Below are 114,363 nucleotides of genomic sequence, written 5' to 3' on the forward strand. Positions count from 1 at the left end.
AGGCGCCCATGTCCCGATCCACCTCGGGCAGCACCCGCTGGGTCGCCTCGACGAGCACCCAGCGCATGTCCTCCGGCTTGAGCTCCGGGTAGTAGCGCAGCGCGTCGCGGGCCATGTCCTCCATCTCGGCCAGCGCCTCGATGCCGGCGTAGCCGCCGCCGACGAAGACGAAGGTCAGCTCGCGCCGACGGACGTCCGGGTCGGAGGTGGCGGCCGCCAGGTCGAGCCGCGCCAGCACGTGGTTGCGGAGGTAGATCGCCTCACCGATGGTCTTGAACCCGATGCCGTGCTCGTGCAGGCCCGGGATCGGCAGGGTACGGGAGACCGAGCCGGGAGCCACGATCACGTGGTCGTACGCGATCTCCCGGGTCGGCCCGGCGATCGGCTGAACCGTCGCGACCTTACGGGCGTGTTCGATCCGGGTGACCGCACCAGACACGACCGTGCAGCGGCGCAACTCCCGGCGCAGCGGCACCACGGAGTGCCGGGGGGAGATGTTGCCGGCCGAGGCCTCCGGCAGGAAGGGCTGGTAGGTCATGTGGGGCTGGGGGTCGACCACGATGACCTCAGCCTCGAGGGAGCTGAGCTTCTTCGACAGGCGCAGGGCCGCGTAGAGGCCGACGTGACCAGCACCCACCACAAGGATCCGCTTCGGATTCACGCCAGCTATCTTTCCCCGGGCCGCTCGGCTAATCCCGATCGCGCCCCTCTTCTGTGACGGAGCACAACCGCTGTGACCTGCGCAACGTTCTCAGACCCCTGGTTTCACCTCCGCCTCAGCAGCCAACCGAGCAACGCGGCCACACCCACGGCGACCAGCAGTCCACCCACCGTGACCAGCTGATGCCCCGAATTCCCGCCCAGCCCACCGGCCACCATGACCAGCACACCGAGCACCGAAGCCGCCAGCACCACCGCACCCGCCCGCAGCAGCCAGCGCGTGATCACGTCCGGATCCACCACGGCGTCGTAGGGCAGCAACGCGGCGAGCGCGCAGAGCGTGTGCGCCAGGTAGAGCAGGGCGGCCAGGGCGAGCAGCCGCCACAACTCGACCGGCCGGTCGTACCCGTCCGCGGCGAGCAGCCATCCGCCCACCGCGACGAGCGCCGCGAAGGTCGGCCAGACCCGGCGCGGGCCGACAGCGGGCAGCAGCGCCGCGAGCGCCAGCAGGCCGAGCGTCCGGCCGGAGAGCACCTGCACCGGGTAGGCGAGCACGAAGCCGGCCAGCACGGTGAGGAAGACGCCGGCGCGGACGAGCAGCGGCGGCAGGCTGATCCGGGTGGCGGCCGACGCCAAGGTGCGCACCCGCGTGGTCAGGGCGTCGATCATCGCGGCCCACCTCCGTCCACCGGCCGGCCTCCCGCGCTCACCGGCCGCCCACCCGAGGCGCGGTGGCCAGCCGGGCCACGTCGCGCAGCACCTGATCCAGGCTGCCCGCGCCGGCCCACCGCACCACCGGCACACCGTGCTCGCGGAGCTGGGCGATCATCGTGTCCCGGTCCAGCCACCACAGCCGGTACGCCACCTCGGCCCAGCCCCGGTCCTTCGGCGGGGCGAGGTCGCCGGGCAGCGTGTCCACCGCGACCACGAACCGGCCCGAACGGGTCAGCCGGGCCAGCATCTGCGCGGAGCGCTCGTCCAGCAGCGGGGTGAGCACCACCACCAGCGCGTCCGAGGAGAGCAGCTGCGGGCCGAAGACCTGGTCGTACGGCTCGTGCGGGCCGCCGCCGTCGACGTGCACGTCGAGCAGCCACTCCAGCACGGTCAGGTACTGCCGGCGACCGGTCGCGGGGCGCAGCCGGCGGGCGGCCGGACCGTACTCCAGCAGGGACACCCGGTCACCGCGGTGCAGGTAGTGCTCGGCGATGGCGGCCGCCGCCCGCACCGTGGTGTCCAGCACGGACGCCGCGCCGTCGACGCCGCCCGAGCGGCCCGCCTCGGCGAGCACGTCGAGCAGCACCACCACCTCGGCGTCCCGGTCGGAGAGGGTGGCCGCCACGTGCAGCTGCCGCGCCCGCAGGGAGACCCGCCAGTCGATCCGGCGCAGCCGGTCCCCGGGCGCGAAGACCCGTACGCCGGCCAGCTCACCGCCCTCGCCCGGCCGTCGGGACCGGTGCGCGCCGACCAGGCCGGCGGCCCGGGGCATCGCCTCCACCGCCTCGAACGGCTCGGTCTTCGGGTAGACCTTCACCTTGACCGGTTCGGTGACCACCGCCCGGGAGACCAGCAGGCCGCCGGCCGCGGCGACCCGCGCGCCGGCCGGGCCGATCGGATGCCGCCCCCAGCGCAGCGCCGTGCCGGTCAGCTCCAGGTCGACCGCCGCCGCAGTGGGCACCGACGTCACGAACGGCCGCTCCGTCGCCGCCCGCCCCTCGGCCCGGACGCCGCTGGCGAACCCGGCCCGGTCGATCCGCAACCAGGGCGAGAGGCGGCTCCGGACCACCACCACCTCGTAGTCGACGGTGTCCGGATTACCGACGGCGACCGCGGCGGCCAGATCACTCCCCTCGACCAGGTGCCCATCGTCGGTCTCGACCCACACCTGCGGCAGGGCGGCGGGCCGGCGGCGCAGCGCGTACGCGGTGCCGAGCGCGAAGGGCGCGGCCAGCACGATCAGGTCGATCCGGCCGAGCACCACCCCCGCCACCAGCAGCAGGCCGGTGAGCAGCACGGCGCGGCCGAGCGCCCGGGTAGGCGCCCAGCCAGTCGCCGCCGGCTGCTGGTCCGGCACGCTCGCCTCGGCCATCAGCGACTGTGCCCGCCCGCCGCGTAGCTGGGCAGGGCGCCACTGGCCGGTGCCGGGGTGCCCTCCAGCACCTCACCGACCACGAAGGACGGATCGACCCGGCGCAGCCACATCTCCGGCCGGAGCGTGATCCGGTGCGCCAGCGCCGGGGCGGCCACCTCCTTGACGTCCTCCGGCACCACGTAGTCCCGACCGCCGAAGACGGCCCGGACCCGGGAGAGCAGCAGCAGTGCCAGCGAACCGCGTGGCGACGCGCCGACCAGCACCGACGGGTGCTCGCGGGTGGCCGCGGTGAGCGCCACGATGTACCGCCCGATCGAGTCCTCGACCACGACGTTCTCGAGCGCCGACTGCATGGCGCGCAGCGTCGCCGCGTCCACCACCGGCTTGATCTCGGCCTCCTCCCGGCGGCGGGCCATCCGCCGGCGCAGCACCTCCCACTCCTCCTCGTGGTCGGGGTAACCGAACGAGACACGGAGCAGGAACCGGTCGAGCTGCGCCTCGGGCAGCGGGTAGGTGCCCTCGTACTCGACCGGGTTGGCGGTGGCCAGGACGTGGAACGGCTCGTCCAGCCGGTAGGTGACGCCCTCGACGGAGACCTGCTTCTCCTGCATCGCCTCGAGCAGGGCCGACTGCGTCTTCGGCGGCGTCCGGTTGATCTCGTCGGCGAGGAGCAGGTTGGTGAAGACGGGCCCGGCCCGGAAGGAGAAGTCGCCGCTGCGCTGGTCGTAGAGGAACGAACCGGTGACGTCGGCGGGGAGCAGGTCGGGGGTGAACTGGAGCCGGCGGAAGTCCAGCCCGAGCGCCTGCGCGAACGAACGCGCGGTGAGCGTCTTGCCGAGCCCGGGCAGGTCCTCCAGCAGGACGTGCCCGCCGGCCAGGATCCCCGCGAGGACCAGCTCCAACGCGTCCCGTTTGCCGACCACGACCGTGCCGACCGCGTCCAGCACCGCCCGGGCCAGGTGCCCCACCTCGACGGCGGGCATGCTCCGGTCCACGTCGTTCATCAGATGTTCTCCAGTTCGGCGACGATCGCCGCGAGGTCGCGCGGCGACGGTGTGCGGCGGGGGGAAGTCTCCAGAAACAGCCAGAGCCGTTCGCCCAGCAGGGTGCGGGCGCGGGCCGGGTCCGACTCGCGGGTGACGCCGTGCCTCAACCGCAGCCGTTCGTCGGCCAGCTCGACGAGGCGGGGCAGGATCACCCCGGTGAACCGCTCGGGCCGGGTGTTCGACCACTCGAGTGGCGTCGCCCAGCCGTCGATGGCTCGACGCAGCGCGTCCTGGGCGGTCCAGTTCCAGGTGCCGTCGTCCGCCCGGGTGACCGGGCGCCGGGGTGGGGGTGGGAGCGGTCCGGGGGCGAGCGCGGCGACGATCCGGCGTACGACGAAGAGGGCGAGCACCCCGGTGATCAGGATCAGCAGCGAGACCTGCAGACCGACCGCGCGCAGACCGACGATCACCACGACGACGACCGCGGCGACCCCGAGGAGCAGGCGCAGCAGCCCGCCGAGCCGGCCGCGCCCGCCCTGCTCCTCCCGCCGGGGCCGCTCCTCCTCGAAGGTGAGCAGGTCGTCGATGCTGGCACTACCGCTCATGACGCCGCCTCGCTGCGCTCAGCGTCGCCATGAGGCACCACAGCACAGCAACGATGATTCACTCGCTGACGCTCGCTCATGACGCCGCCTCGCTGCGCTCAGCGTCGCCATGAGGCACCACAGCACAGCAACGATGATTCACTCGCTGACGCTCGCTCATGACGCCGCCTCGCTGCGCTCAGCGGTGAGTTCGCCGCGCAGTCGCCGCAGCGCGGCCCGGGCCTGGTCGCGGGTCCGCTCGTCGACCGGACGGGTCGCGTACCGCGCCTCGCGGTAGACGTGCGCGAACTCGGCCAGCACGTCGGTGCTGGCGATCGCCGGGACCCCGGCCGACGGGTCGCCGCGAAGCAGGCGCAGCACCAGGTCGGTCGAGGTGTCGCCGGCCAGCCGGGGCACGCCGGCCGCGCCGGCCGCCTCCTCCAGCCGTACCCAGCAGGCGATCACCGCTACCCGCGGGTCGATGGCCTGGTCGTCGAGCTCGACGAGACCGGCGTCGACCGCGGCCACCACGTCCCGGGCCGTGCCCTGGGCGGTGTGCCGGTGTCGCTGGCGGGGCAGCGCGCGGGTCCGTCGCCGCAGCGCCCCGCGCAGCAGGATCCAGAACAGGTAGCCGAGGGCGGCGGCGACGGCCAGCCCGCCGAGCACTATCGCGACGGTGACGATCCACTGCGGGATCTCCCGCGCGTTGGCCTGGCCGGTGTCGCGGGGCTCGACGGGAATCGACGGCTGCGCCGACGGGTACTCGGGCAGGAACGGGAGCTCCTTGGCGGCCGGCGGGATCCGGCTCGCACCGATCGACGAGTGACCGGCCGCCACCGCGGCGACGCCCAGCAGCAGCACCACCGCGACCACCGGCCACCAGCGACGCATCAGGCCGGTACCGCTGCGCGGGGCGGCGTCCTCGCCCGGAGCGTACGGCGTGGGCTGACGCGCACCGTTCGTCATCGCCACCGTCCCACGCAGGTTCAGTCCACTCCGGCCAGCTGCTTCGCCCGGGCGAACACGTCGTCCAGCATTCCTGGTGTCAGCCGTCCCGTGAAGGTGTTCTGCTGGCTGACGTGGTAGGAGCCGAGCAGATCCGGTACGGCCGTGCCGGACCAGTGTGCCCCATGCGCGAAGGCGGGTCGCGGGCTGGGCGGACGCAGGCCGTACACCTGGCGGAGCGTCGGCCACCATGCGGCCCAGGCGAACGCGCCCAGCGCGACCACGACGCGCAGCGTGGGCCGGATGAGGGTCACCTCCCGGCGCAGCCAGGGGGCGCAGTTGTCCCGCTCCTGCGGGGTGGGTTTGTTCTCCGGTGGCGCGCAGCGCACCCCGGCGAAGATCCGGGTGTCGCGCAGGGTGAGCCCGTCGTCGAGGGCGACGCTGGTCGGTTGGTTCGCCAGACCCGCCCGGTGCAGCGCTGCGAAGAGGACGTCGCCGGAGCGGTCACCGGTGAAGATCCGGCCGGTGCGGTTGCCGCCGTGTGCGGCGGGCGCGAGCCCGAGGATGGCTATCCGGGCGTCCGGATCGCCGAAACCCGGCACCGGGCGACCCCAGTACCGCTGGTCGCGGAACGCCGCGCGGCGGGTCCGCGCCACCTCCTCCCGCCAGTCGACCAGACGCGGGCAGGCGAAGCAGTCGCTCACCGCCGAGTCGAGGTCGGCGAGGTCGGTCGCGCGCGCGGCGCGCTCGACCACCTCCTCCGGCGTACGGAACTCAACCAAGCTTGGCCCGGAAGAGTTCGAGGGTGCGGGCCCAGGCGGTCGCGGCGGCGCGCTGGTCGTAGTTCTCCGGCCGGTCCTCGTTGAAGAAGGCGTGGGCGGTGCCCGGGTAGTCGTACGTCTGGCAGGTGCCGCCGGCGTTCTCGATGGCCCGGCGTGCGGTCTGGACGCCGTCGTCGGAGGACGTGCCGTCCGCTTCGGAGCAGTGGATGACCGCCGCCTTGCCCGCGTAGTCGTTCCACTCGTCGCTCATCCCGTCCCACGGCAGCCGCGGGTAGAAGGCCGCAGCGGCGACGATCCGCTCCGATCGGGTTGCCGACCAGAGGGCCAGGCTGGCTCCGGCGCAGAAACCGGCGCAGCCGACCTTGCCGGCCACCTCGCCACGACCGGCGAGGTAGTCGGCCGCGGCCGCGATGTCGGCCGCCGCCTCGTCCATCTGCACGCTGTTCAGCATCTGCCTCGGCTCGCTCGGTCTGCTGGCCGGCTCACCGTGGCGGAAGTCCGGAGCGAGGGCGACGAATCCGGCCTCGGCGAACCGGTCCACGACCGCCCGTACGTGGGGCACCAGTCCCCACCAGTCCTGGATGACGATGACCGCAGGGCTGGCCGCACCGCCGGAGGGTATCGCGAGATATCCCTCGGCCGCGCCCTGGCTGCGATAGCTCACCATTTCGCCCATCGGCGCTCCTCCTAGCGGTCAGTCATCGTTGGCTGGTCGCCCAGTGCCGGTAGCCTGCCACGCCGCGACCGCGCCGGGAAGATGCCGGAACAGTGGTATTCACCTCCTGTTCCCTCGCTCTGCGTTCGGCATACGCCGACGGCGGCGCGAGTGTTCGCGCCGCCGTCGGAAGTGTCTGCCGGATGTCCTGGCAGGCCTGCTGCGATCAGGCCTTGTCGGTCAGGCAGAGCAGGTAGCCGGTCTTGCCGGGCTCGATGCTGTAGAAGAGGTAGCCGTCCTGGCCCTCCTTGAAGAACGGCTCGCACGCGGTGCCGGCCTGCGCCTGCGCCTCGGTCTGCCCGTCCACGCGACCGACCACGTTGTACACGGCCTCGGTCGAGGTGCAGTCGACGATCTTGGCGTCGTCGACCTCCTCCTCCTCGGTGCCGAGAACCTTGGGCAGCTCGGCGATGCAGTCGCCGACCTTGGCCTCGGCGGTGGCGTCCTTGTCGAAGACGTTCCTGATCACGCTGGCGAGACCGAACTTGAGCCCCGCGATGACCACGAACACGACGATCGCGCCGATGATGCCGAGGGCCTTCTTGCCCCCGGACTTCTTCGTCTCCGGCTCGGCCGGAGGCGGCACCTGCCCGGCTGGCGGGACCTGCTCGGCCGACGGGGCCTGCGGCGCCGGGTGCGGCTGCTCAGGAGTGGCCGAGGGGGGCGGTGCGACCTGCTCTGACACGGGGGTTCCTTCCGGGGGGTGAATGAGCAGACGACACGCTAGCGATCATGAACGCCGTCCGCCGCCCCACGAACCTCATCCGTTCAGCTATTTCTCAGCATTTACAGCAACCTCACAGCTTCAGCCGTACGGGCGGAACCCCCGGTCGCCACCGGAGGGCGGCCAGGGGTTCCGCAGGCGTTCAACCCGTGACGCTCGGCGTTGGCGTCACGCTCGCCGGCCCACCCGGATCGGCGGTTGCGGTCGGCTCCGGAGTGATCGACGCCTCCGGGGTGGTCGACGGCCCGGAGGTGGTCGTCGCCTCCGGGGTGGTCGTCGGCGAGGCAGCCGCGGTCGCGGAGGGGCTCGACAGTGGTGGAAGGGCCGGTGCCGGCGAGGCGCCGACCGGTGCCCGCGGCGCGAAGGGCGCCTGGTCCGGGCAGTACGGGTACGGACGCAGCAACGGGTTGCCCGGCTGGGTTCCGCCCTGCGGATCGAACTCGTCGAGGCAGTCCGGATAGCCGAGCCGGATCGGGTTCCCGTTCTGGTCGAAGAGCCGGGCGTTCTGCACCAACCGCCCCTCGCTGTCGTAGACGAAGACGTCCCGGACCTGGTCGTACGGGTTGACGACGGCGATCGGGTCGTAGCCGCCGTAACCCGCCCGCCGCTCGCCGTCGGCCAGACCGGCCAGGCCGAAGACGACCAGCACGATGCTGCTGGCGTGCAGGGCCAACCGGGGCCAGCGACGCAGCCGCTCCGAGCGGCGGCCCAGCCAGATCGAGCCGAACAGGAACCCGATGAGCATCACCACGCCGGCGAGGAGTTCGCCGCCGAAGCGGGGAAGGAGACCGAGCGAGCCACCGGTGGTCACGACGGTCACCAGCATGGCGGCCAGGTAGGCGCGCAGGACCCACCAGCCGGGGCGGAGCAGCCGTAGGAAGTCGCTCCCGCTCGGGTACCCCAGCGGCGGGCCGAGCCGCCGGTCGAGCGCACGCAGCCGACCCAGGGCACCGCTCACCAGGCCGGCCACCCGCTGGTCCAGCTTCCGCCGCTTGAGGTCGGGGGCCCCGGCGGCGTCCCGCAGCTCCGCGGCGTACGCCTCGGGGGTGCCGAGCCGGTCGACCAGCGCGCCCTCGCCCTCGGCGGCCACCTCGGTCAGGTGTTCGGGCAGATCCTCGGTCAACTCCTCGCGCAGCGCGGGCGGCAGGTCCGCCAGCGCGGCCCGGACCCGGGCGACGTACTCCGTGATCTCCTGCTCAGTGACGGTCATGCCGCCGCCCCCCGTTCGTCGAGCAGTGCGTCCATCGTGGTGGCGAACGAGCGCCACAGCTTGCCGGAGCGGGCCAACTGGTCCCGCCCGGCGGCGTTGAGTGAGTAGTACTTGCGGTGCGGGCCGGATTCGCTCGGCACGACGTAGGTGGTCAGCAGTCCCGCGGCGAAGAGCCGGCGCAGGGTGCCGTAGACGGAGGCGTCGCCCACCTCCTCCAGACCGGCTTCCCGGAGCCGGCGGAGGATGTCGTAGCCGTAGCCGTCCTCGTCGCGGAGCACGGCGAGCACGGCGAGATCCAGCACGCCCTTGAGGAGCTGGGTCGTATCCACGTATCGCACACTACTGTGTTTTGCGTAATAGCGTCAACGAACGCAGGCCGGCTCGGCACGCCGTCACGGCGGCGCGGATGATGATCGCCCCGGACCGGGGCCGGCGGGGTCAGCCGACGCTCGGCGCGAGGCTCCAGGCGATGCCGTCGAGGATGTCGTGCTCGGACGCGACCACGGAGGGCATCGCGGCCCGCTCCATGATCACCTTGAGCACCAGCGCCCCGGCACCGATGACGTCGGCCCGGCCCGGGTGCATCACCGGAATCGCCAACCGCTGCTCCCGCGTCTTCCCGAGCAGATCGGCGGTCACCTCGGCGACCGCCTCGTACGACACCCGGGCGTGGTGGATGCGCGCCGGGTCGTACGCCCGCAGGCCCTGAGCGATCGCCACCACGGTGGTGACCGACCCGGCGAGCCCGACCAGGGTGGCCGCCTCTCGACCGGGCACCACCGCCAGCGCCCGATCGACGGCGACCGCGATGTCGGCCTGCGCGGCGGCGATCTCGGCCACGCTCGGCGGGTCGCCGTGCAGGTGCCGCTCGGTCATCCGGACGCAGCCGATGTCCATGGACACCGCCGCCCGCACACCGTTTTCCCGGTCGCCGACCACGAACTCCGTGGAGCCACCACCGATGTCCACCACCAGGAACGGCGCCTTCGCGTCGGCCGGCAGCCCACGCACCGCGCCGGTGAAGGAGAGCCGCGCCTCCTCGTCCCCGCTAACCACCTCGGGGGCGACCCCGAGGGTCCGCTCGACCATGGCCCGGAACTCGTCGGCGTTCTCGGCGTCCCGACTCGCCGAGGTGGCGCACATCCGCACCCGTTCGGCGCCGAGCTTCTCGATCTCGGCCGCGTAGTCGACGAGCGCGACCCGGGTCCGCTCGATCGCCTCGGGCGCCAGGCGCCCGGTGCGGTCCACGTCCTGCCCGAGCCGGACGATCTCCATCCGCCGGCTGAGGTCGATGAGCGGGCTCTCCGCCCCGGCCGCCGGATCGGGCAGGTCCGCCACCAGGAGCCGGATCGAGTTGGTACCGCAGTCGATGGCGGCCACGCGCGTCGTCACGCCCGCAACCCTACGGCAGCCGCCGGGCCGCAACCGTGGTCACCGGCGGTCACGCCGCCGGCGGCGCACCGAGCAGGTGCGCGCCCAGCGGCGTCAGTCGGTGCCGCGCTGCTCCACCCGTCCGATCCGTGCTGAGCAGGCCCGCGCCGCGCAGGGCGGTGGCGTGCTCCGAGGCCGACGCGAGGCTGATCCCGGTCGCCCGGGCGAGCGTCGTGGTGGTGTGTCCGCCCGGCTCGCCCAGCCGGCGCAGGACGGCGGCCCGGGTGCGACCGAGCAGCCGGGCGAGGGGATCCACCTGGGGTGCGGCGATCAACGCCGAACCGACCGCGACGGGATAGACCAGCAGCACCGGCCGGTCCGGCTCGACCAGCACCCGCGGCCGCATACCGGCCAGCGGCGACGGCACCAGAATGAGCCCCTGCCCGGTACCGGGCAGGTCACCGCTCCACCACGTCTCGACGTCGAGCACCGGCGCCCGCCACCGGATGAGCGGGTGCAACCCGTCGAGCAGGCCGTCCAGCCCCGTCGACGCGTACTGCTGCGCGGCGGTCTCCACCTGCCGCTGGTGGGCGAGCACCAGCTGCGCCCAGTGCGGTGCGAGCACCGCCTCGAACCAGGTGCGCGTCGCCCGCACGAGCAGGTCGAAGACCTCCGGATCGGCCGCCGCTAAGCGCCGCCGCAACGAGGTGGCCGGCAGCTCGGCGTACGCGGCGGTGACGTCCGCCCGTACCCGCCGGGCCGGCACCGCCCGGATCGCGTCGAGGCCCGCCTCCAACGACTCGAGTCCGTCGAAGGGGGTCAGGAAATCCGGCAGCCGGCCACGGGCGGGTAGCAGGTGAGCCAGCGCCGCCGTCGCGGCCCGGAAGTCGCCGCTGGTGACCCCGCCGACCCGGTCGACCAGGGCAGGCGCGTTCGCGGCGACCGTCGGGCCACGCAGCGCCTGACTGGCCAGCAACGCCGTGCCCACCGGATGCAGCCGGTCGGCGAAACGGATCCGGCGAAGGTCCGCCGATCGGAGCCGGAGGCGAAGCATGCGAGCAGCCTGCCCGCCTTCGGGCAGGACCGAAAGGGTTGACCGGGTAACGCACGGTGGCCGAGGGTGTGCGCGATCGAGGACGAAGGGACAGGCATGCGACGGTTCTTGGCGGTAGCGGCGGTGGGACTGATGCTCTTCGGTACCGCGTGTGACGGGGGCGCCGCAACGCCGGAATCGTCGCCCTCGGGTGCGGCCGCGCAGCCGGCCCCCGGGGACCACCGGCTGACCCTCACGCACGGCGGGCAGGAGCGCAGCTACCTCCTGCACGCCCCGCCGACGTACGACCGGACGAAGCCCAGCGCCCTGGTCGTCGCGCTGCACCCCTACCCCGGCAAGGGCACCGTGATGCAGGAGATGGTGGGCCTCGACGCCCTCGCCGACCGGGAGAACATCCTGGTCGCGTACCCGGACGGGCTCTCCGGCGGCTTCAACGCCCTGATCTGCTGCGGCACCGCCGACGACGTCGGCTTCCTCACCGCCCTCACCGAGCACCTGGTGAGCAGCTGGGGTGCCGACGCCGACCGGGTCTACCTGACCGGCATCTCCAACGGCGGCGACATGAGCTTCCGCGCCGCGGTGGAGGCGGCCGGCGTCTTCGCCGCCATCGGCGTGGTCAGCGGCGGCTACAGCGGCCAGCTGACCGAGTCGGAGGAGTTCGTGCCGAAGCAGCCGGTCTCGGTGATCACCTTCATCGGCGGCCAGGACCGGTACTTCGACATCTTCCGCACGGGAGTGCAGACCTGGCAGCGACGGCTCGGATGCAAGCCGACGCCGGTCGGGAACACCGGAGCGCCGGGAGTCACCCGCACGGACGCCCGCTGCGCCGACGGCAGCGACGTCACCGTCTACACGCTGCCGGAGATGGGCCACTCGTGGCCCGGGGCGGCCGCCGGGCAGCTCGCCGCCGCCGACGCCGGGGTGAAGGCGACCGATCTGATCTGGGAGTTCTTCTCCGCCCACCCGCGCCGCTCCTGAGCGGGACCGACCTCGGCGGCGGTCAGAGACGCAGCAGCATCCGGCTGTTGCCGAGGGTGTTCGGCTTGACCCGCTCCAGGTCGAGGAACTCCGCCACACCCTCGTCGTACGAGCGCAGCAGCTGCTCGAAGACCGCCTGCGGCACTGGCGCGCCGTCGATCTCGGTGAAGCCGAACGAGCCGAAGAAGCGCGTCTCGAAGGTGAGCACGAAGATCCGCGCGACGCCCAGCTCGCGCGCCGAGTCGATCAGCTCGCCGACGATCCGATGTCCGAGCTTCAACCCCCGGTACGACGGGTCGACCGCCACGGTCCGGATCTCGGCGAGGTCCTCCCACATCACGTGCAGCGCACCGCAGCCGACGACCGTCCCGTCGTCGGCGCGTACCGCGACGCGGAACTCCTGCACGTCCTCGTAGAGCGTGACGGTGGCCTTGCTGAGCAGTCGGCGGTCATCGGTGTAGGTGTCCACCAGCCGACGGATCCCGCGCACGTCCCCGGTGCGCGCCCGCCGTACCACGATCTCGTCGGTCACCGCGCTCACTCCGCCGCCGGCACGTCCACGCAGGGTCCGGTCGTCCACCAGGGCTCCACCAGGGCCAACGTCTCGTCGCCGAACGGGTTCACCCCGGGCCCCGCGCCGAGCGCGTGCCCGAGGTGCACGTGCAGGCACTTCACCCGGCCGGGCATCCCGCCGGCGGAGATCCCGTCGATCTCCGGCACGTGGCCGATCGCCTCCCGCCGGGCCAGGTAATCCTCGTGCGCGGCCCGGTAGTGGGCCGCCAGCTCGGGATCGGCCGCCAGCCGGTCGGCCATCTCCTTCATCAGCCCGGCCGACTCCAGCCGGCTGCACGCCGCGGTCGCCCGGGGACAGGTGAGGTAGAAGAGCGTCGGGAAGGGAGTTCCGTCGGCCAGCCGGGGCGTCGTCTCCACCACGTCGGGCAGGCCGCACGGGCAGCGGTGCGCCACCGCCCGCGTACCGCGGGGTGGGCGGCCGAGCTGCGCGGCCACCGCCGCCAGGTCGGCCTCGGTGGCCGGTTCCCGCTGCGGCGGGGGTACGGAATCCGCCGCGGGCTGCTGCGGTGGTACGACAGTCACTGTCCCCATCTCTCGTTCGCGACCTCGGCCGGTGCTCACTTCGCGGGCTGCTCGTTGGCCGCCCGCACGCTCGACCAGAGCGTGTCGTACCAGGGGTCCGGGGTGGCCGGCGCGCCGGGCCCGGCCTTCCCCGCGTCCCGGGCCGCGCCCTCCGGGTCATTGAGCACGATCACCAGCTTCTCCCCCGGCCGGCCCATGAAGAACCGGTCCCGCGCCTCGGCCTCGATGAAGGCCTTGTCCTGCCACTTGGCGGCCTCCTCGGAGAGGTCGGCGATCAGCTCCTCCTGCGCCGCCTGCGCGGCCTCCATCCGCTCGATGTCGGCCTGCTGCTCCAGGTAGACCCGGACCGGGTAGGTGTAGGCCAGGGCGAGCGCGATGAGCACCGCGAACAGCACGGTGGCCCGCCCGGTGAGGCGTCGGGGACGGGGTGCGGAGAGCCGCTTGACCGGACCGCCGGCGCCGGTGCGCCGGGCCGCGGCCGGCCGGCTCGCGGAGCGTACGCCCTCGGTGCCCCGGGCGACGCCCGGAGCGCGACCGGCGGCGCTCCTCGGCTCGGCGCGGACGCCGGCCTCCCGGAGCGACCCCCGGGCGCGGGCCCCGCCCGGCCGACCCGACTGGCCGGGCCGGCGGGCGGGACGCTGACCACCCGGTGTGCGGCGCTGCTGCATCGTCACACCCCTCCCCCGAGGCCTCGCGTGTCTAGGCCGAACGGTAGCGCGGGAACGCGCCGGCGCCGGCGTACCGCGCCGCGTCGGCCAGCTCCTCCTCGATCCGCAGGAGCTGGTTGTACTTGGCGACACGGTCCGATCGGGCCGGCGCGCCGGTCTTGATCTGGCCGCAGCCGGTCGCCACGGCGAGGTCGGCGATGGTGGTGTCCTCGGTCTCGCCGGAGCGGTGGCTCATCATGCACTTGAAACCGGCACGGTGGGCCAGGTCCACGGCGTCGAGGGTCTCGGTGAGCGAACCGATCTGGTTCACCTTGACCAGAACCGCGTTCGCCGCCTTCTCCGCGATACCACGGGCGATGCGCTGCGGGTTGGTGACGAACAGGTCGTCACCGACGATCTGCACCCGGTCGCCGATCGAGGCGGTCAGCGTCTGCCAGCCGCTCCAGTCGTCCTCGGCCAGCGGGTCCTCGATCGACACGATCGGGTACTCGTCGGCCAGCTTCGTGTAGTAGGTGCTCATGTCCTCGGCGGACTTCGCGGCGCCCTCGAAGGTGTAGGTGCCGTTCTCGAAGAACTCCGTGGCCGCCACGTCGAGCGCGAACACGATGTCGGTGCCGAGGCGGTAGCCGGCCTTCTCGACCGCTTCGGCGATCAGGTCCAGCGCCGCCGCGTTGGTCGGCAGGTTCGGGGCGAAGCCGCCCTCGTCGCCGAGCCCGGTCGACAGGCCCTTCTTCTTCAGCACCGACTTCAGCGCGTGGTAGACCTCCGCGCCCGAGCGCAGCGCCTCACGGAAGGTGGGGGCGCCGATCGGCGCGATCATGAACTCCTGGATGTCGACGTTGGAGTCGGCGTGCGCGCCACCGTTGAGGATGTTCATCATCGGCACCGGCAGGAGGTGTGCGTTCGGGCCACCGAGGTAGCGGAACAGGCTCAGCTCGGCGCTGCCCGCGGCGGCCTTCGCCACCGCCAGGGAGACGCCGAGGATCGCGTTGGCGCCCAGCTCCGACTTGGTGTCGGTGCCGTCGACGTCGAGCATCTTCTGGTCGATGAGGCGCTGCTCGCTGGCCTCGAAGCCGATGATCTGATCGACGATGCGGTCCTCGATGTTCGCGACGGCCTTCTCGACGCCCTTGCCCAGGTACCGGTCGGCGTCACCGTCGCGCAGCTCGAGTGCCTCGAAGGCGCCGGTGGAGGCGCCGGAGGGCACCGCGGCGCGGGCCACCGTGCCGTCGTCCAGACCGACCTCGACCTCGACGGTCGGGTTGCCCCGCGAGTCGAGAATCTCCCGGGCGACGATTCCCTCGATGGTTGCCACTGAGTCGCTCCTCGTATGTGTGGTTCGGGTGCGGCCGCGACGGTGCGGCTGAGGCAGGTGTTGAACGCAGCGTAGCGGGCGACCCTGGGGCCCGGGCCGTCCGGGCGTACGCGGGCCTCTCCGCCACCTGACCTTCGCGGCACCGTGCCCGGACATTCCCGGATTCTCCGGCCTCAACCGGCAACGGGTTTGCATCGGGTGGACCCGATCTATAAGGCTGGGCACCATGCCCGCCGCCTCGACCAAACTCCGCGTGCTCGCCGTGTCGGTCATCGCGTCGCTCACGGTAACCGGATGCCAGACCCTGGACGACGCCGGACGGGTGGTCGGGCGAGCCGATCTGGTCAACGACCTCGCCGCCCGGCTGGACCGGGCGCTCGAACTGACCTACTCGGCCGACTACCAGCTGCCGGGCGGGCAGAGCGCCTCGATCGCCCAGGCGCAGGATCCGGCCCGCTCCGCGTACAGCTACCCGGGTGGCAAGCTCACCGTCACCGGCGAGGCGACCACCCAGTGCGAGGCGACCGGCGGCCGGACGGTCTGCACGCTGGCCCCGCCCCCGGCCGCCGGGAGCAAGCCCTCGGTGGCCGTCTTCGCGGAGGCGAAACGACGCGGCCTGATCACCCCGCCGGTCGTGGTGGGCATGTTGACCGCCGCCGCGCTCGAACCCGAGGCGATCATCAAGCAGGACGACACCACCGTGGCGGGGCACCACGCCACCTGCGTGGACGTCGACCGGGCGGGCGACGACTTCGTCGCCTGCGTGACCACGGACGGCGTGCTCGGCAGCTTCACCGGGCAGGTCGACGGCGAGCCGGTCGAGGTGACGCTGAACCGCTACTCGGAGACGATCGACAGCTCGGCGTTCGACCTGCCGCCCGGCGCCGGCATCGTCGACCGGCGCTCGACCACCTCGTGACCACCGCGCCGGTGCCCGTCCCCGACGCCGAGCCGGTCCCCGCCCCGGCCACCGGGCCCGAGCCGCTCTTCCTGCCCGGTGCGGGTGTGCCGGGGCCGCCGGAGCCGCACCATCTCGCGCTGGTGGTGGCCGGCCGGCGGCTGCTGCTCGGCGCCGACGGCCGGTTTCCCCGCATCCGCGACCTGCCCGCCCGCTCGGACTGGGTGCCGCTCGGCACGCTCGACGGCGTACCGGCCTGGGGTGGCGCGCAGCCGGACGGCGAGGAGCCGGCGGCCGACGGGGCCCGCACCGACGAGCCGGGTCGCTGGACGGGCTGGCCGGCCCTCGCCGCCGAGGTCTCCGCGCCGCTCGCCGCGCTGGCCGGGCGGGCGCTCCAGGTGATCACCTGGCGGCGCAGCCACCGCTGGTGCGGTGCCTGCCGAGCCGAGCTGGCCGAGGTGCCGGGCGAGCCCGCCCGCCGTTGCCCCGACTGCGGTCTCTACGTCCCGATGCAGCTCTCTCCCGCAGTGCTGGTCGCGGTCACCCGGCCCGGCCCCGCCGGCCGCCCCGACGAGCTGCTGCTGGTGCGGCACTCGTACGGGCCGACCGAGCTGTGGGCGCTGGTCGCCGGCTTCGTCGAGGCGGGCGAGACGCTGGAGGCGGCGGTGCACCGCGAGGTCGGCGAGGAGGTCGGGCTGACGCTGACCGAGCCGGTCTACTTCGGCAGCCAGCCGTGGGCCATGTCCGGCCCGGGCGTGCTGCTCACCGGATTCACCGCCACCTCGGCCGACCCCACCGCCGAGCCGGTGGTGGACGGCCGGGAGCTGGTGGCGGCCCGCTGGTTCCCACTCGACGCGCTGCCGGCCGAGCTGCCGCCCGCGTACTCCATCTCCCGCTGGCTGATCGACGCGACCCGCGCTGGGACGCGGCGCTAGGCGCCTCGCCAGGAGCACCCGGGCGAGGCCCCTACAGGTCGAGCAGGGACCGAAGGTGGCGCGGCGGTGGGCTGCCGTGGCCGAGCATCGCGTCGTGCCAGTCCCGCAGCGGCACACCCTCCGGCCGGGCCGCGGCGATCTCGGCGACCTCGGTGTAGCCCACGAAGTACGTGGAGAGCTGGGTGGAGGTCAGCAGGGCCCGCCGCCACTTTCCGGCCGCCTCGCCCTCCTCCTGGAACCCCCGCTCGGTCATCAGCGCCATCGCCTCCGCCTCGGACAGCTCCTCGCAGTGCACCAGCTGGTCCAGCAGCGCGTTGATGGTCATCCGCAGCTGCATCTTGAGCTGCTGCAACCGCACCGGCACGCCACCGAAGCCGAGCCCGGTCATCACCTCCTCGGCGTAGACCGCCCACCCCTCGATGAAGGGGCCGGACTCGGCGAGCGCCCGCACCCGGGTTCCACCGGCGTACCGGCGGGCGTGCGCGAGCTGGAGGAAGTGCCCCGGCATCGCCTCGTGCACCGTCAGGTTGCGGATCATGTGGTTGTTGTACTCGCGGTAGAACGACTCGACCCGCTGCGCGGACCAGCTCGCCGGGGTCGGCGCGAGGCAGTAGAAGGTGGGGACGTCGGCGACCTCCAGCGGCCCGGGCGCGTCGCAGTAGGCGACCGCCACGCCCCGCGCGAACTCCGGCATCTCCTGGATCACGCACCGGTCGTCCACCAGCGTGACCAGGTCGTGGGCGCGGACGAAGTCGGTCGCCTCGTCGAGGGTGTTCGAGGCGAGCTCCACGATGGTCGCGTCGTCCGGATGCTCGGCCGCGAGCAGACCCAGCGCCCGGCGTACGGTCTCGTCGTCGGCGGGACCACCGACCAGCTCGACCGCCGCCTCCCGGATCTGCTCGGTGATCCGGTCCAGGTTGGCCCAGGCCCGCTTCAGGATCTCCGGGGCACCGAGCTCGGTGTCGAGGGTGTGCCAGAGCCGCGCCTCCCAGCGGCGCCGGCCCAGCCGCGGATCACGTCCCGGGCCGGCGTCGGCGGCGAGTCCGGTGCGCAGCCAGGCGACGAACTCCTCCACGGCCGCGATCGCCGCGGTGGCGGCCGGCTCCACCCGGTCGTACAGCTCCGGGGCCTGGGCGAGCAGCGCCGGCACCTCGTCGCGGATCAGCGCCGCCGTGCCGGTGAACTGACCGACTGCGGTCTCCGCGTGGATCCGCGGCATGTCACGCAGCGTCCCCCGGGCGATCGCCAGGGTGTCCGGTACGGCGGCGAGCCGCCCGGCGAGCTGCGTCAGCCGCACGTCCGCCGGGGCGTACGGGCGGGCCACGATCGCGTGCAGCAGCGGACCCGGGTTGTGCCGGAGCGGGTCCCACTCGTACGCCCGGATCTCGGTCAGCTCGAAGAGTTCCCGGTCGACGAGGGCGCTGAGCAGGGCGTGGTCGACCCGCTCCTCGTCCTCCAGCGCGTCCCCGTCGATCTCGGAGAGCGCGTTGGCGGCGTCGGTGAGCATGGCCCGGTCGGCCGTGCGCCCATCGGGCGAGAAGTCGGGCAGCTGGTCGTCGAAGCGGTGGTCACCGGCGGACGAGGCCAGATCGGGTCGGCTCTCCAGCAGCGCCTCGACGATCCGCTCGGCCAGCGGGGCAAACGATTCCACCCGCCGACCCTACCGACTCGGCCCGCACTCCCCCCGAACCCCCGCCCGGCCCCAGCCGCGGTGATCAAGAGGTTTGCGTCACCGGGGTGGCCGTTTCTGACGCGAACCTCTTGATCAACTTGGCTGGGTGGGGGGTTCGGGGGTGGGGGGTTCGGCGGCGCGGATGGCTTCGGCGTAGGAGAGGGCGGCGCGGCGGAGAGCCGCTTCCGGGTCGAGACCGGCCTCGCGGGCGGCGGCGACAGTGGCCAGCAGACCGGCACCCAGCCGCGCCTCCGCGTCCACCTGCCCCTGCGCGAGCGGCGGCGGCACGGCCAACCCGAACCGCTCGGCGCGCTCCAGGATCTTCGCGGCCAGGGCGAGCGCCGGCTGGCTGAGGGCGACCCCGTCCAGCACGGAACCGTTCGGCTTCTCGGCCCGCTTGATCCGGTCCCAGTTGGCGGTGATCTCCTCCAGGGTCTCCGCCTCGACACCGGCGAAGACGTGCGGATTGCGCCGGATCATCTTCTCGACGAGGCCGCCCGCCACGTCGTCCACGTTCCACCGCTCGCCCTCGGGCAGCTCCTCGGCGAGCCGGGCGTGCAGCACCACCTGGAGCAGCACGTCGCCCAGCTCCTCCCGGAGGGCGTCGGTGTCACCGGCGCTGATCGCGTCGTACGCCTCGTAGGACTCCTCCAGCAGGAACCGGGACAGGCTCTCGTGCGTCTGCGCCCGCTTCCACGGATCACCACCGGGAGAGGCCAGCCGGTCCATCACGGCGACCGCGTCGAGCAGCCGGGCGCCGGGCGGGTCCCACGAGCCGTACATCAGCTCCAGCTCCGCCAGGCCGGGCTCCCGGGCCAGCCGCAGCCCCAGCTCCCGCGCGAGCGCCTCGTCACCGCTCGGCCCGGCCAACCAGACCACGGTGCCGTGCTCGCGGACCGCGTCGAGCAACGCCTGCGTCGCCGGGCCGTCGACCACCGTGACCCGACCGCCGACGGCACGGATCGCCACCGTCGACTCGCTCTCCGCGCCGGTCAGCACCGGAGCGGAGCGTACGACGTCCCACGCGGCCGCGCTCAGCAGCCCGGCCGGCAGCCGGGGCGAGGTGACCAGCAGGACGATCCGGGCCGACATGCTCAGTTGCGCACCGGCTCGGTCACTCCGGCCGGGTCGTTCGGGTCGACCGGCTCGGCCGGCTCGCTCGACTGGGGCGGCTCCGGGGTGGAGATGTCGGTCACCGGGCCATCCTCGTCGACGTACGGCAACGCGTACACGATGGGGCCCTGCGGGCCGCTCACGAAGGACGGCACGCCGAGGGAGCGGAACCGCGGGTTGACCGACACGTCAGCCCGCTCGGCCTCCTCCTGGAGGGCGACGCTGACCGCCGTCGCGCTGCGCACGAAACCGCCGTCGCCGAAGGCCTGGCGGACCTCCGCCACCGAGAGCCCGCTGTCGATCGCGCCGGTCTCGGCGATGGCGTGGTAGACGGCCATCACGGAGTCGTCGCTGAGTTCGGCCGGCGGGAGCTGCTGGTTCAGCGCCTCGAGGATGTCGATCCACTCGCTCCACAGCCGGGTGTACTCGGTCGTGGCCGGCACCCGCAGCACGCTCTCCAGCTGCGTCGCGCTGACGTTGTCCGCGACCTGCAGGTTCTTCTCGGCCACGACGCGCTTGCCCAGCTCGAGGCTGACCAGCAGGTTCAGCACGTCCTGCCGGGTCACCGTGGACCGCAGCTGCTCGGGCGACGGGCTCACCCCGGTGCGGCCGAGCTCCTGGCGCACGGCCTCACCGAAATCCGCCTGGACGTCGTCGTAGATCGCGTCGACCCGCTCGGTCGACCAGGTGGCGTCACCGACGTACGCGGCGACGTCGGGCGCGGACCGGCCGCAGGCGGCGAGGGAGAGCACAGCGAGGGCCGCGACGCTGGCGGCGGCGATGAGTCGGCGAGCACGCATGAAGGTCACTCTCTCACGCCGACCATCCACCTGTGACGCCCCCCACCCGGCCCGGCCCCACCACCCGCGATCATGAAGTTGTTGCGCGTGGTGGCGGTGTGTCGCAGCAACAACTTCATGATCGACGCGGAGGGGCGGAGGGGCGGAGGGTCAGGCGGGGGTGGCCGCGAGGGCGGGTTCGCCGAGGACGTCGGAGAGGAGCTGGGCGCACCACTCCAGCAGGGCCTGGTCGCGCAGCGGCTCGCCGCCGACCCGACGGGTACTCGGCCGCGGCACGCTGACCTGGTCGGCGGCCTGCTTGTAGACCGCGTCCGGGTGGTAGCGCTTGAGCCGCAGCTGCTTCGAGTCCGGCAACGGCAGCGGGCTGAACCGAAGGTGCTTGCCCTGCATGGAGACGTCGGTGAGGCCGTACCGGCGGGCCAGCAGCCGGAACCGGGCCACCGCGACCAGGTTCTGCACCTGGACGGGCGGCTCGCCGTACCGGTCGGTCATCTCGGCGACCACCTCGCGCAGCCGCTCCTCGTCGCGCGCCTCGGCGAGCTTGCGGTACATCTCCAGCCGCAGCCGCTCCACCCCCACGTAGTCGTGCGGCAGGTGCGCGTCGATCGGCAGGTCGATCTTGACGTCGGTCTCCTCCTCGGGACCCTCGCCCTTGAACGCCTGCACCGCCTCGCCGACCATCCGCACGTACAGGTCGAAGCCCACGCCCTCGATGTGCCCGGACTGCTCACCACCGAGCAGGTTGCCGGCGCCCCGGATCTCCAGGTCCTTCATGGCCACGTACATGCCGGCGCCCAGCTCGGTGTGCTGGGCGATGGTGGCCAGCCGCTCGTGCGCGTGCTCGGTGAGCGGCTTCTCCGGCGGGTAGAGGAAGTACGCGTACGCCCGCTCCCGACCCCGGCCGACCCGGCCCCGGATCTGGTGCAGCTGGGCCAGGCCGAGCAGGTCGGCGCGCTCGACGATCAGGGTGTTGGCGTTCGGGATGTCGATACCGGACTCGACGATCGTGGTGCAGACCAGTACGTCGAACTCCTTCTCCCAGAAGCCGACCATCACCTTCTCGAGCGCCTCCTCGCTCATCTGCCCGTGCGCCACCGCGACCCGCGCCTCGGGCACGAGCTCCCGGATGCGTCGGGCCGCCCGCTCGATCGACTCGACCCGGTTGTGCAGGTAGAAGACCTGCCCGTCGCGGAGCAGCTCCCGGTGCACGGCGGCGGCCACCTGCCGGTCGTCGTACGCCCCGACGGCGGTGAGCACCGGGTGCCGCTCCTCCGGCGGGGTGGCGATGGTGGACATCTCCCGGATGCCGGTGATGGCCATCTCCAGCGTGCGCGGGATCGGCGTGGCCGACATGCTCAGCACGTCGACCGAGGCGCGCATCGTCTTCAGGTGCTCCTTGTGCTCGACGCCGAAGCGCTGCTCCTCGTCGACGATCACCAGGCCGAGCGACTTGAACCGGGTCGCCGCCTGGAGCAGCCGGTGGGTGCCGATGACGATGTCGACCGTCCCGTCCGCGGCCATCGCGAGGGTCTGCTCGGCCTCCTTCGGGGTCTGGAACCGGGACAGCTGCCGGATGGTCAACGGGAACTGGCCCATCCGCTCGGCGAAGGTGTTGTAGTGCTGCTGCACGAGCAGTGTCGTCGGCACCAGCACGGCGACCTGCTTGCCGTCCTGCACCGCCTTGAACGCCGCCCGTACCGCGATCTCGGTCTTGCCGTAGCCGACGTCGCCGCAGATCAGCCGGTCCATCGGGACCGTCTGCTCCATGTCCCGCTTGACCTCCTCGATCGCGGCGAGCTGGTCCGGCGTCTCCTGCCACGGGAACGCGTCCTCCAGCTCCCGCTGCCACGGCGTGTCCGGGCCGAACGCGTGCCCCTTGGACGCCTTCCGGGCGGCGTAGAGCTGGATCAGCTGGGCGGCGATCTCCCGGACCGCCTTGCGGGCGCGGGCCTTGGACTTCTGCCAGTCCGAGCCACCCATCTTGTGCAGCGTGGGCTGCTCACCGCCGACGTACCGGCTGAGCTGGTCGAGCTGGTCGGTCGGGACGAAGAGCCGGTCGCCGGGCTGGCCGCGCTTGCTCGCGGCGTACTCGATGACCAGGTACTCCCGGCTGGCCCCGTTGACGGTGCGCTGCACCAGCTCGACGTAGCGGCCGATGCCGTGCTGCTCGTGCACCACGTAGTCGCCGGCCTTCAGCTCCAGCGGGTCGATGGTGTTGCGCCGCCGGCTCGGCATCTTGCGCATGTCGCGGGTCGACGTGCCCCGACCGCCGGTGAGGTCGTTGCCGGTGAGCAGCACGAAGCGGGACGCCTCGTCGACGAAGCCGGCGCTGAGCGAGCCGCAGGTGACCAGGAGTTCACCGCCGGTCGGCGCGGCGGGCACCTGCTCGGTGAGCCGGGCGCCCAGCCCGGCGTCGCGAAGCACCTCGACGGCTCGCGTGGCGGGACCGTGCCCCTCGAAGACCAGCGCGATCGACCAGCCCTCGCCGGCCCAACGCTTCAGGTCCTCGACCACCCGCGCGGTCTCGCCGTGGTAGAGCGGCGCCGGCTGCGCGGCCAGCGTCACCGAGATCGCGTCGTCGGGGGTGACGGTGGCCTCGTCCGGCGCGTCCTCCCAGGGCTGCCGCGCCGGGGTGGCCTCCGCCTCGATGAGGCCGAACGGGGAGAGCGTCCACCACGCCTGGCCCAGCTTGCCGGCGGCGGCGCGCAGTTCGGCGAGGCTGCGGAAGGCGGCCGCGCCGAGGTCGACCGGCGCCTGACCGCCGACGGCCGCCGCGGCCCAGCTGGCCTGGAGGAACTCCTCGGAGGTACGGACCAGGTCGTGCGCCCGGGTGCGGATCCGCTCCGGGTCGCAGAGCAGCACGTGGGTGCCGGCCGGCAGCACGTCCAGCAGCAGCTCCAGGCTCTCGTCGCCGAGCAGCGCCGGGACCAGCGACTCCATCCCCTCGACCGGGATGCCCTCGGCGAGCTTGTCGAGAATCTCCGCCAGCTCCGGGTGCTGCTCGGCCAGCGCCGCGGCCCGTTCCCGCACCTGCGGGGTGAGCAGCAGCTCCCGGCACGGCGGTGCCCAGAGCTGGTCGACCTGCTCGATGGTCCGCTGGTCGGCGACGGCGAAGGTGCGGATCTCCTCCACTTCGTCGCCCCAGAACTCGACCCGGGACGGGTGCTCGTCGGTGGGCGGGAAGACGTCGAGGATGCCGCCGCGTACGGCGTACTCGCCGCGCTTGGTGACCAGGTCGACCCGGGCGTACGCCATGTCGGTGAGCCGGCGGGCGACCTCCTCCAGGTCGGCCTCGGCGCCGGGGGCCAGCTGCACCGGCTCCAGGTCGCCGAGCCCCTTGAGCTGGGGTTGCAGCAACGAGCGCACCGGGGCGACCACGACCCGCAGCGGGCCGGTACGACCGTGCGCGTCCGCCGCCTCCGGGTGGGCCAGCCGGCGCAGCACGGCGAGCCGTCGGCCGACGGTGTCGGAGCGGGGCGAGAGCCGCTCGTGGGGCAGCGTCTCCCAGGACGGGAAGACCGCCACCTGCTCCGCCGGCAGCAGGCTGCCCAGGGCGGCGGCGAGGTCGTCGGCCTCCCGGGTGGTCGCGGTGACCGCGAGGACCGGCCGGCCGGCGCCACCGGCGCCCTCCGGACCGGCGTCGGCGGCCACGGCGGCCACCGCGAACGGGCGCAGCGCCGACGGGGCGGTGATGTCGAGGCCGTCGGCCTGCGCGGCACCGGAGCGCGCCAGGTCACGCGCCCGGGCCAGCCCGGGGTCGGCCAGGGCGGCGGAGAAGAGTCCGGTGAGCATCTGCGATCACTTCCAGAGGAGTCGACGCGTGTGGTGCGCTCGGGGCACACGACAGAGACCCCGCGTCCAGCCGGACGGGGGGTGCACGACCACCAGCCTATCTCCGCCGACCGACGGTGGCCCCGTTCCGCCCCGCCCGTCACCTGCCCACCCGCCGGCGGACGGCGCACCGCCGGGTCGATCCAGCAAGATCCGCGCAACTTCCCCGAAGTGGTGGTCTCCGGGCCGGCGGAGGCCGCTACTTCCCCGCAGCTGCGGCCTCCCCGGAGTCGCGCGGATCCTCGAGGACGGGTGGGGATCTTGACCGGGCGCGGGGCGCCGTGGTCGGGTTTCGGGATGAGCGAGCAGTGGCGGGCGCAGTTCGACGCCGAGGTGAGCTTCGCCAACGGCGGCGGGCTGCGTACGGAGGGCTTCCGGCTGGACCTCCCCGGCCGGAAGATCGGCGACGCCGACCTGGCGGCGCTCCTGGTCCGCCACCTCGGCCTGCTGATGGTGGCCGAGGTACGGATCAGCAACGTGACGATCATCCAGGAGCCGCACAAGGGCGGCCGGGGTGTGGCCGGCGCGGCGCCCGGCGGCCGCCGGCTCGTCGAGTTGAGTCACGTCATCCACGACGGGCTGGTCACCCTGCCTGGCTGGCCGGCGCCCCGGGTGAGCGAGTGGCTGACCCGGGAGGCATCCCGGGCGAACTACGCCCCGGGCACCGAGTTCCAGGTCGGCCGGATCGACATGATCGCCAACACCGGCACGTACCTGGACACCCCGGCGCACCGCTTCCCCGACGGGGCCGACCTGACCGGGGTGCCGCTGGACCGCCTCGCCGACCTGCCCGGGATCGTGGTCCGGGTGCCGCCCGGCGCCCGGGCGCTGGACCGGCTGATGCTCGCCCCGTACGACGTGGCCGGCAGGGCGGTGCTGCTGCACACCGGCTGGGCCGCCCACTTCGGCACCCCGCGGTACGGCGCGCCCGAGGCGCCCCACCTGACCGGGGAGGCCGCACGGGCCCTCGCCGAGGCGGGAGCCGCGCTGGTCGGCATCGACTCGATCAACATCGACGACATGAGCCCGGCGGCGAACGGCGAGCGCCCGGCGCACACCGCCCTGCTCGCCGCCGGCATCCCGATCGTGGAGCACCTGACCGGTCTCGACGCGTTGCCGCCGGACGGTTTCCGGTTCACCGCCGCCCCGCCCCGGGTCGCCGGCATGGGCACCTTCCCGGTCCGCGCGTTCGCGGTGGTCGACGCCTGACACCCGGCGCGACGACCGCCCGGAGGTCGCCGCCTCGGCCGAGGCGGAGCCGGCGACCTCCGGGAGGCTGCGGGGATCCCGGCCGGGGGCTCAGTAGCGCACGCTGATCCGGCGTTCGATGGCGTCGATCCGCATCTCGCCGCCGTACGGGATGATCAACTGCGGGTCGGTGTGACCGAGGTCGACGTCGAAGACCACCACGGCGTCCGGGTGGTACGCGGCCAGCGCCTTCGTGACCGCCGCCCGCTGCGCCTCGCCCCAGGCGATCCGCTGCTCCAGCGTGTGCGGCTTGTCGAACTCCCACGCCTTCGGCCGGCCGACCACGATGGCGGGGAACCCGGCGAGCAGGCCGCGCTCGCCCATGTTCCGCACGATCCGGAAGACCTCGGTGTCCGGCGGCAGCTCCTCGGAGGTCTCGAGGATCAACACCGAGCCGGCCAGCTCGGCGGCCGAGGGGACCCGATCGGCGGCCAGCAACCAGTGCAGGATCTCCAGGTTCCCACCCCACGTCGGCCCCTGCACCACCCGCTCCGGGCCCTGCCAGCGCCAGCCCTCGCCGGGGAACATCACCGGCTCCTCGGCCAGCGCCGCCGGGTCACGCCAGTCGCGCGGCTCGTCGCCCCACTCCCGCGCGGGCGTCAGCTCGTACCAGCCGGAGGTGAAGAGGGCGGCGCGCAGCGAGTCGAAGGTCAGCCGGTGCGGCGCGCCGGCACGGCCGAGGTGCACCAGCACCGACCCACCGTGGTACGCGACCACCCCGAGCCGGTGCAGGTGGTTGAGGACGTTGGTGTTGTCGGAGTACCCGAAGTACGGCTTCGGGTTGGCGCGCAGCACCGCGTCGTCCAGGTGCGGGGTGACGGTGATCAGGTCGTCGCCGCCGACGGTCGCCAGCACGGCGGTGATCGACGGATCGGCGAACGCGGCGGTGAGGTCCCGGGCCCGGTCCCGGGGGTCGGCACCCATCACCCGGGTGGTCGGGTACTCGACGGGCTCCAGGCCGAACTCCTCCCGCAGGCGCCGCAGCCCCAGCTCGTACACGTGGGGGAAGATCGCCGGGAGCCCGGCGGAGGGCGAGACGACGGCGACGCGGTCGCCCGGTTTCGGTTTCGGCGGATAACGCAACGGCGGCATGATCGAACGCTAGTCGGCTCGACAATCCCTTTTCCACGGGTGGAGAGCGTCCGAGCCTCACCTACGACCGGCCCGCGACGATGGCAAGAGCCCCCGGCTATGAAAAAAGCGATAGCCAGGGTCCCCTCCTTACATCCACGTCCACGCGGATACGATCCAGTAAGTCGGACAGCGCTGTCCTTCGTACGCCACGTAAGGAGCGCCCCGTGACCGACCAGCACGACCACGACGGCCCCGACGCCGCCCTGCGAGCCGACATCCGCCGCCTCGGCACCCTGCTCGGCCAGACCCTCGCCCGCCAGGAGGGCCGCCCGCTGCTCGACCTCGTCGAGGAGATCCGCGCGCTGGTCCGCTCCGAGGCCCCCACCGCCGCCCAGCGGCTCGCCACGCTCGACGTGACCACCGGCACCAAGCTGGCCCGGGCCTTCTCCACCTACTTCCACCTCGCGAACATCACCGAGCAGGTGCACCGGGCCCGTGACCTGCGCCGCCGCCGGGCCACGCACGGCGGCTGGCTGGACCAGGCGGCCAAGATGATCGCCGAGCGCGGGGTGCCGGCCGAGGAGGTCGCCGCCGTGGCCCGCCGGCTCGCCGTCCGGCCGGTCTTCACCGCGCACCCGACCGAGGCGGCCCGCCGGTCGATCCTGTCGAAGCTGCGCGCGATCGCCGACGAACTGGACGCCGAGACCGCCAACGCGATCCTCTACGGGGCGAGCGACGAGGGCCCGGCGAACCGGCGCCTCGCCGAGCTGCTGGACCTCATGTGGCAGACCGACGAGCTGCGGCTGGATCGGCCGGACCCGACCGACGAGGCCCGCAACGCCATCTACTACCTGCGCGACCTGTACGCCGAGGCCGCCCCGCAGGTCCTCGACGACCTCGCCGAGACGCTGCGCGCCCTCGGCGTGGAGACCTCGCCGACCGCCCGGCCGCTGAGCTTCGGCACGTGGATCGGCGGCGACCGGGACGGCAACCCGTTCGTCACCCCGACCGTGACCCGCGAGGTCCTGCGGATCCAGCACGAGCACGGCATCCAGGCCACCGAGACGGCCATGGAGCACCTGATCAACGAGGTGTCGGTCTCCCGGCGACTGCGCGGGGTGTCGCTGGACCTCTCCGCGAGCCTCGCCGCCGACCTGGACGCGCTGCCCGAGGTGGCACCCCGGTTCCGCCGGGTCAACGCCGAGGAGCCGTACCGGCTCAAGGCGCGCTGTGTGAAGGCCAAGCTGGCCAACACCCGCGAGCGGCTACGGCAGGGCACGCCGCACGTGCCGGGCCGCGACTACCGGGGCTCCAGCGAGCTGATCGCCGACCTGGAGCTGCTGCGCGCCTCGCTGGCCCGCAACTCCGGCCAGCTCACCGCCGTGGGACGGCTCGCCTCGACGATCCGCACCGTCTCCGCGTTCGGTCTGCACCTGGCCACGATGGACGTCCGGGAGCACGCCGAGGCGCACCACGCGGTGCTGGCGCAGCTCTACGCCGCCGTCGGCGAGGTCTCGGACTATCCGGCGCTCAGCCGGCTGGAGCGGACGAAGCTGCTCGCCGACGAGCTGACCGGTCGCCGGCCGCTCTCCACCCTGGACACCCCGCTCACCGAGCCGGCCCGCAAGACGTTCGACGTCTTCAGCGCCGTCCGCGAGGCGCAGGACCGGTTCGGCGACGAGGTCATCGAGTCGTACATCATCTCGATGACGCTCGGCGTGGACGACGTGCTCGCCGCGGTGGTGCTCGCCCGCGAGGCCGGCCTGGTGGACGTGCACAGCGGCCGGGCCCGGGTCGGTTTCGTGCCGCTGTTGGAGACCCCGGCGGAGCTGAACGCCGGCGGTGAACTCCTCGACGAGCTGCTCTCCCTGCCGGCCTACCGGGCGCTGGTCGCGGCCCGCGGCGACGTGCAGGAGGTCATGCTCGGCTACTCCGACTCCAACAAGGAGGCGGGCATCACCACCAGCCAGTGGTCGATCCACCGGGCGCAGCGGGCGCTGCGTGACGTGGCCGCCCGGCACGGGGTCCACCTGCGCCTCTTCCACGGTCGTGGCGGCACGGTGGGGCGCGGCGGCGGGCCGACGCACGAGGCGATCCTGGCCCAGCCGTACGGCACCCTCGACGGCGCGATCAAGGTGACCGAGCAGGGTGAGGTCATCTCCGACAAGTACACCCTGCCGTCGCTGGCCCGGGAGAACCTGGAGCTGACCCTGGCCGCGGTGCTCCAGGCGACCCTGCTGCACACCGCGCCGCGGCAGCCCGCCGAGATGCTGGAGCGGTGGGACGCCGCCATGGACGTCGTCTCGGCGTCGGCGTACCGGTCGTACCGGTCGCTGGTGGAGGATCCGGACCTGCCCGCGTACTTCTGGGCGTCCACGCCGACCGAGCTGCTCGGGGCTCTCAACATCGGTTCCCGCCCGGCGAAGCGACCGAACACGGGAGCGGGCCTGGCCGGTCTGCGGGCCATCCCGTGGGTCTTCGGCTGGACGCAGACCCGGCAGATCGTGCCGGGTTGGTTCGGGGTCGGCTCCGGGCTGGCCGCGGCCCGCGAGGCCGGCCTCGCCGACGTGCTGGCCGAGATGCACCGAAACTGGCACTTCTTCGGCACGTTCCTGTCGAACGTGGAGATGATGCTGACCAAGACCGACCTCGGCATCGCCCGGCGCTACGTCGAGACGCTCGTACCGGAGCAGCTCCACCCGATCTTCGAGAAGATCGAGCAGGAGTACGAGCTGACCCGGCGTGAGGTGCTCGCCGTCACCGGGTCCCCCGCGCTGCTCGACAGCTCCCCGGTGCTGCAGCGCACCCTCGCGGTGCGGGACACCTACCTGGAGCCGCTGCACCACCTCCAGGTGGCGCTGCTGCGTCAGTACCGCGACTCGGGCGCCGCCGGCCGGGCGGTCGCCACCGCGCCGGGCGGTCGGCGGGCTCCCAGCGACGGTACGGCGCTGGAGCGGGCGCTGCTCACCACGGTCAACGGGATCGCGGCCGGGATGCGCAACACGGGCTGACCGCCGCGCGGCACGTTCGGGCCGGCCCGGAGGGCGCGCGGACGAGTTGCCAGGTCTCCGGCAGGGGCGCCGCTTCCAGGCGCGCGTCGGAAGCTGGGGCCTCCGGATTCGCACACTCACCGACGAGAGCCTGATACCGCTGAGTCATAAAATGCTGCAGCGGTATCAGGCTCTTCCGCGCCGGTCGGGGCGCGCGCCGCGCGGGGCGGGATCAGTCGCCGCCACCCCCGAAGTCGCCGCCGCCGAAGTCGCCCCCGCCGAAATCGCCGCCACCGCCGAAATCGCCGCCGCCCTGGTCCGCGCCGCCCTGGTCACCGAAGTCGTTGCCGTCGGCGAAGCCCTCCTGGTAGCCGGCCTCGTAGCCGTAACCCGGGTCGGCGAAGGCGGGCGAGAAGAGGGCGTCGGCGATGAGCACGCCGCCGAGCACCCCCGCTCCGGCGCCGAGCGCGGTCTTCCACCAGGGCGTCGAGTACCAGCCGGCCGGCACCGGCCGCCCCTGGAACCGGCCGCCCGGGTAGTAGTACGGCGTATCCCGGCCCGGCTGGGGCCCCGCCTTGAAGGTCTGCCCCTGCACCTCGACCTGCCGTTCCCGGGTCAGCTCCCCGGTGCCCGCCGCGGCGGTCAGCGGCGGCAGCTCGGGGCCGGGATCGATGCCGAGCGCGATCCGGGCCGCCCGCGCGTAGGCGAGCCCCTCCAGCGCCGTCTCCCGGGCCAGCCGGAACTGGTGCACCGTCGCGGCCTGCTCCAGCTGACTTCCGGCGGCGTTGTACCGCTCGGACGCGTCGACCAGCGCCTGCCGCACCGCGGGCTCGTCACCGTGCAGGTTCATCACCTGGCCGCCGAGACGCTCGTACCAGCGCTGGGCGTCGGCGCGCACGTCAGCCAGCTCGCGGGCGTGCCGGGCAGCCGTCTCGCGCCGCCACCAGACCAACGCACCCACGACCACCGCCACGAGGACGACCACGAGCAGAATTTTCATGGCCACGACGGTACCGAAGCCGGCAAGGTCGTACGCGTTTGGCAAGCTTCGGTGATGGACTTCCCGACGCTCGCCGTGGTGGTGGTCTGTCTCAGCGCCGGCGGCGCGGTGGGGTGGCTCGCCGCCCGGTCCCGCGCCTCGGCCGAGATCGCCCGGTTGGACGCCACCCTGCGCGCCACGCGCGAGGGCGAGGGGCGGCTGGAGCAGTCCCTCCGGGCGCTGAGCTACGAGGCGACCGCGCAGTCCCAGGAGGCGGTCTCCCGGGCCGTCGCGCCGCTGCACGAGACCCTGCGCCGCTACGAGCAGCGGGTTGCCGACCTGGAGCACGAGCGGGTCGACGCGTACGCGGAGCTGCGTGAGCAGGTGCGCTCGATGAGCGTGGTCTCGGGTGAGCTGCGCACCGAGACGAAGCAGCTCGTGGCGGCGCTGCGCGCCCCGCAGGTCCGCGGCCGATGGGGCGAGCACCAGCTGCGCCGGATCGTCGAGGCGGCCGGCATGCTGGAGCACTGCGACTTCGCCGAGCAGGTCACGGCAGCCACCGATCACCAGGTGGTCCGCCCCGACCTGGTCGTACGACTGCACGGCGGCCGCTCGGTGGTGGTCGACGCCAAGGCACCGTTCGACGCGTACCTCACGGCGATGGAGGCGCGCGACGAGCGCAGCCGGGACACCCACCTCGACGCGCACGCCCGGCACCTGCGGGCGCACGTCGACGCCCTGGCCGCCAAGACCTACTGGGCCGCGTTCGACAGCACACCGGAGTTCGTGGTGCTCTTCGTGCCGGCGGATCCCTTCCTCGACGTGGCCCTCCAGCGCGACCCGACGCTGCTGGAGCACGCCTTCGCCCGCAACGTGGTGCTGGCCACCCCGGCCACCCTGGTCGCGCTGCTGCGTACCGTCGCCTACTCCTGGCGGCAGGAGGCGCTGGCCCGCAACGCGGCGGCGGTGCACTCGCTGGCCCGGGAGCTGCACGGCCGGCTCGCCACGCTCGGCGACCACGTCTCCAAGCTCGGTACGGCGCTGGGCAGCGCGGTGACCGCGTACAACCGGGCGGTCGGCTCGTTGGAGGCGCGGGTGCTGGTCAGTGCCCGCAAGCTCGCCGAGCTGGGCGTCTCGGACCGGGAGCTGGAGGCCCCGGCGCAGGTCGAGTTGGCGCCCCGGCAGCCGCAGGCGCCGGAGCTGCTCGACGCGGCCGAGAACGAGCTGCCGTCGCGCTGATCCCGGCTCGCCGAGGCGGCCGGGGCACCCGCCTCAGGAGCGCCGCGCGGCCTCCACGACGAACGGGGTGCCCTGCTGGCAGGTGGTCATCATGCCGGGCTGGACGCGTCCGCTGACGGTCACCTCGGCACCCACGGCGAGGACGTCGCGCGGGCCACCGATCAGCAGGTAGCCGTCGAGCAGCAGGCAGTTCGGCTCGACGCCGGCCACGATCGTGCCGGTCAGCTCGGTGCCGCCGACCGGCGGCGGCAGGGTGGGACCGCCCGGCTTGATCGTCCCGCGCGGCGGGGTCGAGGCCGGCGTGGGCGTGGCCGGGTCGGTCGGAGAGGTGGACGGGTTCGCGGGCTGGTCGGTCACCGGAGCTGCTCCCGTGGCGGTGGGCGTGGGGGTCGTGGTGCCGGTGCCGTCCTGACCGCCGCAGGCGCTCAGCGCGGCGACGGCGACCAGGGCGACGGCGGCGAGCCGAAGGGTCCTCATACCGGTATCGGACGTGTCGGGACGGCCGGGAGTTCCCGGGTCAGCCACGCGCCGCGGCGGCGGCCCGCATGTCCCGCTTGAGCTCCTGGGGGAGCGAGAAGGTGAGCCGCTCGTTGGCGGTGGTGATCTCCTCGACCTCGCCGAAGCCCCGCGCGGCGAGGTGCTCGAGCACCTCCTGCACCAGCTCCTCGGGGACGCTCGCGCCGGAGGTCACGCCGACCGTACGGGCGTCGGCGAGCCAGGCGTCGTCGATCTCGTGCGCGAAGTCGATCAGGTGGCCGCCGCGGGCGCCGGCGTCCAGCGCGACCTCGACGAGCCGGACCGAGTTGGACGAGTTCCGCGAACCCACGACGAGCACCACGTCGCAGTCCGGCGCGATCTGCTTGACCACGTGCTGCCGGTTCGACGTGGCGTAGCAGATGTCGTCGCTGGGCGGGGACTGGAGCAGCGGCAGCCGCTTCTTGAGCCGGGCGACCGTCTCCAGCGTCTCGTCTACGGAGAGGGTGGTCTGGGAGAGCCACACGACCTTGTTGGGGTCGCGGACGGTGATCTGGTCGGCGGCGTCCGGGCCGTCGACGAGCTGGATGTGCTCGGGGGCCTCGCCGGAGGTGCCGATGACCTCCTCGTGCCCCTCGTGGCCGATCAGCAGGATGTCGTAGTCCTCGGCGGCGAAGCGCTTCGCCTCGTGGTGCACCTTGGTGACCAGTGGGCAGGTCGCGTCGATCGCCTTCAGTGAGCGCGACTTCGCCTGCTCGTACACCTCGGGCGCGACGCCGTGCGCGGAGAAGACGACGGTGGCGCCCTCCGGCACCTCCTCGTTCTCCTCGACGAAGATCGCGCCCTGCGCCTCGAGCGTCTGCACCACGTGCTTGTTGTGCACGATCTGCTTACGGACGTAGATCGGGGCGCCGTAGAGCTTCAGCGCCTCCTCCACGGTCTGCACCGCGCGGTCGACTCCCGCGCAGTAGCCGCGGGGCTTGGCCAGGAGCACGCGCTTACCGGTCCGGGGAGTCGCTTCATCCTGAGTCACCCGTCCATCGTACGTGCCCGCCCGGGACCGGGCTCCCGCTGCGACCCCCACCCGTGCCACCTGCCCGTGGCCTCACCCACCCTGTTGATCATGAGGTTGACGGCGGTTCCGGAGCTCGACTCCGCCGTCAACCCCATGATCAACAGCAGGATGGTCGGGGGTGGGCCGTAGGGTGGGCGGGTGAGCACGGGTGAGGTGGATCGGAGCACGTCGGAGGAGCCCTGGCCGGTCCGGGTGGTCAGCCAGAAGATCGGCGCCTGGATCGCCCGACTCGGCTGGGTCTGGGTCGACGGGCAGGTGGCGCAGATCAGCCGCCGCCCCGGCGCCAGCACCGTCTTCCTCACCCTGCGGGACCCGTCGGCCGACCTGAGCCTCACCGTCACCACCAACCGCGACGTTCTCGACGCCGGCGCACCCGAGCTGCGCGAGGGCGCCCGAGTGGTGCTGCACGCCAAGCCCGAGTTCTACGCCGCCCGCGGCACGCTGAGCCTGCGCGCCGACGAGATCCGCCAGGTGGGCCTCGGTGAGCTGCTGGCCCGGCTGGAGAAGCTCAAGAAGCTGCTCGCCGCCGAGGGGCTCTTCGACCGGGCCCGCAAGCGCCGCACCCCGTTCCTGCCCAACCGGATCGGTCTGATCACCGGCCGTGCCTCGGCGGCCGAACGGGACGTGCTCACCAACGCCCGCCGGCGCTGGCCGGCAGTGGAGTTCCGCACGGTCAACGTGGCGGTGCAGGGGCCCGGCGCGGTGCCGCAGATCGTCGACGCGCTCAAGGTGCTCGACGCCGATCCGACCATCGACGTGATCATCATCGCCCGAGGCGGTGGCAGCCTCGAGGACCTGCTCCCCTTCTCCGACGAGGCACTCTGCCGGGCGGTCTTCGCCTGCCGCACGCCGGTGGTGAGCGCGATCGGCCACGAGACCGACGCGCCGCTGCTCGACTACGTCGCCGACCTGCGCGCCTCGACACCGACCGACGCGGCCAAGCGGGTCGTGCCGGACCTGTCGGAGGAGGTACGCCTCATCGGGCAGGCGCGCAACCGCCTCGAACGCGCCGTACGCAACCTGATCGACCGCGAGGCGCACCGGCTCGACGCGCTGCGCTCCCGGCCGGTCCTGGCCCGCCCCCAGGTCATGATCGACCAGCGGAGCACCGAGCTGACCCTGCTCCGCCAGCGCTCCGGGCGCTGCCTGCGCCACCGGCTCACCGCCGCCGACGACGAGCTGCGGCACACCCTGGCCCGGCTCCGCGCGCTCTCTCCGGCGGCCACGCTCGATCGCGGGTACGCGATCGTCCAACGCGCCGACGGGCATGTGGTCCGGGCCGCCTCCGAGGTGGGCAAGGGCGACCCGCTGCGGGTACGCCTCGCCGACGGCGAGCTGGCCGCGACGGTGGACGGGTGACCCGCTCGATCTGCCGCGGCGGCCCTGCGAGCCGCGCCGAGTTACGGAACGACAGGAAGCCGCTCGTGGCACGGGACGGCCTTGTGCTGGGATGGAGCCGATGACAGAGCAGACGAAGGCCGGGCCGGACGAGCGGCTCAGCTACGAGCAGGCCCGCGCGGAGCTGGCGTCGGTGGTCGAGCGCCTGGAGGCCGGTGGCACGTCGCTGGAGGAGTCGCTCGCGCTCTGGGAGCGGGGCGAGGCGCTGGCGGTGATCTGCCAGCGCTGGCTGGACGGCGCCCGGGCACGAATCGAAGCCGCCCGGGAAGCCGAGACCTCCTGACCTCGCCCACCCCGGGCCCACCCGCCGGAGACGCGGTTGCGGCACCCGGAACGGGTGCCGCAACCGCGATCGAGGGCTCGAGAACCGCGACGGATCAGTTGAAGAGGTTGTACAGCTCGGCCGGGGCCTCGACGACCTGGTCGGGCGCGGGCTTCTGGGCAGCGGTGGCGTTGCCGTAGTCCGAGTAGGTGATCCGCACGTCCTGAGCCTTCTGCTGACCGGCCGCCGGGACCTGGATCACCAGCTCACTGAGCCGGCCCTGGGCGTCCACGCGCGCGGTGAAGGGGACGGACTTCGCCTGCGGCCCGAGCGCAGTGATCATGGTGGCGTCCAGCGATCCGGCCTCGGCCGCCTTCGACACGTCGATCGTGCCGGCGTAGGCGCCCTCGCCGGTACGCCGTACCTCGGTGACGCCCTGGGTGAGCACCTCACTGCCGGCCGGGTCGAGCCGGTCGAAGTCGAAGCCGAGATTGCGGTTGCCCTTGATCCGGGTCTGGTCGAGGTGCTGGTACTTGCCGAGGTTCAGCGCCTCCTGCCCCGGTACGCTCTGCGCCGCCCGACCGCCGAGGTCGACCTTCACCCAGCTGTCCGGCCGAGAGTGGATCACGTCGAGCATCATCGACAGGTCGGAGGAGGCGTCACCGATCGACACCTTCATCCGCGCGCTCTGGCTCGGCTCGTGCACCTGCCCCTCGGCAGCGCTCCCGGCGCCGGTCATGCTGAACCGGAAGTTGCCGTCGCGGATCGCCGCCGTGGAGGCGAGCAGCGCCTGCTTCGCGTCACCGCTCCCCGGCGACGCGCTGCCGGTGGCGGTGGCCGTTGCGGAGGCGGTCGGCGAGGCGGCGCCTCCCGGGGCTTCGGCGTTGCACGCGGCGAGGCCCGGGGTGAAGAGCGCGGCAGCCACCAGGCCGGCGCCGAGTCGTCGTCGAACAGTCATCCGTGTCTCCCGAGAAGGTCACCCGACGCGGGCTCGTGCGCCGGAACGGGGCGGCGTGGCGATCCTCGGCCACGCCGCGCGAGCCGGCTCCGCCGAGAAATCGGCAGACCCGCTCGCCCCTCCTCTGTTCCCCGCCGAAGGTCCGGACAATCGCCCGGCTTCCCCTTTTCGGGAACGGGGACGACAAATCGCCGATCGACCTCGGGACCGGGTGGTCGGCTCAGCGCAGCGAGCCGGCGAGTTCGCGCAGCTCGTTCTCCCGGGCGTCGCCCACGACGATCACCGTACGGCCGGGCTCCAGCAGCACCAGCGCCTGCTCGTTCTCCCGGGCGGTGTACCGCTGCCAGTTCCGCCCGGCCAGCTCGGTCTGGCCCTGCGGCTGCGCCCGGTCGGTCAGCTCGGTGGGGATCAACTGCTCGGCGGGCACGTTGCTCTGCAGCAGCTGCGCTCCCTTCCCCTCCGGGGTCACGTAGCCGATCCGCAGCGTCGAGCCCCCCTCCGCCGCCTGGTAGCGGGCGTTCACCGGACGCCACTCCTCGCCGAGACCGGCCGGCTGGCTCACCGGGAAGGCGTTCGCGGCCTGGGCCTGCTCGACGGCGGGCGCCGGGTCGACCGGGGTCGGCTGGTCACCGCCGAGGAAGCCCCGGTAGAACGCCAACAGCAGCGCGATCGGGACCAGCAGCACCAGCAGCGAGATCGCCATGTCCTTCGGTGACCGCTCGGAACGGCGCGTGGCGGCCACCACCGGCGACGCGGCAGACTCCCGCGCGGCTGCCGTCGACGGCTCGGGCCGGCCGGCCTCGGGCGGATCCTGCAGCGCGGCGCTCGCCTCGACCAGGGCCGGCTCGCCGGCCGCCGGCACTCGGTCGGCGGCAGCCACCGGGGTCTCGGCGGGCTGCCCGTCGATCTCGGCGCGGGCGTCCGCCGGTCCGGCGGTGGCCGGGTCGGGGCCGTCGGTCGGGGTCCGGTCGGTGGGTACGCGGTCGGCTGGCTGTGCGGGTTCCACCCCGCCATTCTCGCAGCCGCCCCGACCGGCGGTATCCGGGCCATCACCGCCCCGCCCCAGCGCCGCATCCGCGATCGTGTGAGGATCAGCGACATAGCCGGCAGCGGAGCACGCCCGCGACGCCCGGCCCACCCCGCACCGTCGCGAGGAGGAGCCGTCATGACGAACACCAGGACCCGCGTCCCGCAGAATCTGGACCGCAACCTCGCCCTCGACCTGGTCCGGGTCACCGAGGCGGCGGCGATGGCCGCCGGCCGGTGGGTCGGCCGTGGCGACAAGGAGGGCGGCGACGGGGCCGCCGTCGACGCCATGCGCAAACTGATCAACTCGATTCCGATGCGCGGCGTCGTGGTGATCGGCGAGGGCGAGAAGGACAACGCCCCGATGCTCTTCAACGGCGAGGAGGTCGGCGACGGGACGGGTCCGGAGGTGGACGTCGCGGTCGACCCGATCGACGGCACCACGCTGATGAGCAAGGGGATGCCGAACGCCCTCGCGGTACTGGCGGTCGCCGAGCGCGGCGCGATGTTCGACCCCAGCGCCGTCTTCTACATGGAGAAGCTCGCCGTGGGCCCGGCCTACGCGGACGTGGTGGACATCAACGCGGGCGTGGCCGACAACCTGCGGCGGATCGCGCGGGTCAAGGGCACCGACGTCTCCGAGGTGACGGTCTGCGTGCTGGACCGGCCCCGGCACAAGGACCTGGTCGACCAGATCCGGCGGGCCGGCGCGGGCATCCGGTTCATCTCCGACGGGGACATCGCCGGCGCCATCGCGGCGGCCCGGGGCGAGTCGGACGTCGACGTGCTGATGGGCATCGGCGGCACCCCCGAGGGGATCACCTCCGCCTGCGCGCTCAAGTGCATGGGCGGGATGATGCAGGCGAAGCTCTGGCCCAAGGACGACGAGGAACGGGAGAAGGCGCTCGCCGCCGGGCACGACCTGGACCGGGTGCTCTTCACCGACGACCTGGTGACCGGGGACAACTGTTTCTTCGTGGCCACCGGGGTGACCTCCGGGGACCTGCTGCGGGGGGTGCGCTACCGCGCCGGCGGGGCGTACACCCAGTCGATCGTGATGCGCTCGAAGAGCGGCACGATCCGCGTGATCGACTCGTACCACCGTCTGGAGAAGCTGGCGCTCTACTCGGCCGTCGACTTCGACGGCCGCCCCCTGGCCGAACAGGAGTGAGCGCCGCCACCACCGAACGGCCCGTCCTGCCGGCGACCCAGCGGATCGCCGGGGTGGGTCTGGCGACCCTCTCGGGGGTCGCCGTCGCCGTGCAGTCGCGGATCAACGGCGAGCTGGGGGTACGTCTCCGCGACGGTTTCGGCGCCGCGGTGATCTCCTTCGGCATCGGGCTGCTGGTGCTGCTGGTGCTGGTTCCCGCCTCCCCGACCGGGCGGCGTGGTCTGACCGCCCTGCGCACGGCGCTGCGCGGCGGCGCGCTGCGGCCCTGGCAGTGCCTGGGCGGGGTGTTCGGCGCGTTCCTGGTCGCCACCCAGGGGCTCACCATCGGCACGCTCGGCGTCGCGGTCTTCACCGTGGCCGTGGTGGCCGGCCAGTCCGGCAGCAGCCTGGCGGTCGACCGGGCGGGCATCGGCCCCGCCGGCGCGCACCCGATCACCGGCCAGCGGCTGGCCTCGGCCTCGCTCGCCGTGGTCGCGGTGCTGCTCTCCGTCAGTGACCGGTTCGACCAGCCGGACACGCTGGTGCTCGCCGTGCTGCCGCTGCTCGCCGGCGTGGGCATCGCCTGGCAGCAGGCGGTGAACGGGCGGGTTCGCGGGGCCTCGGGAAGCGCGCTGACGGCCACCCTGGTGAACTTCACCGTCGGTACCGTGGCCCTGCTCGTCGCGTTCGCCATCGACGTGGCGGTACGCGGCTGGCCGGCCGGGAGCCTGCCCGCCGAGCCCTGGCTCTACGTGGGTGGGCCGATCGGCATCGTCTTCATCGCGGTCGCCGCGGCGATCGTCCGGTTCACCGGCGTGCTGCTGCTCGGCCTGGCCACCATCGCCGGTCAGGTCGTCGGCGCCGTCCTGGTGGACCTGGTCGTGCCGACGGCCGCCTCGCACCCCAGCCTCACCACCCTGGGCGGGGCCGCCCTCACCCTGGTCGCCGTGCTCGTCGCCGCCCTGGCCCCGTCGCGCTGACCCGGCTCGGCGCACGCCGTTCGGGCCCGGGGCCCGGCGGGTGGTCGCTCGACCGGCGTCTCCTCGCCTAACCCGTCAGCTTCCGTCCGAGGAGTGGCCCGGGAAGAGGTGCGCCTTCGGGTCGATCACCACGGCCGCGTTGTTCACCGCCGTGGCGGCCTCGCCGAAGCCGGTGGCGATCAACCGGACCTTGCCCGGGTACTCGGTGATGTCGCCGGCCGCGAAGACGCGGGGCAGGTTCGTGGCCATGGTGCTGTCGACGACGATGTGCCGGCGGTCCAACCGGAGTCCCCACTCGGCGAGCGGGCCGAGGTCGGCGGTGAAACCGAGCGCCGCGACGACGGTGTCGACCGGCAGGGTCTCCGGGGCGCCGCCCCGTACGGTGATCTCCGCGCCGGTGACCACCTCCGCACCGAGCAGCCGGGTGACCTCGGCGTTGACCACCACCCGGATGGGCAACGCCAGAACCCGGGAGACGGTCGCGGCGTGCGCCCGGAACTTCTCCCGCCGGTGCACCAGCGTCACCGAGCGGGCCAGCGGGTGCAGGGTCAGCGCCCAGTCGAAGGCGGAGTCACCGCCGCCCACGATCAACACGTCCCGGCCGGCCAGCTCGGTCGGCTGCGGCACGAAGTAGACGATCCCGGCCCCGACGAACTCCTCGGCGACCGGCAGCGGCCGTGGGGTGAAGCTGCCCAGCCCGCCGGTGACGACCACCGCGCCGCAGCGCAGCCGCTCGCCGCCGGCGAGGCCGAGCACCGGACGTTCATCGGCGTAGGTGAGCTTCTCGGCGCGGGTGCCCAGCAGGTAGCACGGGTCGAAGGGCGCGGCCTGGGCGAGCAGGTTCGCCACCAGGTCGCGGCCCTTGACCGACGGGAAGCCGGCCACGTCGAGGATGAGCTTCTCCGGGTACATCGCGGTGACCTGGCCGCCCGGCTCCGGCAGCGCGTCGATCACCGCCACCGAGAGCCCGCGGAAACCGGCGTAGTACGCCGCGAAGAGGCCGGTCGGACCGGCTCCGATCACGGCGACATCGACCTCGCGCATGGCGTACCGTCGCTTCCCGCTCGCGGATCAACGCGTGCTGATGTCGACGGTATGGCCCTCGCCCGGCCCGGGGCAAGCATGTCCCGCCGGTGGCGCGCGGGCAGGTCACGGCGGGTACGCGGGCCCGGCGTCGTGCTCCGCGACGGCGCGGTCGGCGGCCTGGGCCAGCCTGTTCACGGCATGGAGAAGGTGGACTCCGAGCGGCTGGGGTCGTGCCGGCGACGCCGGAACAGGATGGCGGCGACCACCCCGCCGAGCAGCCCGAACAGGTGCCCCTGCCAGGAGATCCGCTCGTCGGTGGGCAGGACGCCCACCAGCTGCCAGCCGTAGAGGAGCCCGACCAGCAGGAAGACTGCGAAGTTCCACCAGCTGCGCTCGAAGATGCCGCGGGTGAAGAGGATCCCCAGGTAGCCGAAGATCACGCCGCTCGCGCCGACCACCACCGAGTTGGGCGAGCCGGTGAACCAGACGCCGAGCCCGCTCACCAGGATGATCAACAGGGTGGACCAGAGGAAGCGGCGGGCGCCGGCGGCGAGCACGAAGGTGCCGAGCAGGATCAGCGGAATGCTGTTGCTGTAGAGGTGGTCGAAGCCGTGGTGCAGGAACGGCGAGAAGAAGACGCCGTCCAGGCCGTCGATCCGCTTCGGGATGATGCCCGCGGCCGCGTCCAGACCGAACGAGAGACCCTGGTCGGCGACCTCGATGAGGAACAGGAACGGCACCACCGCGCACATCGCCACGAAGGCACGGCCGAGCGCGGCGTAGAACGCCTCGGTGCCGAACCGGTGGGGGTCGTTGCTTCCGGAGAGCAGGGTCACCCCACCACTGCTATCAGTAATCCCGCCCGACCGCCACTCACGTCTCGTACCGAGCACGGAAAACGGGGCGGGTGTTCAGCACCCGCCCCGCTTCCGAACGCTTCCGGCTCAGTACCAGCCGCTGCTCTGGGAGTGCGCCCAGGCGCCGCAGGGGGTGTCGTACCGCCCCTCGATGTAGCCCAGCCCCCACTCGATCTGGGTGGCCGGGTTGGTCTGCCAGTCGTCCGCCACCGAGCTCATCTTGTCGCCGGGCCTCGCCTGCGGGATGCCGTACGCGCCGGACGAGGCGTTGCGGGCCTTGTGGTTCCAGCCGCTCTCCTTGGTCCAGAGCTTGTCGAGGCAGGGGAACTCCTTGATCGGGAAGCCCGCCTTGATCATCTCTGCGCAACCGATCTTCCGGTTGCCGCTGTACTCCTCGCACGAGGCGGGGATCGGCCCGTCGTACGGCTTCGCGGCCGCGTTCTCGGCCTCTTCGGCCTTCTCGCGCTCGCGCTTGCGGGACGCCGCCGCCTCCTCGGCCCGCTTGGCCCGCTCGGCGGCGGCCTTGGCGGCCTCGGCGGCGCGCAGCTTCGCCTGGTACTCGGCGGCCCGCTGCCGAGCGGACTGCACCTGGTGGACGGCCTGGCGCTCGCGCTGGTACTCGTGCTCCGCCTGGTCGACCTCTGCGCTGACCTGTGCTGTCAGGCCCTCTTGCTGGGCTTCCCGGTCATCGCCGAGATAGACGCCGCCGGCAACGCCCACGGAGAGCAGCGCGACGGCGGCCGTACGGGCACCCAACCGGCTCCACAGCCGACTCACGAAGTGGTCCCTTCGTCGGGGGCAAGGACACGGCGGGTGCCCGGGTCGTCAACGGCCGGGCCGCGCCGTGAGCGCCCCGACCGTCGTCCGGTCGCAGCCGACGCACCGGTGTCGTGACAGGTGTGACGAATGATCCCTGACGATCTCTTCGGTGCGTGAGCGCTCGTGGGACACGATCGCGCACGGTGAGGCCGATGGGAAACCAAGGGACGGATTTGTGACTTGGGTCACACCAAAAATCGGGATGAATTGGCACTAACGGGTCATCACAACGGGTTGTCCTCCAGCAGATCCGTCACCATCGCCGCGATGGGCGAACGCTCCGAACGGCTGAGCGTCACGTGGGCGAAGAGCTGATGCCCCTTCAATGCCTCGATCACCGCGGTGACCCCGTCGTGCCGGCCGACCCGGAGATTGTCCCGCTGCGCCACGTCGTGGGTCAGCACCACCCGGGAACCCTGCCCGATCCTGGAGAGCACGGTGAGCAGGACACCGCGCTCCAGGGACTGCGCCTCGTCCACGATGACGAACGCGTCGTGCAGGCTGCGGCCCCGGATGTGGGTCAGCGGAAGCACCTCGAGCAGCCCCCGGCTGGTGACCTCCTCCAGCACGTTCTCGTGCACCACGGCGCCGAGAGTGTCGAAGACCGCCTGGGCCCAGGGCGACATCTTCTCCAACTCGGTGCCGGGCAGGTAGCCCAGCTCCTGGCCGCCCACGGCGTACAGCGGGCGGAAGACGACGACCTTCTTGTGCCGGCGACGCTCCATCACCGCGTCCAGCCCGGCGCAGAGCGCGAGGGCGGACTTACCGGTGCCCGCCCGGCCGCCCAGCGACACGATCCCGACCGACTCGTCCAGCAGGAGGTCCAGGGCGATCCGCTGCTCCGCCGAGCGACCGTGGACGCCGAACGCCTCCCGGTCGCCGCGGACCAGCCGTACCGTCTTGTCCGGCAGCACCCGGCCGAGCGCCGACCCCCGCCCGGAGTGCAGCACCAGGCCGGTGTGGCAGGGCAGCCCCGCCGCCTCGTCCAGGTCGAGCGTCTCACCGGCGTACAGCTGGCCGATCTGCTCCTCGCTCAGCTCCAGCTCGGCCATGCCCGTCCAGGTCGGGTCGCTGGCCTGGCCGTGCCGGTACTCGTCGGCGCGCAGACCGACCGAAGCGGCCTTGACCCGCAGCGGCATGTCCTTGCTGACGAGCGTGACCGCCCGCCCCTCGGCGGCGAGGTTCAACGCCACGGAGAGGATGCGGGCGTCGTTGCTCTCGTTGCGGAAGCCGGGCGGCAGCACCCCGTCGTCGGTGTGGTTGAGCTCCACCCGCAGCGTGCCGCCGCTGTCGTTCGCGGGCACCGGCCGGTCCAGCCGACCGTGCCGCACCCGCAGCTCGTCCAGCATGCGCAGCGACTGCCGGGCGAACCAGCCCAGCTCCGGATGGTGGCGCTTCCCCTCCAACTCGGAGATCACCACCAGCGGCAGGACCACCTCGTGCTCGGAGAACCGGTGGAAGGCCGCCGGGTCGGAGAGGAGTACCGAGGTGTCCAGAACGAAGGATTGGCCGGCTGGTCGGGGCTCCTTGGCGTCGGCCGGCGCGGTGGCCGCCGTGCGGCGGCTCCGGGTGGCTCGGCGGGTCACGGCAGTCGCGGCCGGGGTCTGATCGGCACCGGCAGTGGTACGGCGAGTCGTCACAGGCCTGCTCCGGCGGATGTGCACCCGGCCATCCGCGTTCCGCCACCGCCGGTGCCCGGGGACACGGGGTCGGATGCGGGCCCCATGCGCGTGGGTCGCAGGTCCGGGCTTGCCGGTTGGCCCGGGAGAACCCCGTGCCATGCCTAGACGCTAGCCGGGCTCGGGCATCCCGGCTAGAGGTTGCAGGTTGCTCTCCGCCGACCGGTACATGAACGGCCTGTCATCACACCGGTCGCCGGTGCGCCCGGCCGCGAGGAACGCCCCCGCGGCAGCCGGCGCGATCGGGCACGCCGGCTGCCGAGCCGGGGGCGGCGGGGCCGGCCGGGATGCATGCCCCCTGCGCGCATCCCGGCCGGTGGGACCACGGTCACCGGTCTGACGTGGCCCCGACGGTGCGTGTCCGCCGCGGACGACGCACCGCGCCTTCGTGCCGGTCGGTCGGCTGCCGGCCGGCGAGCCGCCTCGGCCGTCTCAACCGGTTCGTCTGACCAGGGTGCCGGTCGGGTGCCGCCCGGTGACCGGGGCGGCCGGCGCCGAGAACGACGAGCCGGTGTACGTGGTGCCGGGGCGGGGCACCGTCCCGGCCACTCGGATGGTGCTGGGCGCGGGCTCGGGCGCGGAGAGCGCCGAGGCGATGGCGGCCTGCGCGTCCCGGCGACGCCGGTTCCAGGCGCCGCGGTCGCCGTCGAAGTAGCCCTGCCGGTAGCCGAACCGGTAGCCGATGCGGTAGCTCAGCTGGCCGTGCAGCCGGCCGGCCGCGTAGCTGGCGGCACCGAGCACCAGCACGAGGAAGATGGCGAGGAAGGGGCTCATCGGGCGGCTCCCGGTCGCCGCCGGTGCCGCGTCATCGCTCCTCCGGGTCGACCGAGGCCGGGTCGGCGACCAGCAGCTGGTCCAGGTCGCCGGTGCTGACCTCCTCGACCAGCTCGACGCTGATCCGGCAGCAGTCCAGGACCACCTCCGCCACCGAGGACCGGCGGATCTCCCCGCCGGACTCGTAGACCCGCACGCTCAGCTCGGGGCAGCCGAGGTGGGTACGCCAGGCGTTCCACTCGTCCCGGTCGCCGACGCTCAGCGACAGGTAACGGCAGCCCCGGGCGAGGTAGAGGCGCCAGGGAGCGCTCAGGCCGGCGGCGACGCCCTCGGCGATCAGACCGAAGGCCTGGGCACGCGTCGCGAGTTCGGTCACCACACCCCCCTCGCACCGGGGGCGTGACGCATGTGAGCACCAATCGTCTCAGGCACGTGACACACCGTAGGTTGTCCCATGGGCGTGACAGTATCAGCTTTTCGTCCGCTTACGGCGCCACCAATGGTCATCTATTCTGCCCAGGTGACACCCCTCAAAAGCAGAGCTGGATCGTTGACCCCAAAGCCGAGCCAGCCGTCACTTTCACGTGACAGTCGCGCGCCAGGGACCGAATCCACGTCCGGGTGGCCGTACCGTCACGAGGTGACCGAGACCGCCAACGCCCGGAAGATCGCCTTCGCCACCTTCGTCCGACGCGCGCTCGACGAGGCACGAGCCACCCGGGCCTGGAGCGGCACAGAGGTCTCCCGACGCACCGGCGTCTCCCGGCAGACCATCAACCGCTGGGTGCGGGGCGACTGGGCCAGCGACCCCGAGGCCGAGCGGGTGGTCGCCTTCTGCGAGGGCCTGGGCCTCAACCCGGCCACCGCGTTCGCCGCGCTCGGCTGGGAACGCGCCGCCACCGCCCCGCACGCCGGCCAGCCCGGCCCACCGATGGACCCGGACGTGGAGGCGCTACTGCGCCGACTCGTCGACCCGAACGTGTCGGACGCGGAGAAGTTCCATATTCGAGAAACCATTCGGTACCTCGCTTATCGCCCAACCCTCCCGGTGGATGTCCGAAAGCGCGGGAAACAGGCCGGGTAGTTCCTCAGATAGCGAAAGAACAGCAGGTCAGCCTCATTCGTTTCGCTCCGGGGCCGGAACGGGCACGCTAGCGTCCCTATTCGTACTGCTTGGGCTCGTCGTCGGCGGGGGGACGGGACAAGGCCGAACCCAGCCCTGCGGGACAGAAGGAGGGGTCTGTCCATGACCCTGAAATGGTTGGCAGTCGTGGTGGCCACGGTGTCGATGACACTGTGCGTCACCGGCAACGCGGTGACACTCGTGGTCGACGGCGGGCAGCTTCCCCTGCTCGTCAACCTCTTCACGCTCACCACCGCCGGCACAGCGGTCGTTCTGGCCGTGCTGGCCGAGCTGAACGAGCGGTTGAACAACCGGGTCAGCGCACTCACCGAGTTCCTCGTGGCCCGGCTGGACGAGATCGAGTCGCGCGCCGGCGACCGCAACACCGGCTTCGTGGAGGGCTACCTGCTCAACCACGGCCAGGACGCGGCGGTCGTGCCGTTCGGGAGAAGGGGAAGGGGAGCCGCCGAACGCTGATTCGACGCCCCGCGAAGGGGCCCCGCTCAGCCACGAATGAGCCCGCGATGCCGGGGTACGCTGACGCGCGTGCCGCCGTTGAATCTGGGAAACCAGCAGCCGAGGACCCCTTTGAGTGCCGACGACGCCTGGCGCGCCAACGCCGACCGGGCGGCCGGAACCGTGCTCTTCTTCGACTTCGACGGCACGCTCGCGCCCGTCGGCGACGACCCGACCGCGGTCCAGCCCGCACCGAGGGTGCTCGGCGCGATCGAGGCGCTCGCCCCCCTCGTCCGACGGATCGCGATCGTCTCGGCCCGACCGGTGGACTTCCTCCGCGATCGCCTCGGTGGCCTCGCCGGGGTCGACCTCTACGGGCTCTACGGCCTGGAGCACAGCCACTCCGGCGGCGAGACGGTGACCGAGCCGGCCGCGTTGCCGTGGGTGCCCACGATGGCCGAGCTGGCCGAGCTGGCGCGCACCGAACTTCCCGCCGGCACCCTCGTCGAGTTCAAGCGGCTCTCGGTGGCGCTGCACTGGCGTACGGCGCCCCAGCTCGGCGAGGCGGTCCAGGAGTGGGGCCAGGCCCAGGCCGACCGGCTCGGGCTGCGGGTGCAGGGCGGGCGGATGGTGCTCGAACTCAAACCCCCGGTCGACCGGGACAAGGGCATGGTGATCGGCGAGGCGGTCCGGGACGTGAACGCGGCCTGGTACTTCGGCGACGACGTCTCCGACATCAAGGCGTTCGCCGCGCTGCGCGCCCGCGCCGCCGCCGATCCGAGCTTCCTCGGCGTCTGCGTCGCGGTCGCCAACCCGGAGACCGGTCAGCAGGTGGCCGACGCCGCCGACCTCACCATCGACTCACCCGCCGCGCTGGGCGACTTCCTCGCCGAGGCCGCCCGGCACCTCGCCTGATACCGCCGGCACCTCACCTGACCCGGCCGGTGCCTGCTCGGGCGGAGGGTCAGCCGCCGAAGCGCCGCTGGCGGTTGGCGTACGAACGCAGCGCCCGGAGGAAGTCGACCTGCCGGAAGTCGGGCCAGTTCAGCTCGCAGAAGTAGAACTCCGAGTGCGCCGACTGCCAGAGCATGAACCCGGAGAGGCGCTGCTCGCCACTGGTCCGGATCACCAGGTCCGGGTCCGGCTGGCCGCGCGTGTAGAGGTGCTCGGCGATGTGCTCGACGTCCAGCACCTCGGCCAGCTCCTCGATGCCGCCCCCGGTCGCCGCGTGCTCCAGCAGCAGCGAGCGCACCGCGTCGACGATCTCCCGCCGGCCGCCGTACCCGACGGCGATGTTGACCTGGGCCCCACCGCTACGCCCCCGGGTGCGCTCCTCGGCCGCCTTGAGCGCGGCGGCGTGGTGCGCCGGAAGCACGTCGAGCGCGCCGACCATCCGCAGCCGCCAGGGGTTGCCCTCCTCGGCCAGCTCCGTGGTGAGGTCCTCGATGATCTGGAGCAGCGGGTCCAGCTCGGCGGCCGGCCGGGTGAGGTTGTCGGTGGAGAGCAGCCAGAGTGTGACATGCCCCACGCCGGCCGCATCGCACCAGCGCAGCAGCTCCTTGATCCGCTCGGCGCCCATCCGGTGGCCGTCGTTCGGGTCGACGAAGCCCATGTCCCGGGCCCACCTGCGGTTGCCGTCGCACATGACGCCAACGTGCCGGGGCACCGGCTTACCCACGAGCTTCGCCTTGAGGCGGCGCTCGTACACGGAGTAGACAAGGTTCCGCAGAGACATCACCTAGCAGCGTAGCGACCTACCCGAGGCATCAGCGCCGCGGAGCCTCATCCCGCGCCGGGAGACCGATCCCAATCATCGCGAGGGTGCGGGCGTCCAGCCGTCCGTCGCCCAGCCCGAGCTCCACGACGCTCCGGTAGACCCGGTCGTCGCGCCGGGCGGCCCGGACCGCCGCGTCCACCACCCGCCGTCGCCGGGCCAGCCAGGCCGCCAGTGAGCTGTGCCGCAGGTGGGTGCCGAGCCGACGGCGGAGCGAGTCGGCGTAGCGTCGCACCGCCCGTTCCGGCGTTCGGGCCGCCGCGGCGCCCGCGAGCGCCCCGGAGAGCAGGGCGTAGAAGATCCCCTCGCCGGTGAACGGATTGATCAGGGAGAGCGCGTCGCCGGCCAACAACACCCGCTCGCTGCCGGGAGCCGGGCGGTGCGTCGACAGGGGCAGATGATGCGCGCGCAACGCCCCGACCCCGGCCGGATCGGTCCCCGGCAGCAGCGTGGCGAGCCGGTCGAGCAGGTACGCCCGGCTCAACGGCTCCCCCCGCAGCACCTCCCCGTACCCCACGTTCGCCCGCCCGTCGCCGATCGGGAACGACCAGGCGTACGCGGGCCACCGGGCACCGGAGGTCACGATGAGCTGCTCCGGCGGCCCCGGAAGGGCCGGAGCGTATCCCCGGATGGCCAGCGCGAGATGCCGGTCCGGGTTGACCGCGTGCCCGAGCAGCCGCCGGACCACCGACCCGGCCCCGTCCGCCCCGACCACGACCCGCGCCGCGATCTCACCGTCGAGGACGACCCGGCCGTTGGTCTGCTCGAAGCGGCGTACGGTGTGCCGGCGCAGCTGCGCACCGGCCGAGACCGCCGCGGCGACCAGCCGCGCGTCGAAGACCTCCCGGGGCACCGTGTACGCCGGGCGGGGAAGTTCCCGGGCGACGGTGCCGCCACCCGGCCCCACCAGCCGCAGCGCCGGCAGCGGCGGATAGCCGGCGACCGCGTCCCGCACCCCCAGCTCGGCGAGGACGTCCACCGCGTGCGCGGCGATCCCGTCCCCGCACGCCTTGTCCCGGGGGAAGTCCGCCCGGTCGAGCAGCAGCACCCGGGCATCGGCACGACGGGCGGCCAGTGCGGCGGCCGCCCCCGCCGGTCCCGCCCCGACCACCACCACGTCGAACTCGTCGCTCATCGCGTCGCCCTCCTCCGGCCTGCTGATCGGGGTCGCGCTCGCCCGGCCGCACCCGCACGAGCCGTTCAGGTGACCAAGCTCACTCCCCCATCCTGCCCGCTCCGCGCCCTCGACCGCCGACACCGCGTCGCCGGGCGCGTCCGCCGTCGGGTGCCCGGCCCGTCGCGCCCGGTCGGGCTCAGGCCATTCGAATCGGGCGCCCCTGGTTTCGCGGTGACCAGATCACCCGGCAGGCTCGGATGCGGAACCGAACCACCGGCCGGTCTCGCCGGAGAGGCAGCGCGACAGCGTCAGGCGACGCCCACATCCCCGTCCGTCGGCGATTCGGCGGCGGCGCGATCGGCACGCCAGACGCCGTACAGCGCCACGCCGGCGGCGACCAGCAGTGGCCCACCGTCCCGGATCAGGCCGTCCAGGCCGAGCAGCCACAGACACAGTGGAAGGTCGACGGCGAGCACCAGGACCGTGACCACGACGAGGAGCAGGCGGGCCCAGCGCCGGCCACGGAGCAGGAAGGCGGTGCAGAAGAGCACCAGGTAGCTGGCGGCGATCCCGGCGCCCAGCCAGAGCAGCACCGCCGGCACGGCGATCAGCCGCCCGTCCAGCACCGCGCCGACGGCGGCCAGCGCCGGCACGAGCATGAGCGGGCTGTACGTGAAGGCGGCCACCCGGCTCGTCAGCAGCCAGCCGCTCGCCTCGGGCCGCCGCGGCGCCACCTCGCGCCAGAAGATGCCGTTGCGGTCGACGACCAGCCGTCGACGATGCCGGACCAGGTGCTCGGCGAGAGCCGGCGAGCGGTAGAGCTGCCAGACCACGGCCGCGCAGAGTGCGGTGAGCAGGGCGAAGCCGGCCACTCCCGGCGCCGGTGGCACGCCCTGCCGGGGCACGATCAGGCGGCCGACCGCGAAGACCGTGGTGACGGCGAGGATGAGCCCGAACGGCCGGGCGATGGTCCTGCCCCGACGGACGTGCCCGATCAGCACCAGGAAACCGAGCGAGCGCAGCAACGCCCAGCCGGTACGGACCGCCAGCCCGAAGCCCTGCTCCGGGGCGTACCACCAGTTGAGCACCTCGACCACGACGGTGGCCGCCGCGGCGGCCGCCAACATCCAGGTCAACGACCGGACGGCGGACGGCCGCCGGACCTCGGTCGCGGCGGCCGTCCTCATGACATCCGATGATGCCCCTACCCGGGGCGCGCTACACCTAGCGCTGCGGCTGTGCCGCGTCGAGCCGGGCGCGCAGCGCGTCCAACTCGGCCCAGAGGACACCGGGCAGCTTGTCGCCGAACTTCTCGAACCACTCGGTGACGAGCGGCAGCTCCTGACGCCACTCCTCCGGGTCCACCTTGAGCGCGATCCGGACGTCCTCGGGCGTCATGTCCAGGCCCTCGACGTCCAACGCGTCCTGCGCCGGCACCATGCCGATCGGCGTCTCCACCGCCTCGGCGCGCCCCTCGATGCGCTCGACCACCCACTTGAGAACGCGGGAGTTCTCACCGAAGCCGGGCCAGAGGAAGTTGCCGTCCGGGTCCTTGCGGAACCAGTTGACGTAGTAGATCTGGGGCAGCTTCGACTCGTCGCCGTCGGCGCCCTTGCCCATCTCGATCCAGTGCCGGAAGTAGTCGCCGGCGTGGTAGCCGATGAACGGCAGCATCGCCATCGGGTCACGCCGGACCACACCGACGGCGCCGGATGCGGCGGCGGTGGTCTCCGAGGAGAGCGTCGCGCCCAGGTAGACGCCGTGCACCCAGTCGCGTGCCTCGGTCACCAGCGGAACCGTGTCCCGGCGGCGGCCACCGAAGAGGATCGCGTCGATTGGCACGCCGTTCGGGTCGTAGTAGTCCTCGGCGAGGATCGGGCACTGGGTGATGGGAGTGCAGAACCGGCTGTTCGCGTGCGAGGAGAGGCTGTCGCTCTCCGGCGTCCAGTCGTTGCCCTTCCAGTCGGTCAGGTGCGCCGGCGGTTCACCCATCCCCTCCCACCAGATGTCCCCGTCGTCGGTCAGGGCCACGTTGGTGAAGACGGAGTTGCCGCGGTCGAGCGTGCGCATCGCGTTGGCGTTGGTCTTCCAGTCGGTGCCGGGCGCGACGCCGAAGAGGCCGTACTCCGGGTTGACGGCGTAGAGGCGGCCGTCCGGCCCGAACCGCATCCAGGCGATGTCGTCACCGATCGTCTCGACCTTCCAGCCGGGGATCGTCGGCTCCAACATGGCCAGGTTGGTCTTGCCGCAGGCCGACGGGAAGGCGCCCGCGATGTGGTAGACCCGCCCCTCCGGCGAGGTGATCTTCAGGATCAGCATGTGCTCGGCGAGCCAGCCCTCGTCGCGCCCCATGACGCTCGCGATACGCAGCGAGTAGCACTTCTTGCCGAGCAGCGAGTTTCCGCCGTAGCCGGAGCCGTACGACCAGATCTCCCGGGTCTCCGGGAAGTGCGAGATGTACTTGGTCTCGTTGCACGGCCAGGCCACGTCCTGCTGACCGGGCGCGAGCGGCGCGCCGATCGAGTGCAGCGCGTGCACGAAGTCCGCGTCGTCGCCCATGGCGTCGAGGATCGACCTGCCCATCCGGGTCATGATGCGCATCGAGGCGACCACGTAGGGGCTGTCCGTGATCTCCACCCCGAACATGGGGTTCTCCGCCTCGACCGGTCCCATGCAGAACGGGATGACGTACATCGTCCGGCCACGCATGGCACCCCGGTAGAGGTCGGTCATCACGCGCTTCATCTCGGCCGGCGCCATCCAGTTGTTGGTGGGGCCGGCGTCCGCCTCGTCAACGGAGCAGATGAAGGTGCGCTCCTCGACCCGCGCCACGTCCGAGGGGTCGGTGCGGGCGTAGAAGGAGTTCGGCTTCTTCTCCGGGTTCAGCCGGATCAGGGTGCCCGCGTCCACGAGTTCGTCGGTGAGACGACGCCACTCCTCGTCGGACCCGTCCACCCACACGACCCGGTCCGGGGTGGTCAGTTCTGCGACCTCACGGACCCAGGCGAGAAGTTTGGGATGGGACGTCGGGGCCTGATCGATACCCCGAACAACAGCCGGAGCAACCATGACACATCTCCTTGTGGTCGACGCTGACCGATCTATGGGATGCACGAGTCTGGGCGGGCGGGAGCCGCTTCGCCTTGTGGAAACCTGGGATTGGGCTCAGCGTAAACCGGGCAGCCTCCCCAGTCAGTGGGACTGGTTGTGAAGAACTGCACAAGGTAGGGACACGCTGCGGCATCGCGATCTGATACCCGTTTCTGCGCGCAGTTTCACGCAAATCTTCGAGAAAACCTTCGACGGCGCGGCATTCGCCGGGGCGTCCCCGGGGCGCCGGCGATCGTCGGCACGGCGTCGATGGCCTCCCCCGTTCGACCCCGCACCGCCGTCCCGGCGATTACGCTCTGTCCATGTCGACCGCGGTCGCCGCGGGTGCCGCCCATGCCGGCCGCACCCGCTCGTCGTTGCTACCGGTGCCGCGTGTCCTCAGCCGGTAGGCTCCGCGTGTGGCCGCGACGATGACGGGAGAGCAAAAGGGCTCTCGACCGACCCGTTCCGGCCCGCTCCGGGCGCTGTTCGACCGTTTCGGTCACCTCATCCACGAGATGAGCAAGTTCGCCACGGTTGGCGGGATCGCCTTCCTGCTCGACTTCGCGCTCTTCAACTACCTGACGGTGATGCAGGGGCTCGAGCAGGTCACCGCGAAGACGATCTCCACCGTGATCGCCGCGACCATCGCCTTCGTGGGCAACCGGTTCTGGACCTGGCGGCACCGCCAGCGCAACAACCCGGCCCGCGAGTACGCGCTCTTCTTCTTCTTCAACGGCGTCGGCCTGGGCATCGCCGTCGCGTGTCTCGCCATCAGCCGCTACGGGCTGGGCAGCCTCTGGCCGGAGGTGTTCCGCACCCCGCTGGCGGACAACATCGCGAGCTTCATCGTCGGCACCGGCCTCGGGACCCTCTTCCGGTTCTGGTCCTACCGACGGTTCGTCTTCCCGGAAGCGGGAACCCCAGCCGTTCCGGAAGTGACGTACGACCGAGACCACGGGGCGTGACCTGCCGCCCATCCTGTCCGGCCGGAGCCTGCCGGCCCAGACCACTGTCTTAAGGTGTTCCGCATGCGTCTTGTCCGTCTGCTGCCCGAGCGCTGGCAGAAGTTCATCCACGAGGCGCTCAAATTCGGCATCGTCGGTGGCATCAACACCGTCATCAATTACGCCGTGTTCAATGCGCTGGCACTGACCGTTTTCGTCGACGGTCAGCTGAAGGCGACGGTGATCGCGACGGTGGTGGCGACCATCACGTCGTACCTGATGAATCGCCACTGGACGTACCGCGATCGTCCGAAATCGGCACTACGGCGCGAATATGTCCTGTTTTTCCTGTTCAACGCCACCGGTCTGCTGATCGAACTCGGTGTGCTGGCCGCGGCGAAGTACGGCCTCGGTGTCACCAGCCTGCTGGCGTTGAACATCGCCAAGACCGGCGGCGTGCTGCTCGCCACGATGTTCCGGTTCTGGTCCTACCGCACCTTCGTCTTCCAGCCCGCGCCGGCCGCGGAGGAGAAGACCTGGCACAGCGTGCCGCGTGACGAGTGGGACACGATGGCCGAGATGGACCCGGTCGCCGAGCTGGCCGAGTCGGTCTCCGAGCTCGAGGAGGCCGAGGCCGCGTCCTCCGAAGACCACCCCAGGCCCACGAACGGCCACACGACACCGACCCAGAAGCGGCTGAACCCGCGGCTCCCCGACGACCTGGATGCCGCCCTGGCCGCCGAGCTCGAGCGCACCACCCACCCGCGCCCCCGCCGCTAAACCCCGCACCCACCCTCCCCCGGTGGGGGCAACCCGGGGCGATGGGGGTGATCATGAAGTTGTTGCCGCCGCGCTCGGCGTGTCGCGACAACAACCTCATGATCGACGGCAGTTCGCCGACGAGCCTGACGCAGGCGGATCAGGCGGAGGGGTCGCGCAGAGGCTTGCCCTCGCGCATGTCGGCCAGGATGTCCCGCATCTCACCGTCACCCAGCGAGTGCTTGTCGTGCTGCTCCTCGACCAACTCGTAGAGCTTCGTCTGCACCTGACCGACATTGGGAACGTCGGCGAGGACGGACTGGCCACGCTCACCGGCGGACTCGATGGTCAGCGTGCCCGCGCCGAGCAGCCGCTCGATGAACTTCTGGCTCATCGAGTGGTCGTTCACCCGGGTGAGCGGGATGTCCCGGCGGTCGCGGGAGAAGACACCGTGCTGGAGCAGCACCCGCTCGTTGGTGAAGAGGTAGTGGGTGGTGCGCCAGACCAGGAACGGCCAGAGCGTGAACCAGACCACCGCCACCAGGGCGAGCGCCCCGATCACGGCCAGCCCGACCGACCCGCCGGTGCCGGCGGGCAGCAGTACCGTACCGACCACCACCGCGGCGACGGCCAGCACCAGCACCACCACCGGCCGGATCAGGGCCTTCCAGTGCGGGTGCAGGTGCAACACGACGTGCTCGTCCTCGGTGAGCACGTCTTCAGGGAACGCCACGCGAACCTCCTCGCAGAAACGGACGCGGTGACCGTAACCGGCCACCGCACATCCGACCATCAGCCGCGCGGTCGGCCGTCACTGACCCCCCACCATCCTGCCGTTCGGCACCGGCCCACCCTGACGGCCGGCGAGCTGACCGGCCGAACCCGTCAGCGCAGGTGCAGGAGGTCGCCGGCGGCCACCTGGCGCGGGCCGTCCGAGGTCTCGACCACCAGCTGGCCGTCCCGGTCCACCCCGGTCGCGGTGCCGGTCAACTCGCTGCCGTCGGGAAGCAGCACCCGTACCGGCCGGTCGATCGTGGCGCAGGCGGCCACGTACGCCTCCCGCAGGCCGCTGGCGACCGCGTCGCCCCCGGCGCTACGCCACCGGTCGTACCAGTCGGCCAGCGCCCGCAGCAGCGCCCTCAGCAGCGGGTCACGGTCGGTGGTCGCCGCGCCGGCCAGCTGCAGCGAGGTGGCCGGCAGCCCGGTCGGATTCTCGGGCAGCTCGTCGGCGCGGAGCGTGACGTTGAGCCCGATGCCGACGACGACGGCCGGTGGCTGGTCCCCGGCCACACCCGGCACCGCCTCGGCGAGCAGACCGGCGCACTTCGCCCCATCGATCAGCAGGTCGTTGGGCCACTTCAGGGTGGCGTCCAGCTCGCCCAGGCGGGCTACCGCCTCCACGAGCGCGACCCCGGCCAGCAACGGCAGCCAGCCGTACGCACTCGGCGGCGCCGCCGGCCAATCACGCTCCGCGACCGCCTCCCCGGGCCGGAGCAGCACGCTCGTCGCGATGCCGGCCCGCGGCGGCGACTGCCACACCCGGCCGCGTCGACCACGGCCGGCGTTCTGCTGCTCGGCGACCACCACCAGCCCCTCGGGCTCGCCCGCCCGAGCCGCCTCGGCGACGTCGGCGTTGGTGGAGCCGGTCTCGGCCTTCAGCTCGAGGCGGGCCCACGGGCCGTACGGGGCGACCAGCGCCCGGCGCAGTCGCGCCGCCGAGAGCGGCGGTCGGTCCAGATCCGTGTACGGAGAGCCCGGCATTCCGCCAGCCTACGGCCGGGGGTGAGCAAGCGTACTGAGGTGTACTGCACAGCGGCGCGGTCCTGAACCATCGTTATATTCCGTGGGTGACTACCGACACCGGGACCAACACTCACACCACCGCCGGCAAGCTGGCCGACCTGGAGCGCCGGGTCGACGAGGCGGTGCACGCCGGTTCGGCGCGGGCGGTCGAGAAGCAGCACGCCCGGGGCAAGAAGACCGCCCGGGAGCGGATCGAACTGCTGCTCGACGAGGGCTCCTTCGTCGAGCTGGACGAGCTGGCCCGGCACCGTTCCACCAACTTCGGGTTGGAGCGGTCCCGCCCGTACGGCGACGGTGTCGTGACCGGTTACGGCACGGTGGACGGCCGGCAGGTCTGCGTCTTCGCCCAGGACTTCACCGTCTTCGGCGGCTCCCTCGGCGAGGTCTTCGGCGAGAAGATCGTCAAGCTGATGGACCTCGCCATGAAGATCGGTTGCCCGGTGATCGGCATCAACGACTCCGGCGGCGCCCGCATCCAGGAGGGCGTGGCCAGCCTCGGCCTCTACGGGGAGATCTTCTTCCGCAACGTACGGGCCTCCGGCGTCATCCCGCAGATCTCGCTGGTGATGGGGCCGTGCGCGGGCGGCGCCGTCTACTCCCCCGCGGTCACCGACTTCACCGTCATGGTCGACCAGACCTCGCACATGTTCATCACCGGCCCGGACGTGATCAAGACCGTCACCGGCGAGGACGTGGGCATGGAGGAGCTGGGCGGCGCGCACACCCACAACACCCGCAGCGGCAACGCGCACTACCTCGCCACTGACGAGGAGGACGCGATCGAGTACGTCAAGGCCCTCCTGTCGTACCTGCCGTCGAACAACCTGGACGAGCCGGTGGTCTACGACGCCCCGGCCGAGCTGTCGGTGACCGACGAGGACCGGGAGCTGGACACGCTGATCCCCGACTCGGCCAACCAGCCCTACGACATGCACCGGGTGATCGAGCACGTGCTCGACGACGGGGAGTTCCTCGAGGTTCAGCCGCTCTACGCGCAGAACATCCTCGTCGGCTACGGCCGGGTCGAGGGGCGGCCGGTCGGCGTCGTGGCGAACCAGCCGATGCACTTCGCCGGCACCCTGGACATCGCCGCCTCGGAGAAGGCCGCCCGCTTCGTCCGCACCTGCGACGCGTTCAACATTCCGGTGCTGACCTTCGTGGACGTTCCCGGCTTCCTCCCCGGCACCGGGCAGGAGTGGGACGGCATCATCCGCCGGGGCGCGAAGCTGATCTACGCGTACGCCGAGGCGACGGTCCCGAAGGTCACCGTCATCACGCGCAAGGCGTACGGCGGGGCGTACGACGTGATGGGCTCGAAGCACCTCGGCGCGGACCTGAACTTCGCCTGGCCGACCGCGCAGATCGCGGTGATGGGGGCGCAGGGGGCGGTGAACATCCTCTACCGCTCGGAGCTGGCGGGTGCGGAAGACCCGGCCGCGCTGCGGGCCGAGAAGATCGCCGAGTACGAGGACACCCTCGCCAACCCGTACGTCGCGGCCGAGCGGGGCTACGTCGACTCCGTCATCACGCCGCACGAGACCCGCGGCCAGATCGTCCGCGCGCTGCGGGTGCTGCGGACGAAGCGCGAGACCCTGCCGCCGAAGAAGCACGGCAACATCCCGCTGTAGCCGGGCTGCCGGGGCGCCCGGTGGGCGCCCCGGCCGGTCAGCAGCGTCGGTCCGCGTCGGCGCACATGCGGCCGGCCACCGTCCTCGCCAGCTCGCGCAGTTGGTCATCGGTGAGGTGCGGCTGGTCGATGATCGGGCGGACGACCCCGGTGGACGGTGTTCCGGCCACCGCGACCAGGTCACCGACCCGCACCACGAAGAGCACCGCTGCGGGCAGTTCCTCCGCGGTGGACCGCACGGGCGAGCTGCTCGGGGCCGTCACCCGACGGAGCAGGAGCGCTCGATCGCCGGCGAAGTCGCGTGCCACCACCTGCCAGCCGTACTCGGTCACGTTCTCGGGCCGCTCGTCCGGCTGAGCCGGCTGCCGCCACCAGGAGCAACTCGACACGGAGCGGTCGAGGTCGGCGAGAATCCGGTCGGCCTCGTCGGCGTTCACCCGGTAGACGTCCTGCGTGAGCACCGATTGCACGCTCTGCCGTCCGTCGGTCTCCGGATGCCGCAGGAGGCTACGAGATCGCGAGTAACGGGACACGACCGGATTCACGGGCAACCCGCGCTGCTGGGCGCACTCGTCGAGCAGCGGATCGACCCGTACCGACTCCCGGGCCCCGGATTCTCCGATCTCGATATCCGCCGGCACCGGCAGATCGGACTTCGACAACAGGGCTTCGGCGGGAACCCCGACACCGGCCGCACCAACCCGGCCCCCGCTCGCGGCGACCGTGCGCGCCTCGTCAGCGCGGTTGACCAACGCCACGGTGGCGCCCGAGAAGACCAGCACCGCAACCGCCGCGGCCGTGGCTCTCCGCCGGCTGCGCCGCCGGGCGCGGGCGCGGATCTCGTCCGGGTCGGGCCAGCGCACGTCCCGCAGGTCCCGCTGCACCTTCTCGACGAACGTCGGATAGTCACGCATCTGCGGCCTCCTCCAGGTCCGAGACGGCGAGCAGCCCGGCGAGCGCGGTGCGCCCACGGGAGAGCCGGGCCTTGACGGTCCCCACCGGGGCGTCGGTCTCCCGGGCGACCTCGGCGACCGGCATGCCGAGCAGGTAGTAGAGCGCGATCGCCGTGCGCTGCTCCTCGGGGAGCCGGCGCAGCGCGGCCACCACGTCGACGGTCTCGGTGCCGGGGCCGGGGGTGGTCTCGACGGCACCGTGCCGCAGGTACGCCCGGGCCCGGCTGCGCAGGCTGCGCCAGCGGCTCACCGCGATCCGGCTGGCGACGACCCGGGTCCACGCCTCCGGGTCGTCGTAGCCGCTCACCGTCGACCAGCGCTGCCAGGCCCGGATGTACGCCTCCTGCACCGCGTCCTGCGCCTCGGCGAGGTTGCCGGTGAGTACGTACACGAACCCGAGCAACCGTTGCCGGCTGCCCCGGTAGAACTCGTCGAACCCTTCGACGTCCGGCACCTGGCCACCTCCCCCGTGCGGTCGCAGTGGACACGCGCCGCACGGTGCACGCGGTTGCCCCGGTCAGCCGAGCAATTTCGCCAGCTCGTCCGGCGGGAATTCGCCGGCCGGGATCCGTTCCCGCACGGCGCGGCGTACCGCCTGCTGCACGGCGGCGTTGGCCGGTGTCGGTACGCCGTGCAGCCGGCCCAGCAGCACGACCTCCCCGTTGAGGTGGTCGGTCTCGACCGCGCCGGCGCCTCGGGCCAGGCTCTGCCAGGTGGATCCGCCGGACCGTTGCTCGCCGCCAACCGGTCGGTGCTGCACGAGGTCGCCGCGTTCGGCCGCCTCCTCCGCCCGGCTGGTGTACGCGATGCCGGCCGCGGCCAGCACCGCCTCGCCCTCGGCCCGGATCCGGCCGGCCAGCTCCTCGGGGACGTCCCGACCGAAGAGCGCCTGAAGCGCGTTACCGAGGTTGCCCAGCAGCTTGCCGTACTTCCAGCGCATGACGTCCGGCCGCAGTGGCGCGACGAAACCGGCGGCGGTGAGGTCGGCGGCGACCGCCCGGTCGGTGTCGTCCGGGCCGGACGGGTAGCGGCCGAGGTGCAGCACCCCGGGATGCGGGTGGCCGTTGGCCACCACGACGCCCGGTTCGAGATGGGTCGCGGGGAGCCAGACACACACCCCGTGCACCCGGGCGAAGAGCCGCAGGGCGGCGGGCTCGTTGGCCACCCCGTTCTGCGCGGTGAACAGGGGCAGCCGCTCACCTGCGGTACCGCCGCCGACCACCGGGGCGTCGACCCAGGCCGCCAGGGCGCCGGCGGTGTCCTGCGACTTGACGGCGAGCACGAGCACGGTGTCGGCCGGCAACGGCCGCCCGTCCGGGCCGTCGAGCGCCGGCAGCCGTACCGTCCGCTCCTGCTCCGGCTGTCGGAGGGTGAGGCCGCGTTCCCGCAGGGCGGTCAGGTGCGCGCCGCGCGCCACCAACGTGACGTCCTGCCCGGCCGTCGCCAGTCGTGCGCCGATGGTCCCGCCCACGGCGCCGGCCCCAATGATCACGTACCGCATGCGGCCCATTCTGCCCCGGGCCGCGGCCGGTGCCGATCAGGCCCTGCGGCCGGTCGATCCTGGTCAGAGGGTGGGCAGTGGGGTGCCGTCCAGGAGGGGATCGGCCAGCAGGGCGGCGCCCACGGCCAGCACGGCCAGGTTGACCAGGGCGAAGACGGTGACCCAGAAGAACGCCGGGAACGGGGTTAGCCCGGCGAGTTGGTCGGCGTCGGAGGCGGGCATGCGGCCCCGGGAACGCAGCCGTTGCAGCTCGACCACCGGCCGTACGCCGCCGAGCAGCAGGAACCACACCCCGGTGTACGCGAACGCGGCCTGCACCTGCGGCGAGGCGTACCAGGAGACGGCGAGCACCACGCCGCCGCTGACGAGCAGTGAGATCACGCCGAAGGCGTTGCGGATCATCACGAGCATCGCGAGCAGCAGCGCGACGGCCACCCAGAGCAGCAGGGTGATCCGGTTGCCGCCGAGCAGCCAGGCCCCGGCGAGCCCGACCAGCGGCGGGGCGACGTACCCGGCGAGCAGCGTGAGGATCATGCCCGGCCCGGTGGGACGGCCGGCGGAGAGGGTCAGCCCCGAGGTGTCCGAGTGCAGCCGGATGCCGCGCAGTTTGCGGCCGGTGAGCAGGGCGATCAGCGCGTGACCGCCCTCGTGGGCGATGGTGATCGCGTTGCGGGCGACCCGCCACGGGAGCCGGGTGGAGACCACCACCAGCGCGGCGAGACCGGTCAGCACGACCAGCAGCGGCGGCGGGTCGGGCTGTGCACCGAACAGCCGGTCCCAGAGGTCGGTCAGCCCGTCGAACGACACCATGGGGCGCGAGCCTACCGGCCCGGGGCACCGGAGATCACCTCCGTCACGCATGGTCGCGTACCGAGCACGTCACGTGCTGGCTGCCGGGCGCCGTAGCACCGCCGCTGAAAGTTTCTTTTGCCCCCCTTGCGATCTTGGGTGATTAGCTCCAAAGATTTCCATCAATAGATATGCCCCCGCTTCCTGGAGGTATCCATGTCCCGCACCGGATCACCGCTGCGTCGTCTGCTCGCAGCCGGCCTCACCGTCCTCGCCACCGCGGCCGCGACGCTCGTCGCCACCACCGGCCCGGCCGCCGCCGCCACCGTTCCCGGCATCGACGTCTCCCACTACCAGGGCGTCATCAACTGGACCAGCGTCCGCAACGCGGGCATCCAGTTCGCCTTCATCAAGGCCACCGAGGGCACGAGCTACAAGGACCCACGCTTCAACACCAACTACGTGGCCGCCTACAACGCGGGCGTCATCCGCGGGGCGTACCACTTCGCCCGCCCCAACATCTCCTCCGGCGCCGTCCAGGCCAACTACCTGGCCTCCAACGGCGGCGCCTGGTCGGCCGACAGCCGCACCCTCCCCGCAGCCCTGGACCTGGAGGCCAACCCGTACAGCGGCGGCTACTGCTACGGCCTCAGCACCACCGGGATGCGCAACTGGGTGCAGGACTTCCTCAACACCTACCGCTCACGCACCGGCCGCTACGCCGTCATCTACACCACCACCAGCTGGTGGAACCAGTGCACGGGCAGCTGGAGCGGGCCGTGGGGCAACCACCCGCTCTGGATCGCCCGCTGGGCCAGCGCGCCCGGCACCCTGCCGGCCGGCGCCCCGGTCTGGAGCTTCTGGCAGTACACCAGCACCGGCAGCGTCGCCGGCATCAGCGGCAACGTCGACCGCAACTACTGGAACGGCGACCGCTCACGCCTGATCGCGCTGGCGAACAACACCCCGTGAACGGGCAGGTGGCGGCAGCGGGATCGGCTGTCACCGTACGGTCGACAACCGGTCCGGCTGCCGCCACGGCCACCTGCGTGTACGTCAGACCCGCCGCCGGTAACGGACCGGCACCGCGACCCGGGCGGGCATCGTCCCCTCCCGGACCAGCGCGGCCCGTCGGGCCACCAGCCAGGCACCCACCCCGGCGACGGTGACGGCAACGACGCTGACCAGCGCGACGAGCGCCGGAATCCCGAGACCGGCCAGGAGCAGGACCGCGTCGCCGAACGCCACGAGCATCCACAGTGCCACCCGCGGCCGGGCGTCCCTCCGTCGGTAACCCATGTCGTACCTCCTTCCGTCGTCAAGGTCCAGTTACCCCGGACGGCGGAAGGTCATGCGAGGAAGACTCGCACCGGTGCGACTCGCGTGGTCAGTCCTGCCGGTCCGGCACGAACTCGCGGAAGATCATTTCGAAGTTGGGCAGGCTGGCGTTCCAGTCCTTCTGCGCGACCTCGAAGCGGAGGGCGAAGCCCCGGTTGTGCGCGGTCACGAAGCCCCGGTTCCGGACGTGGATCCGGGTGCCGTCGCGGGTCTCCAGCCAGTCCCAGTCCGCGCAGGTCCGCCATCGGCAGTCGATGGATTCCAGGCTGAGCTTCTCGTAGTTGTTCACCAGCCGCTTCCGGGCCGGCTCGATGTCCTGCCAGGCCTTCTTAGCGTTCGACCCCGGAGTGTTAGTCCGGTCGATCGTCAGCTCCCCGACGCCGTTCGGGTCCGCGTACCGCACCCAGGTTTCGCCGGCGCTGCGGGTCCACCCCTTCGGAATCGGCAGTGAGAAGCCGACCGGATCCTTGCGCAACGACCACCCGGCCGGAATGCCGCTGCTCGGGGAGGTGCTCGGGGAAAGGCTGGCGCTCGGCGTCACGCTCGGCGCGGCGCTGGTCGGCGGCGGTGAGGCGGGCGCGGAGCCCGGCGGCGCGGAGACGGAGCCGACGCTCGACCCGGCCGTCGGACGGCCATCGTCCTCGGGGTCGTCGCCACTGGTCAAGAGCGGCACGGCCACCGCGAGGCCGACCAGAAGCACGGCCACCAGCACGCCGACCAGCAGGTTGCGTCGCTTCCGATCGTCCGGCGTGCCGCCGGTCGCCGGGATCGGCGCACGCCCGGTCGGCCCGGCCGGTGGGCTCACCGGCAACACCGACGTCGGATTGGCCGGCCGGCGCGGCGCGGCGACGGGTCGCTCGGTCCGCCGACCGTCGGCCGGCTTCGACTCCTCGACCGATGACCCGGAGCCGCCGGCCTTCGTGTCGGGCCGGCTCTGCGCGGAGGTGGCCGGACGCTCCATCTTGGCGGTGCGGTCGGCGTCGAGCGTCGACCGGTCGACCTTCGCCGTCGGCGCATCGTCAGTCGTCGCGCGGTCGGCCTTGGCCGTCGGCGCGTCGTCTGCGGTCGATCGGTCGACAGTCGTCGTCGGCTCGGCGTCCCCGGCCGGAAGGTCGATCTTCGCGGTCGGGTCGGCGCTCACGACGGGCGTCGGCCGGTCGACATTCGTCGTGGGCTCCGCGTCCACGGTGGACCGCTCGACCTTCGCGGTCGGGGCGGCGTCGGCGCCGGCAGGAACCTTCGCGGTGGCCTCCGCCGCCGGCCCCGCCAGAGCCGCCGCCGACGGCGCGCGAGGCGCCGGTGGGGCGACCGGCGGCTCGGCCGGCTCGGCCGGGCGCGGGGCCGGCACCACGGTCGGGCGCGGCAGTCGCGGGCCGTTCGGCCCCGGCCTGCGTACGCCGTCGAGCAGCGAGATTCCCCGCGCCCGCCGCCCGTTGGCGCGACGCAGCATCCGCTCCGCCGTCTCCGCGTCGATCCGCTCCCGCGGGTCCTTGCGCAGCAGCCCCTGCAACACCGGCTTCAGCGGGCCGGCGTTCTTCGGCGGCGGCAACGGCTCGGTGGCCAGCGCCGCGAGCGTCGCGATCGCCGACGGCCGCGCGTACGGTGACTTCCCCTCGACCGCCGCGTAGAGGGTGGCGCCCAGCGACCAGAGGTCGGCCTCCGGCCCGGCGGTGCCGTCGTGGGCCCGCTCCGGCGCGATGTACGCGGGCGAGCCGAGCACCATGCCGGTGCGGGTGACGTTCGGGTCACCCGGGATGGTGGCGAGACCGAAATCGGTCAGCACCACCCGACCGTCGTTGCCGAGGAGCACGTTGCCCGGCTTGACGTCACGGTGCATCACCCCGGCCTTGTGCGCGGACTTCAGCGCGCCGAGCACACCGAGACCGATCTCGATCGCGCGGGCCGACGGCACCGGGCCGGACTCGGCAAGAGTGTCCTGCAACGACCTCGACGCGACGTACTCCATGACGATCCACGGGTCACCGTCGGTACGCAGCACGTCGAAGATACGGACGACGTTGATGTGGTTGAGCCGGGCGATGGCCCGGGCCTCCCGCAGCGAGCGTTCCCGCATCTCACGACGCTCGTCATCGGTGAGGCTGGGCGGCGGGACCAGCTCCTTGATGGCCACGTCGCGGTGCAGCACCTCGTCACGCGCCTTCCACACCCGACCCATGCCACCCTGACCGAGCGGCGAAAGCAGCCGGTACCGGTCAGCGACGAGTTGGGGAAGCGCGTTCGACATCGCTGAGACGGTACCCGGCCACGCTGACAGCCACACCGGCGGCACGCCACGTTGCGGTGAAGCTCCGGAAGCTCGGCGCGTACCCTGACCTCATGTCTGCCGAAGAGCCGCTGCTCCGGGTCGTCCGCGGGGTTCCGACCGCCGAGGAGCTGGCCGCGCTGGTGGGCGCGGTCGTCAGCCGGTCGCGTCCGGCCGCCGCGCCCGCCCCCGCCGCCGCCTCCGCCTGGGCGCGCAGCGGACGGCCGGCCGCCGGCGTCACCGCCGGCCCCGGGGCCTGGCGCGCCTCCGGCCTGCCCAGCTGATCCCTGGCAGGCGCTCACCGTTCCCCCCGCTCGCCCGGCACTGTTCTTATTAGGGGCTGCCGCAATCATGTCTTCATGGGCCTCATGTCCTTATGAGGCATTGCCGCAATCGCGGGGCTGCCTGGGGGCTTGTGGGGCTGCCTGGGGGGCCGTCAGCCGTTAACCTCACTCAGGGACACGGCGTCGTGACGGTATGGGAGGGTCGATGATCCCTGGAGAGGACCGCCCGCCGGCCTGGCTGAGCGGCTACGGTTCGATCGACGCCGACATCCGCCAACTGCGAGAGTTCGCCGACCGGCTCACCGCCGAGGTCGAGCGCAACTACGCGCCGCACCTGCCGCGCATCGCCGAGGACGTGACCGCGCCGCTGCCCAACCCCTGCGACGCGTTCATCGAGCTGGTGCACTTCCTGCAGGCCCACCACGAGACCCAGCAGGCCAGCGTCGACATGGTCTGGGGCGTCTGCGGCGCCACCGGCCACCTCGCCGCCGCGGCGGGCACGGTCGCCGACCGGTACGCCGGCGCCGACGCCTTCTCCGCGGCGAGGGTCGCGGACGTCGAGCACGCGCTCGCCAACCCCCGCGCCGTCGGGGCCGCCGGACCGCCATCGGTGCTGCTGGGAGACCCGACCGGTCCGGAGAACGGCCCGGCGGTGAACAGATGATCGAACGAGGCAGCGGCCGCACGTCCAGCCTCACCGACTGGCACCGGATGGACGTGAACAGCATGTGGGCCTGCCTGCAGGACCACGACACCGCCAACCACTGGAAGCAGGTCGCCGGCTGGCGCAAGATCTGCGACCTGGCGCAGGCCCACCTCAGCCGGCTCCAGGAGTACCGACGGGGTCTCGCCGCAGCATGGCCGCCGGCCAGCAACACGGCCGCCCTCGCGTACCTCAGCCAGCTCGACGAGCTGATCGACAAGGTGCGCCGTACCCACGACGCCGCCGCCACGAACTACACCGCGCTCGCCGCCGCCACCCAGGCCATCGGCGGCACCCGCACCAGACTTCAGAAGATCCACGAGGAGTACGCGGCCAAACTCCAGCAGAAGCGGGCGTACGAGGCGACGGCCGCCGACCCGAAGGCAGCCATGGGCAGCCGCGTGACGGATCGGCCGGTCACCGACGCCGACCTTGAGCAGCTGAACGTCCAGGCGCGCGGCATCATGTACGGCCTCAGCACCGAGCTCCAACAAGCCCAAGCAGCGCTACGCCAGCCGCCAGTGCCAACGAGGCCGCCGAGGCAATCAGACAATCCCGATGTTTATGGCTCAATTCCCACGCCAGCGATTCCGCCCATCGTTCCGGTGCCTGTACGGCCGCCCGCACTCACAAAGCCAGTTCCCCCCAGCAGAGGAACCGTTCGGCCAACCGCGACCCCACCGTCACTGAGCGGGCCCGTGCTAGGCGCCGCCGACAGGTCGACGATTCCTCCGGCCAAAATAGGTACGCCTACAACACCACCTCCGGTTGATCCCAATTCACTCCCGAGCCTGCCTTCAGGAACGCCATCCCGGCCCAGCATTCGAAACGGGTTGGGGCTACCCCCGAACGCTTCGGGCAAGCTCAGCATGAGCGACCGCAATCTTCCACCAGCTACGAGTTCATCGACTCAACCCCGTGCAACGCCGTTCGGCGGCCTGATCGGCAATCCTCCAGGGTCGGGCGTCGGAAATCGAACCTCAAACGACTCTCAGGCGGGTCGAGCCAATCCCATTGGCGGAGTAATAGGGGGAGGCGGAGCCGGTACGGCACCCGCCGGTGGAGCCGGCTCACGCCCCGGCGGGGGCCGAGGCTTCGGCACACCGTCATTCGGTGCCGCAACGAATCCAGCCCCGGGCACCTTTTCAAGCAGGGGCGAGGTGTCGCACAGGACAACGCCTTGGGGTTCCGATGCGGACAAAGCAAGGAGGTGGGATCCGACCAACCCGTGGCAAGTTGACAGAGGCGTCGACCCCGTAGTGCTACCTCCCGGCGAGGATGGTCCAACTGATCCCGGACCGGCAATCGGGCTAGACCGGTGATCTTTCAGACGACCATCTGGATAGTCGCACTGCTCGCTACGTCCGCTACTGCCCCCTGCTCGTCTGCGTACTCGGCGACGACTCTAAACCGAGTCGAACCGATACAGGAGGGCGTCGATCAAATCAGAGACGACCAGTGGCATCTGCAATTCCTAAATATTGCTGGCGCCCACCGATTGTCACTTGGAGAGGACGTCTTAGTTGCGGTACCCGACACTGGAGTAGACCAACATCCCGACCTACGGAACAATTTGCTTCCGGGCATCGACATCATTCCAGGAGGCTCCGGGGACGGGCGAAGCGACAGGGACAGTCACGGCACATCAATGGCAGGCCTAGTCGCGGCGCACGGCCGAGGCGAGAACCAAGGCGCACTTGGCATTGCACCACGAGCTAAAATCGTTCCTATCTTCGACTCACCCCCTCACGGCGAAGGCGACTCGACAGCTTTAGCTCAGGCCATTGACTTTGCAGTGGAGCGAGGCGTCGACGTCATCAGCATTTCGAGTTCTGGTAATGCCACCCCACAGCTCGAACGAGCCGTCCGCACTGCAATGGCGGCGGACATAGCCATCGTTGCAGCAGCAGGAAATAAGCCCGGAGACAGGAGAGTTGCATATCCCGCATCCGAGGAAGGCGTTATAGCCGTAGGCGGCATCACACGGTCCGGAACTTACTCTGAGCTCTCAGTAAGTGGGCCTGAAATCGACCTGGTCGCACCTGCGGTGGATATCTATAGCACCAGCTACGGCGGGAAGTACTCGAAGGGGACCGGCACTTCGGGTGCCACCGCAATCGTTGCGGGGGCTGTGGCGTTGATTCGGTCGAAGTACCCGTACCTGCCGGCGCGGGAGGTCGTGCATCGACTCACTGCGACCGCCATCGACAAGGGCCCGCCTGGGCGGGACGACGAGTACGGCTACGGAGTGATCGACATCGTTGCGGCGTTGACTGCTGACGTACCGCCGCTGGGGTTCGGATCGGCGACGGCGAGCGCACCGGCCGGCGGTGGCCCGCGCACGACGGCGGCCGCCGAGCCTCCCGGCGACGGTCTCGGTAGCGACAACGCGGCCACGGTCCGCGGGCTGGCCACGCTCGGTGTGATCGTGGCGGCCGCTGTGACGTGGGCGGTGATCGTGCGTCGACGCAGGCGCGGGGACGATCCGCCGCCGCGGATCAGCCGCTGACGAGCCCCGACGCGAGGTTCCGGTTGCAACGGTGCCTGGTTGCGGCCCGGCCGCGAGTTGGTCAACTCGTCTTCCTTGAAGTCGGGGCCTCCCACGCCACTTGATACCCCGACTTCAAGGAAGACGAGTTGATCTGCGAGTTGATCTCCGGGGGCGGGAGGGGGCGCCGGGTCGGGGACAGGGCCGGCGGGAGGGGGCGCCGGGTCGGGGACAGGGCCGGTGGGACGGGGTGCCGGGTCGGAGGCGGCGTTGGGGGGTGCCGCACGGCCCGTGGCAGGGGCTGAGCCGGTAACGTCGGCGGGGTGCCTGATCAGCTGCCGCTCCGCCTCGTACTCGCCTCCGCGAGTCCCGCCCGCCGCAAGATCCTGCAAGCCGCCGGTATCGAGCCGGACGTACTGGTCAGCGGCGTCGACGAATCTCTGGTGGTGACAGACCGGGCCGACGAGCTCTGCCTGGAGTTGGCCCGGCTGAAGGCGCAGGCGGTGCTCACCCGGCTGCGGCCGGCCACCGAGGAGCGCACCCTGGTGATCGGCTGCGACTCGGTGCTCGAGTTCGACGGTGAGATCTTCGGAAAGCCGGCCGATGCCGCCGACGCCGCGCAGCGCTGGCGGCGGATGCGTGGACGCAGCGGGGTGCTGCACAGTGGGCACTGCCTGATCGACGTGACGGCGGTGCGGCGCGCCGAGGCGGTCGCCTCCACGGTCGTCCACTTCGCCGACATCAGCGACGAGGAGATCCAGACGTACGTCGCCACCGGTGAACCGCTCGCTGTGGCCGGGGCCTTCACGATCGACGGGTTGGGCGGGCCGTTCGTGCAGCGGATCGACGGTGACCCGAGTACGGTCATCGGGCTCTCCCTGCCGCTGCTGCGCAAGCTCCTCGCCGACCTCGACCTGCGGATCACCGATCTGTGGACGAAGGTCTCGCCGGGCGGCCAGTCGGTCGAGCCGCTCGGTTAGCGTGCCACCATGACCACCAAGTCGATTCCGCTGACGGACGAGCTGCACGCGTACCTCGTCGGGCACGGATCCCCGCCCGACGAGATCATCCGCGACCTCGCGGAGGAGACCCTAACGGTGCTGCCGGACGAGGCGACCATGCAGGTCGCGCCGGAGCAGGCCGCGTTCCTGACCTTCCTCACCCGGATCCTCGGGGCGCGGCAGGCGGTGGAGGTGGGCACGTTCACCGGGCTCTCCTCGCTGGCGATCGCCCGGGGCCTGGCCGAGGGCGGACGGCTCACCTGCTTCGACATCTCCGAGGAGTACACCGGGATCGCCCGCCGCTACTGGGCACGGGCCGGGGTGGACGACCGGATCGAGCTGCGCATCGGCCCGGCCGGAGACACTCTGCGCGAGCTGCCGCACGAGCGGTACCTCGACTTCGCGTTCATCGACGCGGACAAGACGGGTTACCCGATCTACTGGGCCGAGCTGGTGCCACGGATGCGGCCCGGGGGCGTCATCGCCGTGGACAACGTGCTGCGCGGCGGTGCGGTGATCGCCCCACGGAACGAGAGCGACCGGGCCATCGCCGCCTTCAACGACGAGGTGCTCGCCGACGTCCGGGTGGACGCGGTGATGCTGCCGATCGCCGACGGACTCACCCTGGCCCGGGTGCACTGACGGCGCCAGCCTGATCGACTCCGGTTCATTGATGTCGGGGTGTCGAACCGCGTTCGACACCCCGACATCAATGAAGGCGAGTGGATCAAGCGAGCCACCACCGCGAGCGAGCCACCACCGCGAGCCGCGAGCAAGCGACCGCGAGCCGGCCAGTGATTTCAGCGGACGCTGCGGGCGAACTGCCTTGCCGCCCAGTAGACGCCGAGCACGGCGAGTACGGCGATGATGCTCAGCCCCTGCCAGACCCGGTCGTTGCCCAGGTCGCCGGCGAAGAGGGCTCGGGTGCCGTCGACCGCCCACGAGAACGGGTTCCAGTCGGCGACGCCCTGCAACCAGCCAGGCGCGAAGCTGAGCGGCAGGAGGATGCCGGAGAGCAGGAGCACCGGCTGGGCGACGGTGTTCATCAGTGGGGCCAGCGCGTCCTCGCTCTTGACCTTCAGCGCGACGCCGTACGAGACGGCCGAGGTCATCAGCGCGATCAGCGCGAGCATCAGGTACGCGAGCAGCAGGTCTCCCAGGACGACCCGCAGGTCGAACGCGAGGGCGAGCAGCGTGATGATGATCGCCTGCACGATCAGCGAGACGACGTCGCGCAGGGAGCGCCCGAGCAGCAGGGCGAGCCGGCTGACCGGGGTGACCCGGGACCGCTCGATCACCCCGGCGCGCAGCTCGGCGATCAGACCGAAGCCCTGGAAGAGGCCACCGAAGATGGCCAGCAGCACCAGCAGGCCGGGTACGAAGATCTTGTAGGCCTCGGCCTGGGTCGGCGCGTTCAGTGCGGGCTTGAGCAGCGGGGCGAACAGGAGGAGGTACATCACCGGCTGGAAGACGCCGACGAAGACCCAGACCGGGTTACGGACGAGCAGCTGGAACTGGCGTTGGAAGATGAGCCAGGTGTCGCGGGCGAGTTTCATGATCGATCTCCGGTTCGTCAGGACTCGCGCAGCGAGCGGCCGGTCTTGGTGAGGAAGACGTCGTCCAGGCTGGGGCGGTGCAGCTCGATCGAGGAGAGCGCGAGGCCGGCGTGGTCCAGTCGGCGCAGGATCTGCGGGATCGCCGTGGCACCCTCGTCGACGTACAGTCGCAGGCCGCCGTCGTCGCCGGTCTCCAGCTTCCGGACGTACGCCTCGCCGTCGAGCGCCTTCGCGGCCTGCGGGGTGTCGGCGGCGTCGAGGCCGACCTGGACGACCTCGCCGGAGATCTCCCGCTTGAGGTCGGCCGGCGTGCCCTCGGCGACCAGCTGACCGTGATCCATGATCGCGATCCGGTCGCAGAGCGCGTCGGCCTCGTCCAGGTAGTGGGTGGTGATGAAGACCGTCATCCCCTCGGTACGCAGCCGGCGGATCTCGTCCCACATGTGTGCGCGGCTCTGCGGGTCGAGCCCGGTGGTGGGCTCGTCCAGGAAGACGATCTTCGGCTCGTGGATGATGCCGAGGGCGATCTCCACCCGCCGCCGCTGACCGCCGGAGTAGGTCTTGCACTTGCGGTCGGCGAACTCGGCGAGTTGGAAGGCGTCGAGGGCGCGGACGGCCCGCTGGTGCGCCTCGGTCTTGCCGATCCCGTAGAGCCGGGCCTGGAGCACCAGCTCCTCGCGGGCGGTCGACTCGTCCCAGGTGCTGCCGCCCTGGGCCACGTAGCCGATCCGGCGGCGCACCTCGCCCGGCGCCTTGCGCAGGTCGGCGCCCGCGATGATCGCCTCCCCGTCGTCCGGCTCGATCAACGTGGCGAGCATCCGCAGCGTGGTCGTCTTGCCGGCGCCGTTGGGGCCGAGGAAGCCGAAGATCTCGCCCTCGGCGACGGTCAGGTCGACCCCCCGTACCGCTTCGACGGTCTTCGTCTCCCGCCCGGCACGGGAGCGGAAGGACTTGCGTAATCCCCTGGTCTCGATCATGCGGGCTCCTGGTCGTCCGGGCCGGTATTCCCGGCCACGGGTCGGCGGGGAAGGCAGCGCGGTCGCCGGCCGCCGAGCCGCGGCGGGCAGCGTGGGACGGCGCACTTCCCCGTACGTCGCGAAGAGGCTAACGCGATATAGCTTTTCTGGTCAACGTTGATTATTCAGATGAGGACGGATGCTCCGGCAGTCGCTGCTCCCACCCGGACCAACCCTCCGCCTGTTCCAGCCCAGCAGGCAGGTACGACACTCCGGAATCGATACGTTCCGCGATGCGCTCGCACCACGCGATCTCCGCCTCCGCCCGGGCCGTCCAGAGCTCGAACATCCAACCCACGTGGACCGGCTTGGTGTCGCGCAGCCAGTCCGACTCCAGCGAGGTCCGCATCCACGCCATGCCGGCCCGCAGCAGGTTCGCCCGGTTCCGCAGCGCGGCCGCCGCCTCCTCGCGCGGCAGCGCCGGCAGGAACGAGAAGGCCGCCGTGAACGGGTCGGCCGGCTCGTTCAACTGCCACCAGAGGCCGCGCAGCAGCGACTCGAACTCGTCCTGCCCCTTCTCGGTGATCTCGTACGTCGTGCGGGCCGGGCGTCCGCCGACCTGCTCGGTCGCGACCGCCCGCAGCAGCCCCTCCTCGGTCAGCTTGCGCAGGGCGTGATAGATCGAGCCGGGCTGTACGTTGGCCCACTTGTCGGCGCTCCAGCTGAGCAGCTCGCGCCGCACGTCGTAGCCGTGCACGGGCTGCATCCAGCGGACCAGACCGAGAATCATCATTCGGGTGGCAGACACGGCACAAGCGTATTAGGCAAATTTGACTAGAGCGCGATGTGACCGTGCCCCAACCCACACTGAGCGATCGTTAGGGCCCGACCGGGTGGCCTATACACTCCCGGTCAACGACCTCCCGGGAGGAGCCCCCACGGTGCGTAAGGTACTCATCGCCAACCGCGGCGAGATCGCCGTCCGCGTCATCCGCGCCTGCCGCGACGCCGGCCTGGCGAGCGTAGCCGTCTACGCCGACTCCGACCGGGACGCGCTGCACGTGACGCTGGCCGACGAGGCGTACGCCCTCGGCGGGGACACCGCGGCGGAGAGCTACCTGCGCATCGACAAGCTGGTCGACATCGCGGCCAGGGCCGGCGCCGACGCCGTGCACCCGGGCTACGGCTTCCTCTCCGAGAACGCCGACTTCGCCCAGGCCGTCATCGACGCCGGGCTGACCTGGATCGGCCCCACCCCGCAGGCCATCCGCGACCTCGGCGACAAGGTCACCGCCCGGCACATCGCCCAGCGCGCCGGCGCGCCGCTGGTGCCCGGTACGCCGGACCCGGTCGGCAGCGCCGACGAGGTGCTGGCCTTCGCCGTCGACCACGGGCTGCCGGTCGCCATCAAGGCCGCCTTCGGCGGCGGCGGGCGCGGCCTGAAGGTCGCCCGCACGATGGAGGAGATCCCCCAGCTGTTCGAGTCCGCCACCCGCGAGGCGGTCGCCGCCTTCGGCCGCGGCGAGTGCTTCGTCGAGCGTTACCTCGACAAGCCCCGCCACGTCGAGGCCCAGGTGCTGGCCGACCAGCACGGCAACGTGATCGTGGTGGGCACCCGGGACTGCTCGCTCCAGCGGCGGCACCAGAAGCTGGTCGAGGAGGCGCCCGCGCCGTTCCTCACCGACGCCCAGCGCACGCAGATCCACGAGAGCGCCAAGGCGATCTGCCGCGAGGCCGGTTACCACGGCGCCGGCACCGTCGAGTACCTGGTCGGCGGCGACGGCACCATCTCCTTCCTGGAGGTGAACACCCGGCTCCAGGTCGAGCACCCGGTCACCGAGGAGACCGCCGGCATCGACCTCGTCCGCGAGCAGTTCCGCGTCGCTGACGGGGAGAAGCTGCGCTTCACCGAGGACCCGACGCCCCGCGGGCACGCGATCGAGTTCCGCATCAACGGCGAGGACCCCGGTCGTAACTTCCTGCCCGCCCCCGGCGCCATCACCGCGCTGCGGCTGCCGACCGGCCCCGGCGTACGGGTGGACACCGGCATCTCGGCCGGTGACGTGATCGGCGGGAACTTCGACTCGCTGCTGGCCAAGGTCATCATCGTCGGCGAGACGCGGACCGAGGCGCTGGAGCGGGCCCGCCGGGCGCTCGACGAGATGGTGGTCGACGGCATGGCCACGGCTCTGCCGTTCCACCGCCTGGTGGTCCGCGATCCGGCCTTCACCGCGGAGCCCTTCACCGTCCACACCCGGTGGATCGAGACCGAGTTCGACAACACGATCACGCCGTTCACCGCGACCGCCGGCCCGACCGCCGAGCCCGCCGAGCGGGAGACCGTCGTGGTCGAGGTGGGTGGCAAGCGGCTGGAGGTCAGCCTTCCGGCAGGTCTCGGCACCGGTACGGGTACCGCCGCGCCCGCCGCCCGTAAGCCCGCCCGCCGTGGTGGCGGGGGTGCGAAGGCCGGCGGCACGGTCAGCGGCGACGCGCTCACCTCCCCGATGCAGGGCACCATCGTCAAGATCGCCGTGGCGGACGGGGACACCGTGGCCGAGGGCGACCTGATCGTGGTGCTGGAGGCGATGAAGATGGAGCAGCCGCTGCACGCCCACAAGGCCGGCACGATCAGCGGCCTGACGGCGGACGTCGGCGCGGTGATCAGCGCGGGCGCCCCCATCTGCACCATCTCCTGAGACCGGGTCGGGCGGGCCCCCTCCGCGTGGGGGCCCGCCCGGCTGGTCAGCGGAGGGCTTCGGCGGCCACCGCGCGTACGGCGGTGGTGAGGCCGTTCAGCGCCGCCGACTCCAGCCGCCAGTGCTGCCAGTACAGCGGCACGTCCACCTGCCGGCCCGGGGCGATGTCGACGCACGCCCCGGAGGCGAGATCGTCCTCGGCGATCTGCTCGGGCACCAGACCCCAGCCGAGTCCGTGCCGGATGGTCTCGCTGAACGCCGGCACCGACGGCACATAGTGCACGGGCGGGTCGAGCGTGCGCCCGGTCAGCGTACGGATGAAGCGGTGCTGCAGCCGGTCCCTCCGGTCGAAGACGACGGTCGGCGCGCCGGCCAGCGCCGCGGCGGTCAGCCCGTCGGCGAAGTGCGCGGCGGCCAGCGCCGGGGCGGCGAGCGCCCGGTAGCGCATGGCGCCGAGCCGGCGTACCCGGCAGCCCTGGACCGGCTCGCGCTGCGCGGTCACCGCCGCCGTCACCACCCCGTCGCGGAGCAGCTCGGCGGTGTGGTCCTGATCCTCCTGACGGAGGTCCAGGGAGAGTTCGAGCCCTTCCGGCAGCCGGGCCAGGGCGGCCGGGAACCAGGTGGCGAGCGAGTCGGCGTTCACCACCACGGCGAGTCTGGTCCGCGCGCCACCGCCGGTGAGCGGGCCGCGCGCGTCGGTCAGCGCCTCCCGCTCCAGCAGTACGAGCTGCCCGGCGAGACGTAGCAGCGGTGCGCCCGCCTCGGTCGCCACGCAGGGCCGGGCCCGCCGAACGAGCACCTGCCCGACCGTCTCCTCCAGGGCCTTGACCCGCTGGCTGACGGCCGAGGGGGTGACGTGCAGCAGTCGGGCCGCCGCCTCGAAGCTGCCCTCCGAGACCACGGCGGCGAGGGTACGCAGCTGGACGAAGTCGAGCCCTTCCATCAGCTGAGCTTAACCGGCGTCAGAATCTTTAGTTCGACTGACGGAACGAGCCCGCCTACGGTCGGAGACGTGCTCAGCTCCGCCGTCGCCGGCTTCTCCGTCTCCATCGCCCTGATCGTCGCCATCGGGGCGCAGAACGCCTTCGTCCTGCGCCAGGGCCTACGCCGGGAGCACGTGGTACCCGTCGTCCTCACCTGCGCCGCCTCGGACGCGCTGCTCATCGGGGCGGGCATCGCCGGGGTCGGCACGCTGGTGACCGGCCGGCCCGTCCTGCTCACCGCGATCCGCTGGGGCGGCGCCGCGTTCCTGCTCTGCTACGCGGCGCTCGCCGCCCGCCGCGCCCTGCGGCCCGGCGCGCTGCTGCCCACCGAGCGGCCGCCGGCCACCCTGGGCGCCACCCTGCTGGCCTGCCTCGCCTTCACGTACCTGAACCCGCACGTCTACCTCGACACCGTGCTCCTCCTCGGGGGGATCGCCCAGCAGCACCCGCACCGCTGGCTCTTCGGCGTCGGCGCCACCCTGGCCAGCGTGGTCTGGTTCACGGCGCTCGGCGTCGGCGCGCACCGGCTCGCCCCGCTGCTCGCCCGCCGGACCGCGTGGCGACTGCTGGACGGGCTGATCGCCACGTTGATGGCCCTCCTCGCCCTGGCACTACTACTGGGCTGACCGTCCCTCCCCCGCGTTCCCCTCGATGATCAAGAGCTTGGCGTCAGATGCGGAGCGATTTCCGACCGAAACCTCTTGATCACCGAAGCCGGTGGGGGCGGGAGGGCCTGGGAAGGTGTTTTCCGCTACCAGCGGCGGCGATACCCGTATCGAGCAGCCATGATTGCCGGGTGCGGTTCCTTCACGGCGCGGCTCCCGCGCACGACCTGACCTACAACGACGTCTTCATGGCGCCGTCCCGCTCCGACCTGGGCTCCCGCCTCGACGTCGACCTCGCCAGCTCCGACGGCACCGGCACCACCATCCCCATCGTGGTGTCGAACATGACGGCGGTCGCCGGCCGGCGGATGGCGGAGACGGTGGCCCGGCGCGGCGCGGTCACGGTCATCCCGCAGGACATCCCGATCGACGTGGTGGCGAACGTGGTGTCCTGGGTCAAGCAGCGCCACCTGGTCTACGACACCCCGATCACGCTCGGCCCGACCGACACCGTCGGTGACGCCATCCACCTGCTGCCCAAGCGCGCGCACGGCGCGGTGATGGTGGTGGACGAGGCCGGCCGACCGCTGGGTGTGGTCACCGAGGCGGACACCGTGAGCGTTGACCGGTTCGCCCAGCTACGTCACGTGATGTCCACTGAGCTGCACACCGTTCCCGCGGACGCGGACCCGCGTACCGGGTTCGACGTGCTCTCCGCCGGTCGGCGCCGGCTCGCCCCGGTGGTCGACGCGCAGGGGCGGCTGGTCGGCGTCCTCACCCGCAAGGGGGCGCTGCGGGCGACCCTCTACCGGCCGGCCGTGGACGAGCAGGGGCGGCTGCGGATCGCGGCGGCGATCGGGATCAACGGCGACGTGACCGGCAAGGCCGCCGCCCTGCTGGAGGCCGGGGTGGACACCCTGGTGGTGGACACCGCGCACGGTCACCAGGAGCGGATGATCTCCGCGCTGCGGGCGGTACGCCGGCTCGACCCGGGCGTCCCGGTGGCGGCCGGCAACGTGGTCACCGCCGAGGGCGTACGGGACCTGATCGAGGCGGGCGCCGACATCGTCAAGGTCGGCGTGGGACCGGGCGCGATGTGCACCACCCGGATGATGACCGGGGTGGGGCGGCCGCAGTTCTCGGCCGTGCTGGACTGCGCGGCGGCGGCCCGGGCGCTCGGCCGGCACGTCTGGGCCGACGGCGGCGTCCGGCATCCCCGGGACGTGGCGCTCGCGCTCGCCGCCGGCGCCTCCAACGTCATGATCGGCTCCTGGTTCGCCGGCACGTACGAGTCCCCCGGCGACCTCTACACGGATCCGGACGGCCGGCGCTACAAGGAGAGCTTCGGCATGGCCTCGGCCCGGGCGGTCAGCGCTCGCACCGCCGAGGACAGCCCGTACGACCGGGCCCGGAAGGCGGTCTTCGAGGAGGGCATCTCCTCGGCGCGGATGCACCTCGACCCGACCCGCCCGGGCGTCGAGGACCTGATCGACGAGATCATCGCGGGTGTCCGCAGCTCCTTCACCTATGCGGGCGCGCGCAACCTCTCCGAGTTCCACGAGCGGGCGGTGGTCGGCGTGCAGAGCGCGGCCGGCTACACCGAGGGGATGCCGCTGCCGACCAGCTGGTGACGGCGGTCCGGCTCGCCTACTCGACGAGCCGGCTGATCACGTACCGCGCCGCCTCCCGCGGGTCGTCGCCGACGCGGGGAGGCAGCGCACCGGCGAGCCAGAGGGTGGCGAAGCCGTGCACGATCGACCAGGCGGCGAGGGCGTCCCGCCCGGGCTCGCCGGCGCCACCGTCGCGCGCCGGCAGGCCCGCCACCCGATCGCGCAGCACATTGCCGGCCCGGTCACTGGCGGCTCGCACCTGCGGGTCCTGGGCCCGGTACAGCTCCGGGCGGAACATCACCTCGAAGTGCGCGCGGTGCCGGACCGCGAAGTCCACGTAGGCGACGCCGGCGGCGAGCAGGTCGTCGCCCGCCTGGCCGAGGGTCTCGGCGAGCAGATCGAATCCCTGTACGGCGAGCGCGGTGAGCAGGCCCGCCTTGTCGCCGAAGTGATGCGCGGGGGCGGCGTGCGAGACGCCGGCCCGCCGGGCGAGGTCACGCAGGCTGAGCGCGGCGGGGCCGGATTCGGAGATCGCCTCCACTGCGGTGTCGAGCAGGGCACGGCGTAGATCGCCGTGATGGTAGCCACGCGTCGGAGTCATGACGTAATCCTATCTTGCCATTGACAAGATGACACTCGACGAGCAATCTTGCCAGTGACAAGTTTCGACCCGAGGAGGATGTCATGGCTCCACTGATCACGCTGATCGCCGGTTTCGCGGTGGCCCGGATCGTCGGGCTGGCCGGATTCGACGCCCTGGACAGCACGACCGACGCACTCCGGATCGGGCTGGCCGCCATGTTCGTAATCACCGGGCTCGCGCACTTCAGCGAGCCCCGCCGATCCGGCCTCATCGCCATGGTCCCGCCCCGCCTGCCCCGGCCGGCGCTCCTGGTCACCGTGACCGGCGTGCTCGAGTTGGTCGGGGCGGCGGCGCTGCTGGTCCCGGCCACGGCCCGGTGGGGAGCGGCCGGGCTGGGACTGCTGATGTTCGCGATGTTCCCGGCCAACGTCTCCGCGGCACAGCGCCGGCTCACCCTGGCCGGACGGCCGGTCACGCCGCTGGGGCAGCGCACGGCCATGCAGATCGCATTCCTGGTCACCGCGGCGGCAATTTCGTTTGGTGCCTGACTATCAGGGGGCTAACCTGCAGACCGTGGATCTCGTCACCCTCAACGACGTACCGATGGGTCGCCTCCTGGCCTTGGCCGGCCACATGGTCACCCAGCGGTGGAACCGCTTCCTGGCGGAGAAGTTCAACCTCACCCAGGCCGGGATGGTCGCCCTCATGACGCTCGACAAGAACGGCCCGATGCCCCACCGCGAGGTGGCCCAACGCTGCTTCGTACGGCCCGCCACGCTGACCGGGATCGTCGACACCCTGGAACGGGACGGCCTGGTCGAGCGGCGACGCGACGACAGCGACCGGCGCAGCGTACGGCTCGCCATCACCCCCGCCGGCCACGAACGGCTGGCGGGGGTGGGCGTCCTGATCCGGTCGGGTCGGCCGCTCACCTCGGTCGACGCCGACCCCGAGAAGGCGGCGGTGATCCGCGAGTTCCTGCTGGAGGTCATCGGTAGTGGAGAGGAACCAGGCATGACAGTGCCCACGGACGGGACGGGAGGCCAGCAGAAGTGCTGATCCGACTGCTCCGCGAACACCTGCGCCCCTACTCGAAGCCGCTGGCCGCGGTCCTGCTGCTCCAGTTCGTCGGCACCATGGCCTCGCTCTACCTGCCGAGCCTCAACGCCGACATCATCGACAAGGGCGTGGCGCGCGGCGACACCGGCTACATCATGTCGACCGGCGGCTGGATGCTCGCCGTCAGCCTGGTCCAGATCGTCTGCTCGATCGCCGCGGTGTACTTCGGGGCGCGTACCGCGATGAGCTTCGGCCGGGACGCGCGGGCCGGGATCTTCCGGCACGTCAACCGGTTCTCCGCCCGCGAGGTCGCCCGGTTCGGCGCACCGTCGCTCATCACGCGCACCACCAACGACGTGCAGCAGGTGCAGATGCTCGTGCTGCTGAGCTGCACCATGCTCGTGGCCGCCCCGATCATGTGCGTCGGCGGGGTGGTGATGGCGCTGCGGGAGGACCTCGGGCTCTCCTGGCTGATGCTCGTCTCGGTACCCGTCCTCGCCATCGCGCTGGCACTGGTCATCCGGCGGATGGTGCCGGGCTTCCGGCTCATGCAGACCCGGATCGACGCGGTCAACCGGGTCCTGCGCGAGCAGATCACCGGCATCCGGGTGGTCCGCGCCTTCGTACGTGAGCCGTACGAGACGCAGCGCTTCGGCGTGGCGAACACGGACCTGAGCGCCACCGCGCTGCGGGTCGGGCGACTGCTGGCCCTTATCTTCCCGGTGGTGATGCTGGTGCTCAACGTCTCCAGCGTCGCGGTGCTCTGGTTCGGCGCGCAGCGGGTCGACTCCGGCGCGATCCAGATCGGCGCGCTCACCGCCTTCCTTCAGTACCTCATGCAGATCCTGATGTCCGTCATGATGGCCACCTTCATGCTGATGATGGTGCCGCGCGCGGCGGTCTGCGCCGAGCGCATCGTCGAGGTGTTCGACACCGACACCTCCGTGGCGCCGCCCGCGACGCCGACCGCCGAGGTGTCCGGACGGGCCGAGTTGGAGCTGCGCGACGTGCGCTTCCAGTACCCGGGCGCGGCCGACCCGGTGCTGCGGGACATCTCGTTCCGGGTTACGCCCGGCAGCACCACGGCGATCATCGGCAGCACCGGGGCCGGCAAGACCACCCTGCTGTCGCTGGTGCCACGACTGGTCGACGTCACCGCCGGCGCGGTGCTGGTCGACGGAATCGACGTACGCGACCTGGCCCCCGACGAGCTGTGGCGACGGATCGGCCTGGTGCCGCAGCGGCCGTACCTCTTCACCGGCACGGTCGCGAGCAACCTGCGGTACGGCAACCCGGACGCCACCGACGAGGAGCTCTGGAGGGCGCTGGAGATCGCGCAGGCCGCGGACTTCGTGATGCAGATGCCCGAGGGGCTGGAGGCGCCCGTCGCGCAGGGCGGCACGAACGTCTCCGGTGGCCAGCGGCAACGGTTGGCGATCGCCCGGGCCCTGGTCCGGAAGCCGGAGATATACCTCTTCGACGACTCGTTCTCCGCGCTCGACCTGGGCACCGACGCGCGGTTGCGGGCGGCGCTGCGGCCGGTCACCGCGGACGCCGCCGTGGTGATCGTGGCCCAGCGGGTCTCCACGATCGTCGACGCCGACCAGATCATCGTGCTCGAGAACGGGGGAGTCGTCGGAGTGGGACGACACGAGGAGCTGCTGGAGAGCTGCCCGACGTACGCCGAGATCGTCGCCTCGCAGCAGACCGCGCAGGTGCCGGCATGAGCGACCGCAGGGAGCGAATCATCAGGCACAGCGCGGAGGAGGCGGCGTGAGCGACAGGAAACCCGTACCGGCGCAGAAGCCGGCTGCCGGTTCGGCACCGCGCCGGGGGCCGGGCGGTGGCCGCGGCCCGGGCTTCGGGGCCGGGATGCCCGCCGAGCGGTCCATGAACTTCGGGCCGTCGGCACGGCGTCTGCTCGGCCGGCTCCGGCCGCACCGGCTCCAGCTCGGCGGGATCATCGCGCTGGCGCTGGTGAGCGTCGGGTTGAGCGTCGCCGGGCCGAAGATCCTCGGGCACGCCACCGACCTGATCTTCAGCGGGGTGATCGGCCGGCAGCTCGAAACGGGCAGCACCGTCGAGCAGGCCGTCACGGCGGCCCGCGCGAGCGGCAACGACGCCTTCGCCGACATGCTCGCCCGGATGAACCCGGTGCCCGGCGCCGGCATCGACTTCACCGCGCTGGGCCGGGTGCTGCTGCTGGCGCTCGGGCTCTACCTCGGCGCGGCGGTGCTCTCCTGGTGGCAGGGCTGGCTGCTCAACGGGGTGGTGCAGCGGACGGTGCTGAAGCTCCGTGCGGACGTGGAGGAGAAGCTCAACCGGCTGCCGCTGCCCTACTTCGACCGGCAGCCCCGGGGCGAGCTGCTCAGTCGGGTGACGAACGACATCGACAACATCTCGCAGAGCCTCCAGCAGACGTTGAGCCAGCTGCTCACGTCCGTGCTCACCGTGGTCGGCGTACTCGGGGCGATGTTCTGGATCTCGCCGCTGCTGGCGCTGGTGGCGCTGGTGGCCGTGCCGCTCTCGGTGCTGGTCACCCAACGGATCGCCAAGCGGTCGCAGAAGCAGTTCATCGCCCAGTGGGCGCACACCGGTGAGCTGAACGGCCGGATCGAGGAGGCCTTCACCGGCCACGAGCTGGTCAAGGTCTTCGGCCGGCAGCGGGAGGTCGAGGCGGCGTTCACGGAGAAGAACGAGGAGCTCTTCAAGGCCAGCTTCGGCGCCCAGTTCATCTCCGGGATCATCATGCCGTCGATGATGTTCATCGGGAACCTGAGCTACGTGGCGATCGCGGTGGTCGGTGGGCTGCGGGTCGCCAACGGGACGATGAGCCTCGGCGACGTGCAGGCGTTCATCCAGTACTCCCGGCAGTTCACCCAGCCGCTGACCCAGGTGGCCTCGATGGCCAACCTGCTCCAGTCCGGCGTGGCGTCGGCGGAGCGGGTCTTCGAGGTGCTCGACGCCGACGAGCAGACCCCCGACCCGGTCGAGCCGGCCCGGGTGACCCAGCCGCGCGGCCGGGTCGAGTTCGAGCACGTGTCCTTCCGCTACGTGCCGGAGAAGCCGCTGATCGACGACCTGTCGCTGGTCGCCGAGCCGGGTCACACCGTGGCGATCGTCGGGCCGACCGGCGCGGGCAAGACCACCCTGGTCAACCTGATCATGCGGTTCTACGAGCTGGACGCCGGCCGGATCACCCTCGACGGGGTGGACACCACCAGCATGAGCCGCGACGACCTGCGTGGCCGGATCGGCATGGTGCTCCAGGACACCTGGCTCTTCGGCGGCACCATCCGCGACAACATCGCGTACGGCCGGCCGGACGCGACCGAGGAGGAGATCCTCGCCGCCGCCCGGGCCACCTTCGTGGACCGGTTCGTCCGCAGCCTGCCCGACGGCTACGACACCGTCATCGACGAGGAGGCGAGCAACGTCAGCGCGGGCGAGAAGCAGCTCATCACCATCGCCCGGGCGGCCCTCGCCGAGCCGTCGCTGCTGATCCTGGACGAGGCCACCAGCTCGGTCGACACCCGCACCGAGGTGCTGCTGCAACGGGCGATGGCCGCGCTGCGCTCGGACCGGACCAGCTTCGTGATCGCGCACCGGCTCTCCACCATCCGGGACGCCGACCTGATCCTGATGATGGAGAACGGCCGGATCGTCGAGCAGGGCACGCACGAGCAGCTGCTCGACGCGCGCGGCGCGTACCACCGGCTCTACCTTTCCCAGTTCACCCAGGCGATCACCGAGGAGGACGAGGGCGAGGAGGCCGCCCGGACCCCGGCAGCGGCCCAGGGGGCGCTCTCCGCGTGACCCACCCGGCCGGGTAGGCGCGCGAGGTTCCCGGCCGGGTGCAGGCGGGCCTGCCCCCACCCGGCCGGGACCATCGGCACCGGCCGTGGGCCGGCCGGCACGAGCACCGGCCGGCCCACGGACTGACTGCCGCCGCGCCCGAGTCAGCCGGGCAGCAGCTGCCCGGTCCGGCTGGCCACCACGTCGCCCACCAGGGCGAGCGCGTCCGCCACGGGCAGCGGGTCGAGGGACCGCCCGTCGCGCAGCCGCAGGGACACCCGCCCGTCGGCCGCCTCCCGGGCACCGACCACCGCGGCGTACGGGATGCGCCGGCGGGCGGCGTCCCGGATCCGGGCACCCAGTGAACCGGCGGCGTCGATCTCGACCCGCAGCCCGGCCGCCTCGGCCCGGCGGGCGAGGTCGGCCGCCGCGCCGGCCTGGCCGGCGTCCACCGGCAGCACCGCCAACTGGACCGGCGCGTACCAGGCGGGGAAGGCGCCCTCGTGCACCTCGATCAGGTAGGCGAAGAGTCGCTCCATGCTGCCGACCAGGCTCCGGTGCACCATCACCGGGCGCCGCCTCGCCCCGTCCCGGTCGGTGTAGGCCAGGTCGAAGCGCTCCGGCTTGTCGAAGTCGAGCTGCACGGTGGCCAGGGTCGACTCCCGCCCCCGGCCGTCGACGATCTGGACGTCGATCTTCGGACCGTAGAAGGCGGCGTCCCCGGGTGCCACCTCGTACTCCACCCCGGCCAGCGCGTCGCGCAGCAGCTCCTCGGCGCGGGCCCACTGCGCGTCGTCGCCGACGTACCGCTGCCCGGGTCCGCGTACCGACAACCGGAACCCGGCCGGGCGTACGCCGAGCGCGGCGTGCGCCTCGCGGATCAGCCGGAGGATCTCGGCCACCTCCGCCCCCACCTGCTCCAACGCGCAGAAGTTGTGCGCGTCGTTGAGCGAGATGGCCCGTACCCGGGAGAGGCCACCGAGCACCCCGGAGCGCTCGGCGCGGTACATCCCGCCCAGCTCGGCGACGCGCAGCGGCAGCTCACGGTAGGAGCGCCCGCGCGCGCCGAACACCAGCGCATGGTGCGGGCAGAGCGCCGGCCGCAGCACGAACTCGTCGTCGGCGGAGAGGCGCATCGGCGGGAACATGTCGTCGGCGAAGTAGCCGAGGTGGCCGGAGCGCTCGAAGAGCTCGCGTTTACCCAGCGGTGGCGAGTAGACGTGCTGGTAGCCGGCTCGGCGCTCCAACTCCCGGACGTACTCCTCGACCGCGTGCCGGGCGGCGGCGCCGGCCGGCAACCAGATGGGCAGCCCGGCGCCGGCCAGCGGATCGGAGACGAACAGCTCCAGCTCCCGGCCGAGCCTGCGGTGGTCGATCATGTCGCTCTCCCTGATCGCGTACGACCCGGAGGCGACCCGGTGACCGAGGTCCGCGCGGCCCCCGGGAGCGGTCGCCCCGGGGCCTCGTGGACAGAAACGTCAGTGCGGCACGCCGGAGTCGTCCGGCGTCGTGGTCAGATCCGCGCTGCGCATGCCGAGACGGTACGCCCGGTGCGGGCGCGGGCGCACCCGCGTTTTTCGCCGCAGGCGGCGTGGCTCCCGGCCGCCTGACCGACTGGGTCTGCGGTGATGTCAGGGTGTCGGCGCGAGCGGGTCACCGCGACGTCGTCGAGGCGCGGCGACGGACCGCCCCGCCGAGGCCCGGCCCGGCCGGGTCAGGGGCGGGCCGCCGGCACGGGACCTGCCGGCGGCCCAATGCGGCCCGATCGTCGAGAACGGGGGACCCGACGGTCGTTGGGGCCGCGCTCGCCAACGGTACGCCGACGAACGCCGATCCGCCGACCGTGACCGGGAGCTATGGAGCGTCGTTGTACCTGGGTGACCTTGCCGTGTCCGTGGTCACCGCCTGTCGGGGCCGTCCGTCGTGACGCCGGACACGCCGTCAGGCTCGGTACATCAGATCGGCCACATACGGCGAGGTGGCACGCGTGCCCGAACTACTCACTGACGTCACGTCACCGACGTGGGCGTACCTCGCGCTGCTCGGGCTGTTGCTGCTGGACGCCTTCGTTCCGGTCATCCCCACCCAGGCAATCATGATCACCGGCGGGGCGCTCACCGTCTACGGCGGGCTGGACCTGCCGCTCACGATCGCCGTCGGCGCGCTCGGGGTGCTCGCCGGAGACCTCGTCTGCTACCTGCTGGGCCGGAGCGCACCCGATCGACGGGTACGACGACATACCCGGCAGAGTCGCGCCCAACGGACCGCCGCCCGGTTCACCCAGGGCCTACGCCGTCCGGGGCCGATGGTGATCCTGCTCTGCCGGTTCGTGCCCGGCGGCCGGATGGCGGCCTGCTTCTCGGCCGGCCGCAGCCGCTACCCGTACCGGCTCTTCCTGAGCTACGAGACGATCGCGGCGCTGGGCTGGGCCAGCTACGGCGCCCTGGTCGGGCACCTCGGCGGGGCGGCGCTCGCCTCGTCCACCTGGCGGCTCGCCCTGGTCGCGGCCGTCGCGGCGGCCGGGTTCGGCGCCGCCGGCTGGGCGATGACATTGGTAGGCGCCCGCAACGCCCGCCGGGCCGCCGCCGAACTCCCCATCGACTGAGTGTCGCCGCCGCAGACTCGTATAAGCTGCATTTATATTGATGACGTGTGGAGCGTGAAACTGCATCCTGAGGTCGAAGACTGGTTCCTCGGCTTATGCAAGACCGATCCAGCAAGCGCAGATCTGATCGCCGAGGCGATAGACCTGCTGGCCGAACACGGTCCGGCATTGGGTCGTCCGATGGTGGACCGACTCAAGGGCAGTTCCTTCCACCACATGAAGGAACTCAGGCCGGGTTCCACGGGCTCGACGGAGATAAGGATGATCTTTGCTTTCGATCCGTTGCGGGAAGCCGTCTTCCTGGTGGCCGGTGACAAATCGGGCCATTGGCAGAGTTGGTACCAGGTGGCCGTGCCGTTGGCGGATGGGCGGTTCCAGGAGCACCTCACCTCGTTGAAGGAGGCGGAGCGATGAGCGACGGCACCGACTGGCGGGACGTCAAGGCCAAGGCACGCGAGATGGACCCCGATTGGGATCACCCTGATCGGGTGGCGCGACGCGGTCGCCTGCGCGAGCAGATGCTTGCATCGGTGAGCGGAGCTCAACTGGCTGAGATCCGCAAGCAGCTCGGGATGACGCAGCGCCAACTGGCCGAGGCCGCAGGGCTCTCCCAGGCACGCATCAGCCAGATTGAGAATGGCGAGCACACCAACCTCGAAACTCTTCGGGCGTACGTGACGGGACTCGGCGGTCATCTCGACGTGGTCGCCCGGATCGGCAACATCCAGCTCAACGTGGCGTAGCGGCTCCACCGCGACCTAGGGGTGGTCCCGGGGATCGAATTCGGTGGCTCGCCCCGATCCGTCTCGGGTGCCTCCGGCGACAGGCTGAGGCATGCCTGGAACGCGGAACTCGGGCCTGCTGGCCCTCGGCGGGATCGCCCTCGCGGCGCTGCTCGCCGTGATCGGTCACGTCGAGGTGAACGAGGATCTCTCGCCCTGGTCGCTGACCGTCAGCGACTACGCCGTCTCCGACCGCGGTGGCGTCATCGACGTCGCCATGGTGGTGCTGGCCCTCGCCACGGCGGCCCTGCTACCCGCGCTGCGCCGAGCGGGCGCGACCCGCCGGGTCGGGGTTCTGCTGCTGGCCTGGATCGGGGGCCTGCTGCTCGCCGCGGTCGTGCCGACCAACGAGCCGGGGCTGCCGATGGACGCGGCGGCGTACGTGCACCGGTACGCCTCGGTCGTCGCCTTCCTGGCCCTGCCCGTCGGCGGCTGGCTGCTGGCCGGTCGGCTGCCCCACCCCGCCGCCCGCTGGGTACGCGGACTCGCCCTCACCAGCCTGCTGCTCGCGGCGACCATGGTCTGGTCGGCCTACCCGGGCGACCGGATGCTGATCGGCCTGGTCGAACGGGTCCTCATCCTGACCGAGGTCACCCTGATCGCGTTCCTGGCGGCGGCGGTGGCCGGGGTCCGACCGCTCACTCCAGCACGTGGAGCATGAGCTGGCGGGCCGCCTCCGTGATCGATCCGGAGAGGCTCGGATAGATGGTGATGGTCTGGGCCAGCTCGTTGACGGTGAGGTTGTTCTCCACCGCCATGGTGATCGGCAGGATGAGTTCGCTCGCCTTGGGAGCCACCACCACTCCGCCGATCACCTGGCCACTGGCGGGACGGCAGAAGAGCTTCACGAAACCGTCGGCGAGGTCGTCCATCTTGGCCCGGGCGTTGCCCGCCAGCGGCAGCATCACCTGCCGGGCCGGGACCGTTCCGGCGTCCACCTCGTTCTGCGAGACGCCCACCGTGGCCAGCTCGGGGGAGGTGAAGGCGTTCGCGGCGACGGTCCGCAGCCGCAGCGGGCGGACGGCCTCACCGAGCGCGTGCCACATCGCGATCCGGCCCTGCATGGCCGCGACGCTGGCCAGCGCCAGCACACCGGTGCAGTCGCCGGCGGCGTAGATGCCCGGCACGTTCGTCCGAGACACCCGGTCGACTGTCACGTAGCCACCCCGGCCCAGCTCGACGCCGTACTCGGCGAGGCCGAGGCCGGCGGTGTTGGGGATGGAGCCGACCGTGATCAGCGCGTGCGAGCCGTACACCTTGCGACCGTCGGAGAGCTCGACCTCGACGCCGTCCTCGGTGCGGCGGACCGCGTCGGCGCGGGAGTTGTTCAGGATGCTCATGCCCTTGGCGCGGAAGACCCGCTCGATCGCCTGCGCCGCGTCGGCGTCCTCCTGCGGCATGACCCGGTCCCGGCTGGACACCAGGGTCACCTCGACGCCCATCCCGAGGTACGCGCTGGCGAACTCGGCGCCGGTCACCCCGGAGCCGACCACGATCAGGTGCTCGGGCAGCTCGGGCAGGTCGTACACCTGACGCCAGGTGAGGATCCGCTCGCCGTCGGGAAGAGCGGTCGGCAGTTGGCGCGGGGTGGCGCCGGTCGCGAAGAGGACCGTGGACGCGTCGATGGTGTATTCGTCGGCACCGTCGGTGGGGCTGACCACCACGCGGTGCGTGTGACCGAGCGTGTCCTCACCGAGGCGGGCGGTGCCGGCCACGAAGGTGACCCCGGCCTTCAGCAGCTTCGCGTGGATGTCCGCGGACTGGGCGAGCGCGAGCCGCTTCACCCGATGGTGCACGGCGGGGGCGTCGACGGTGACCGCCTCCAGCCCGTCGGAGTGCACCCCGAACTCCTCGGTGTCCCGGTAGCCGGTCACCACCTGCGAGCTCGCGATGAAGGTCTTCGACGGTACGCAGTCGGAGAGCACGCAGGCTCCGCCGGCCCCCTCGGCCTCCACCACTGTGACGTCGGCGTCCAGTTGCGCGGCGACCAGGGCCGCCTCGTAGCCGGCCGGCCCGCCGCCGATGATCACGATCCGGCTCACCGCACTCGCCCTTCGTCGATGCTCACAGTGACTTTCTTCTCCTGAACGCGTCCGACACGCACCGTCGTATTCTCCCCCACCCGTCCGCCGGGCTATCGTCATCGCCGTGCGTCTTCACGCCGCCTACGGCTCAAACCTCGACCCCGGTCGAATGCGTGCCTACTGCCCGCACTCGCCGATGGTGGGCACCGGCTGGCTCGAGGGCTGGCGGCTGACCTTCGCCGGCGAGGACGTCATCGGCTGGGAGGGCGCGGTCAGCACCCTCGTCGAGTCCCCCGGCGACCGGGTCTTCGTGGCGCTCTACGACATCCACCCGTACGACGCCGCTCAGCTCGACGAGATCGAGGGCGTCACCTCCGGCACGTACCGCAAGCTGCACGTCCGCGTCTCGACCCTCGACGGCGACCTGACCGCGTGGATCTACGTCTTCGACGGCTACGAGGGTGGACTGCCGACCTCGTGGTACCTGTCGGAGATCGTGAACGCCGCGGAGAAGGCGGGCGCGCCGGACGACTACGTCTCCGATTTGCGGTCTCGCCCCACCGGCACCGCCTCGGCGTAACGTTCGCACGCCTGCAGTCTCCTCCGGGCCGGTCCCCGGTCGCACGGCGGCCCCGGCCCGGGTCGCCTATCACACACCCGTGGCGGCGACCGTCCGCTCGTACATGTCGGTCCAGCGCACCTCGCGCAGCCCCACGGACTGGTAGAGGGTCACCGGGGTGGTCGGGTTGGCCAGGTCGACCCCCAGCCCGGCCGCGGTACGACCCTTGCCGGCGTAGACCGCGAACGCCCGGCGCAGCAGCGCCGCCCCCACCCCGCGCCGCCGGTACGCGGGCAGCACCGACAGCGTGCGCACCCAGCCCATCTCCTGTTCCAGGGCCTGGTCGGAGGATTGGAGGGCGCCGGCCGGCACGCCGTCGACCTCGGCGACGAACCACTCGTCCCAGACCTTGCCGTACGACGGCAGCTGCTCGCGCCACTGCGCGAAACCGACGGGCTCGTAGTCCGGGGTGTCCCGGAACGCGGTGTCGAAGATCCGGTGGAACAGGCGCAGGTCGGCCTCGTCGTCGGCGACCAGCGGACGGACGGTCACCCCGGGCGGGGGCGCCGGTTCGGCGGAGAGATCGGCGAGGGAGCGGGTCATCCGGACGTACCGCTTGATCCGGGTGAAGCCGGCCTCGACCAGCTCGCCGGCCCAGCGGGTCTCCGGGGCGAAGACCCCGGTGCGGGCGGTGAGGTGGGGCAGGCCCCGCTCGGCCGCCCGCTCGGCGACCCGGTCGAGCAGCCGTGCCAGCAGCGGGGCCCGCAGGTCGGCCCCACGGTCGGGGTCCACGAGGACGTCCACCCACTCGCGGCCCACGCCGGTCGGGTTGCTCAGGATCGCCCACGCCGTCACCGTGCCGTCCGGATCGGTGACCAGCCAGGAGTCCCGGGCCGGGTCGACGAAGGGGGCGGTCAGCGCGTCCCGGACGTCCTCGGCGTCGAAGTCGGGGTAGCCGACGGCGAAGACGTCGGCGGCGTGCACCACCTTCAGGATCGCCGGTACGTCGTCGGCGGTGGGGCGGCGGGCGGTCCAACCGGCGGGGAGCGTCACGCGGCCGATCCTGACAGGCGGCGCAGCGTCGCGCCGCCCATTTTCCGACTCAGGCGGCGGGCTGGGAGCGGGTCGCCGGGCCGAGGTGCGCCCGGGCGGCGCGCAGCAGCTCCACCAGCTCGGCGCCGTCGACCGGCCCGAGCGCCGCGAACGCCGGTGCGGCCAGCCGGTGGGTCACCGCCTCGGCCCAGAGCCGACGCCGGACCAGCGGACCCACCGGCGGGTACGGCGGCGGCCAGCCACACGCCATCGCGCCCGCCTCCCCCTCCGGCCCGGCGAGCACCGCCTCCAGCGGGGTCATCCCACTGGCCCGCACGGCGAGCAGGTGCGCGCCGGTGAAGTACTCGCGGAGCAGACGCAGCGCCACCGCGGCGCGGGCGCCGGCGTTGCGGTTCGGCACCGGCATCGCGCGTCCGGCGGCGAAGAGCGGCATGCCGCTGGCGTCCGCGGCGTGCACCGCCCGTTCGAGCAGCCCGACGAGCCGGTCGATCCGGGGAAGGTCGTCCAGGTGCTGCGTACCCCACCGGCAGCACTCGGCGAGTGTCGCGGCGGCCACTTCGGAGGGCCGGACCGTGCGCGCGGCCCCGTCCCAGCCGTCCGCCACCGCGTCGGGGGCGAGGAAGCCGAGCACGGCGGCGACCGTCTCGGCGCGTACGTCGCCGAGCGCTCCGGCCCGGCCGGTGACGTAGAAGGCCCAGCCGGAGATGCCGAGCAGCCGGGCCCGACGCAAGGTGACCGGGCAGCGGCTGTAGGCGTCGCCCAGGACGAGCACCAGGGGTTTGCTGGTCGCGGCGATCTGCTCCGGCGTCATCGGGCCGCCCCGCGCGCGTCGGAACCGGCCCGCCCCGCCCGCACCACATCGAAGTCCATCGGCGTCAGTCTGCCTCGCCGGCGCCCGGGCCGGAATCCCCCTCCTCGGCATCGAGCGCCTCCACGGCCGCCTCCACCTCACCGGTGCGCCGCCGGGCCGCGCTGAGCGCCCGCTCCGCCCCACGGCGGGCCAGCTTGGCCCGGCTCAGCTCCTGCTCGGCGACCGCCCGCCGCCGCTCCAGCTCGGCCAGTTCGGTCTCGATCTCGCCGAGGGCGGCGTCGCCGTCCTGCGCGACCTCCGCCGCGGCGGCCAGCTCCGCCTCGGCCCGCTCCTGGTCGGCACGGGCCTTCGCCAGCTCACGGTCCAACGCCCGACGTCGCCGGGCCCGTTCGGCGCGCGCCTCCCGCTCGGCGCGTTCCGCGGCCCGCTCGGCCGCCCGCCCGCCCGGTGTCCGCTGGGCGGGGGCTCGGCCGGCCTCCTGCCGCCGCTGCTCCTCCTCCTCGTCCTCGCCGCCGGTCACCAGGCGCAGCTGCGGGCGGGGCACCTCACCGAAGCCGGCGTAGCTGGCCGCCCGGAGCAGTCGGCCGGCGCGTACCTGCTCGGCGACCTCGGTGTCGGAGAGCGCTGCGTTGAGCGTCGCCTCCACCTCGGTCAGGGGCAGCTTCCCGGTCGACGGGGCGCCGGGCTCCTCGGCGGCCAGCTTGCGGACCTCGGCGAGGAGCGCGCCGACCACCGCCCGTCGCTGCGCGGAGAGTTCCCGTAGCCGGGGGCCACGCAGCTCCCGTTGCGCCGAGCGCAGCGCCTCGGCGAGCTGCGCGAGGTCGGCGACCAGCTCGGGTCGGCGGATGGCGAGCAGGTTCACCAGCCAGGCGGCCACCGTGGGGCGGCGCAGTCGGGCGATCTGACGGGCGGTCGCCGGGTCACCCGCCCGGCGCGCCTCCGCCGCGGCGGCGTCCCGAGCCGCGACGAACCGGTCCGGCGGCGTGCGGTAGAGCTGCTGGACGAGCTCGGGCGGGGGGCCGGGCATCGGCTCAGGCGTCCAGCCGGGTGCCCGGTTCCAGCCGCCGGTAGTCCGTCCGGGAGAGGGCCGTGTACTGCCGGTCGAGCACGCCGAAGCCGTTCTCGTTGAGCAGCGCGTCGTGCAGGGCGTAGACGCGGCGGGGCGCGACCGCCCGGATGAAGTCGACCACCTCGGAGAACTTCGACCAGGGGGCGTGGATCGGCGCGAAGAGCGTGTCGACCGGGAGGTCCGGTACCACCAGGGCGTCCCCGGGGTGGTAGACCACGTCGTTGATCAGGTATCCCAGGTTCTCCACCACCGGGATGTCCGGGTGGATCACGGCGTGCTGCCCGCCGTAGGCGCGGACGGCCACCCCGGCGGCGGTGAACGACTCGCCCGGCCGGACCGGCCGCAACACCTCGGCCGCGTCGCCGAGCGGCGCGGAGAGCGAAGCCGGCCCGTGCACCGGGAAGGGCCGCCGGTCGAGCTGGGCGGTGATCGCCTGGAGGTTCAGGTGGTCCGGGTGCTCGTGGGTGATCAGCACCGCGTCCGCCCCGTCCAGCGCCGCGGGATCGCTGAAGCCGCCGGGGTCGATGACGAGCACTCCCCCGTCGTGCTCCACCCGCAGGCAGGAGTGGGCGTACTTGGTGAGCTGCATCGTGACTCCTCGATTATCGAATCGTGACGTCCTCAGCGCAGTCTGCCGGAACCGGCGTACTGACGCGCCGCGTCCGAGCTATCGGCCGTCGGGCGAGCGGAGGAGAGCTGAGATGGACCTACGGGACAGGCGGCGTCGGGTGGTGCTGGTCGCGGCGCTGGTGGCGGCCCTCGCGGCGGGCGGTTGCAGCGCGTCCGGTGGAAGCGACGAGGCCACCTCGGCGGCCGGTGCGGGGACGGCGGAGCAGGGGCCGGCGGTCGCGCCGGACCAGGCGGGTGCGGGTGGTCCCGCCGCAGCCGGTACGGGAGCGCCGAACCTCCAGGTGGAGCAGCGCTCCATCATCTACACCGGAACGATGCTGGTCCGGGTCGACGATGTGGACGCGGCGGCGCGCTCCGCCGTCGCGGCGGTCACCGCGGCCGGCGGCTTCGTCGGCGGCGACCAGCGGACCAGTGTCGACGCCGACGCCCGGGCCGAGTTGAGCCTGCGGGTCCCGGCGGCGCGGTTCACCGGGATCGTCGACGAGCTGGCCGGGCTGGGCCGGCAGGAGCGGCGGGAGATCCGCACCGAGGACGTCACCGAGGAGACCATCGACCTGGACGCGCGGATCAGCACCCAGCGCGCCCGGGTGGAGAGCGGCCGGAAGCTGCTGGCCCGGGCCACCACGATCAGCGACCTGGTGTCGCTGGAGGGCGAGCTGGCGAAGCGGGAGGCGGACCTCGCCTCGTTGGAGGCGAAGAAGCGCCGGCTGGCCGACCTGACGGCGCTCTCCACCATCACGCTGACGCTGCTCGGGCCGGACGTGAGCACGGCGGACGAGGAGACCGAGCTGGGCTTCACGGTCGGGCTGAGCGGCGGTTGGAAGGTCTTCCTGGCCTCGATGACCCTCCTGCTGACCGTGCTCGGCGCGCTGCTGCCGTGGCTGGTCGTGCTCGGCGTACCGCTGGCGGTGCTGCTCGTGCTGCTGCGTCGCCGCCGGCGGCGGAACCCGCCGGCGGCGCCGGTCGGCGCGGCCCCTCCGCCGGGCGTCGGGCCGCAGCCCCCGCAGGTCAGCGGGGCGCAGCCTCCAGTGCCCGCAACGCGGTCTGCACCATGACCCGGATGCCGACGGGGATCGCCCGCTCGTCCACGTCGAACGACGCGCGGTGCAGGTCGACGTTGGGTCCGGACCGGCCGACGCCGAGCCGGGCCAGCGCGCCGGGGACGTACTCCAGGTACCAGGAGAAGTCCTCGCCGCCCATGCTCTGCGGGGTCTCCGCGACCCCCTCGGAGCCGAGGGCCGCGCTGGTGGCGGCGGTGAGGATCTGGATCGCCTTGGCGTCGTTGCTGACCGGCGGCCGGCCGCGGAGGTACTCCAGGTCGACAGTGGCGCCGGTCGGCGCGACCACGTCCCGGACCACCTGGCCGACGATCTTCGGCGCGAGTTCCCAGGTGTCGCGGTCCATCACCCGCAGGGTGCCGGCCGCGCACGCCTCGGACGGGATGACGTTGTAGCGGGTGCCGGCCGAGGCGTGGCCGAAGACCAGCAGCAGCCCGCTGTTGGCCGGCACGCGCCGGCTGACCAGGGCGGGCACCTCGGTGATGAGCCGGCCGAGCGCGTCGACCAGGTCGACGGTCAGGTGCGGACGCGCGGTGTGCCCGCCCGGCCCGGTGAGCCGGACGGTGACGTTGTCGGCGGCCGCGGTGATCGGACCGACCCGCAGGCCGATCCGGCCGACCGGCAGGTTGGGGTCGCAGTGCAGCGCGAAGATCTGCACCACGTCGTCCAGGCCCCCGGCCTCGATGACCTCGAGGGAACCGCAGGGCAGGATCTCCTCGGCCGGCTGGAAGATCAGCCTGACCCGGCCGTTGAGCGCGCCACGCTCGGCGAGCTGGCCGAGCAGCATCCCGACGCCGAGCATGATCGTCGTGTGCACGTCGTGGCCGCACGCGTGGCAGACGCCGTCCACGGTGGAGTGGTACGGCACGTCCTTGACGTCGGTCAGCGGCAGCGCGTCGATGTCGGCGCGGAGCGCGACCACCGGGCCGTCGGGGCGACCGTCGATGTCGCAGATCACCCCGTTGCCCTTGGGCAGCAGCCGCGGGTTGAGGCCGGCCATCGTGAGTTCCCGGGCGATCAGCGCCGCGGTGTCGAACTCCTGCCCGGAGAGCTCCGGGTGGGCGTGGATGTGACGGCGGGTCGCGATGAGGCCGGGTACGCGAAGGGCGAGCAGATCGTCCAGCTCGAACGGCAGGGGTTGGGACCCGGATGGCGTCTCCGGCCAGGACGACGCCAGCTGGCTGCCAGTGGGCAGCGTCAACGCACTCGTCACGTCGAAATCTCGTTCGTTAGTGATGGATGGATCATCATGAACAGCAGACAGCCTAGACCTCCGCCGGTGACGCTGCGCAACCTCGTTCCGGTAGTGATCGGAACGCGCAGAGTCACGAATGCCCTGCTGGGAGCGCTCGGAAGTCAGCGGCACAGCAGGTAGATCGCGTTCGGACGCTGCCATCTGCCGCATCACCTCCTACAACGCGTAACCGATCCACGGTCACGAGATCGAGCACTGGCACTCAGGGCCTTCGTTGCGAATTGTCGCATTAGTCAGCTTGATGAACATACACTCCGCCAATTAGCCGACCACTCTCCGCAACGAGCCGGACAGACGCTCACATGTGCCCGCGCACCGGAAGCGCACACGGTGTCCGTTCCGTTCACCCGGCCGGGGTACCCGCAAACCCCGCGGGCACACACCACGCGGGGATGGGGCAGCGTCGCCCCGCGACGTACGACGGCGTCGCGCGTACCGTGCCCGGGGGCCGGCGACGGGATGCGCCTACCCCGACTCTAGCGCTGCGCGAACGCTGCGAAATAGCGCCTGACCAGCTAAAACGCGACAGCCGACCGGACGGTGCGCGGCTGCCGGCGGCGGTCGGCGGGACGGTCAGAACCGGTCGCTGGGCCGGTACTGCCCCCACACCTCGCGCAGGGTCGCGCAGACCTCGCCCACCGTGGCCCGGGCGCGCAGCGCCTCCCGCATCGGATACAGCACGTTCTCCGTGCCGGCGGCCGCCGCACGCAGCTCGGCGAGGGTCCGCCGCACCGTCCCGGCGTCGCGCGTGCGCCGCAGCTCGGCCAGCCGCCCGGCCTGCGCCGACTCGATCGCCGGATCGACCCGCAGCGGCTCGTACGGCTCCTCCTCGTCGACGGCGAACCGGTTGAGTCCGACCACCACCCGCTCACCCGAGTCGATCTCCTGCGCGATCCGGTAGGCGGACTGCTCGATCTCCCGCTTCTGGAACCCGGCCTCGATCGCCTCCACCGCCGAGCCGTGCTCGAAGACCCGCGCCATCAGCTCCGTCGCCGCCGCCTCCACCTCCGCGGTCATCGCCTCGACGACGTACGAGCCGGCGAACGGGTCGACGGTGGCGGTCAGGTCCGTCTCGTACGCCAGCACCTGCTGGGTCCGCAGCGCGAGCCGGGCGGCCTTCTCCGTCGGCAGCGCGATGGCCTCGTCGAAGCTGTTGGTGTGCAGCGACTGGGTGCCGCCGAGCACCGCGGCCAACCCCTGCACCGCGACCCGGACCAGGTTCACCTCCGGCTGCTGGGCGGTGAGCTGCACCCCCGCGGTCTGGGTGTGGAAGCGCAGCATCATCGACTTCGGATTGCTCGCCCCGAACTCGTCGCGCATGAGCCGGGCCCAGATCCGCCGGGCGGCGCGGAACTTCGCCACCTCCTCCAGCAGGGTCGTACGGGCCACGAAGAAGAACGAGAGCCGGGGCGCGAAGTCGTCGACCGCCAGCCCCGCCGCGAGCGCGGCGCGCACGTACTCCACGCCGTTCGCCAGGGTGAACGCGATCTCCTGCACGGGGCTCGCGCCGGCCTCCGCCATGTGGTAGCCGGAAATGGAGATGGTGTTCCACCTCGGCACCTCGCTGCGGCAGTAGCCGAACGTGTCGGCCACCAGCCGCAGCGAGGGCTTCGGCGGGAAGATGTAGGTCCCCCGGGCGATGTACTCCTTGAGGATGTCGTTCTGGATGGTCCCGTTCAACGCCGACCCCGCGACGCCGTTCTCCTCGGCGACCAGCTGGTAGAGCAGCAGGAGCACCGAGCCAGGCGCGTTGATGGTCATCGAGGTGGAGACCCGGTCCAGTGGAATGCCGGCGAAGAGCAGCCGCATGTCCTCGATGGAGTCGATCGCCACCCCGACCTTGCCGACCTCACCGTGCGCGATCGGGTCGTCGGAGTCGTACCCCATCTGGGTCGGCAGGTCGAAGGCGACGGAGAGGCCCGTCGTGCCGGCCCGCATCAACTGGTGGTAACGGGCGTTGGACTCGGTGGCGGTACCGAAGCCGGCGTACTGGCGCATGGTCCACGGGCGCGACGTGTACATGGTCGGATGGACCCCGCGCGTGTACGGGAACTCGCCCGGGTCGCCGAGCCGGGAGTCCAGCTCCTCCGGAAGGTCGCCGGAGCGGTAGACGTCCTCGATCGGAAAGCCGGACTCGCTCGACCGCCGTTGGCTCATCACCGGATGGTAGGAGCCACGACGGCCGGGGGTGAGGGAGCACGCACACCGAGTCCCGGAAGTTCGACCGGACGTGAACGGCCGGGTACGTACCGTTGACTTCGATAAACGTCCGAGCGTCGGCTTTCGCATCGGGCGTCGGAACAAGCAAGATAGGGAGGTTGTGTCCCAGCCCCCTCGATATCCCCCGGTGGCTTTTCTGTGACTCAGATCCCGACCTGGAGCGGCGGACCTGTCAGTCCCCCCAGCGGACGCGCGGCACCCGGCACCACCATCGGTGGTCGCTACGAGCTGCGCTCCGCGGTGGGCAACGGCGGCATGGGTACGGTCTGGCGCGCGACAGACACCCTGCTGCGCCGCGACGTCGCGGTGAAGGAGGTCGTCCTCCCCCCGGGGTTGGCCCCCAGCGACCGCGACGCCATGTACGAACGCACCCTCCGTGAGGCCCGCGCGGCCGCCGCGATCCAACACCCCGCAGTCGTGCAGGTCTACGACGTGGTCACCGAGAGTGGCCGCCCGTGGATCGTGATGGAGCTGCTGGACGCCCGCAGCCTCGCCGACATGGTGATCGAGGACGGGCCGGTCGCGCCCCGCGTCGTCGCCAAGATCGGAATCGCGCTGCTCGGCGCGCTGGAGGTGGCGCACGCCATCGGTGTGCTGCACCGCGACGTCAAGCCGGCCAACGTGCTGATCTGCACCGACGGCCGCTGCGTGCTCACCGACTTCGGCGTGGCCCGGATGCCCACCGACGTGCAGCTCACCACGCCCGGCATGGTGCTCGGCTCACCGCACTTCATCTCTCCCGAGCGGGCCATGGGCCAGGATTTCGGCCCACCCAGTGACCTCTTCTCGCTCGGCGTGACGCTCTACACGGCCGTCGAGGGGCGCCCGCCGTTCGACAAGGGCGACCCGATCGAGACCATGCACGCGGTGGTCGAGGACCCGCCCGCCCCGCCGCAGCGCAGCGGCCCGCTGACCGGGGTGCTGATGGGCCTGCTGGAGAAGGACCCGGCGCGCCGGCTGGACGTGCACGGCGCCCGGGCCATGCTCCGCGAACTGCTGGCCGGGGCGCTGAGCAACAACGCCGCCGCCGTGCACTCGATGACCGACCCGTACTCGGTGGTGCCGCTGCAGCGGCCGGTCACGCCCCCGCCGGCGATCCAGCCGGAGCCGAAGCCGAACGCCCAGATCGGCGGCCGGGCCATGCTCGCCCCCGAGGAGTCGCTGACCGACCGGCTGGCCGCGCTGCGCCGAGGTGAGCGGCCGCAGCCGACCACCGCCCCGGGGGTGGGAGCCCTCGACGAGACCAGCGCCGACGCGCTGGCGGGGCCGCTGCACACGCCCACCGGGGCGATGCCCGGCCCGGGCCTGCCGACCGCCGGTCGTACCTACGGAGGCCCGGACGCCACCCAGCGGGTGACCGCCCAGCCCGACGCGACCCAGCCGGTGACCTGGGGCGTCCGGCCCGACGCCACCCAGGCGGTCCCCTACACGACCGCTCCCGAGGCGACCCAGCGGATGGGTGGCACCTACGGCGGCGGCCAGTGGTCGGTGCCGGGCACCGGCCAGGCGTGGACCTCGCCCGGCAACCCGCCCCAGGAGGGCGGGAACCTGGGCGACCGGGTCCGCCGGATGGGCGCCGAGCTGGTCCGTACGGTCAAGGGGTGGCCGCGCAACGTCCAGCTGGCCGCGGCCGGCGGCCTCGCCGTGGTGCTGCTGATTCTGGTGATCGTCGTCGCCACCGGTGGCGACGACGAGACTCCGAACGCTCCGCAGGCCCAGCCGACCGCAACGGCACCTGCCGGACCGGGGGTCGAGATGCAGGAGCACGCCGCCCGGGGTGTCCAGGTGATGGTGCCGAAGGGCTGGAAGAAGGCGACCGGCGGCGTCTACATCGACTACATCGACCCCGAGGACAGCGGGCGCAAGGTCCGGGTCCTCACCGAGAAGTTCGGCGGCGACAGCTCGATGCGCTGGGCCGAGATCGCCGCGAACGGGCTCAAGTCGGCGAAGAGCTGTGCCAAGCCGTACAGCCAGATCGAGATGACGGACCAGGAGCTGGCCGGGAAGCCGGCCGCCGAGTTCGAGTACACCTGCGGCGAGGGTGACAGCATGCGGCACGGTGTGTGGCGCGGCGTGGTCAGCGACGGGAAGATCTACTCGTTCTACCTGACCGCGACCGACAGCCGGTTCACGGAGAGCAAGCCGATCTTCGACGAGATGGTACGGACCTTCAAGCTCACCGACGCCAGCTGAGCTGGGCTACGGCGGCAGTGGCGTGACCGGCTGAGCCGGAGGGAAGTGTCGGCGGTGCTCCGCCGGCGTGCTATCAAGAGGCATGCCGGCGGAGACCACTGACATCGATGACATTCGCGAGCAAGCGCGGCGCTGGCTCGACGACGACCCGGATCCGGCGAGCCGGACGGAGCTACAGGCGGTCCTCGACCGGTTGCCGGGAAGCGCTCCGGACCTCGCCGACCGGTTCTCCGGTCCGTTGACCTTCGGCACCGCGGGCCTGCGTGGGCCGCTGCGGGCCGGGCCGAACGGGATGAACCTCGCGGTGGTCACCCAGGCCGCTGCCGGGCTGGTCGGCTGGCTCGCCGCCCAGGGCGGCACCGGTCCGCTGGTGATCGGGTACGACGCCCGGCACGGCTCCCGGGAGTTCGCCGAACGCACCGCCCGGATCGCCACCGGGGCGGGACGGCCCGCGCTGCTGCTGCCCCGCCCGCTACCGACCCCCGTGCTCGCGTACGCGGTGCGCCGGCTCGACGCGGTGGCCGGGGTGATGGTCACCGCCAGTCACAATCCGCCGCAGGACAACGGCTACAAGGTCTACCTCGGCGCGCAGCTGGGCGGGGCGCTCGGCGCTGGCGCGCAGATCGTGCCGCCCGCCGACGCCGGGATCGAGGCCGCCATCCGGGCCGTCGGCCCGCTGACCGAGGTGCCGCTCGGCCCGCCCGGTCAGGTGCTCGGCGACGACCTGGTCGCCTCCTACGTGCAACAGGTCGCGTCGGTGATCGCGCCGGACGGCTCCCGGGACCTCGCCGTGGCGTACACCCCGCTGCACGGGGTGGGTGCGGCCGTCCTGACCGCGGCCTTCGCCCGGGCCGGCTTCCCGGTGCCGGGGATCGTGCCGGAGCAGGCCGAACCGGATCCGGAGTTCCCCACCGTCTCCTTCCCCAACCCGGAGGAGCCGGGCGCGGTGGACCTGCTCGTGGGGCTCGCGAACGCGACCGACGCGGACCTCGCCATCGCCAACGACCCGGACGCGGACCGCTGCGCGGTGGCGGTACGCGACGGCGGATCCGGCTGGCGGATGCTCCGCGGTGACGAGGTGGGGGTACTCCTCGCCGACCACCTGATGCGGCGCGGGGTCAAGGGGCTCTACGCCACCACGATCGTGTCGTCGTCACTGCTGCGGGCGATGTGCGCCGCGCGCGGACTGCCGTACGACGAGACGCTGACCGGGTTCAAGTGGATCGTCCGGGCGGGCGGCGGTACGGAGCCGCTGGTCTTCGGGTACGAGGAGGCGCTCGGCTACTGCGTCGCGCCGGAACTCGTCCGCGACAAGGACGGGATCAGCGCCGCGCTGACCGTCGCCGAACTGGCCGCCGGGCTGAAGGCGCAGGGGCGCTCCCTGACCGACCGGCTCGACGAGCTGGCCGCCGAGTTCGGGGTGCACCACACCGACCAGCTCTCGGTGCGGGTGGACGATCTGCGGCAGATCGCCGACGCGATGGCCCGGATCAGGGCGGCCACGCCGACGGCGCTGCTCGGGCAGCCGGTCGACACGGCCGAGGACCTGCTCCCCGAGGCGGACGTGGTGATCCTGCGTACCGCCACGGCGCGGGTGGTGATCCGTCCCTCCGGTACCGAGCCGAAGCTGAAGGCGTACCTGGAGGTGGTGGAGCCGGTCACCGGCGGCGACGTCCCCGCCGCCCGCACCCGCGCCCAGCAGGCAATCACCCACCTCCGCACAGAGATCGCCACCGCCCTCAACCTCTGACCCCACCCCTGTCGGTGTTGATCAAGAGCTTTGCGTCAGGAATCGCGGGGAACCTGACGCAAAGCTCTTGATCAACCGGGCGGGGGTCCGGGAAGCGGGGGGACGGGGTGGGACGGGGGGGACGGGGTGGGGGGTGGGGGTTAGCGGCGGGGGCCGAGGGCGGCGTCGACTGCCTGCGCCAGGGCGGCGACGACCAGGCCCACCGAGGGACGGACCACCGAGTCGTCCAGGCTGACCTCGCCGGAGAAACCGGCGCCGGTCGCGATCTCGGCCAGCCGGTGGCGGGCGGTCTCGGCGGCCTCCCCGCTCACCCCGAGCGCGGACTCCATGCGCAGCACCGCGACGAGCGTGGCCAGCGCGGCGGTCCGCTCGTCCGGGGCAACCCCGCTGGTGAGCGCGTCGGCCAGCCGGTGCCGGGTGTCGGCCTCGACGGTGGCGTCCAGCACCGGGTAGCGGTGCACGTGGATGAAGCCCAGTTCGGTCTCCTCCACGTCCCGGACCACGCCCTGGCTGCACAGGTCACCCAGGATCCGGTCGCGAAGGCCGTGCCGGAGCCGCTGCACCCAGGAGGACGGGGTGTGCGGGGTGTCCTCGGCTATTCGAGCCAGCACACCGTCGGCGACCGCCTCCCCGGTGGGCGTCGGGTCGACCGCCCTCAGGTTCCCGTCGGCGTACGCGATCCGGCCCGCGAGCGCCAACTCGATCAGTACCGCCGCGGCCATCCCCAGGTCGAGGCTGATCCGCGGCATCGTCGCCTTGCCCGTCTCGTCGTCGTACGCGAGGAGCAGCAGCTCTTCGGCGAGCGCAACACCAGTCATGGCCGCAGACGCTATCCCGTCCCCGCACCCCCCGCACCGGGCGCGCCGTCGCACCCCCGCGGTCGCGCACTCGTTCACGACAGAGAGGGCTCATTCAGCGTGGAATGAGCCCTCTCTGTCGTGCGATGTGGCCGTCGCCGGCTCGGCGCGGTGACGGCGCAGGGGTCAGAAGCGGGGCATGCCGCCGAACTGGCGGTCACCAGCGTCACCGAGACCGGGGACGATGAACCTCTCGTCGTTGAGGCCCTCGTCGATCGAGGCGGTGACCAGGCGCATCGGCAGCCCGGAGCGCTCCAGCCGCTCGATGCCGACCGGCGCGGCGAGCACGCAGAGCACGGTGATGTCGGTGCAGCCCCGGTCGGCGAGCAGGCGGCAGCAGTGCTCCAGCGATCCGCCGGTCGCGAGCATCGGGTCCAGCACCAGCACCGGCAGGCCGCTCAGGTCCCGGGGCAGCGACTCCATGTACGCGCGCGGCTCGAACGTCTTCTCGTCCCGGGCCAGCCCCACGAAGCCCATCGAGGACTCGGGCAGCAGGCCCAACGCGGCGTCGGCCATCCCCAGACCGGCCCGCAGCACCGGCACCAGCAGCGGCGGGTTCGCCAGCCGGGTGCCGTCGGTGCCGGTGACCGGCGTCTGAATGTCGTACCGCTCGACCGGGAAGGAGCGCGCCGCCTCGTACACCAGCATGGTGGTGAGTTCGTGCAGCGCCGCCCGGAAGGAGGCGGAGTCGGTGCGCTCGTCCCGCATGGCGGTCAGCCGGGACTGCGCCAGCGGGTGGTCAATGACGTGTACATCCACGATCGCTCAACCTACCGAACGGCCCGGCGCCGGCGTGCGGGGTGCGGCGCAGGGGCGACGCCGCTCACCCGTACCACCCGAACGTGACCAAGATCACTGGGTCGATGGATGCGTAGACTTCCCTGCATGACGGCGACAGCGACGTCGGCCCGGTCGGACCTCTCCGAGCTGGGACGATCCGAGACCGCTCTGCGGACCTTCCTGCACGGCCTGCCCGGCGTGGACCAGGTCGGCGCGGAGCAGCGGGCGGCACAGCTCGGCACCCGCTCCATCAAGACCACCGCCAAGGCCCAGGCGATCGACCTGGCGATCCGGATGGTCGACCTCACCACCCTCGAGGGCGCGGACACCCCGGGCAAGGTGCGGGCGTTGGCGGCGAAGGCCCTGCGCCCCGACCCGGCCGACCCGTCCTGCCCGCACGTCGGCGCGGTCTGCGTCTACCCGGCGATGGTGCCGTACGTCGCCGAGGTGCTGCGCGGCAGCAAGGTGCACCTGGCCAGCGTGGCGACCGCCTTCCCGTCCGGCCAGGCCCCGCTGGAGGTCAAGCTCGCCGACACCCGGGCGGCCGTCGAGGCCGGCGCCGACGAGATCGACATGGTGATCAACCGGGGCGCGTTCCTGGCCGGCCGCTACCAGGAGGTGTACGACGAGATCGTCGCCACCAAGGCGGCCTGCGGGGACGCCCACCTCAAGGTGATCCTGGAGACCGGTGAGCTCGCCACGTACGACAACGTGCGGCGCGCCTCCTGGCTGGCCATGCTGGCCGGCGGCGACTTCATCAAGACCTCCACCGGCAAGGTTCCGGTGGCCGCCACCCCGCCGGTGACGCTGGTGATGCTCGAGGCGGTGCGCGACTTCCGCGCCGCCACCGGCCGCCAGGTCGGCGTGAAGCCGGCGGGCGGGATCCGGACCACCAAGGATGCGATCAAATACCTGGTGATGGTGAACGAGACCGTCGGCCCGGACTGGCTGGACCCGGACTGGTTCCGCTTCGGCGCGTCCAGCCTCCTGAACGACCTGCTTATGCAGCGCACCAAGCTGACGACCGGTGTCTACGCCGGTCCCGACTACTTCACCCTGGACTGAGCCCGATGTTCGAATACGCTCCCGCTCCCGAGTCCCGCTCGGTGGTGGACCTCAAGCCCACGTACGGGCTCTTCATCGACGGGAAGTTCGTCGATCCCTCCGACGGCGGCAGCTTCAAGTCGGTCAACCCGGCCACCGAGGAGGTGCTCGCCGAGATCGCGGAGGCCGGCTCCGGCGACGTCGAGCGCGCGGTCCGGGCGGCCCGGCGGGCGTACGAGAAGGTGTGGGGTCCGATGCCCGGCCGGGACCGGGCCAAGTACCTGTACCGGATCGCCCGGATCATCCAGGAGCGCTCCCGCGAGCTGGCGGTGCTCGAGTCGCTGGACAACGGCAAGCCGATCAAGGAGTCCCGGGACGTCGACCTGCCGCTGGTCGCCGCGCACTTCTTCTACTACGCCGGCTGGGCCGACAAGCTGCCCTACGCGGGCTTCGGCCCGAACCCGGCGCCGGTCGGGGTGGCCGCCCAGGTCATCCCGTGGAACTTCCCGCTGCTGATGCTGGCGTGGAAGATCGCCCCGGCGCTGGCGGGCGGCAACACGGTGGTGCTGAAGCCGGCCGAGACGACGCCGCTCACCGCGCTGCTCTTCGCCGAGATCTGCCAGCAGGCCGACCTACCGCCGGGCGTGGTCAACATCGTCACCGGCGCCGGGGAGACCGGCCGGACGCTCGTCGAGCACCCGGGCGTGGACAAGGTCGCCTTCACCGGCTCGACCGAGGTCGGCCGCGCGATCGCCCGTTCGGTGGCCGGCACCCGCAAGAAGCTCACCCTGGAGCTGGGCGGCAAGGCCGCCAACATCGTCTTCGACGACGCGCCGGTCGACCAGGCCGTCGAGGGCATCGTCAACGGCATCTTCTTCAACCAGGGGCACGTCTGCTGCGCCGGCTCCCGACTGCTGGTGCAGGAGTCCGTCGCCGACCGGGTGCTGGAGGCGCTGAAGCGGCGAATGGCCCAGCTGCGCCTCGGCGATCCGCTGGACAAGAACACCGACATCGGCGCGATCAACTCGGCGGCGCAGCTGGCCCGGATCAAGGAGCTCTCCGACGCGGGCTCGGCCGAGGGCGCGGAGCGCTGGTCGCCGCCGTGCGAGCTGCCGGACCGGGGCTTCTGGTTCGCCCCGACCATCTTCACCGGGGTCACCCAGGCACACCGGATCGCCCGGGAGGAGATCTTCGGGCCGGTGCTCTCCGTACTCACCTTCCGCACCCCGGCCGAGGCGGTGGAGAAGGCGAACAACACCCCGTACGGGCTGTCGGCCGGGATCTGGACCGACAAGGGCTCCCGGATCCTCTGGATGGCCGACCGGCTGCGCGCCGGCGTGGTCTGGGCCAACACGTTCAACAAGTTCGACCCCACCTCGCCCTTCGGCGGCTACAAGGAGTCGGGCTACGGCCGCGAGGGCGGCCGGCACGGGCTGGAGGCGTACCTCAATGTCTGAGCGGGTCGCGGTACGCAAGACGTACAAGCTCTACATCGGCGGGAAGTTCCCTCGCAGCGAGTCGGGACGGTCGTATCTCGTGCAGGACGCGAATGTGTCGTTGGCCTCCCGCAAGGACGCGCGGGACGCCGTGGTCGCCGCCCGGGCCGCCGTGAAGGGGTGGGCCGGGGCGACCGCGTACAACCGGGGTCAGATCCTCTACCGCGTCGCCGAGATGCTGGAGGGCCGGCGGGAGCAGTTCGTGGCGCTCGGTGTGCCGGGCGACGAGGTGGACGCGGCGATCGACCGCTGGGTCTGGTACGCCGGCTGGTCCGACAAGCTCGCCCAGGTGTACGGCGGCGCGAACCCGGTCGCCGGCCCGTACTTCAACCTCTCCGCGCCGGAGCCGACGGGCGTGGTGGCCGTGGTCGCCCCGGAGCGGCCGGCGCTGCTCGGGCTGGTCAGCGTGATCGCCCCGGCCATCGTCTCCGGCAACACCGTGGTGGTGGCGGCCTCCCCGGCGGAGCCGTTGGCGGCGATCACCCTGGCCGAGGTGCTGGCCACCTCGGACCTGCCGGGCGGGGTGGTCAACCTCCTCACCGGCCGGATCAGCGAGACCGCGCCGACGCTCGCCGCACACATGGACGTCAACGCCGTCGACCTGACCGGCGTGGGTGACGCCGAGCTGGCCGTGGAGCTGGAGGTCAAGGCCGCGGAGAACCTGAAGCGGGTGCTCCGGCCGGCGCCCGCCGAGCACGACTGGTTCGCCGATCCCGGGGTGACCCGGATGACCGCGTTGCTGGAGACGAAGACGGTCTGGCACCCCAAGGGCACCTGACCCGCACCCACACCCCTCCCCAAGATCCGCACACTTTCACGGAAAGAGTGGCCTCCGCGCGTCGGATGGCCACTCTTTCCGTGAAAGAGGCATGTGCTGGGAGGGGTGGGAGGGGGCTCTACTACGGGGGGTAGGATTAAGGGGTGACTCGGCTCGGTGATCTCGAACGTGCGGTGATGGACGTGCTGTGGGACTCGGTCCCAAGCACGTCCGACGGCGTGACCGTGCGCGAGGTCGCAGACGCGCTGGCTGGCCGGGAGCTGGCCTACACCACGGTGATGACGGTGCTGGACCGGTTGGCCGGCAAGGGCATGGTGCAGCGCCAGCGGGAGGGGCGGGCCTGGCGCTACCGGGCCGCCGCGAGCCGCGAGGCGCACATCGCCCAGCTCATGCTCGACGCCCTCGACCTGGGCGGCAGCCGGGACGCGGCGCTGGTGCGATTCGCGCGCTCGGTGACCGGCACGGAGGCCGAGGTGCTCCGCGCCGCCCTGGCCGCCGAGGCCTCCGGCGGCGGCGCCGGGCCGGGCGCGCTGACCGGGCGGATCGAGGCGCCGACCAGCACGCGGGCCGAGCGCCCGACCTCCGCCGACGAGGCAGTGGACGGGTAGGGCGGCGGCCGTGGCGTACGCGCTGCACTTCACCCTGACGATCCTGGCCTGCTGGGGGACCGCCCAGGTGCTGGCCCGCTCGACCTGGTCCTGGCACAGCCCCCGGGTGGCGATCGTCTGCTGGCAGGCGGTGGGGTTGGCGCTCGGCCTCTCCGCCATGGGACTGCCGATCGCGCTCGGGTTGAGCGCGTACGACCTGCCTCCCGGCAGCGGGCTGGTGGCCCTCTTCGACGACCTGCTGCACGACCGGCTCCCCGCCGGGGTCAACGTGCTGCACCTGGGCGGGGTCGGCATCGGGTTCGGGATCGGCGCGGTGCTGCTGACCACGACCGTACGCAGCGTCCACGGCGCCCTGCGCGCCCAACGCCGGCACCGGGACCTGCTCGCCCTGGTGGCCCGGGACGACCCGGCCGTGCCCGGTGCGCTGGTGCTCGACCACCCGAGCGCGGCGGCGTACTGCCTGCCGGGGGTGAAGCCGCGGGTGGTGGTGAGCGCGGGCACGTTGAGCCTGCTGAACCCGGCCGAGCTGGACGCGGTGCTCACCCACGAGCGGGCGCACGCCCAGGAGCGGCACGATCTGGTGCTGCTGCCGTTCACCGCGCTGGGCCGGGCGCTGCCCTGGGTCCGCTGGGTGCGCCAGGCGCACGAGCGGGTCGCCCTGCTGGTCGAGATGCGGGCCGACGACAAGGCCCGGGAGCTGCATGCCGAGGCGCCGCTGGCGGGCGCGCTGCGCCGGTTCGCCAGCGCCGGTCACCGGATCACGCCGGCCGGCGCGCTCGGCCTGGGCGACCGGGACCTCGACGTCCGGGTGCAGCGGCTGCTGGTCGCGGACGAGCCGCGTCGGCTGACCGTGGTCACCGCGCTGGCCGTCGCGTCGATGCTGGTCACTCTGCCCGTCTCGCTCTTCCTGAGCTGATCTTACTTCGCAACAACTACTACGCCTTGTCGTATAGTTGACTACGACAAGGCGTAGTAGTTATAGGTAGTAAATCTACGTGTAGGCTCGCTACCAAAAGCGAGCCAACTCGTTGGAGTGCCGGATGGACACCCTGCTCCTCGCCCGACTGCAGTTCGCCACCACGACGTCGATCCACTTCCTCTTCGTGATCGTCACGCTCGGCCTCGTCACCCTGCTGGTCGGCCTCCAGACGGCGTGGGTGATCACCGGAAACCCGAAGTACGAGCGACTCACTCGGTTCTGGGGCCAGCTCTACGTGATCAACTACGTGCTCGGCATCGCCACCGGCATCGTGATGGAGTTCCAGTTCGGCCTGAACTGGAGCGGGCTGTCGCGCTACGTCGGCAACGTCTTCGGCGCGCCCCTGGCGATCGAGACCCTCGTCGCCTTCTTCCTCGAATCCACGTTCCTCGGCATGTGGATCTTCGGGTGGCACCGGCTGCGGCGCGGCGTACACCTCGCGCTGCTCTGGGGCGTGGCGCTCACCGCGTACGCCTCGGCGTTCTGGATCCTGGTCGCCAACGCCTGGCTGCAGAACCCGGTCGGCTACGAGGTACGCGACGGCGTCGCACACCTCACCGACTTCTCGGCGCTGCTCACCAACCCCACCCTCGGCATGGCCTTCGGGCACGTGGTCTCGGCGGCGCTGCTGGTCGGCGGGGTGCTGATGGCCGCGGTCAGCGCCGGGCACCTGATCCGCCGCACCACCGACCACGCGCTGCACCGCACCGCGCTGCGGATCGGGCTCGTCACCGCGGCGCTCTCGATCACCCTGGTGCAGGGCTTCGGGTTCGCCCAGTTCGCTCCGGTCGGGAGCGTGCAGCCCACGAAGTTCGGCGGCGGCGGCGACGAGGCCCAGGCCATGATCGCCGAGTGGACCGCCCGGTTCGGCCCCGGCGACTACACGCCGCCGGTGCTGGCCAGCGCCGGGCTCGGCTTCATGATCATGATTGGCTTCACCCTCGGCGCGCTCTGGCTGCTGGTGCCGCTGCTCTGGCGGGACTGGATCATCCGGCTGCGCTTCCCGCTCTGGCTGCTGCTGCTCGCCCTCCCGCTGCCGTTCGTCGCCGCGATCCTCGGCTGGATCGCGCGCGAGGTCGGCCGCCAGCCCTGGGTCGCGTACGGGCTGCTCCCCGTCGACCAGGCGGTCTCCCCCGTCGGCGCCCCGGCGATGCTCACCTCGCTGATCGGCTTCAGCCTGCTGCTCGGCACGCTCGCCGTCACCAACTGGGTGCTCATCGCCCGGCACGCCGCCCGAGGAGCGCAGGACCCGGGCCTCGGCCGACCCCCGGGACAGCCGCTCGACCTCCGTACCGAGCCCACCTTCGCGTGAGGAGCTGACGTGGAACTCACCTGGTACGTCCTGCTCGGCCTCTTCTTCGGCACCTACCTGGTGCTCGGCGGCTACGACTACGGAGTCGGCCTCTCGCTCGCCCGCAACGGCGACCCCGGGCGCCGTCGCGCCGCGCTCAACGCCGTCGGCCCGTTCTTCCTCGGCAACGAGGTCTGGTTGGTGGCGGCCGTCGGCATCCTCTTCGGCGCCTTCCCCGTGCTGGAGGGCGAACTGCTCTCCGGGTTCTACCCGGCCGTGCTGGTAGCGCTCGCCGGGGTGATCCTGGTGACCGCCGGGGTGCAGCTGCGCAGCCGTCCCAGCCACGAGCGGGTCCGCGCCCGGTGGGACCGAGTGGTCGTCGTCGGCAGCGCGCTCGCCGCCCTCGGTTGGGGGGCGCTGCTCGCCGGGCTGCTCCAGGGCGTACCGCGCGACGCCGACGGGCACATCGTCGGGCTGACCCACCTCGTCACCCCGTTCGCCGCGGCCGCCGGGCTCGCCATGGTCGCGCTGGTGGCGGCGCACGGTGCGACCTTCCTCACACTCCGGCTGCCGGCCGCCGACGCCGACCGGGCCGGCCGGCTGGCCCGCCGACTGCTCCCGGTGGCGCTCGCCGCGGTCGGCGTCGCCACCGTCGTCGGTCTCCTATCCGAACGCGTACGGGCGACCGCGCAGCAACCGCTCGCCGGCGTACTGCTGCCCGCGCTGCTGGTCACGGCGCTGCTGGTGGCCCGCGCGGCGCTCGCCCGAGGGCGCCCGGGTGTGGCCTTCACCGCAACGGCGGCGACCCTCGCGCTGCCGGTAGCACTGGTCGGCGCGACCCTCTGGCCCTACGTGCTGGTCTCCACCACCGACCCGAGCGCGTCGCTGACCGTGGCCGACGCCGCCGCCAGCACCCCCACCCTGCGTCTGCTCGGCTGGCTCGCGCTGCCACTCATGCCGGCCCTACTAGGCTTCCAACTGATGTGTTGGTGGGTGTTCCGGGGACGGACGGACGGCAGAGCACCGGTGTACTGGTGAACCGCCGCCCCTTCGACCCACGTCTGCTGCGTCGGGTCCCCGCGGCCCGCCGCGACCTCGCCCTGCTCGCCCTGCTGGGCGTGCTCGCCGCAGGTCTGATCGTCGCCCAGGCGACCGCGCTGGCCGCCCTGCTCGCGACCGCGTTCGACGGGCGGCTGGACCGCCTCGCGCTCACCGGCTTCGGCGTCACCGTGGCGGCCCGCGCGCTGCTGGTCTGGGCGCAGGGCACGGTGGCCGCCCGGGTCGCCGCGACGGTCAAGGCCGCGCTCCGCGCCGACCTGCTCGCCGCGGTCGGCCACAACGGCCCGGGCTGGGTCGCAGGGCAGCGGGCCGGGCAGCTCGCGACGCTCGCCGGGCGGGGGCTCGACGCGCTGGACGCCTACTTCACCGGCTACCTGCCGCAGCTGGTGCTCAGCGTCACCGTTCCGCTGGCCGTCCTCGCCCGGATCGGGCTCGCCGACTGGAGCTCGGCGCTGATCATCGCGGTGACGCTCCCGCTGATCCCGATCTTCGGCGCGCTGCTCGGCTGGCAGGCCCAGGCCGCCACCGAACGCCAGTGGCGTCGGCTCACGCTGCTCGGCGGGCACTTCCTGGACATGGTCGCCGGCCTACCCACGCTGCGCGCCTTCGGCCGCGCCCGGGCACAGGTCGACGTCGTACGCCGGATGGCCGACGGACACCGGGTCGCCACCATGCGAACGCTGCGCATCGCCTTCCTCTCCGCGCTGGTGCTGGAGCTGGTCGCCACTCTCTCGGTGGCGCTGGTGGCGGTGCCGGTCGGCATCCGTCTGCTCGGTGGCGGGCTCGCGCTGCAGACCGCGCTGCTGGTGCTGCTGCTCACCCCGGAGGCGTACCTGCCGCTGCGGGCCGCCGGAAGCCGGTTCCACGCCAGCCAGGAGGGGCTCGCCGCGCTCAACGACGCGTTCGCGGTGGAGGCGGGCGGGCCCGCCCCACGACCGGCCGCCGGTCGGCTCGTACCCGACGGCCACGGCGAGATCCGGTTCGAGTCGGTGACCGTGGCGTACGAGCGCACCACCGCCCTGCGCGACGTGACGCTGACCGTACGACCCGGCGAGCGGATCGCCGTCGTCGGACCGAGCGGCGCCGGCAAGAGCACCCTGCTGGGGCTCCTGCTCGGCTTCGTGACCCCGACCAGCGGCCGGATCACCGTCGACGGCGTGGACCTGGCCGAGGCCGACCTGGACGCCTGGCGTCGCCAGCTCGCCTGGGTCCCGCAGCGCGCCCACCTCTTCGCCGCCTCCCTGGCCGACAACATCCGCCTCGGCGCGCCGGACACCCCCGACGCGGCCCTCGCCGGAGCGGTCCGCGACGCGGCGCTGGACGAGGTCGTCGCCGGCCTCCCCGAGGGGCTCGACACCCTGCTCGGCGAGCGCGGGCACGGCCTCTCCAGCGGGCAACGGCAGCGGGTGGCGCTGGCCCGGGCATTCCTCCGCGACGCCCCGGTGGTGCTGCTCGACGAACCGACCGCGCGGCTGGACAGCGCCTCCGAGGCGGTGGTGCTCAGCGCCACCCACCGGCTGGTGGCCGGACGGACCGCACTGCTCGTGGCGCACCGTCCCGCGCTGCTCTCCGACGCCGACCGGATCCTGCGGATCGAGGATGGCCGGGTCACCGAAGTGAGCCCCGTACCGACCGGGGAGGCCTCCCGATGAGCGAACTGCCGCGCCCCGAGCCCGCGCCCGGCCCGGCCGACCGGCCCGGACCCGCCCCGAACGGAACCGGTGCGGCCGCGCTCGACGCCGGTCGGGCCGGTCCGCTCGGCCCCGCCGCCGCCGGTGTGGCCGTCCCGTCGGAGTTCGACGTCGCCGGCCCCGCCACGGTCGACCCGCCGCTCGGCCCGGTCGACCCGGCCGAAGGCCCCGGTTCCGCGACCCGGACGGAGTCCGCCGAGCGGGCGGTGCTGCGCCTGGCCCGGCCGTACCTCGGCCGACTGGTCGGCGCGGGGCTGCTCGCCGCGGCCACCGAGTTCGCCGGGCTGGCCCTGATGGCGACCGCGACCTGGCTGCTGATGAGCGCGGCGGGCCGGCCGCCGCTGGACCGGCTCACCGTGGCCATCGTCGCCGTACGCGCGCTCGCGATCAGCCGGGGCGTGTTCCGCTACACCGAACGGCTCGCCGGGCACGACGCCGTGCTGCGGATGATCACCGACGTACGGGCCCGGGTCTTCGCCACGCTCGCCGCCCGCCGTGCCGCCCCGGCACGCTCCGGCGACTCGTTGAGCCGGCTCGTCTCCGACGTGGAGGCGGTCCAGGACCTGCTGCTGCGGGTCCTCGTACCGGCCTCGGCGGCGGCGCTGGTCAGCCTGCTCGCGGTGGCCGGGGCGGCGCTGATCTCGCTCCCCGCCGCGGCGGTGCTCGCGGTCGGGCTGCTCGTCGCCGGGCTGGCCCTGCCCACCCTGGCCACCGCGCTGACCCGGCGCAGCGCCGCCGAGCTGGCGCCGTTGCGCGGTGCGCTGGCCGCCGACGCCGTCGACCTGACCCACGGCGCCGCCGACCTCGCCGCGTTCGGTGCCACCGAATCCGCGCTGCGGGCCGCGACCGGCCGCGCCGGACGGCTGGCCCGGCTGGAACGTCGCCTAGCCGCCGCCGGGTTCGCGGTGGACGCCGTCGGCACCCTGGTCGCCGGGCTCACCGCCGGCGCGGTGGTGCTCGTCGCCCTCTCCGCGGGGGTGCCCGGCGTGCTCGTCGGCGTGCTGGCCGTGGGCACCCTGAGCGCCGTCGAGATCGCGTTGGCGCTGGTCGGCGCGGCCCGGCAGCGTACCCAGCTCGGCGCCGGGCTGACCCGGGTGGCGGTCCTGCTCGACGAGACCGTCCCCGCCGCCCCCGCGGGACCGGCGCCCGACGCTCGGCGGGCCGCCGGGCCCGAGCCCCTGCCCGGCGCCGAACTACCGCCCCCGGCCGCGCCGACCGGGCCGGCGGTGGGCGGTGGGCACGACGTCCACCTCGACGAGGTGACGGTCCGGTACCGGGCCGGGGCACCGCCCGCGCTGGACCGGGTGAGCCTCGACCTGCGGGGCGGACGACGGATCGCGGTGGTCGGCCCGAGCGGGGCCGGCAAGAGCACGCTGGCCGCCGTCCTGACCGGCGCCGTACGCCCCGCCGGCGGGCGGGCGACCGTCGGTGGACGCGACGTGACGACGTACTCCGCCGACGAGCTGCCGCGGCTGATCGGCGGGCTGCTCGCCGAGGCGTACGTCTTCCACGCCACCGTTCGGGAGAACCTGCTGCTCGGCCGTCCGGGCGCGGACGACGAGGAGTTGGCCACCGCGACCGCCGCAGCCGGTCTGCTCGACTGGGTACGCGCCCAGCCGGCCGGCTGGGACACGGTGGTCGGCGAGGAGGGCGGTCAGCTCTCCGGCGGACAACGGCAGCGGCTGGCGCTGGCCCGGGCGCTGCTGGCCGCGCCGCCGGTGCTGCTGCTCGACGAGCCCACCGAGGGGCTGGACCCGACAGCAGCGGACGCGGTGCTCGCCTCGGCGCTGGCCGCCACCCCCGCCGGGCACTCGGTGCTGCTCATCAGCCACCGGCTCACCGGGCTGGCCGGACTGGACGAGGTGGTGGTCCTCGACGCCGGCCGGGTGGCCCAGCGCGGCCGGCACGCCGAACTGCTCGCCACCCCCGGCTGGTACCGGGACCAGTGGCTGCTCCAGGAGGCGGCCGAGCGCGGCTACCTCGCGCTCTCCCCCTGACGGGTTCTCCGGGACGGACCAGGGTTGTCCCGGACAGCACGGAAGCGGTCGACGTGGCAGGGTGGGTCCATGCCACGCCGCGACGACGTCATGGTGGAGGACCACCTGCGGACGCTGGCCGGGCTGCTGCGCGGGCCGGCCCGGATGAAGGCCGACCTGCTGACCGAGGCGCGGCACGGGTTGCTCGACGCGGTCGAGGCGTACCGCGCGGACGGCCTGCCGGCGGTGGAGGCCGAGCGGCGGGCGGTGACCGAGTTCGGCAGCGCGGCGCAGCTCGTGCCGGCCTGGCAGGCCGAGCTCACGACAGGCGCGTTGCGCACCCTGTCGCTACGGGTGCTCGCCGTGGCGGCGCTCCTGGTCGCCGGGGGCGACCTCACCTGGCGCGGGTCGAGTTGGAGCGCCGGGCCCCGCCCGCCGGAGGGCTACCTGCACCTCTCCGAGTCGGTGAGCGTGCTCTGGCTGGCCGCGCTCGTCTTCGCGGCCGGCGGACTGCTGCTGGTCACGTGGGCCGCCCGGTCGCCCGGCTCCGGCGCCGCGACGCTGGTCCGGCTGGTCGGCTCCGGGCTCGCCGGCTCGCTGATCCTCGGCGTACCGGCGGGGGCCGCACTCTTCGCCTGGTCGATCGCGCTCTGGGACGGCGCGCTGACCTGGCCACCGATGATCATCGGGGCGACGCTCGCGGGCGCCGGCTACCTCTGGCTGGGGCGGGCCCTGCGCGGCTGGGTGCTCGCCGTCCGCTGAACTCCGCCCGGCAGGGCCGACCACCGGCGAGCCCCGGTCAGGCGGCCCGTCCGTTTCGGCTCCCGGGCGACGCCCGCCCGGCCGGTGCGGCCACGTCAGGCCGGCGCGGGCGGGGTTCCGGGGTCGAGGAACCGTCCGACTGTCGCGCTGAACTCGTGCCAGCCGGCGCGCTCGCCGGCGAGCGCCCGGTGCCCGGCGTCGGTGAGCTGGTACGTGCGCCGCTCCCGGCCGTTGACCGTGCTCCAGTCGCTGACCACGTGCCCGGCGCGCTCCAGCCGGCGCAGGGCGGGATAGATCGTCCCGGTCGGCAGGTCGAGATTGCCGTCGCTGCGGGCGCGCAGCGCCTCGATGATGGCGTAGCCGTGCAGGGCGCCCCCTTCCAGCACCGCCAGCAGCAGGGCGTCGAGGTGTCCGTGCAGCGACTGAGCCTTCATGCGTAGCTACGCTACTTGTCCGACGGCCGTACCGCCACCGGCGACCGGCGGTCCCGGACCGGGGTGCGGCCACCGGTGTTCCGGAGCGGCCCACTAGGGTATGTGCCCAGAGTCACTCACCGGCAGCAGCGCCGGAAGTGGGCAGCCCGAAGCACACGGAGGTCAGCGTGGCCCGCCAGACGCCTCAACGGCCCGACGCCGACGAGCCCGAGCTCGACGACACCACCGAGCCGGTCGAGCCGGAGGAGGCCGACGCCGACCGCCCCTCGGCGAACGCCGACCGGTCGCTCTGGGATTCGGTCGACAT

Annotated in this window: 109 protein-coding genes (2 of these 109 cut by a window edge); 48 read left to right on the forward strand and 61 right to left on the reverse strand. The window is 72.5% G+C overall.

Translation table 11 applies throughout. The features are described from left to right. From D7147_RS00790 to D7147_RS00850, 13 genes are all read right to left on the reverse strand, one after another. Positions 1-661 carry the 5' end (the start) of an NAD(P)/FAD-dependent oxidoreductase gene (locus D7147_RS00790; RefSeq protein ID WP_120673311.1) on the reverse strand. Its footprint begins 671 nt before the window's first position, so the window shows 661 of its 1,332 coding nt (coding positions 1-661); the start codon lies at positions 659-661; its stop codon lies beyond the left edge, outside the window. Positions 662-765: 104 nt separating this feature from the next. Next, positions 766-1,326 carry a hypothetical protein gene (locus tag D7147_RS00795; RefSeq protein WP_407663304.1) on the reverse strand — a complete coding sequence of 187 codons (561 nt, stop codon included), beginning with the start codon at positions 1,324-1,326 and terminating at the stop codon, positions 766-768. Positions 1,327-1,366: 40 nt separating this feature from the next. Beyond that, positions 1,367-2,746, reverse strand: a complete 1,380-nt coding sequence (locus D7147_RS00800; RefSeq protein WP_120673313.1) for a DUF58 domain-containing protein — start codon at positions 2,744-2,746, stop codon at positions 1,367-1,369. After that, positions 2,746-3,753: an AAA family ATPase gene (locus D7147_RS00805; protein WP_120673314.1), complete on the reverse strand. Its 1,008-nt coding sequence runs from the start codon at positions 3,751-3,753 to the stop codon at positions 2,746-2,748. The genes D7147_RS00800 and D7147_RS00805 overlap by 1 nt, the downstream gene beginning before the upstream one ends. Continuing rightward, positions 3,753-4,340, reverse strand: a complete 588-nt coding sequence (locus tag D7147_RS00810) for a hypothetical protein (protein WP_120673315.1) — start codon at positions 4,338-4,340, stop codon at positions 3,753-3,755. Before D7147_RS00810 ends, D7147_RS00805 begins: the two co-directional genes overlap by 1 nt. Positions 4,341-4,496: 156 nt before the next feature. Continuing rightward, positions 4,497-5,285, reverse strand: coding sequence for a DUF4129 domain-containing protein (locus tag D7147_RS00815; RefSeq protein WP_120673912.1), 789 nt, complete (start codon positions 5,283-5,285; stop codon positions 4,497-4,499). A 20-nt stretch (positions 5,286-5,305) separates the two neighbouring features. Then, entirely contained in the window at positions 5,306-6,019 is a 714-nt protein-coding gene (locus tag D7147_RS00820; RefSeq protein WP_120673316.1) for a uracil-DNA glycosylase, read from the reverse strand. Positions 6,020-6,038: 19 nt separating this feature from the next. Next, on the reverse strand, positions 6,039-6,722 hold the full coding sequence (locus D7147_RS00825) for a dienelactone hydrolase family protein (RefSeq protein ID WP_120673317.1): 684 nt from the start codon (positions 6,720-6,722) through the stop codon (positions 6,039-6,041). Positions 6,723-6,927: 205 nt separating this feature from the next. Beyond that, positions 6,928-7,446: an LppU/SCO3897 family protein gene (locus tag D7147_RS00830; RefSeq protein WP_120673318.1), complete on the reverse strand. Its 519-nt coding sequence runs from the start codon at positions 7,444-7,446 to the stop codon at positions 6,928-6,930. A gap of 181 nt (positions 7,447-7,627) precedes the next feature. Further along, a complete protein-coding gene (locus D7147_RS00835; protein ID WP_120673319.1) occupies positions 7,628-8,695 on the reverse strand; it encodes a DUF1700 domain-containing protein in 1,068 nt (355 codons plus the stop codon). After that, positions 8,692-9,024 carry a PadR family transcriptional regulator gene (locus tag D7147_RS00840; RefSeq protein WP_076471171.1) on the reverse strand — a complete coding sequence of 111 codons (333 nt, stop codon included), beginning with the start codon at positions 9,022-9,024 and terminating at the stop codon, positions 8,692-8,694. The genes D7147_RS00835 and D7147_RS00840 overlap by 4 nt, the downstream gene beginning before the upstream one ends. A gap of 109 nt (positions 9,025-9,133) precedes the next feature. Beyond that, positions 9,134-10,075, reverse strand: coding sequence for a Ppx/GppA phosphatase family protein (locus D7147_RS00845; RefSeq protein WP_120673320.1), 942 nt, complete (start codon positions 10,073-10,075; stop codon positions 9,134-9,136). 61 nt (positions 10,076-10,136) lie between these two features. Beyond that, positions 10,137-11,120 (reverse strand): ArsR/SmtB family transcription factor, encoded by a 984-nt coding sequence (locus tag D7147_RS00850; RefSeq protein ID WP_120673321.1) that lies wholly within the window; start codon positions 11,118-11,120, stop codon positions 10,137-10,139. A gap of 96 nt (positions 11,121-11,216) precedes the next feature. Between D7147_RS00850 and D7147_RS00855 the strand changes: the two genes are divergently transcribed. Beyond that, complete coding sequence (locus tag D7147_RS00855; protein ID WP_233562856.1) at positions 11,217-12,098, forward strand: alpha/beta hydrolase family esterase; 882 nt, start codon at positions 11,217-11,219, stop codon at positions 12,096-12,098. A 22-nt stretch (positions 12,099-12,120) separates the two neighbouring features. Here D7147_RS00855 and D7147_RS00860 read toward each other — a convergent pair whose 3' ends face one another. Genes D7147_RS00860 through eno form a run of 4 tightly spaced genes read right to left on the reverse strand, consistent with a single transcriptional unit; the run spans position 12,121 to position 15,176 of the window. Further along, on the reverse strand, positions 12,121-12,639 hold the full coding sequence (locus tag D7147_RS00860; RefSeq protein ID WP_199716776.1) for an amino-acid N-acetyltransferase: 519 nt from the start codon (positions 12,637-12,639) through the stop codon (positions 12,121-12,123). Further along, the gene (locus D7147_RS00865; RefSeq protein WP_120673322.1) at positions 12,636-13,193 is read right to left on the reverse strand and encodes a DUF501 domain-containing protein; all 558 of its coding nucleotides are present in this window, start codon (positions 13,191-13,193) and stop codon (positions 12,636-12,638) included. The genes D7147_RS00860 and D7147_RS00865 overlap by 4 nt, the downstream gene beginning before the upstream one ends. Before the next feature lie 35 nt (positions 13,194-13,228). Beyond that, a complete protein-coding gene (locus tag D7147_RS00870) occupies positions 13,229-13,861 on the reverse strand; it encodes an FtsB family cell division protein (protein WP_120673915.1) in 633 nt (210 codons plus the stop codon). 31 nt (positions 13,862-13,892) lie between these two features. Beyond that, complete coding sequence (gene eno, locus D7147_RS00875) at positions 13,893-15,176, reverse strand: phosphopyruvate hydratase (protein ID WP_120673323.1); 1,284 nt, start codon at positions 15,174-15,176, stop codon at positions 13,893-13,895. Between the two features lie 226 nt (positions 15,177-15,402). On the opposite strand from eno, the gene D7147_RS00880 reads away from it, so the two are divergent. Then, positions 15,403-16,095: a hypothetical protein gene (locus D7147_RS00880; RefSeq protein WP_120673324.1), complete on the forward strand. Its 693-nt coding sequence runs from the start codon at positions 15,403-15,405 to the stop codon at positions 16,093-16,095. Next, positions 16,092-17,009, forward strand: a complete 918-nt coding sequence (locus tag D7147_RS00885) for an NAD(+) diphosphatase (protein ID WP_233562857.1) — start codon at positions 16,092-16,094, stop codon at positions 17,007-17,009. The genes D7147_RS00880 and D7147_RS00885 overlap by 4 nt, the downstream gene beginning before the upstream one ends. 31 nt (positions 17,010-17,040) lie before the next feature. On the opposite strand, the gene D7147_RS00890 is transcribed toward D7147_RS00885, so the two are convergent. From D7147_RS00890 to mfd, 4 genes are all read right to left on the reverse strand, one after another. Next, positions 17,041-18,660, reverse strand: coding sequence for a DUF885 domain-containing protein (locus D7147_RS00890; protein WP_120673325.1), 1,620 nt, complete (start codon positions 18,658-18,660; stop codon positions 17,041-17,043). 114 nt (positions 18,661-18,774) lie between these two features. Further along, complete coding sequence (locus D7147_RS00895; RefSeq protein WP_120673326.1) at positions 18,775-19,773, reverse strand: nucleoside triphosphate pyrophosphohydrolase; 999 nt, start codon at positions 19,771-19,773, stop codon at positions 18,775-18,777. Between the two features lie 2 nt (positions 19,774-19,775). Next, entirely contained in the window at positions 19,776-20,594 is an 819-nt protein-coding gene (locus D7147_RS00900; RefSeq protein ID WP_120673917.1) for a hypothetical protein, read from the reverse strand. A 150-nt stretch (positions 20,595-20,744) separates the two neighbouring features. Next, positions 20,745-24,386, reverse strand: coding sequence for a transcription-repair coupling factor (mfd, locus tag D7147_RS00905; protein WP_120673327.1), 3,642 nt, complete (start codon positions 24,384-24,386; stop codon positions 20,745-20,747). A 336-nt stretch (positions 24,387-24,722) separates the two neighbouring features. On the opposite strand from mfd, the gene D7147_RS00910 reads away from it, so the two are divergent. Then, positions 24,723-25,634 (forward strand): cyclase family protein, encoded by a 912-nt coding sequence (locus D7147_RS00910; protein WP_120673918.1) that lies wholly within the window; start codon positions 24,723-24,725, stop codon positions 25,632-25,634. A gap of 90 nt (positions 25,635-25,724) precedes the next feature. On the opposite strand, the gene D7147_RS00915 is transcribed toward D7147_RS00910, so the two are convergent. Further along, a complete protein-coding gene (locus tag D7147_RS00915; RefSeq protein ID WP_120673328.1) occupies positions 25,725-26,765 on the reverse strand; it encodes a S66 family peptidase in 1,041 nt (346 codons plus the stop codon). 206 nt (positions 26,766-26,971) lie between these two features. Here D7147_RS00915 and ppc point away from each other — a divergent pair, with 206 nt between their 5' ends. Beyond that, complete coding sequence (gene ppc, locus D7147_RS00920) at positions 26,972-29,758, forward strand: phosphoenolpyruvate carboxylase (RefSeq protein ID WP_120673329.1); 2,787 nt, start codon at positions 26,972-26,974, stop codon at positions 29,756-29,758. 211 nt (positions 29,759-29,969) lie between these two features. Here the strand turns inward: ppc and D7147_RS00925 are convergent, their stop codons facing one another. Then, positions 29,970-30,737 carry a hypothetical protein gene (locus D7147_RS00925; RefSeq protein ID WP_120673919.1) on the reverse strand — a complete coding sequence of 256 codons (768 nt, stop codon included), beginning with the start codon at positions 30,735-30,737 and terminating at the stop codon, positions 29,970-29,972. A 54-nt stretch (positions 30,738-30,791) separates the two neighbouring features. Here D7147_RS00925 and D7147_RS00930 point away from each other — a divergent pair, with 54 nt between their 5' ends. Further along, positions 30,792-31,955 carry a DNA recombination protein RmuC gene (locus D7147_RS00930; RefSeq protein WP_120673330.1) on the forward strand — a complete coding sequence of 388 codons (1,164 nt, stop codon included), beginning with the start codon at positions 30,792-30,794 and terminating at the stop codon, positions 31,953-31,955. 33 nt (positions 31,956-31,988) lie between these two features. Here D7147_RS00930 and D7147_RS00935 read toward each other — a convergent pair whose 3' ends face one another. Both D7147_RS00935 and D7147_RS00940 read right to left on the reverse strand, forming a co-directional pair. After that, positions 31,989-32,432 carry a hypothetical protein gene (locus tag D7147_RS00935; RefSeq protein WP_120673331.1) on the reverse strand — a complete coding sequence of 148 codons (444 nt, stop codon included), beginning with the start codon at positions 32,430-32,432 and terminating at the stop codon, positions 31,989-31,991. A gap of 40 nt (positions 32,433-32,472) precedes the next feature. Then, positions 32,473-33,462: a 4-hydroxy-3-methylbut-2-enyl diphosphate reductase gene (locus tag D7147_RS00940; protein WP_120673332.1), complete on the reverse strand. Its 990-nt coding sequence runs from the start codon at positions 33,460-33,462 to the stop codon at positions 32,473-32,475. Between the two features lie 180 nt (positions 33,463-33,642). Between D7147_RS00940 and xseA the strand changes: the two genes are divergently transcribed. Together xseA and D7147_RS00950 are read left to right on the forward strand one after the other, a co-directional pair. Then, positions 33,643-34,863, forward strand: coding sequence for an exodeoxyribonuclease VII large subunit (gene xseA, locus D7147_RS00945; RefSeq protein WP_199716775.1), 1,221 nt, complete (start codon positions 33,643-33,645; stop codon positions 34,861-34,863). Between the two features lie 100 nt (positions 34,864-34,963). Then, the gene (locus D7147_RS00950) at positions 34,964-35,185 is read left to right on the forward strand and encodes an exodeoxyribonuclease VII small subunit (RefSeq protein WP_120673921.1); all 222 of its coding nucleotides are present in this window, start codon (positions 34,964-34,966) and stop codon (positions 35,183-35,185) included. A 94-nt stretch (positions 35,186-35,279) separates the two neighbouring features. On the opposite strand, the gene D7147_RS00955 is transcribed toward D7147_RS00950, so the two are convergent. Together D7147_RS00955 and D7147_RS00960 are read right to left on the reverse strand one after the other, a co-directional pair. After that, positions 35,280-36,122: a hypothetical protein gene (locus tag D7147_RS00955; protein WP_120673333.1), complete on the reverse strand. Its 843-nt coding sequence runs from the start codon at positions 36,120-36,122 to the stop codon at positions 35,280-35,282. Between the two features lie 220 nt (positions 36,123-36,342). Beyond that, positions 36,343-37,128: a DUF4245 family protein gene (locus tag D7147_RS00960; protein ID WP_120673334.1), complete on the reverse strand. Its 786-nt coding sequence runs from the start codon at positions 37,126-37,128 to the stop codon at positions 36,343-36,345. A 159-nt stretch (positions 37,129-37,287) separates the two neighbouring features. On the opposite strand from D7147_RS00960, the gene glpX reads away from it, so the two are divergent. Then, complete coding sequence (gene glpX, locus D7147_RS00965; RefSeq protein WP_120673335.1) at positions 37,288-38,319, forward strand: class II fructose-bisphosphatase; 1,032 nt, start codon at positions 37,288-37,290, stop codon at positions 38,317-38,319. A gap of 26 nt (positions 38,320-38,345) precedes the next feature. Continuing rightward, positions 38,346-39,278, forward strand: a complete 933-nt coding sequence (locus D7147_RS00970) for a DMT family transporter (protein WP_120673922.1) — start codon at positions 38,346-38,348, stop codon at positions 39,276-39,278. 75 nt (positions 39,279-39,353) lie between these two features. Here the strand turns inward: D7147_RS00970 and D7147_RS00975 are convergent, their stop codons facing one another. From D7147_RS00975 to D7147_RS01000, 6 genes are all read right to left on the reverse strand, one after another. Further along, on the reverse strand, positions 39,354-40,322 hold the full coding sequence (locus D7147_RS00975; protein WP_120673336.1) for an NAD(P)/FAD-dependent oxidoreductase: 969 nt from the start codon (positions 40,320-40,322) through the stop codon (positions 39,354-39,356). Between the two features lie 173 nt (positions 40,323-40,495). Next, on the reverse strand, positions 40,496-41,140 hold the full coding sequence (locus D7147_RS00980) for a rhomboid family intramembrane serine protease (protein WP_120673337.1): 645 nt from the start codon (positions 41,138-41,140) through the stop codon (positions 40,496-40,498). 108 nt (positions 41,141-41,248) lie between these two features. Beyond that, positions 41,249-41,938: an aggregation-promoting factor C-terminal-like domain-containing protein gene (locus D7147_RS00985; protein ID WP_120673338.1), complete on the reverse strand. Its 690-nt coding sequence runs from the start codon at positions 41,936-41,938 to the stop codon at positions 41,249-41,251. Positions 41,939-42,204: 266 nt separating this feature from the next. Continuing rightward, entirely contained in the window at positions 42,205-43,620 is a 1,416-nt protein-coding gene (locus D7147_RS00990; protein ID WP_120673339.1) for a PhoH family protein, read from the reverse strand. Between the two features lie 471 nt (positions 43,621-44,091). Next, complete coding sequence (locus D7147_RS00995) at positions 44,092-44,433, reverse strand: hypothetical protein (RefSeq protein WP_120673340.1); 342 nt, start codon at positions 44,431-44,433, stop codon at positions 44,092-44,094. Positions 44,434-44,464: 31 nt separating this feature from the next. Further along, positions 44,465-44,809: a hypothetical protein gene (locus D7147_RS01000; protein ID WP_120673923.1), complete on the reverse strand. Its 345-nt coding sequence runs from the start codon at positions 44,807-44,809 to the stop codon at positions 44,465-44,467. Between the two features lie 264 nt (positions 44,810-45,073). Here D7147_RS01000 and D7147_RS01005 point away from each other — a divergent pair, with 264 nt between their 5' ends. The 3 genes from D7147_RS01005 (at position 45,074) to otsB (ending at position 46,927) form a co-directional block, all read left to right on the forward strand. Then, on the forward strand, positions 45,074-45,517 hold the full coding sequence (locus tag D7147_RS01005) for an XRE family transcriptional regulator (RefSeq protein WP_120673341.1): 444 nt from the start codon (positions 45,074-45,076) through the stop codon (positions 45,515-45,517). A gap of 162 nt (positions 45,518-45,679) precedes the next feature. Further along, positions 45,680-46,033, forward strand: coding sequence for a hypothetical protein (locus D7147_RS01010; protein WP_120673342.1), 354 nt, complete (start codon positions 45,680-45,682; stop codon positions 46,031-46,033). 69 nt (positions 46,034-46,102) lie between these two features. Beyond that, complete coding sequence (gene otsB / locus D7147_RS01015; protein WP_120673343.1) at positions 46,103-46,927, forward strand: trehalose-phosphatase; 825 nt, start codon at positions 46,103-46,105, stop codon at positions 46,925-46,927. Between the two features lie 49 nt (positions 46,928-46,976). On the opposite strand, the gene D7147_RS01020 is transcribed toward otsB, so the two are convergent. The 4 genes from D7147_RS01020 to D7147_RS01035 form a co-directional block, all read right to left on the reverse strand. Beyond that, positions 46,977-47,747, reverse strand: coding sequence for an isoprenyl transferase (locus D7147_RS01020; protein ID WP_120673344.1), 771 nt, complete (start codon positions 47,745-47,747; stop codon positions 46,977-46,979). Positions 47,748-47,778: 31 nt separating this feature from the next. Then, entirely contained in the window at positions 47,779-48,921 is a 1,143-nt protein-coding gene (locus D7147_RS01025; protein ID WP_120673345.1) for an NAD(P)/FAD-dependent oxidoreductase, read from the reverse strand. 290 nt (positions 48,922-49,211) lie between these two features. Continuing rightward, positions 49,212-50,090 (reverse strand): hypothetical protein, encoded by an 879-nt coding sequence (locus D7147_RS01030; RefSeq protein ID WP_120673346.1) that lies wholly within the window; start codon positions 50,088-50,090, stop codon positions 49,212-49,214. Between the two features lie 37 nt (positions 50,091-50,127). Further along, positions 50,128-51,972 (reverse strand): phosphoenolpyruvate carboxykinase (GTP), encoded by a 1,845-nt coding sequence (locus tag D7147_RS01035; RefSeq protein ID WP_120673347.1) that lies wholly within the window; start codon positions 51,970-51,972, stop codon positions 50,128-50,130. Between the two features lie 452 nt (positions 51,973-52,424). Between D7147_RS01035 and D7147_RS01040 the strand changes: the two genes are divergently transcribed. Beyond that, positions 52,425-52,961, forward strand: coding sequence for a GtrA family protein (locus tag D7147_RS01040; RefSeq protein ID WP_120673924.1), 537 nt, complete (start codon positions 52,425-52,427; stop codon positions 52,959-52,961). A 63-nt stretch (positions 52,962-53,024) separates the two neighbouring features. Continuing rightward, positions 53,025-53,720 (forward strand): GtrA family protein, encoded by a 696-nt coding sequence (locus tag D7147_RS01045; RefSeq protein ID WP_120673348.1) that lies wholly within the window; start codon positions 53,025-53,027, stop codon positions 53,718-53,720. A gap of 139 nt (positions 53,721-53,859) precedes the next feature. On the opposite strand, the gene D7147_RS01050 is transcribed toward D7147_RS01045, so the two are convergent. Next, entirely contained in the window at positions 53,860-54,432 is a 573-nt protein-coding gene (locus D7147_RS01050; RefSeq protein ID WP_120673925.1) for a PH domain-containing protein, read from the reverse strand. 152 nt (positions 54,433-54,584) lie between these two features. Then, a complete protein-coding gene (locus tag D7147_RS01055; protein WP_120673349.1) occupies positions 54,585-55,460 on the reverse strand; it encodes a biotin--[acetyl-CoA-carboxylase] ligase in 876 nt (291 codons plus the stop codon). An 86-nt stretch (positions 55,461-55,546) separates the two neighbouring features. On the opposite strand from D7147_RS01055, the gene D7147_RS01060 reads away from it, so the two are divergent. Further along, positions 55,547-57,130, forward strand: coding sequence for an acyl-CoA carboxylase subunit beta (locus D7147_RS01060; RefSeq protein ID WP_120673350.1), 1,584 nt, complete (start codon positions 55,547-55,549; stop codon positions 57,128-57,130). 37 nt (positions 57,131-57,167) lie between these two features. On the opposite strand, the gene D7147_RS01065 is transcribed toward D7147_RS01060, so the two are convergent. From D7147_RS01065 to D7147_RS01080, 4 genes are all read right to left on the reverse strand, one after another. Further along, positions 57,168-58,043, reverse strand: coding sequence for a hypothetical protein (locus D7147_RS01065; RefSeq protein ID WP_120673351.1), 876 nt, complete (start codon positions 58,041-58,043; stop codon positions 57,168-57,170). Beyond that, entirely contained in the window at positions 58,036-58,536 is a 501-nt protein-coding gene (locus D7147_RS01070; protein WP_120673352.1) for a SigE family RNA polymerase sigma factor, read from the reverse strand. Before D7147_RS01070 ends, D7147_RS01065 begins: the two co-directional genes overlap by 8 nt. Positions 58,537-58,599: 63 nt before the next feature. Further along, complete coding sequence (locus D7147_RS01075; RefSeq protein WP_120673926.1) at positions 58,600-59,583, reverse strand: ketopantoate reductase family protein; 984 nt, start codon at positions 59,581-59,583, stop codon at positions 58,600-58,602. Between the two features lie 63 nt (positions 59,584-59,646). After that, positions 59,647-60,393 carry a M50 family metallopeptidase gene (locus D7147_RS01080; RefSeq protein ID WP_120673353.1) on the reverse strand — a complete coding sequence of 249 codons (747 nt, stop codon included), beginning with the start codon at positions 60,391-60,393 and terminating at the stop codon, positions 59,647-59,649. A 195-nt stretch (positions 60,394-60,588) separates the two neighbouring features. Between D7147_RS01080 and D7147_RS01085 the strand changes: the two genes are divergently transcribed. Then, positions 60,589-61,344: a lysozyme gene (locus tag D7147_RS01085; protein WP_120673354.1), complete on the forward strand. Its 756-nt coding sequence runs from the start codon at positions 60,589-60,591 to the stop codon at positions 61,342-61,344. Positions 61,345-61,428: 84 nt separating this feature from the next. Here D7147_RS01085 and D7147_RS01090 read toward each other — a convergent pair whose 3' ends face one another. Continuing rightward, on the reverse strand, positions 61,429-61,671 hold the full coding sequence (locus tag D7147_RS01090; protein ID WP_120673355.1) for a hypothetical protein: 243 nt from the start codon (positions 61,669-61,671) through the stop codon (positions 61,429-61,431). An 88-nt stretch (positions 61,672-61,759) separates the two neighbouring features. Further along, positions 61,760-63,955 (reverse strand): serine/threonine-protein kinase, encoded by a 2,196-nt coding sequence (locus D7147_RS01095; protein ID WP_120673356.1) that lies wholly within the window; start codon positions 63,953-63,955, stop codon positions 61,760-61,762. Positions 63,956-64,047: 92 nt separating this feature from the next. On the opposite strand from D7147_RS01095, the gene D7147_RS01100 reads away from it, so the two are divergent. The 5 genes from D7147_RS01100 (at position 64,048) to D7147_RS01125 (ending at position 69,091) form a co-directional block, all read left to right on the forward strand. After that, positions 64,048-64,257 carry an acyl-CoA carboxylase epsilon subunit gene (locus D7147_RS01100; RefSeq protein ID WP_120673927.1) on the forward strand — a complete coding sequence of 70 codons (210 nt, stop codon included), beginning with the start codon at positions 64,048-64,050 and terminating at the stop codon, positions 64,255-64,257. Between the two features lie 205 nt (positions 64,258-64,462). Then, positions 64,463-64,921, forward strand: coding sequence for a hypothetical protein (locus D7147_RS01105; RefSeq protein WP_120673357.1), 459 nt, complete (start codon positions 64,463-64,465; stop codon positions 64,919-64,921). A 1,357-nt stretch (positions 64,922-66,278) separates the two neighbouring features. Beyond that, positions 66,279-67,469, forward strand: a complete 1,191-nt coding sequence (gene mycP, locus D7147_RS01115; RefSeq protein ID WP_233562859.1) for a type VII secretion-associated serine protease mycosin — start codon at positions 66,279-66,281, stop codon at positions 67,467-67,469. A 302-nt stretch (positions 67,470-67,771) separates the two neighbouring features. Continuing rightward, a complete protein-coding gene (locus D7147_RS01120) occupies positions 67,772-68,428 on the forward strand; it encodes a Maf family protein (protein WP_120673359.1) in 657 nt (218 codons plus the stop codon). A gap of 9 nt (positions 68,429-68,437) precedes the next feature. Continuing rightward, a complete protein-coding gene (locus D7147_RS01125; protein ID WP_120673360.1) occupies positions 68,438-69,091 on the forward strand; it encodes an O-methyltransferase in 654 nt (217 codons plus the stop codon). A 158-nt stretch (positions 69,092-69,249) separates the two neighbouring features. On the opposite strand, the gene D7147_RS01130 is transcribed toward D7147_RS01125, so the two are convergent. The 3 genes from D7147_RS01130 to D7147_RS01140 form a co-directional block, all read right to left on the reverse strand. After that, positions 69,250-70,005: an ABC transporter permease gene (locus D7147_RS01130; RefSeq protein WP_120673361.1), complete on the reverse strand. Its 756-nt coding sequence runs from the start codon at positions 70,003-70,005 to the stop codon at positions 69,250-69,252. 17 nt (positions 70,006-70,022) lie between these two features. Beyond that, complete coding sequence (locus D7147_RS01135; protein ID WP_120673362.1) at positions 70,023-70,982, reverse strand: ATP-binding cassette domain-containing protein; 960 nt, start codon at positions 70,980-70,982, stop codon at positions 70,023-70,025. A gap of 160 nt (positions 70,983-71,142) precedes the next feature. Continuing rightward, positions 71,143-71,754, reverse strand: coding sequence for a PadR family transcriptional regulator (locus D7147_RS01140; RefSeq protein ID WP_120673363.1), 612 nt, complete (start codon positions 71,752-71,754; stop codon positions 71,143-71,145). Between the two features lie 148 nt (positions 71,755-71,902). On the opposite strand from D7147_RS01140, the gene D7147_RS01145 reads away from it, so the two are divergent. Next, a complete protein-coding gene (locus tag D7147_RS01145; RefSeq protein WP_120673364.1) occupies positions 71,903-73,657 on the forward strand; it encodes an acetyl/propionyl/methylcrotonyl-CoA carboxylase subunit alpha in 1,755 nt (584 codons plus the stop codon). A 46-nt stretch (positions 73,658-73,703) separates the two neighbouring features. Here the strand turns inward: D7147_RS01145 and D7147_RS01150 are convergent, their stop codons facing one another. Then, positions 73,704-74,600, reverse strand: a complete 897-nt coding sequence (locus tag D7147_RS01150; RefSeq protein WP_120673365.1) for a LysR family transcriptional regulator ArgP — start codon at positions 74,598-74,600, stop codon at positions 73,704-73,706. A 69-nt stretch (positions 74,601-74,669) separates the two neighbouring features. Here D7147_RS01150 and D7147_RS01155 point away from each other — a divergent pair, with 69 nt between their 5' ends. Both D7147_RS01155 and D7147_RS01160 read left to right on the forward strand, forming a co-directional pair. Next, positions 74,670-75,266, forward strand: coding sequence for a LysE/ArgO family amino acid transporter (locus D7147_RS01155; protein WP_120673366.1), 597 nt, complete (start codon positions 74,670-74,672; stop codon positions 75,264-75,266). Between the two features lie 170 nt (positions 75,267-75,436). Next, positions 75,437-76,876, forward strand: coding sequence for a GuaB1 family IMP dehydrogenase-related protein (locus tag D7147_RS01160; RefSeq protein WP_120673367.1), 1,440 nt, complete (start codon positions 75,437-75,439; stop codon positions 76,874-76,876). Between the two features lie 16 nt (positions 76,877-76,892). On the opposite strand, the gene D7147_RS01165 is transcribed toward D7147_RS01160, so the two are convergent. Further along, the gene (locus tag D7147_RS01165; protein ID WP_120673368.1) at positions 76,893-77,456 is read right to left on the reverse strand and encodes a TetR/AcrR family transcriptional regulator; all 564 of its coding nucleotides are present in this window, start codon (positions 77,454-77,456) and stop codon (positions 76,893-76,895) included. 83 nt (positions 77,457-77,539) lie between these two features. On the opposite strand from D7147_RS01165, the gene D7147_RS01170 reads away from it, so the two are divergent. The 4 genes from D7147_RS01170 (at position 77,540) to D7147_RS01185 (ending at position 82,313) form a co-directional block, all read left to right on the forward strand. Continuing rightward, positions 77,540-77,986, forward strand: a complete 447-nt coding sequence (locus D7147_RS01170; RefSeq protein ID WP_120673369.1) for a DoxX family protein — start codon at positions 77,540-77,542, stop codon at positions 77,984-77,986. Positions 77,987-78,011: 25 nt separating this feature from the next. After that, positions 78,012-78,497, forward strand: coding sequence for a MarR family winged helix-turn-helix transcriptional regulator (locus D7147_RS01175; protein WP_233562860.1), 486 nt, complete (start codon positions 78,012-78,014; stop codon positions 78,495-78,497). Continuing rightward, positions 78,491-80,224, forward strand: coding sequence for an ABC transporter ATP-binding protein (locus D7147_RS01180; protein WP_120673370.1), 1,734 nt, complete (start codon positions 78,491-78,493; stop codon positions 80,222-80,224). The genes D7147_RS01175 and D7147_RS01180 overlap by 7 nt, the downstream gene beginning before the upstream one ends. 145 nt (positions 80,225-80,369) lie before the next feature. After that, positions 80,370-82,313 carry an ABC transporter ATP-binding protein gene (locus D7147_RS01185; protein ID WP_233562905.1) on the forward strand — a complete coding sequence of 648 codons (1,944 nt, stop codon included), beginning with the start codon at positions 80,370-80,372 and terminating at the stop codon, positions 82,311-82,313. Positions 82,314-82,456: 143 nt separating this feature from the next. On the opposite strand, the gene thrS is transcribed toward D7147_RS01185, so the two are convergent. After that, positions 82,457-83,686 carry a threonine--tRNA ligase gene (thrS, locus tag D7147_RS01190; protein ID WP_325050633.1) on the reverse strand — a complete coding sequence of 410 codons (1,230 nt, stop codon included), beginning with the start codon at positions 83,684-83,686 and terminating at the stop codon, positions 82,457-82,459. Positions 83,687-84,279: 593 nt separating this feature from the next. On the opposite strand from thrS, the gene D7147_RS01195 reads away from it, so the two are divergent. The 4 genes from D7147_RS01195 to D7147_RS01210 all read left to right on the forward strand — a co-directional run bounded on the left by D7147_RS01195 (position 84,280) and on the right by D7147_RS01210 (position 86,340). Next, positions 84,280-84,897 carry a DedA family protein gene (locus tag D7147_RS01195; RefSeq protein ID WP_120673373.1) on the forward strand — a complete coding sequence of 206 codons (618 nt, stop codon included), beginning with the start codon at positions 84,280-84,282 and terminating at the stop codon, positions 84,895-84,897. A 45-nt stretch (positions 84,898-84,942) separates the two neighbouring features. Then, the gene (locus tag D7147_RS01200) at positions 84,943-85,311 is read left to right on the forward strand and encodes a type II toxin-antitoxin system RelE/ParE family toxin (RefSeq protein WP_120673374.1); all 369 of its coding nucleotides are present in this window, start codon (positions 84,943-84,945) and stop codon (positions 85,309-85,311) included. Continuing rightward, entirely contained in the window at positions 85,308-85,640 is a 333-nt protein-coding gene (locus D7147_RS01205; protein ID WP_120673375.1) for a helix-turn-helix domain-containing protein, read from the forward strand. Before D7147_RS01200 ends, D7147_RS01205 begins: the two co-directional genes overlap by 4 nt. Before the next feature lie 91 nt (positions 85,641-85,731). Beyond that, positions 85,732-86,340 carry a DUF998 domain-containing protein gene (locus D7147_RS01210; protein WP_120673376.1) on the forward strand — a complete coding sequence of 203 codons (609 nt, stop codon included), beginning with the start codon at positions 85,732-85,734 and terminating at the stop codon, positions 86,338-86,340. On the opposite strand, the gene D7147_RS01215 is transcribed toward D7147_RS01210, so the two are convergent. Beyond that, positions 86,318-87,721, reverse strand: coding sequence for an NAD(P)H-quinone dehydrogenase (locus tag D7147_RS01215; RefSeq protein WP_120673377.1), 1,404 nt, complete (start codon positions 87,719-87,721; stop codon positions 86,318-86,320). The two genes, D7147_RS01210 and D7147_RS01215, sit on opposite strands and share 23 nt — an antisense overlap. Positions 87,722-87,827: 106 nt before the next feature. On the opposite strand from D7147_RS01215, the gene D7147_RS01220 reads away from it, so the two are divergent. Beyond that, positions 87,828-88,283, forward strand: a complete 456-nt coding sequence (locus D7147_RS01220; RefSeq protein ID WP_120673378.1) for a gamma-glutamylcyclotransferase — start codon at positions 87,828-87,830, stop codon at positions 88,281-88,283. A 69-nt stretch (positions 88,284-88,352) separates the two neighbouring features. On the opposite strand, the gene D7147_RS01225 is transcribed toward D7147_RS01220, so the two are convergent. The 4 genes from D7147_RS01225 to D7147_RS01240 form a co-directional block, all read right to left on the reverse strand. Continuing rightward, positions 88,353-89,315 carry a GNAT family N-acetyltransferase gene (locus tag D7147_RS01225; RefSeq protein WP_120673379.1) on the reverse strand — a complete coding sequence of 321 codons (963 nt, stop codon included), beginning with the start codon at positions 89,313-89,315 and terminating at the stop codon, positions 88,353-88,355. 49 nt (positions 89,316-89,364) lie between these two features. Continuing rightward, positions 89,365-90,126, reverse strand: coding sequence for an SCO6745 family protein (locus D7147_RS01230; RefSeq protein ID WP_120673380.1), 762 nt, complete (start codon positions 90,124-90,126; stop codon positions 89,365-89,367). Positions 90,127-90,190: 64 nt separating this feature from the next. Beyond that, complete coding sequence (locus D7147_RS01235) at positions 90,191-91,153, reverse strand: hypothetical protein (protein ID WP_120673381.1); 963 nt, start codon at positions 91,151-91,153, stop codon at positions 90,191-90,193. Between the two features lie 4 nt (positions 91,154-91,157). Further along, a complete protein-coding gene (locus D7147_RS01240) occupies positions 91,158-91,784 on the reverse strand; it encodes an MBL fold metallo-hydrolase (RefSeq protein WP_120673382.1) in 627 nt (208 codons plus the stop codon). Positions 91,785-91,896: 112 nt separating this feature from the next. Here D7147_RS01240 and D7147_RS01245 point away from each other — a divergent pair, with 112 nt between their 5' ends. Continuing rightward, complete coding sequence (locus tag D7147_RS01245) at positions 91,897-92,880, forward strand: DUF4349 domain-containing protein (protein WP_120673383.1); 984 nt, start codon at positions 91,897-91,899, stop codon at positions 92,878-92,880. Here D7147_RS01245 and D7147_RS01250 read toward each other — a convergent pair. Both D7147_RS01250 and D7147_RS01255 read right to left on the reverse strand, forming a co-directional pair. Further along, positions 92,834-94,096 (reverse strand): amidohydrolase, encoded by a 1,263-nt coding sequence (locus D7147_RS01250; RefSeq protein ID WP_120673384.1) that lies wholly within the window; start codon positions 94,094-94,096, stop codon positions 92,834-92,836. The genes D7147_RS01245 and D7147_RS01250 overlap by 47 nt on opposite strands. A gap of 615 nt (positions 94,097-94,711) precedes the next feature. Continuing rightward, positions 94,712-96,295, reverse strand: a complete 1,584-nt coding sequence (locus D7147_RS01255; RefSeq protein ID WP_120673385.1) for an acyl-CoA mutase large subunit family protein — start codon at positions 96,293-96,295, stop codon at positions 94,712-94,714. A 201-nt stretch (positions 96,296-96,496) separates the two neighbouring features. Between D7147_RS01255 and D7147_RS01260 the strand changes: the two genes are divergently transcribed. Together D7147_RS01260 and D7147_RS01265 are read left to right on the forward strand one after the other, a co-directional pair. Then, complete coding sequence (locus D7147_RS01260) at positions 96,497-98,551, forward strand: serine/threonine-protein kinase (RefSeq protein WP_120673386.1); 2,055 nt, start codon at positions 96,497-96,499, stop codon at positions 98,549-98,551. Positions 98,552-98,633: 82 nt separating this feature from the next. After that, the gene (locus tag D7147_RS01265; RefSeq protein WP_120673387.1) at positions 98,634-100,301 is read left to right on the forward strand and encodes a phospho-sugar mutase; all 1,668 of its coding nucleotides are present in this window, start codon (positions 98,634-98,636) and stop codon (positions 100,299-100,301) included. 140 nt (positions 100,302-100,441) lie between these two features. Here the strand turns inward: D7147_RS01265 and D7147_RS01270 are convergent, their stop codons facing one another. Further along, positions 100,442-101,119 (reverse strand): GOLPH3/VPS74 family protein, encoded by a 678-nt coding sequence (locus D7147_RS01270; RefSeq protein WP_120673388.1) that lies wholly within the window; start codon positions 101,117-101,119, stop codon positions 100,442-100,444. Positions 101,120-101,284: 165 nt separating this feature from the next. Then, positions 101,285-101,917: a uracil phosphoribosyltransferase gene (upp, locus tag D7147_RS01275; protein ID WP_120673389.1), complete on the reverse strand. Its 633-nt coding sequence runs from the start codon at positions 101,915-101,917 to the stop codon at positions 101,285-101,287. A gap of 126 nt (positions 101,918-102,043) precedes the next feature. Between upp and deoC the strand changes: the two genes are divergently transcribed. The 10 genes from deoC (at position 102,044) to D7147_RS01325 (ending at position 113,622) form a co-directional block, all read left to right on the forward strand. Then, entirely contained in the window at positions 102,044-103,003 is a 960-nt protein-coding gene (deoC, locus tag D7147_RS01280; protein WP_120673390.1) for a deoxyribose-phosphate aldolase, read from the forward strand. Positions 103,004-103,008: 5 nt separating this feature from the next. Beyond that, a complete protein-coding gene (locus D7147_RS01285) occupies positions 103,009-104,439 on the forward strand; it encodes an aldehyde dehydrogenase family protein (protein ID WP_120673391.1) in 1,431 nt (476 codons plus the stop codon). Further along, positions 104,432-105,256, forward strand: coding sequence for an aldehyde dehydrogenase family protein (locus tag D7147_RS01290; RefSeq protein ID WP_120673392.1), 825 nt, complete (start codon positions 104,432-104,434; stop codon positions 105,254-105,256). Before D7147_RS01285 ends, D7147_RS01290 begins: the two co-directional genes overlap by 8 nt. Before the next feature lie 143 nt (positions 105,257-105,399). After that, positions 105,400-105,864: a BlaI/MecI/CopY family transcriptional regulator gene (locus tag D7147_RS01295; protein WP_120673393.1), complete on the forward strand. Its 465-nt coding sequence runs from the start codon at positions 105,400-105,402 to the stop codon at positions 105,862-105,864. 10 nt (positions 105,865-105,874) lie between these two features. Next, the gene (locus tag D7147_RS01300; protein WP_120673394.1) at positions 105,875-106,780 is read left to right on the forward strand and encodes a M56 family metallopeptidase; all 906 of its coding nucleotides are present in this window, start codon (positions 105,875-105,877) and stop codon (positions 106,778-106,780) included. A 124-nt stretch (positions 106,781-106,904) separates the two neighbouring features. Continuing rightward, complete coding sequence (locus D7147_RS01305) at positions 106,905-108,155, forward strand: cytochrome ubiquinol oxidase subunit I (protein ID WP_120673395.1); 1,251 nt, start codon at positions 106,905-106,907, stop codon at positions 108,153-108,155. A 9-nt stretch (positions 108,156-108,164) separates the two neighbouring features. Next, positions 108,165-109,172, forward strand: a complete 1,008-nt coding sequence (gene cydB, locus D7147_RS01310; protein ID WP_120673396.1) for a cytochrome d ubiquinol oxidase subunit II — start codon at positions 108,165-108,167, stop codon at positions 109,170-109,172. Continuing rightward, on the forward strand, positions 109,169-110,845 hold the full coding sequence (gene cydD, locus D7147_RS01315) for a thiol reductant ABC exporter subunit CydD (RefSeq protein WP_120673930.1): 1,677 nt from the start codon (positions 109,169-109,171) through the stop codon (positions 110,843-110,845). The genes cydB and cydD overlap by 4 nt, the downstream gene beginning before the upstream one ends. Beyond that, positions 110,842-112,881 carry a thiol reductant ABC exporter subunit CydC gene (cydC, locus tag D7147_RS01320; RefSeq protein WP_325050627.1) on the forward strand — a complete coding sequence of 680 codons (2,040 nt, stop codon included), beginning with the start codon at positions 110,842-110,844 and terminating at the stop codon, positions 112,879-112,881. Before cydD ends, cydC begins: the two co-directional genes overlap by 4 nt. 69 nt (positions 112,882-112,950) lie before the next feature. Continuing rightward, positions 112,951-113,622, forward strand: a complete 672-nt coding sequence (locus D7147_RS01325) for a permease prefix domain 1-containing protein (protein WP_120673397.1) — start codon at positions 112,951-112,953, stop codon at positions 113,620-113,622. A gap of 95 nt (positions 113,623-113,717) precedes the next feature. On the opposite strand, the gene D7147_RS01330 is transcribed toward D7147_RS01325, so the two are convergent. Beyond that, positions 113,718-114,056 carry a PadR family transcriptional regulator gene (locus D7147_RS01330; RefSeq protein WP_120673398.1) on the reverse strand — a complete coding sequence of 113 codons (339 nt, stop codon included), beginning with the start codon at positions 114,054-114,056 and terminating at the stop codon, positions 113,718-113,720. A 137-nt stretch (positions 114,057-114,193) separates the two neighbouring features. Here D7147_RS01330 and D7147_RS01335 point away from each other — a divergent pair, with 137 nt between their 5' ends. Continuing rightward, positions 114,194-114,363: the start of a DNA primase gene (locus D7147_RS01335; protein ID WP_120673399.1), read on the forward strand. The gene runs 778 nt beyond the window's last position; the window shows 170 of its 948 coding nt (coding positions 1-170); it begins with the start codon at positions 114,194-114,196; its stop codon lies off the right edge, out of view.

Origin of the sequence: Micromonospora musae (genome assembly GCF_003626545.1) — a bacterium.
In the GTDB taxonomy this organism is placed as follows: Bacteria; Actinomycetota; Actinomycetes; order Mycobacteriales; family Micromonosporaceae; genus Micromonospora; species Micromonospora musae.

Excerpts from the sequence above, each read along its gene's own strand:
- D7147_RS00800 (WP_120673313.1), bottom strand. The coding sequence starts at position 2,746 with ATGGCCGAGGCGAGCGTGCCGGACCAGCAGCCGGCGGCGACTGGCTGG.
- D7147_RS00805 (WP_120673314.1), bottom strand. The coding sequence starts at position 3,753 with ATGAACGACGTGGACCGGAGCATGCCCGCCGTCGAGGTGGGGCACCTG.
- D7147_RS00810 (WP_120673315.1), bottom strand. The coding sequence starts at position 4,340 with ATGAGCGGTAGTGCCAGCATCGACGACCTGCTCACCTTCGAGGAGGAG.
- D7147_RS00815 (WP_120673912.1), bottom strand. The coding sequence starts at position 5,285 with ATGACGAACGGTGCGCGTCAGCCCACGCCGTACGCTCCGGGCGAGGAC.
- D7147_RS00825 (WP_120673317.1), bottom strand. The coding sequence starts at position 6,722 with ATGGGCGAAATGGTGAGCTATCGCAGCCAGGGCGCGGCCGAGGGATAT.
- D7147_RS00835 (WP_120673319.1), bottom strand. The coding sequence starts at position 8,695 with ATGACCGTCACTGAGCAGGAGATCACGGAGTACGTCGCCCGGGTCCGG.
- D7147_RS00850 (WP_120673321.1), bottom strand. The coding sequence starts at position 11,120 with ATGCTTCGCCTCCGGCTCCGATCGGCGGACCTTCGCCGGATCCGTTTC.
- D7147_RS00855 (WP_233562856.1), top strand. The coding sequence starts at position 11,217 with ATGCGACGGTTCTTGGCGGTAGCGGCGGTGGGACTGATGCTCTTCGGT.
- D7147_RS00870 (WP_120673915.1), bottom strand. The coding sequence starts at position 13,861 with ATGCAGCAGCGCCGCACACCGGGTGGTCAGCGTCCCGCCCGCCGGCCC.
- D7147_RS00880 (WP_120673324.1), top strand. The coding sequence starts at position 15,403 with ATGCCCGCCGCCTCGACCAAACTCCGCGTGCTCGCCGTGTCGGTCATC.
- D7147_RS00895 (WP_120673326.1), bottom strand. The coding sequence starts at position 19,773 with ATGTCGGCCCGGATCGTCCTGCTGGTCACCTCGCCCCGGCTGCCGGCC.
- D7147_RS00900 (WP_120673917.1), bottom strand. The coding sequence starts at position 20,594 with ATGCGTGCTCGCCGACTCATCGCCGCCGCCAGCGTCGCGGCCCTCGCT.
- mfd (WP_120673327.1), bottom strand. The coding sequence starts at position 24,386 with ATGCTCACCGGACTCTTCTCCGCCGCCCTGGCCGACCCCGGGCTGGCC.
- D7147_RS00910 (WP_120673918.1), top strand. The coding sequence starts at position 24,723 with ATGAGCGAGCAGTGGCGGGCGCAGTTCGACGCCGAGGTGAGCTTCGCC.
- D7147_RS00915 (WP_120673328.1), bottom strand. The coding sequence starts at position 26,765 with ATGCCGCCGTTGCGTTATCCGCCGAAACCGAAACCGGGCGACCGCGTC.
- D7147_RS00925 (WP_120673919.1), bottom strand. The coding sequence starts at position 30,737 with ATGAAAATTCTGCTCGTGGTCGTCCTCGTGGCGGTGGTCGTGGGTGCG.
- D7147_RS00930 (WP_120673330.1), top strand. The coding sequence starts at position 30,792 with ATGGACTTCCCGACGCTCGCCGTGGTGGTGGTCTGTCTCAGCGCCGGC.
- D7147_RS00935 (WP_120673331.1), bottom strand. The coding sequence starts at position 32,432 with ATGAGGACCCTTCGGCTCGCCGCCGTCGCCCTGGTCGCCGTCGCCGCG.
- D7147_RS00950 (WP_120673921.1), top strand. The coding sequence starts at position 34,964 with ATGACAGAGCAGACGAAGGCCGGGCCGGACGAGCGGCTCAGCTACGAG.
- D7147_RS00955 (WP_120673333.1), bottom strand. The coding sequence starts at position 36,122 with ATGACTGTTCGACGACGACTCGGCGCCGGCCTGGTGGCTGCCGCGCTC.
- glpX (WP_120673335.1), top strand. The coding sequence starts at position 37,288 with ATGACGAACACCAGGACCCGCGTCCCGCAGAATCTGGACCGCAACCTC.
- D7147_RS00975 (WP_120673336.1), bottom strand. The coding sequence starts at position 40,322 with ATGCGCGAGGTCGATGTCGCCGTGATCGGAGCCGGTCCGACCGGCCTC.
- D7147_RS00995 (WP_120673340.1), bottom strand. The coding sequence starts at position 44,433 with ATGAGCCCCTTCCTCGCCATCTTCCTCGTGCTGGTGCTCGGTGCCGCC.
- D7147_RS01010 (WP_120673342.1), top strand. The coding sequence starts at position 45,680 with ATGACCCTGAAATGGTTGGCAGTCGTGGTGGCCACGGTGTCGATGACA.
- D7147_RS01020 (WP_120673344.1), bottom strand. The coding sequence starts at position 47,747 with ATGTCTCTGCGGAACCTTGTCTACTCCGTGTACGAGCGCCGCCTCAAG.
- D7147_RS01025 (WP_120673345.1), bottom strand. The coding sequence starts at position 48,921 with ATGAGCGACGAGTTCGACGTGGTGGTGGTCGGGGCGGGACCGGCGGGG.
- D7147_RS01030 (WP_120673346.1), bottom strand. The coding sequence starts at position 50,090 with ATGAGGACGGCCGCCGCGACCGAGGTCCGGCGGCCGTCCGCCGTCCGG.
- D7147_RS01035 (WP_120673347.1), bottom strand. The coding sequence starts at position 51,972 with ATGGTTGCTCCGGCTGTTGTTCGGGGTATCGATCAGGCCCCGACGTCC.
- D7147_RS01040 (WP_120673924.1), top strand. The coding sequence starts at position 52,425 with ATGACGGGAGAGCAAAAGGGCTCTCGACCGACCCGTTCCGGCCCGCTC.
- D7147_RS01045 (WP_120673348.1), top strand. The coding sequence starts at position 53,025 with ATGCGTCTTGTCCGTCTGCTGCCCGAGCGCTGGCAGAAGTTCATCCAC.
- D7147_RS01055 (WP_120673349.1), bottom strand. The coding sequence starts at position 55,460 with ATGCCGGGCTCTCCGTACACGGATCTGGACCGACCGCCGCTCTCGGCG.
- D7147_RS01065 (WP_120673351.1), bottom strand. The coding sequence starts at position 58,043 with ATGCGTGACTATCCGACGTTCGTCGAGAAGGTGCAGCGGGACCTGCGG.
- D7147_RS01075 (WP_120673926.1), bottom strand. The coding sequence starts at position 59,583 with ATGCGGTACGTGATCATTGGGGCCGGCGCCGTGGGCGGGACCATCGGC.
- D7147_RS01080 (WP_120673353.1), bottom strand. The coding sequence starts at position 60,393 with ATGGTGTCGTTCGACGGGCTGACCGACCTCTGGGACCGGCTGTTCGGT.
- D7147_RS01085 (WP_120673354.1), top strand. The coding sequence starts at position 60,589 with ATGTCCCGCACCGGATCACCGCTGCGTCGTCTGCTCGCAGCCGGCCTC.
- D7147_RS01090 (WP_120673355.1), bottom strand. The coding sequence starts at position 61,671 with ATGGGTTACCGACGGAGGGACGCCCGGCCGCGGGTGGCACTGTGGATG.
- D7147_RS01095 (WP_120673356.1), bottom strand. The coding sequence starts at position 63,955 with ATGTCGAACGCGCTTCCCCAACTCGTCGCTGACCGGTACCGGCTGCTT.
- D7147_RS01100 (WP_120673927.1), top strand. The coding sequence starts at position 64,048 with ATGTCTGCCGAAGAGCCGCTGCTCCGGGTCGTCCGCGGGGTTCCGACC.
- D7147_RS01105 (WP_120673357.1), top strand. The coding sequence starts at position 64,463 with ATGATCCCTGGAGAGGACCGCCCGCCGGCCTGGCTGAGCGGCTACGGT.
- D7147_RS01125 (WP_120673360.1), top strand. The coding sequence starts at position 68,438 with ATGACCACCAAGTCGATTCCGCTGACGGACGAGCTGCACGCGTACCTC.
- D7147_RS01130 (WP_120673361.1), bottom strand. The coding sequence starts at position 70,005 with ATGAAACTCGCCCGCGACACCTGGCTCATCTTCCAACGCCAGTTCCAG.
- D7147_RS01135 (WP_120673362.1), bottom strand. The coding sequence starts at position 70,982 with ATGATCGAGACCAGGGGATTACGCAAGTCCTTCCGCTCCCGTGCCGGG.
- D7147_RS01140 (WP_120673363.1), bottom strand. The coding sequence starts at position 71,754 with ATGATGATTCTCGGTCTGGTCCGCTGGATGCAGCCCGTGCACGGCTAC.
- D7147_RS01150 (WP_120673365.1), bottom strand. The coding sequence starts at position 74,600 with ATGGAAGGGCTCGACTTCGTCCAGCTGCGTACCCTCGCCGCCGTGGTC.
- D7147_RS01165 (WP_120673368.1), bottom strand. The coding sequence starts at position 77,456 with ATGACTCCGACGCGTGGCTACCATCACGGCGATCTACGCCGTGCCCTG.
- D7147_RS01170 (WP_120673369.1), top strand. The coding sequence starts at position 77,540 with ATGGCTCCACTGATCACGCTGATCGCCGGTTTCGCGGTGGCCCGGATC.
- D7147_RS01185 (WP_233562905.1), top strand. The coding sequence starts at position 80,370 with ATGCCCGCCGAGCGGTCCATGAACTTCGGGCCGTCGGCACGGCGTCTG.
- D7147_RS01205 (WP_120673375.1), top strand. The coding sequence starts at position 85,308 with ATGAGCGACGGCACCGACTGGCGGGACGTCAAGGCCAAGGCACGCGAG.
- D7147_RS01210 (WP_120673376.1), top strand. The coding sequence starts at position 85,732 with ATGCCTGGAACGCGGAACTCGGGCCTGCTGGCCCTCGGCGGGATCGCC.
- D7147_RS01230 (WP_120673380.1), bottom strand. The coding sequence starts at position 90,126 with ATGACGCCGGAGCAGATCGCCGCGACCAGCAAACCCCTGGTGCTCGTC.
- D7147_RS01235 (WP_120673381.1), bottom strand. The coding sequence starts at position 91,153 with ATGCCCGGCCCCCCGCCCGAGCTCGTCCAGCAGCTCTACCGCACGCCG.
- D7147_RS01240 (WP_120673382.1), bottom strand. The coding sequence starts at position 91,784 with ATGCAGCTCACCAAGTACGCCCACTCCTGCCTGCGGGTGGAGCACGAC.
- D7147_RS01245 (WP_120673383.1), top strand. The coding sequence starts at position 91,897 with ATGGACCTACGGGACAGGCGGCGTCGGGTGGTGCTGGTCGCGGCGCTG.
- D7147_RS01255 (WP_120673385.1), bottom strand. The coding sequence starts at position 96,295 with ATGAGCCAACGGCGGTCGAGCGAGTCCGGCTTTCCGATCGAGGACGTC.
- D7147_RS01265 (WP_120673387.1), top strand. The coding sequence starts at position 98,634 with ATGCCGGCGGAGACCACTGACATCGATGACATTCGCGAGCAAGCGCGG.
- D7147_RS01270 (WP_120673388.1), bottom strand. The coding sequence starts at position 101,119 with ATGACTGGTGTTGCGCTCGCCGAAGAGCTGCTGCTCCTCGCGTACGAC.
- deoC (WP_120673390.1), top strand. The coding sequence starts at position 102,044 with ATGACGGCGACAGCGACGTCGGCCCGGTCGGACCTCTCCGAGCTGGGA.
- D7147_RS01285 (WP_120673391.1), top strand. The coding sequence starts at position 103,009 with ATGTTCGAATACGCTCCCGCTCCCGAGTCCCGCTCGGTGGTGGACCTC.
- D7147_RS01290 (WP_120673392.1), top strand. The coding sequence starts at position 104,432 with ATGTCTGAGCGGGTCGCGGTACGCAAGACGTACAAGCTCTACATCGGC.
- D7147_RS01305 (WP_120673395.1), top strand. The coding sequence starts at position 106,905 with ATGGACACCCTGCTCCTCGCCCGACTGCAGTTCGCCACCACGACGTCG.
- cydC (WP_325050627.1), top strand. The coding sequence starts at position 110,842 with ATGAGCGAACTGCCGCGCCCCGAGCCCGCGCCCGGCCCGGCCGACCGG.
- D7147_RS01325 (WP_120673397.1), top strand. The coding sequence starts at position 112,951 with ATGCCACGCCGCGACGACGTCATGGTGGAGGACCACCTGCGGACGCTG.
- D7147_RS01330 (WP_120673398.1), bottom strand. The coding sequence starts at position 114,056 with ATGAAGGCTCAGTCGCTGCACGGACACCTCGACGCCCTGCTGCTGGCG.